This window comes from Amycolatopsis sp. NPDC001319, assembly GCF_042896185.1.
GTDB lineage: Bacteria > Actinomycetota > Actinomycetes > Mycobacteriales > Pseudonocardiaceae > Amycolatopsis.
The window spans coordinates 72,346-185,567 of sequence record NZ_JBIAWY010000018.1 but is presented as its reverse complement, the minus strand read 5'-3'; the positions used below and the strand labels follow the sequence as shown (position 1 = coordinate 185,567).

General features: G+C 71.5%; 105 protein-coding genes (1 of these 105 running past the window's edge). 39 read left to right on the top strand and 66 right to left on the bottom strand.

Features of this window, described 5'->3' with window-relative positions; all coding sequences use genetic code 11:
- The 3 genes in view from ACFY1H_RS44265 to ACFY1H_RS44255 are tightly spaced (at most 10 nt apart) and all read left to right on the top strand, a layout consistent with a single transcriptional unit that may run on beyond the window.
- Window positions 1-715, top strand: the 3' portion of a protein-coding gene (locus ACFY1H_RS44265) for an alpha/beta hydrolase (protein ID WP_386956088.1). Its footprint begins 50 nt before the window's first position; the window shows 715 of its 765 coding nt (coding positions 51-765); its start codon lies beyond the left edge, outside the window; the stop codon is at window positions 713-715.
- A complete protein-coding gene (locus ACFY1H_RS44260; RefSeq protein ID WP_366583501.1) occupies window positions 715-1,245 on the top strand; it encodes a hypothetical protein in 531 nt (176 codons plus the stop codon). Before ACFY1H_RS44265 ends, ACFY1H_RS44260 begins: the two co-directional genes overlap by 1 nt.
- 10 nt (window positions 1,246-1,255) lie before the next feature.
- Window positions 1,256-2,392: a glutamate--cysteine ligase gene (locus ACFY1H_RS44255; protein ID WP_366583502.1), complete on the top strand. Its 1,137-nt coding sequence runs from the start codon at window positions 1,256-1,258 to the stop codon at window positions 2,390-2,392.
- Here the strand turns inward: ACFY1H_RS44255 and ACFY1H_RS44250 are convergent.
- The 3 genes from ACFY1H_RS44250 to ACFY1H_RS44240 form a co-directional block, all read right to left on the bottom strand.
- On the bottom strand, window positions 2,389-3,255 hold the full coding sequence (locus ACFY1H_RS44250) for an NUDIX domain-containing protein (protein WP_386956074.1): 867 nt from the start codon (window positions 3,253-3,255) through the stop codon (window positions 2,389-2,391). The genes ACFY1H_RS44255 and ACFY1H_RS44250 overlap by 4 nt on opposite strands.
- 60 nt (window positions 3,256-3,315) lie before the next feature.
- Window positions 3,316-3,519 carry a hypothetical protein gene (locus ACFY1H_RS44245; RefSeq protein WP_386956072.1) on the bottom strand — a complete coding sequence of 68 codons (204 nt, stop codon included), beginning with the start codon at window positions 3,517-3,519 and terminating at the stop codon, window positions 3,316-3,318.
- A 209-nt stretch (window positions 3,520-3,728) separates the two neighbouring features.
- Window positions 3,729-3,992 (bottom strand): zinc finger protein, encoded by a 264-nt coding sequence (locus tag ACFY1H_RS44240; protein ID WP_386956071.1) that lies wholly within the window; start codon window positions 3,990-3,992, stop codon window positions 3,729-3,731.
- 130 nt (window positions 3,993-4,122) lie between these two features.
- Here ACFY1H_RS44240 and ACFY1H_RS44235 point away from each other — a divergent pair, with 130 nt between their 5' ends.
- Both ACFY1H_RS44235 and ACFY1H_RS44230 read left to right on the top strand, forming a co-directional pair.
- Window positions 4,123-4,962 carry a helix-turn-helix transcriptional regulator gene (locus tag ACFY1H_RS44235; RefSeq protein WP_366583506.1) on the top strand — a complete coding sequence of 280 codons (840 nt, stop codon included), beginning with the start codon at window positions 4,123-4,125 and terminating at the stop codon, window positions 4,960-4,962.
- A complete protein-coding gene (locus tag ACFY1H_RS44230; protein WP_366583507.1) occupies window positions 4,959-5,276 on the top strand; it encodes a DUF397 domain-containing protein in 318 nt (105 codons plus the stop codon). The genes ACFY1H_RS44235 and ACFY1H_RS44230 overlap by 4 nt, the downstream gene beginning before the upstream one ends.
- A 108-nt stretch (window positions 5,277-5,384) precedes the next feature.
- On the opposite strand, the gene ACFY1H_RS44225 is transcribed toward ACFY1H_RS44230, so the two are convergent.
- Genes ACFY1H_RS44225 through ACFY1H_RS44200 form a run of 6 tightly spaced genes read right to left on the bottom strand, consistent with a single transcriptional unit; the run spans window position 5,385 to window position 9,691 of the window.
- The gene (locus ACFY1H_RS44225) at window positions 5,385-6,338 is read right to left on the bottom strand and encodes an ROK family protein (protein ID WP_285974727.1); all 954 of its coding nucleotides are present in this window, start codon (window positions 6,336-6,338) and stop codon (window positions 5,385-5,387) included.
- A 15-nt stretch (window positions 6,339-6,353) separates the two neighbouring features.
- Window positions 6,354-6,830, bottom strand: coding sequence for a hypothetical protein (locus tag ACFY1H_RS44220; protein WP_366583508.1), 477 nt, complete (start codon window positions 6,828-6,830; stop codon window positions 6,354-6,356).
- On the bottom strand, window positions 6,827-7,987 hold the full coding sequence (locus ACFY1H_RS44215) for an ArsA family ATPase (RefSeq protein ID WP_386956070.1): 1,161 nt from the start codon (window positions 7,985-7,987) through the stop codon (window positions 6,827-6,829). Before ACFY1H_RS44215 ends, ACFY1H_RS44220 begins: the two co-directional genes overlap by 4 nt.
- 6 nt (window positions 7,988-7,993) lie before the next feature.
- Window positions 7,994-8,431: an SRPBCC family protein gene (locus tag ACFY1H_RS44210; RefSeq protein ID WP_366583510.1), complete on the bottom strand. Its 438-nt coding sequence runs from the start codon at window positions 8,429-8,431 to the stop codon at window positions 7,994-7,996.
- Between the two features lie 27 nt (window positions 8,432-8,458).
- Window positions 8,459-9,253 (bottom strand): metallophosphoesterase, encoded by a 795-nt coding sequence (locus ACFY1H_RS44205; protein WP_386956069.1) that lies wholly within the window; start codon window positions 9,251-9,253, stop codon window positions 8,459-8,461.
- Between the two features lie 9 nt (window positions 9,254-9,262).
- A complete protein-coding gene (locus ACFY1H_RS44200; protein WP_366583512.1) occupies window positions 9,263-9,691 on the bottom strand; it encodes a polyketide cyclase / dehydrase and lipid transport in 429 nt (142 codons plus the stop codon).
- 114 nt (window positions 9,692-9,805) lie between these two features.
- Here ACFY1H_RS44200 and ACFY1H_RS44195 point away from each other — a divergent pair, with 114 nt between their 5' ends.
- Window positions 9,806-11,602 (top strand): AMP-dependent synthetase/ligase, encoded by a 1,797-nt coding sequence (locus ACFY1H_RS44195; RefSeq protein WP_386956068.1) that lies wholly within the window; start codon window positions 9,806-9,808, stop codon window positions 11,600-11,602.
- A gap of 192 nt (window positions 11,603-11,794) precedes the next feature.
- On the opposite strand, the gene ACFY1H_RS44190 is transcribed toward ACFY1H_RS44195, so the two are convergent.
- From ACFY1H_RS44190 to ACFY1H_RS44180, 3 genes are all read right to left on the bottom strand, one after another.
- Window positions 11,795-12,253 (bottom strand): YbjQ family protein, encoded by a 459-nt coding sequence (locus ACFY1H_RS44190; RefSeq protein WP_386956067.1) that lies wholly within the window; start codon window positions 12,251-12,253, stop codon window positions 11,795-11,797.
- A 41-nt stretch (window positions 12,254-12,294) separates the two neighbouring features.
- Window positions 12,295-13,401, bottom strand: a complete 1,107-nt coding sequence (locus tag ACFY1H_RS44185; protein WP_386956066.1) for an FAD-dependent monooxygenase — start codon at window positions 13,399-13,401, stop codon at window positions 12,295-12,297.
- Window positions 13,402-13,481: 80 nt separating this feature from the next.
- Window positions 13,482-14,726, bottom strand: a complete 1,245-nt coding sequence (locus tag ACFY1H_RS44180; RefSeq protein WP_386956065.1) for an aminotransferase class I/II-fold pyridoxal phosphate-dependent enzyme — start codon at window positions 14,724-14,726, stop codon at window positions 13,482-13,484.
- Between the two features lie 71 nt (window positions 14,727-14,797).
- On the opposite strand from ACFY1H_RS44180, the gene ACFY1H_RS44175 reads away from it, so the two are divergent.
- The 3 genes from ACFY1H_RS44175 (at window position 14,798) to ACFY1H_RS44165 (ending at window position 17,709) form a co-directional block, all read left to right on the top strand.
- On the top strand, window positions 14,798-15,280 hold the full coding sequence (locus ACFY1H_RS44175; RefSeq protein WP_366583824.1) for a hypothetical protein: 483 nt from the start codon (window positions 14,798-14,800) through the stop codon (window positions 15,278-15,280).
- Window positions 15,281-15,361: 81 nt separating this feature from the next.
- Window positions 15,362-16,864, top strand: coding sequence for an AAA family ATPase (locus ACFY1H_RS44170; RefSeq protein ID WP_386956064.1), 1,503 nt, complete (start codon window positions 15,362-15,364; stop codon window positions 16,862-16,864).
- Window positions 16,864-17,709 carry a hypothetical protein gene (locus ACFY1H_RS44165; RefSeq protein ID WP_386956063.1) on the top strand — a complete coding sequence of 282 codons (846 nt, stop codon included), beginning with the start codon at window positions 16,864-16,866 and terminating at the stop codon, window positions 17,707-17,709. The genes ACFY1H_RS44170 and ACFY1H_RS44165 overlap by 1 nt, the downstream gene beginning before the upstream one ends.
- A 31-nt stretch (window positions 17,710-17,740) precedes the next feature.
- Here ACFY1H_RS44165 and ACFY1H_RS44160 read toward each other — a convergent pair whose 3' ends face one another.
- Window positions 17,741-18,103, bottom strand: a complete 363-nt coding sequence (locus ACFY1H_RS44160) for a hypothetical protein (RefSeq protein ID WP_386956062.1) — start codon at window positions 18,101-18,103, stop codon at window positions 17,741-17,743.
- Here ACFY1H_RS44160 and ACFY1H_RS44155 point away from each other — a divergent pair.
- The gene (locus tag ACFY1H_RS44155) at window positions 18,084-19,214 is read left to right on the top strand and encodes a GDSL-type esterase/lipase family protein (RefSeq protein WP_386956087.1); all 1,131 of its coding nucleotides are present in this window, start codon (window positions 18,084-18,086) and stop codon (window positions 19,212-19,214) included. The two genes, ACFY1H_RS44160 and ACFY1H_RS44155, sit on opposite strands and share 20 nt — an antisense overlap.
- Before the next feature lie 53 nt (window positions 19,215-19,267).
- Here ACFY1H_RS44155 and ACFY1H_RS44150 read toward each other — a convergent pair whose 3' ends face one another.
- From ACFY1H_RS44150 to ACFY1H_RS44080, 15 genes are all read right to left on the bottom strand, one after another.
- The gene (locus tag ACFY1H_RS44150; protein WP_386956061.1) at window positions 19,268-19,798 is read right to left on the bottom strand and encodes a hypothetical protein; all 531 of its coding nucleotides are present in this window, start codon (window positions 19,796-19,798) and stop codon (window positions 19,268-19,270) included.
- Between the two features lie 228 nt (window positions 19,799-20,026).
- A complete protein-coding gene (locus ACFY1H_RS44145) occupies window positions 20,027-20,509 on the bottom strand; it encodes a hypothetical protein (protein ID WP_386956059.1) in 483 nt (160 codons plus the stop codon).
- Window positions 20,506-20,988, bottom strand: a complete 483-nt coding sequence (locus tag ACFY1H_RS44140; protein ID WP_386956058.1) for a hypothetical protein — start codon at window positions 20,986-20,988, stop codon at window positions 20,506-20,508. The genes ACFY1H_RS44145 and ACFY1H_RS44140 overlap by 4 nt, the downstream gene beginning before the upstream one ends.
- Window positions 20,988-22,226 (bottom strand): MCE family protein, encoded by a 1,239-nt coding sequence (locus ACFY1H_RS44135; protein WP_386956057.1) that lies wholly within the window; start codon window positions 22,224-22,226, stop codon window positions 20,988-20,990. The genes ACFY1H_RS44140 and ACFY1H_RS44135 overlap by 1 nt, the downstream gene beginning before the upstream one ends.
- On the bottom strand, window positions 22,223-23,404 hold the full coding sequence (locus ACFY1H_RS44130) for an MCE family protein (RefSeq protein WP_386956056.1): 1,182 nt from the start codon (window positions 23,402-23,404) through the stop codon (window positions 22,223-22,225). Before ACFY1H_RS44130 ends, ACFY1H_RS44135 begins: the two co-directional genes overlap by 4 nt.
- Window positions 23,401-24,597 carry an MCE family protein gene (locus tag ACFY1H_RS44125; RefSeq protein ID WP_366583816.1) on the bottom strand — a complete coding sequence of 399 codons (1,197 nt, stop codon included), beginning with the start codon at window positions 24,595-24,597 and terminating at the stop codon, window positions 23,401-23,403. Before ACFY1H_RS44125 ends, ACFY1H_RS44130 begins: the two co-directional genes overlap by 4 nt.
- Entirely contained in the window at window positions 24,594-25,625 is a 1,032-nt protein-coding gene (locus ACFY1H_RS44120) for an MlaD family protein (RefSeq protein ID WP_386956055.1), read from the bottom strand. The genes ACFY1H_RS44125 and ACFY1H_RS44120 overlap by 4 nt, the downstream gene beginning before the upstream one ends.
- Window positions 25,622-26,671, bottom strand: coding sequence for an MlaD family protein (locus tag ACFY1H_RS44115; protein ID WP_366583814.1), 1,050 nt, complete (start codon window positions 26,669-26,671; stop codon window positions 25,622-25,624). Before ACFY1H_RS44115 ends, ACFY1H_RS44120 begins: the two co-directional genes overlap by 4 nt.
- Window positions 26,668-28,050: an MCE family protein gene (locus ACFY1H_RS44110; protein WP_386956054.1), complete on the bottom strand. Its 1,383-nt coding sequence runs from the start codon at window positions 28,048-28,050 to the stop codon at window positions 26,668-26,670. Before ACFY1H_RS44110 ends, ACFY1H_RS44115 begins: the two co-directional genes overlap by 4 nt.
- Complete coding sequence (locus tag ACFY1H_RS44105) at window positions 28,047-28,907, bottom strand: MlaE family ABC transporter permease (RefSeq protein WP_386956053.1); 861 nt, start codon at window positions 28,905-28,907, stop codon at window positions 28,047-28,049. Before ACFY1H_RS44105 ends, ACFY1H_RS44110 begins: the two co-directional genes overlap by 4 nt.
- Before the next feature lies 1 nt (window position 28,908).
- The gene (locus tag ACFY1H_RS44100) at window positions 28,909-29,703 is read right to left on the bottom strand and encodes an ABC transporter permease (RefSeq protein ID WP_366583811.1); all 795 of its coding nucleotides are present in this window, start codon (window positions 29,701-29,703) and stop codon (window positions 28,909-28,911) included.
- An 88-nt stretch (window positions 29,704-29,791) separates the two neighbouring features.
- On the bottom strand, window positions 29,792-30,550 hold the full coding sequence (locus ACFY1H_RS44095; RefSeq protein WP_386956052.1) for a glucose 1-dehydrogenase: 759 nt from the start codon (window positions 30,548-30,550) through the stop codon (window positions 29,792-29,794).
- Window positions 30,550-32,052, bottom strand: a complete 1,503-nt coding sequence (locus ACFY1H_RS44090) for an aldehyde dehydrogenase family protein (protein WP_386956050.1) — start codon at window positions 32,050-32,052, stop codon at window positions 30,550-30,552. Before ACFY1H_RS44090 ends, ACFY1H_RS44095 begins: the two co-directional genes overlap by 1 nt.
- A 16-nt stretch (window positions 32,053-32,068) precedes the next feature.
- Window positions 32,069-32,950, bottom strand: a complete 882-nt coding sequence (locus ACFY1H_RS44085) for a 3-oxoacyl-ACP reductase (protein ID WP_386956049.1) — start codon at window positions 32,948-32,950, stop codon at window positions 32,069-32,071.
- Entirely contained in the window at window positions 32,947-34,035 is a 1,089-nt protein-coding gene (locus tag ACFY1H_RS44080; RefSeq protein ID WP_386956048.1) for a zinc-binding dehydrogenase, read from the bottom strand. Before ACFY1H_RS44080 ends, ACFY1H_RS44085 begins: the two co-directional genes overlap by 4 nt.
- A 144-nt stretch (window positions 34,036-34,179) precedes the next feature.
- On the opposite strand from ACFY1H_RS44080, the gene ACFY1H_RS44075 reads away from it, so the two are divergent.
- Together ACFY1H_RS44075 and ACFY1H_RS44070 are read left to right on the top strand one after the other, a co-directional pair.
- The gene (locus ACFY1H_RS44075; protein WP_386956047.1) at window positions 34,180-35,361 is read left to right on the top strand and encodes an acyl-CoA dehydrogenase family protein; all 1,182 of its coding nucleotides are present in this window, start codon (window positions 34,180-34,182) and stop codon (window positions 35,359-35,361) included.
- A gap of 10 nt (window positions 35,362-35,371) precedes the next feature.
- The gene (locus ACFY1H_RS44070) at window positions 35,372-36,406 is read left to right on the top strand and encodes an acyl-CoA dehydrogenase family protein (RefSeq protein WP_386956046.1); all 1,035 of its coding nucleotides are present in this window, start codon (window positions 35,372-35,374) and stop codon (window positions 36,404-36,406) included.
- Here ACFY1H_RS44070 and ACFY1H_RS44065 read toward each other — a convergent pair.
- Complete coding sequence (locus ACFY1H_RS44065) at window positions 36,366-37,208, bottom strand: sigma-70 family RNA polymerase sigma factor (RefSeq protein WP_386956045.1); 843 nt, start codon at window positions 37,206-37,208, stop codon at window positions 36,366-36,368. The genes ACFY1H_RS44070 and ACFY1H_RS44065 overlap by 41 nt on opposite strands.
- Before the next feature lie 83 nt (window positions 37,209-37,291).
- Here ACFY1H_RS44065 and ACFY1H_RS44060 point away from each other — a divergent pair, with 83 nt between their 5' ends.
- The gene (locus tag ACFY1H_RS44060; protein ID WP_386956044.1) at window positions 37,292-37,741 is read left to right on the top strand and encodes a carboxymuconolactone decarboxylase family protein; all 450 of its coding nucleotides are present in this window, start codon (window positions 37,292-37,294) and stop codon (window positions 37,739-37,741) included.
- 4 nt (window positions 37,742-37,745) lie between these two features.
- On the opposite strand, the gene ACFY1H_RS44055 is transcribed toward ACFY1H_RS44060, so the two are convergent.
- From ACFY1H_RS44055 to ACFY1H_RS44045, 3 genes are all read right to left on the bottom strand, one after another.
- Complete coding sequence (locus tag ACFY1H_RS44055) at window positions 37,746-40,451, bottom strand: GNAT family N-acetyltransferase (RefSeq protein WP_366583802.1); 2,706 nt, start codon at window positions 40,449-40,451, stop codon at window positions 37,746-37,748.
- 2 nt (window positions 40,452-40,453) lie between these two features.
- Window positions 40,454-41,626: an acetoin utilization protein AcuC gene (locus tag ACFY1H_RS44050; protein ID WP_386956043.1), complete on the bottom strand. Its 1,173-nt coding sequence runs from the start codon at window positions 41,624-41,626 to the stop codon at window positions 40,454-40,456.
- Window positions 41,627-41,752: 126 nt separating this feature from the next.
- Complete coding sequence (locus ACFY1H_RS44045) at window positions 41,753-42,592, bottom strand: sulfurtransferase (RefSeq protein WP_366583800.1); 840 nt, start codon at window positions 42,590-42,592, stop codon at window positions 41,753-41,755.
- Window positions 42,593-42,702: 110 nt separating this feature from the next.
- Here ACFY1H_RS44045 and ACFY1H_RS44040 point away from each other — a divergent pair, with 110 nt between their 5' ends.
- The 3 genes from ACFY1H_RS44040 (at window position 42,703) to galE (ending at window position 45,888) form a co-directional block, all read left to right on the top strand.
- Window positions 42,703-43,425, top strand: coding sequence for a metal-dependent transcriptional regulator (locus tag ACFY1H_RS44040; RefSeq protein WP_304504291.1), 723 nt, complete (start codon window positions 42,703-42,705; stop codon window positions 43,423-43,425).
- Window positions 43,422-44,606: a galactokinase gene (galK, locus tag ACFY1H_RS44035; protein WP_386956042.1), complete on the top strand. Its 1,185-nt coding sequence runs from the start codon at window positions 43,422-43,424 to the stop codon at window positions 44,604-44,606. Before ACFY1H_RS44040 ends, galK begins: the two co-directional genes overlap by 4 nt.
- Window positions 44,607-44,907: 301 nt before the next feature.
- The gene (gene galE / locus ACFY1H_RS44030; protein ID WP_386956041.1) at window positions 44,908-45,888 is read left to right on the top strand and encodes a UDP-glucose 4-epimerase GalE; all 981 of its coding nucleotides are present in this window, start codon (window positions 44,908-44,910) and stop codon (window positions 45,886-45,888) included.
- Between the two features lie 598 nt (window positions 45,889-46,486).
- Here the strand turns inward: galE and ACFY1H_RS44025 are convergent.
- Both ACFY1H_RS44025 and ACFY1H_RS44020 read right to left on the bottom strand, forming a co-directional pair.
- Entirely contained in the window at window positions 46,487-47,557 is a 1,071-nt protein-coding gene (locus tag ACFY1H_RS44025) for a DUF4192 domain-containing protein (RefSeq protein ID WP_366583797.1), read from the bottom strand.
- A 136-nt stretch (window positions 47,558-47,693) separates the two neighbouring features.
- The gene (locus ACFY1H_RS44020) at window positions 47,694-48,545 is read right to left on the bottom strand and encodes a M23 family metallopeptidase (RefSeq protein WP_366583796.1); all 852 of its coding nucleotides are present in this window, start codon (window positions 48,543-48,545) and stop codon (window positions 47,694-47,696) included.
- A gap of 240 nt (window positions 48,546-48,785) precedes the next feature.
- On the opposite strand from ACFY1H_RS44020, the gene ACFY1H_RS44015 reads away from it, so the two are divergent.
- The 4 genes from ACFY1H_RS44015 to ACFY1H_RS44000 all read left to right on the top strand — a co-directional run bounded on the left by ACFY1H_RS44015 (window position 48,786) and on the right by ACFY1H_RS44000 (window position 52,105).
- A complete protein-coding gene (locus ACFY1H_RS44015) occupies window positions 48,786-49,223 on the top strand; it encodes a hypothetical protein (protein WP_386956040.1) in 438 nt (145 codons plus the stop codon).
- Window positions 49,224-49,294: 71 nt separating this feature from the next.
- Window positions 49,295-50,425 (top strand): histidine kinase, encoded by a 1,131-nt coding sequence (locus tag ACFY1H_RS44010; protein WP_366583794.1) that lies wholly within the window; start codon window positions 49,295-49,297, stop codon window positions 50,423-50,425.
- A complete protein-coding gene (locus ACFY1H_RS44005; protein ID WP_366583834.1) occupies window positions 50,422-51,063 on the top strand; it encodes a response regulator transcription factor in 642 nt (213 codons plus the stop codon). The genes ACFY1H_RS44010 and ACFY1H_RS44005 overlap by 4 nt, the downstream gene beginning before the upstream one ends.
- A gap of 229 nt (window positions 51,064-51,292) precedes the next feature.
- Complete coding sequence (locus ACFY1H_RS44000; protein WP_386956039.1) at window positions 51,293-52,105, top strand: alpha/beta fold hydrolase; 813 nt, start codon at window positions 51,293-51,295, stop codon at window positions 52,103-52,105.
- On the opposite strand, the gene ACFY1H_RS43995 is transcribed toward ACFY1H_RS44000, so the two are convergent.
- On the bottom strand, window positions 52,074-53,858 hold the full coding sequence (locus tag ACFY1H_RS43995) for a Xaa-Pro dipeptidyl-peptidase (RefSeq protein ID WP_386956038.1): 1,785 nt from the start codon (window positions 53,856-53,858) through the stop codon (window positions 52,074-52,076). The genes ACFY1H_RS44000 and ACFY1H_RS43995 overlap by 32 nt on opposite strands.
- An 86-nt stretch (window positions 53,859-53,944) precedes the next feature.
- Between ACFY1H_RS43995 and ACFY1H_RS43990 the strand changes: the two genes are divergently transcribed.
- Window positions 53,945-55,486 carry a DUF4139 domain-containing protein gene (locus tag ACFY1H_RS43990; RefSeq protein ID WP_386956037.1) on the top strand — a complete coding sequence of 514 codons (1,542 nt, stop codon included), beginning with the start codon at window positions 53,945-53,947 and terminating at the stop codon, window positions 55,484-55,486.
- A gap of 3 nt (window positions 55,487-55,489) precedes the next feature.
- Here ACFY1H_RS43990 and ACFY1H_RS43985 read toward each other — a convergent pair whose 3' ends face one another.
- The 3 genes from ACFY1H_RS43985 to ACFY1H_RS43975 form a co-directional block, all read right to left on the bottom strand.
- Window positions 55,490-55,921 (bottom strand): CBS domain-containing protein, encoded by a 432-nt coding sequence (locus tag ACFY1H_RS43985; protein WP_386956036.1) that lies wholly within the window; start codon window positions 55,919-55,921, stop codon window positions 55,490-55,492.
- Window positions 55,922-56,021: 100 nt separating this feature from the next.
- Window positions 56,022-56,468, bottom strand: a complete 447-nt coding sequence (locus ACFY1H_RS43980; protein WP_386956035.1) for a hypothetical protein — start codon at window positions 56,466-56,468, stop codon at window positions 56,022-56,024.
- Window positions 56,465-57,889: a PLP-dependent aminotransferase family protein gene (locus tag ACFY1H_RS43975; protein WP_366583788.1), complete on the bottom strand. Its 1,425-nt coding sequence runs from the start codon at window positions 57,887-57,889 to the stop codon at window positions 56,465-56,467. Before ACFY1H_RS43975 ends, ACFY1H_RS43980 begins: the two co-directional genes overlap by 4 nt.
- 81 nt (window positions 57,890-57,970) lie before the next feature.
- Here ACFY1H_RS43975 and ACFY1H_RS43970 point away from each other — a divergent pair, with 81 nt between their 5' ends.
- Window positions 57,971-58,549 carry a TIGR03086 family metal-binding protein gene (locus tag ACFY1H_RS43970; RefSeq protein WP_386956034.1) on the top strand — a complete coding sequence of 193 codons (579 nt, stop codon included), beginning with the start codon at window positions 57,971-57,973 and terminating at the stop codon, window positions 58,547-58,549.
- Here ACFY1H_RS43970 and ACFY1H_RS43965 read toward each other — a convergent pair.
- Complete coding sequence (locus tag ACFY1H_RS43965; RefSeq protein WP_386956085.1) at window positions 58,542-59,453, bottom strand: neutral zinc metallopeptidase; 912 nt, start codon at window positions 59,451-59,453, stop codon at window positions 58,542-58,544. The two genes, ACFY1H_RS43970 and ACFY1H_RS43965, sit on opposite strands and share 8 nt — an antisense overlap.
- Before the next feature lie 181 nt (window positions 59,454-59,634).
- Here ACFY1H_RS43965 and ACFY1H_RS43960 point away from each other — a divergent pair, with 181 nt between their 5' ends.
- Window positions 59,635-61,644 carry a prolyl oligopeptidase family protein gene (locus tag ACFY1H_RS43960; RefSeq protein WP_386956033.1) on the top strand — a complete coding sequence of 670 codons (2,010 nt, stop codon included), beginning with the start codon at window positions 59,635-59,637 and terminating at the stop codon, window positions 61,642-61,644.
- A gap of 31 nt (window positions 61,645-61,675) precedes the next feature.
- Here ACFY1H_RS43960 and ACFY1H_RS43955 read toward each other — a convergent pair whose 3' ends face one another.
- Both ACFY1H_RS43955 and ACFY1H_RS43950 read right to left on the bottom strand, forming a co-directional pair.
- Window positions 61,676-61,801 carry a hypothetical protein gene (locus ACFY1H_RS43955; protein ID WP_366583784.1) on the bottom strand — a complete coding sequence of 42 codons (126 nt, stop codon included), beginning with the start codon at window positions 61,799-61,801 and terminating at the stop codon, window positions 61,676-61,678.
- The gene (locus ACFY1H_RS43950) at window positions 61,798-62,025 is read right to left on the bottom strand and encodes a hypothetical protein (RefSeq protein ID WP_386956032.1); all 228 of its coding nucleotides are present in this window, start codon (window positions 62,023-62,025) and stop codon (window positions 61,798-61,800) included. The genes ACFY1H_RS43955 and ACFY1H_RS43950 overlap by 4 nt, the downstream gene beginning before the upstream one ends.
- A 71-nt stretch (window positions 62,026-62,096) precedes the next feature.
- Between ACFY1H_RS43950 and ACFY1H_RS43945 the strand changes: the two genes are divergently transcribed.
- Complete coding sequence (locus ACFY1H_RS43945; RefSeq protein WP_386956031.1) at window positions 62,097-62,717, top strand: TetR/AcrR family transcriptional regulator; 621 nt, start codon at window positions 62,097-62,099, stop codon at window positions 62,715-62,717.
- Here ACFY1H_RS43945 and ACFY1H_RS43940 read toward each other — a convergent pair.
- The 5 genes from ACFY1H_RS43940 to ACFY1H_RS43920 form a co-directional block, all read right to left on the bottom strand.
- A complete protein-coding gene (locus ACFY1H_RS43940) occupies window positions 62,689-63,405 on the bottom strand; it encodes a ferritin-like domain-containing protein (RefSeq protein ID WP_386956030.1) in 717 nt (238 codons plus the stop codon). The genes ACFY1H_RS43945 and ACFY1H_RS43940 overlap by 29 nt on opposite strands.
- A gap of 82 nt (window positions 63,406-63,487) precedes the next feature.
- Window positions 63,488-64,156, bottom strand: coding sequence for a hypothetical protein (locus tag ACFY1H_RS43935; RefSeq protein WP_386956028.1), 669 nt, complete (start codon window positions 64,154-64,156; stop codon window positions 63,488-63,490).
- 493 nt (window positions 64,157-64,649) lie between these two features.
- Entirely contained in the window at window positions 64,650-67,463 is a 2,814-nt protein-coding gene (locus ACFY1H_RS43930; protein WP_366583778.1) for a vitamin B12-dependent ribonucleotide reductase, read from the bottom strand.
- Between the two features lie 39 nt (window positions 67,464-67,502).
- Entirely contained in the window at window positions 67,503-67,994 is a 492-nt protein-coding gene (gene nrdR, locus ACFY1H_RS43925) for a transcriptional regulator NrdR (RefSeq protein ID WP_220238112.1), read from the bottom strand.
- A gap of 308 nt (window positions 67,995-68,302) precedes the next feature.
- Entirely contained in the window at window positions 68,303-68,818 is a 516-nt protein-coding gene (locus ACFY1H_RS43920; protein ID WP_366583777.1) for a LysM peptidoglycan-binding domain-containing protein, read from the bottom strand.
- A 349-nt stretch (window positions 68,819-69,167) separates the two neighbouring features.
- On the opposite strand from ACFY1H_RS43920, the gene lexA reads away from it, so the two are divergent.
- Window positions 69,168-69,884, top strand: a complete 717-nt coding sequence (gene lexA / locus ACFY1H_RS43915; RefSeq protein WP_364046754.1) for a transcriptional repressor LexA — start codon at window positions 69,168-69,170, stop codon at window positions 69,882-69,884.
- A 670-nt stretch (window positions 69,885-70,554) separates the two neighbouring features.
- Here lexA and ACFY1H_RS43910 read toward each other — a convergent pair.
- From ACFY1H_RS43910 to ACFY1H_RS43900, 3 genes are read right to left on the bottom strand one after another with little or no spacing between them, the layout of a single operon-like run.
- Window positions 70,555-71,580: a hypothetical protein gene (locus ACFY1H_RS43910; protein ID WP_386956027.1), complete on the bottom strand. Its 1,026-nt coding sequence runs from the start codon at window positions 71,578-71,580 to the stop codon at window positions 70,555-70,557.
- A 53-nt stretch (window positions 71,581-71,633) separates the two neighbouring features.
- A complete protein-coding gene (gene hflX, locus ACFY1H_RS43905; protein ID WP_366583775.1) occupies window positions 71,634-73,067 on the bottom strand; it encodes a GTPase HflX in 1,434 nt (477 codons plus the stop codon).
- Window positions 73,068-73,109: 42 nt separating this feature from the next.
- Complete coding sequence (locus ACFY1H_RS43900) at window positions 73,110-73,613, bottom strand: winged helix-turn-helix domain-containing protein (protein WP_366583774.1); 504 nt, start codon at window positions 73,611-73,613, stop codon at window positions 73,110-73,112.
- Between the two features lie 63 nt (window positions 73,614-73,676).
- Here ACFY1H_RS43900 and ACFY1H_RS43895 point away from each other — a divergent pair, with 63 nt between their 5' ends.
- Window positions 73,677-74,930 (top strand): MFS transporter, encoded by a 1,254-nt coding sequence (locus tag ACFY1H_RS43895; protein WP_366583773.1) that lies wholly within the window; start codon window positions 73,677-73,679, stop codon window positions 74,928-74,930.
- Between the two features lie 9 nt (window positions 74,931-74,939).
- The gene (gene valS, locus ACFY1H_RS43890) at window positions 74,940-77,471 is read left to right on the top strand and encodes a valine--tRNA ligase (protein WP_386956026.1); all 2,532 of its coding nucleotides are present in this window, start codon (window positions 74,940-74,942) and stop codon (window positions 77,469-77,471) included.
- A gap of 89 nt (window positions 77,472-77,560) precedes the next feature.
- On the opposite strand, the gene dapF is transcribed toward valS, so the two are convergent.
- Window positions 77,561-78,388, bottom strand: a complete 828-nt coding sequence (dapF, locus tag ACFY1H_RS43885) for a diaminopimelate epimerase (protein WP_366583771.1) — start codon at window positions 78,386-78,388, stop codon at window positions 77,561-77,563.
- A gap of 10 nt (window positions 78,389-78,398) precedes the next feature.
- The gene (miaA, locus tag ACFY1H_RS43880) at window positions 78,399-79,319 is read right to left on the bottom strand and encodes a tRNA (adenosine(37)-N6)-dimethylallyltransferase MiaA (RefSeq protein ID WP_366583770.1); all 921 of its coding nucleotides are present in this window, start codon (window positions 79,317-79,319) and stop codon (window positions 78,399-78,401) included.
- A 218-nt stretch (window positions 79,320-79,537) separates the two neighbouring features.
- Between miaA and ACFY1H_RS43875 the strand changes: the two genes are divergently transcribed.
- The gene (locus ACFY1H_RS43875) at window positions 79,538-80,851 is read left to right on the top strand and encodes a DUF349 domain-containing protein (RefSeq protein ID WP_366583769.1); all 1,314 of its coding nucleotides are present in this window, start codon (window positions 79,538-79,540) and stop codon (window positions 80,849-80,851) included.
- Between the two features lie 340 nt (window positions 80,852-81,191).
- Here the strand turns inward: ACFY1H_RS43875 and ACFY1H_RS43870 are convergent, their stop codons facing one another.
- Both ACFY1H_RS43870 and miaB read right to left on the bottom strand, forming a co-directional pair.
- On the bottom strand, window positions 81,192-81,668 hold the full coding sequence (locus ACFY1H_RS43870; RefSeq protein ID WP_366583768.1) for a hypothetical protein: 477 nt from the start codon (window positions 81,666-81,668) through the stop codon (window positions 81,192-81,194).
- Entirely contained in the window at window positions 81,665-83,152 is a 1,488-nt protein-coding gene (gene miaB / locus ACFY1H_RS43865; protein WP_386956025.1) for a tRNA (N6-isopentenyl adenosine(37)-C2)-methylthiotransferase MiaB, read from the bottom strand. The genes ACFY1H_RS43870 and miaB overlap by 4 nt, the downstream gene beginning before the upstream one ends.
- A gap of 132 nt (window positions 83,153-83,284) precedes the next feature.
- Between miaB and ACFY1H_RS43860 the strand changes: the two genes are divergently transcribed.
- Both ACFY1H_RS43860 and ACFY1H_RS43855 read left to right on the top strand, forming a co-directional pair.
- Window positions 83,285-84,121, top strand: a complete 837-nt coding sequence (locus ACFY1H_RS43860) for a YwqG family protein (protein WP_386956024.1) — start codon at window positions 83,285-83,287, stop codon at window positions 84,119-84,121.
- 40 nt (window positions 84,122-84,161) lie between these two features.
- A complete protein-coding gene (locus tag ACFY1H_RS43855; RefSeq protein WP_366583765.1) occupies window positions 84,162-85,091 on the top strand; it encodes a TAXI family TRAP transporter solute-binding subunit in 930 nt (309 codons plus the stop codon).
- Here ACFY1H_RS43855 and ACFY1H_RS43850 read toward each other — a convergent pair.
- Both ACFY1H_RS43850 and ACFY1H_RS43845 read right to left on the bottom strand, forming a co-directional pair.
- Window positions 85,088-86,485: a sensor histidine kinase gene (locus ACFY1H_RS43850; protein WP_386956023.1), complete on the bottom strand. Its 1,398-nt coding sequence runs from the start codon at window positions 86,483-86,485 to the stop codon at window positions 85,088-85,090. The genes ACFY1H_RS43855 and ACFY1H_RS43850 overlap by 4 nt on opposite strands.
- A gap of 3 nt (window positions 86,486-86,488) precedes the next feature.
- Window positions 86,489-87,157 carry a response regulator transcription factor gene (locus ACFY1H_RS43845; protein ID WP_366583763.1) on the bottom strand — a complete coding sequence of 223 codons (669 nt, stop codon included), beginning with the start codon at window positions 87,155-87,157 and terminating at the stop codon, window positions 86,489-86,491.
- A 344-nt stretch (window positions 87,158-87,501) separates the two neighbouring features.
- On the opposite strand from ACFY1H_RS43845, the gene ACFY1H_RS43840 reads away from it, so the two are divergent.
- The 5 genes from ACFY1H_RS43840 (at window position 87,502) to ACFY1H_RS43820 (ending at window position 91,639) form a co-directional block, all read left to right on the top strand.
- Complete coding sequence (locus ACFY1H_RS43840; RefSeq protein ID WP_366583833.1) at window positions 87,502-88,230, top strand: amino acid ABC transporter ATP-binding protein; 729 nt, start codon at window positions 87,502-87,504, stop codon at window positions 88,228-88,230.
- Between the two features lie 79 nt (window positions 88,231-88,309).
- On the top strand, window positions 88,310-89,224 hold the full coding sequence (locus tag ACFY1H_RS43835; RefSeq protein ID WP_366583762.1) for a glutamate ABC transporter substrate-binding protein: 915 nt from the start codon (window positions 88,310-88,312) through the stop codon (window positions 89,222-89,224).
- An 84-nt stretch (window positions 89,225-89,308) separates the two neighbouring features.
- Complete coding sequence (locus ACFY1H_RS43830; RefSeq protein WP_366583761.1) at window positions 89,309-89,956, top strand: amino acid ABC transporter permease; 648 nt, start codon at window positions 89,309-89,311, stop codon at window positions 89,954-89,956.
- The gene (locus ACFY1H_RS43825) at window positions 89,953-90,846 is read left to right on the top strand and encodes an amino acid ABC transporter permease (protein WP_366583760.1); all 894 of its coding nucleotides are present in this window, start codon (window positions 89,953-89,955) and stop codon (window positions 90,844-90,846) included. Before ACFY1H_RS43830 ends, ACFY1H_RS43825 begins: the two co-directional genes overlap by 4 nt.
- Window positions 90,847-90,976: 130 nt before the next feature.
- Window positions 90,977-91,639: a methyltransferase domain-containing protein gene (locus ACFY1H_RS43820; protein ID WP_366583759.1), complete on the top strand. Its 663-nt coding sequence runs from the start codon at window positions 90,977-90,979 to the stop codon at window positions 91,637-91,639.
- A gap of 16 nt (window positions 91,640-91,655) precedes the next feature.
- Here the strand turns inward: ACFY1H_RS43820 and ACFY1H_RS43815 are convergent, their stop codons facing one another.
- The 7 genes from ACFY1H_RS43815 to ACFY1H_RS43785 all read right to left on the bottom strand — a co-directional run bounded on the left by ACFY1H_RS43815 (window position 91,656) and on the right by ACFY1H_RS43785 (window position 98,308).
- Window positions 91,656-92,681, bottom strand: coding sequence for a DUF4037 domain-containing protein (locus ACFY1H_RS43815; RefSeq protein WP_366583758.1), 1,026 nt, complete (start codon window positions 92,679-92,681; stop codon window positions 91,656-91,658).
- Between the two features lie 43 nt (window positions 92,682-92,724).
- Window positions 92,725-93,591 carry an amidohydrolase family protein gene (locus ACFY1H_RS43810; protein WP_366583832.1) on the bottom strand — a complete coding sequence of 289 codons (867 nt, stop codon included), beginning with the start codon at window positions 93,589-93,591 and terminating at the stop codon, window positions 92,725-92,727.
- Window positions 93,592-93,846: 255 nt separating this feature from the next.
- Window positions 93,847-94,470, bottom strand: coding sequence for a hypothetical protein (locus ACFY1H_RS43805; RefSeq protein ID WP_366583757.1), 624 nt, complete (start codon window positions 94,468-94,470; stop codon window positions 93,847-93,849).
- Window positions 94,467-95,213, bottom strand: a complete 747-nt coding sequence (locus ACFY1H_RS43800) for a succinate dehydrogenase/fumarate reductase iron-sulfur subunit (RefSeq protein WP_285969195.1) — start codon at window positions 95,211-95,213, stop codon at window positions 94,467-94,469. The genes ACFY1H_RS43805 and ACFY1H_RS43800 overlap by 4 nt, the downstream gene beginning before the upstream one ends.
- The gene (locus ACFY1H_RS43795) at window positions 95,210-97,129 is read right to left on the bottom strand and encodes a fumarate reductase/succinate dehydrogenase flavoprotein subunit (protein ID WP_386956022.1); all 1,920 of its coding nucleotides are present in this window, start codon (window positions 97,127-97,129) and stop codon (window positions 95,210-95,212) included. The genes ACFY1H_RS43800 and ACFY1H_RS43795 overlap by 4 nt, the downstream gene beginning before the upstream one ends.
- 64 nt (window positions 97,130-97,193) lie before the next feature.
- On the bottom strand, window positions 97,194-98,024 hold the full coding sequence (locus tag ACFY1H_RS43790; RefSeq protein WP_386956021.1) for a hypothetical protein: 831 nt from the start codon (window positions 98,022-98,024) through the stop codon (window positions 97,194-97,196).
- A complete protein-coding gene (locus ACFY1H_RS43785; RefSeq protein ID WP_220238087.1) occupies window positions 98,021-98,308 on the bottom strand; it encodes a hypothetical protein in 288 nt (95 codons plus the stop codon). The genes ACFY1H_RS43790 and ACFY1H_RS43785 overlap by 4 nt, the downstream gene beginning before the upstream one ends.
- A gap of 308 nt (window positions 98,309-98,616) precedes the next feature.
- Here ACFY1H_RS43785 and ACFY1H_RS43780 point away from each other — a divergent pair, with 308 nt between their 5' ends.
- The 3 genes from ACFY1H_RS43780 (at window position 98,617) to eda (ending at window position 102,582) form a co-directional block, all read left to right on the top strand.
- Window positions 98,617-99,843 carry a cytochrome P450 gene (locus ACFY1H_RS43780; RefSeq protein WP_386956020.1) on the top strand — a complete coding sequence of 409 codons (1,227 nt, stop codon included), beginning with the start codon at window positions 98,617-98,619 and terminating at the stop codon, window positions 99,841-99,843.
- 190 nt (window positions 99,844-100,033) lie between these two features.
- Window positions 100,034-101,959 carry a phosphogluconate dehydratase gene (edd, locus tag ACFY1H_RS43775; RefSeq protein ID WP_386956019.1) on the top strand — a complete coding sequence of 642 codons (1,926 nt, stop codon included), beginning with the start codon at window positions 100,034-100,036 and terminating at the stop codon, window positions 101,957-101,959.
- Complete coding sequence (gene eda / locus ACFY1H_RS43770; protein ID WP_386956018.1) at window positions 101,956-102,582, top strand: bifunctional 4-hydroxy-2-oxoglutarate aldolase/2-dehydro-3-deoxy-phosphogluconate aldolase; 627 nt, start codon at window positions 101,956-101,958, stop codon at window positions 102,580-102,582. The genes edd and eda overlap by 4 nt, the downstream gene beginning before the upstream one ends.
- A 333-nt stretch (window positions 102,583-102,915) precedes the next feature.
- On the opposite strand, the gene ACFY1H_RS43765 is transcribed toward eda, so the two are convergent.
- The 4 genes from ACFY1H_RS43765 to ACFY1H_RS43750 all read right to left on the bottom strand — a co-directional run bounded on the left by ACFY1H_RS43765 (window position 102,916) and on the right by ACFY1H_RS43750 (window position 107,266).
- On the bottom strand, window positions 102,916-103,443 hold the full coding sequence (locus ACFY1H_RS43765) for a regulatory protein RecX (RefSeq protein ID WP_366583831.1): 528 nt from the start codon (window positions 103,441-103,443) through the stop codon (window positions 102,916-102,918).
- A gap of 414 nt (window positions 103,444-103,857) precedes the next feature.
- Window positions 103,858-104,907 (bottom strand): recombinase RecA, encoded by a 1,050-nt coding sequence (recA, locus tag ACFY1H_RS43760; RefSeq protein WP_366583751.1) that lies wholly within the window; start codon window positions 104,905-104,907, stop codon window positions 103,858-103,860.
- A 247-nt stretch (window positions 104,908-105,154) separates the two neighbouring features.
- Complete coding sequence (locus ACFY1H_RS43755) at window positions 105,155-105,349, bottom strand: DUF3046 domain-containing protein (RefSeq protein WP_360605301.1); 195 nt, start codon at window positions 105,347-105,349, stop codon at window positions 105,155-105,157.
- 75 nt (window positions 105,350-105,424) lie between these two features.
- A complete protein-coding gene (locus tag ACFY1H_RS43750) occupies window positions 105,425-107,266 on the bottom strand; it encodes an Hsp70 family protein (protein ID WP_366583750.1) in 1,842 nt (613 codons plus the stop codon).
- Window positions 107,267-107,583: 317 nt separating this feature from the next.
- On the opposite strand from ACFY1H_RS43750, the gene ACFY1H_RS43745 reads away from it, so the two are divergent.
- On the top strand, window positions 107,584-112,260 hold the full coding sequence (locus ACFY1H_RS43745) for an ATP-dependent helicase (protein WP_386956084.1): 4,677 nt from the start codon (window positions 107,584-107,586) through the stop codon (window positions 112,258-112,260).
- Window positions 112,261-113,222 lie beyond the last annotated feature (962 nt).

Here is a 113,222-nt window from a genome sequence, read left to right as displayed (position 1 = left end):
GGCCGGGTTCCTGCTGTGCCACGGCTTCACCGGGACGCCGGCCGGCCTGCGGGCCTGGGGCGACCACCTGGCCGAGGCCGGGTTCAGCGTGCGCTGCCCGCTACTGCCGGGCCACGGCACGCGCTGGCAGGACCTGAACCGGACCACGTGGGAAGACTGGTACGGCGCCGTCCGCGAAGAGCTGCTCGCCCTGCTGGCCGAAAACGACACCGTGTTCGTCGGCGGGTTGTCGATGGGTGGCACGCTCACGCTGCGGCTGGCCGAGGAGTTCGGCGACCGGATCGCCGGGATCGTGCTGGTCAACCCGTCGGTCACGCGGCTGAGCGCCGACGCGAAGGTGCTGCCGCTGCTCGCGCGCGTGATCCCGTCGATCCCCGCGATCGCCAACGACATCGCCAAGCCCGGCGTCACGGAGCTGGCCTACCCGCGCACGCCGGTGCGCGCCGCCGCGAGCCTGGCGCGCCTGTGGAAGATCGTGCGCGCCGACCTGGGCAAGGTCACGCAGCCGGTGCTGCTGCTCCACTCCCGCGTCGACCACGTGGTGGAGCCCGAGAACTCGCGGATCGTGCTGGCCGGCGTCGCCAGCACGGACGTGACCGAGGTGGTGCTCGAGAACAGCTTCCACGTCGCGACTCAGGACAACGACGCGGAACTGATCTTCAGCCGCAGTGTCGACTTCGCCCGGGCGCTGCGGGCGGGACAGGTGGGTGCCTGATGACCCGGGGGAAAGGCACGGACGGGCCCGAGGACGTCGACGCCACGTTCGCCGAGATCGTGGCCGACCTGCGTGCCGAGGGCGTGGGTCTGTTCCTCGAAGAGGACGCGCTCGAGCTCGCCGACGACACGGCGGGCGAACAGGCCGGCGACCCGTCCCCGCCGCCGGTCGCCAAGACCGACCCGAAGCCCGACAAGCCCGAGAAGGCACCCGAGGCCGACAACTGGCGCACCGGCGGCACCACGTGGGACGCCACGATGTTCAGCGACGACCCGGCCGAGGACGACGAGCACTTCGTGCCGCCGGAGCCGCCGCCGCTGCCGCGTCCGCGCAAGGGCGCGTTCGTGGTGCTGCTGTTCTTCGTGGTCGGGTTGCTGCTGCTGATCGTGCCGAACCTGATCGGCGTCGGGCCCGCGCTGGCGACGCCGCTGGGCATCCTCGCGCTCGCCACGGCCATCGCGCTCCTGCTGCTGCGGGTGCGCCAGGGCCCGCCGCCGGGTGCCGACCCGACCAACGGCGCCCAGGTCTGACCGGGCGGGTATGCGGATCGACTTCAGTCCTTCGCGGCGTTCGACGATCGGCGCGGAGTGGGAGCTGGCCCTGGTGGACCGGCGCAGCGGCGAGCTGGCCTCGGTCGCGGAACGGATCCTCGACGCGGTGCGCCCCGACGGCGCCGACGAGCACCCCAAGATCAAGCAGGAGCTGCTGCTCAACACCATCGAGGTGATCAGCGGCGTCTGCTCCACCGTCGCCGAGGTGAAGGCCGATCTGGCCGAGTCGCTCGACGTCGTGCACAAGGTCACCGACCCGCTGGGCGTGGAGCTGTTCTCGGCGGGCACGCACCCGTTCTCCAACTGGTACCGGCAGAAGGTGACCGACAAGGCGCGCTACGCCAAGCTCATCGACCGCACCCAGTGGTGGGGCCGGCAGATGCTGATCTACGGCGTCCACGTGCACGTCGGCCTCGACCACCGCGACAAGGTGCTGCCGGTGCTCGACGCGCTGCTCAACTACGCGCCGCACCTGCAGGCGCTTTCGGCGTCCTCGCCGTACTGGGGCGCGGAGGACACCGGCTACGCGTCGAACCGCGCGCTGATGTTCCAGCAGCTGCCCACCGCCGGGCTGCCGTTCCAGTTCCGCGACTGGGCCGAGCTGGAGCACTACGTCGACGACATGTTCACCACCGGCGTGATCGACCACTTCTCCGAGATCCGCTGGGACATCCGGCCCGCGCCGCACTTCGGCACGATCGAGATGCGCGTGTGCGACGGCCTGCCGACGCTGGAGGAGGTCGGCGCGATCGCGGCGCTCACGCAGTGTCTCGTCGAGGACTTCAGCACGCGCCTCGACCACGGCGAGCGGCTCCCGACGTTGCCGCCGTGGCACGTGCAGGAGAACAAGTGGCGCGCCGCCCGCTACGGCACGGACGCGATCATCATCCTCGACGCCGCCGGCCGCGAACGGCTCGTCACCGACGACCTCACCGACCTGCTGGAGAAACTCGAACCCGTCGCGCGACGGCTCGGCTGTGCGGCCGAACTGCGCGACGTCGAGACGATCCTGAAGTACGGCCCGAGCTACCGGCGCCAGCGCGCGGTGGCCAAGCAGCACAACGGTTCTCTCAAAGCCGTGGTCGCTTCGCTGGTCGCGGAGATGCGCGACGGGATCGCGCGCTAGCCGGCGTCCAGTTCGCGCAGCAGCGTGCCCGGGCCCATGATCGACGCGCCCAGCGCGGTGACCCGGGACCGCAGCTCGCGGTCGGCCGTGACCACCACGACGTGGTCGCCCGGCCGGGCCCGCGCGGTGACCTCGACGATGTGCGAGTCGCCGTCGGCCGGAGCCGTCGCGATCTCCACGCCGGTGACCGGATCGACGCCGCGCGCCTGCCCTTCGACGACGAGGACCACCCGCGGCCACCACTCCCACGCCGGCCCGGCGCCGATGCCCGCGATCGCGTCGGCGATCCCCCGCTCGGCCAGCTTCGCCAGCCGGTCGCGCAGGCGTTCGGCCGCGCCGCGGCGGTCGCGCCACCAGCCGTCGGGCCGGGAGCCCACCACGTTGGCGCCGTCGACGACCAGCACGACCTCACGGCCGAGCTGTTCACGCAGCCCCGGCCAAGACTCGGCGAAGTCGCGGTGCAACGGCAGCTCGGCCACGTCCTCGGGCGCGACCCAGCGCAGCTCGGCGCTCTCCTGGTTGGCCACGCGCGCGTCGAGCGAACCGTCGGCCACGCCGAGCACGGTGGTGTAGCGCCAGGTCCCGTGGTCGAGCACCGACGCCGACAGCGCACGGAACGCCGTCTTCGGCACATCGGCCTCTTCCCACGCCTCGCGGGCCGCCGCCTCGCGCACGGTCTCGCCCGTCTCCAGCGCGCCGCCGGGCAGGGCCCAGGTGCCGCCGTTGTGCACCCACCAGGCCCGCCGCTGAAGGAGAACCCCGCGGGCGGGATCGGACAGGAGCAGCCCGGCCGCGCCGTGCGCACCCCAGTGCAGCCGTCCGCACGAACACCGCACGAAGCGGTTGGCGGTCATCGGCGTCACCCGGCCAGCCTTCCACAGGAAGCCCGCCGGACGCAGCCTCCTGGTGCAGGACTGTGATCGTCAGCCGCGTTCGCCGAGCCGTTCCGCGACGAACGCCGTGCAGGCGTCGAGGCTGTCCTTCAGCCGGTTCGCGCGCTTGCGCAGCAGCTCCAGTTCGAGCCGGCTCGGTGGCTGGTTCTCCCGGATCCGGAAGACCACCCCGGCCAGGCGGATCGACAGGCCGTAGGTCACGGAGTCGGCCGTGTCCAGGAGTTCCTGCAGCACGCGCTGGTCACCGGCGGTGAGTCCCGGGGCACCCGGCCGGGGTTCACGAGTGCCCCGGGACGCGGTGGCCCTGCCGCCACCCGACGTGGCGACAGGGGTCGAGGCGTCCCCAGGTGGTGCGGACGGGGAGGTTCGCGTGGCGTCAGGCGCGGCAGCACCGGGATCGTCCTGCGGGCCCTCGCCCGCGAGGCGGAGTCGTGCGGTCATGGTCAGCCCCGCGCTTTCGAGAGTCCGGCCGGGCGCGACGCGACATCCGGGCGCGCGTCCGGAATCCCCAGCGCGCGACGGAAAGCCGCGTCGCACGGCGGGCAAGTCGGGTCGAGCCAGGGTTTGCCGGGGCTGTGGATGTCGTGCTCCCCGACGGTCGGCTCCGAGCCGCACAAGGCCACGAACGTCGCCCCGGCATCGAGCGAGCCGAGGTGCACGGCCGCTCTCGCGTGACGCTGTCCTTCCGCTTGCTGCCACACGTACATGGAGCCCTCCCCAGCTGATCGACCACCAATTCTTTGCTCGTGACGAGTTTCTTCTGTGCATGCACAACTTGCAAGGACTGATGATTGAATACACCCGAACGGGGTGCACATGTACTGATAGGGTTTGTGCATGCCCAGCACACGTGCGACACCCCGGCAGGTCGAACTCGGCGTCCTGTTGCGCAAGATTCGCAAGCGCGCCGGTCTCACTCAGCCGCAAGTGGCCGAGTTGGTGAACCGCTCGCACTCACACATCTCGCGCCGTGAGCGCGGAGAACTCGGCTTCGAGGAACAAGCCGAGCTGGAGCGAACCTTGACGGTCACCGGCGCCACGAGCGAGGAGACCAGCCAGGCGCTTCGCCTCTTCCGCGACGGAACCGACCCGAACTGGCTGATCCCCGGCATCGCCCGGGACCTGGTGGTGGTCACCGAGTACGAATCGGTCGCGAATGACATCTTCTCGTATCAGCCGTCGCTGATTCCCGGACCATTACAGATCCCGGAGTACACCCGCGTGATGATGGTCGACGGTGACATGCCGGAAGCCGAGATCGATGGCAAGCTCGAACTGCGAGCAGCACGACGGCGGAGGCATCTCGACGGCAGCGCGCGGTACGAAACTGTCATCGGCGAGCAGGCGATCCGGTACCCGGCATGCCCGCCCGATGTTGCGGTGAGGCAGCTACGCGATCTCTGCGAGATAGCCGAGCTTTCCCACATCTCGATTCAGCTGCTGCCATTCCGGCTGGGCTATCACCCGGCGCGGGAAGGCGGCTTTGACCTCATCCGCTCGGATTCGACGACGGTGGTCCATGTCGAGCAGTACCGCTCTTCGACGACCCTGACCAACACCCGCGACGTGAAAGACTACGTCGAAGCGGCGGAGAGGATTCGTCGTGACGCGATGGGCGCAGTCGCTTCGGTGCGAGCCATCGCGAAAATCGCGGATGAGTTGGAGCGAACGGGATGAACGAAGGTGCTTGGCGGACGTCGTCCTACAGCGGCAGCCAGGGCGAGTGTGTTGAGGTACGCACGCGCTCCGAGGAAGCCGGTGTGCGCGACTCCAAGGACCGTGACGGCGGCTCCCTGCTGATCGGCGGGAACGCCTGGCGGGCGTTCCTGAACGGTGTCTGGCGGACGTCGTCCTACAGCGGCCAGCAAGGTCAGTGTGTCGAGGTCTGCACGCTTTCCGAAGAGGCCGGTGTACGCGATTCCAAGGACCGCGAGGGCGGCTCCCTGCTGATCGCCGGGGAGGCGTGGCGGGCGTTCCTGGAACGCCTCTGACCGTTGCGGTTTGCGGTGGAAGTGCCCCAGCATCCCGACGGTGCTGGGGCACTTCCGCGTCCAGGGAACGTCAGCGTCAGCCGGCGACAGCGTCAGCCGGCGACAGCGTCAGCCGGCGACCTCGGCGACCGGCGCCTTGGCCGCGTCGAGGGCCAGGGCCGCGGCGCCGACGATGGCGGTGTCGTCGCCCAGGTGGGCGGTGCGGATGCGGGCCAGCGGGCGGTAGCGCGCGCCGGTGATGGCGCCTGCGTAGTGCTCGCGGGCCTCGTCGAGGAACAGCGGCGCCGACTCGGACACGCCGCCGCCGATCACGATGATCTCGGGGTCGAACACGTCCGCGACCAGCGCCAACCCTTCGCCGAGCCACTTGGCCAGCTCGGCCATCGCGCGCAACGCGATGGGGTCGCCGTCGCGGGCGGCGCCGGCGACGCGGCGGCCCGTGACCGAGCCCGGGTCGCCCGCGACCTCGCGCGAAAGCACCGTCGAGCGGCCTGGGTAGCGCGCGAGCAGCTCCACGGCGGTGGCGGCCAGCGCCGTGCCGCTGCAGTAGCGCTCCCAGCAGCCGTACTTGCCGCACGGGCACGCGCGCCCGCCCGGCACCACGGTGAGGTGGCCCAGCTCGGGGGCGACGCCGTAGGCGCCGCGGTAGATCTCGCCGTCGAGCAGCAGCCCGGCGCCGATGCCGGTGCCGAGCGCGACCAGCGCCGCCACCTGCGCGCCGCGGGCCGCGCCGAAGCGGTGCTCGCCGACGACGGCCGAGTTCACGTCGTGCTCCAGCGTCACCGGCAGGCCCACGCGCTTCTCGATGCGGTCGGCCACCGGCGCGTCGCGCCACGCGAGGTGCGGCGCGAACATCACCGACCGGCGGTCGCGCGCCACGAACCCGGCTACCGCCAGGCCCACGGCCGCGACGTCGTGGCGGTTGCGCAGGTCCTCGACGACGCCGGCAATGGCGTCTTCGAGGGCGTTCTCTTCACTCGGTGTCCCGACGCGTGCGGTGTCCAGGAGCGATCCCCGCTCGTCCACCACACCGGCGCGCACACTCGTGCCGCCGACGTCCACCCCTATCGTCAGCACTCAGTTCTCCCGCTCCGGCCGCCAGTCTTCCCGCTTGCGGACGGCGATGTGCTGCACCCGGGCGGCGGCTCCCGGGTCGTCCGCGGGGCTGGGCGCAGGTCGGGGCGCGGGCCGGAAACCCGGCATGTGCACACCCTCGTCGGGCTCCCAGCGGTCCGCGAGCACCGCCCGCAGCAACGCCACCAGCTGCGCCGCCTGCTCCAGCAGCCGGGCGGCGAACTCCGGCCGTTCACCTCGCACGACGGCGACGATCGCACACAACGGGCACCAGCCGCACCCCGAAGTCCCGGACACCCCCGCAGCACCCGGCTCGCTGTCGTGGGACGGCTCGTGGACCTCGTCGCGGCCGTGCCCGGCGGCCATCAGGCCTTCCAGCCACGGCGCGGCCCGCTCCACCACCAGCTCCACGAGCAGGCGGATCTCCTCGGCCAGCCGCAGGCCTTCGGCCGCGTACCCGGGCTCGTCCTCTTGGCTCACGAGCGACCCCGGTTCCCGGCCAGGCTGATGACCAGACCATTCGCATCGGACTCGGCGCCGGTGATCCGGCACGGCCGCAGCGTCTCCGGCAGGGCGATCAGCCGGCGGAAGCCGTCGACGGTGATCGCCAGGTCGTCGTCGACGCGGGCGAGGTCCACGTCGGACTCCTGCTGCAGCGGGATCGCGATGCGCAGCCGGAAGCCGTCGGCCTCCGGCGTGACCTGCAGCAGCGGCGTGACGGGCTTTCCCGTGCCGGACAAGGGATCCCGCGTGCCGTAGAGCTCGCGCGCCAGCTCGGCGAGCGCCTCGGCGCCCACCGGCTCGCTCGCCCGGTGCTCGACGCGCGCGAGGTCGGCCGGCCCGAACCCGGCGCCCGCGAGCTCGGCCAGCACGGCGTCCTGCTGGGCGCGCCGCGTGCGCAGCCAGGTGGCGGCCGAACCCCGCCAGAACCCGGGCGCGGGCATCAGGCGGTTGGCGATCAGGCCGTCGACGGCGATGCCGCGCAGGGCCAGCGACGTGAGCGTGCGACGGGCCTCGGCGACGACCATGCGCTCCGGTGTGAGCACCAGCCGCACGGTGGTCACGGACCGGTCGGTCAGCAGCTCACGCAGCGAGTCCAGGTGCGCGGCCAGGCGCCGCACGGACCCGGCGACGCGGCCGCGGCGGCCGTAGGCCTTGTTCAGGTAGCCCGCGACGGCCTCGGGCAACGCCAGCAGACGCAGCGTCTCGGCGGTCGGACCGCAGTCGACCACCACCGTCTCCCACGGCCCGTGCCCGGCAAGGCGCTGCACCTCGCCGAGGGCGAGCAGCTCGTCGACGCCCGGGAGCACGGTCAGCTCCTCGGCGTCGAGTGCGTCGAGCCCGGCGCCGGCCAGCAGCGTGCGCAGCTGGTCGCGCAGCTCGGGCCACGTCCGGTCGGCCAGCACGCGGGAGTCGACCTGGGCGGCCCACAGGCCGGCCGGTGAGCCGTCGCCGCGGACGTCCACTTCGGACGGTTCCGGGCCCAGCGCCGCGCCGAACGCGTCGCCGAGCGAGTGCGCCGGGTCGGTGGACACCACGAGGGTCTTCCTGCCGCGCCCGGCGAGCGCGGTGGCGGTGGCCGCGGCGAGCGTGGTCTTCCCGACACCCCCCTTGCCGGTGAACAGCAGGATCCGCATGTCGCCCTAGCCTTCGGCCCGTCGCTTCAGCTCCTTGAGCGCCGTGTCCATCACCATCTTCTCGGCCTTGCGCCGGAGCAGGCCGATCATCGGCAGCGCCAGCTCCACCGAGAGCGTGTAGGTGACCTTCGTGCGCCCGTCACGCAGCGCTTCGAGCGCGTAGCGGCCGTTCTGCGCCTTCTGCATCTGGCCCTTGACCAGGTGCCAGCTCACGCCGAGCCCGCTCGTGTCCCAGTCGTACTCGAGCGTGTAGACGTCCTTGATCGGCCCGGCGTCCAGGGTCAGCTTCACCTGCTTGGCCCGTCCGGCGTCGTCGGTGCCCAGCACCTCGACCTCCTGGACGGCCTTCGCCCACTCCGGGTACGCGGGGAAGTCGGCGATCACCGTCATCACCCGTTGGGGCTCGGCGTCGACCTCGATGGACTGCGTGGACTGCTCGGCCATGGGACGAAGCGTAGCCGGAGAGCCACGTCACCAGCGCAGCACGTAGGGCTGCCCGGTCTCCTTGAAGTGACCCACGTTACGACACTCGGTGTGACCGAGCCGCCGCCGAGAGGCCAGCGGCTGGTGCACGTGGCCGAACACCGACCAGCGTGGCCGCTGCTCTCGGATGAGCTCCAGCAGCGCCTGCGAGCCCAGCTCGGCGCGCCGCGCGACCACGTCGTACGTCAGCTCGGCCACGGCCGGCGGGATGTGCGTGCAGAGCACGTCGACGTCCGACAGCTTGGCCACGCCCTCGTCGAACTCCTCGCGGGCCCGCAGGTAGGGCCGCCAGGCGGCACCCTTGCGCGGCCGCGGCACCACGCCTTCGGGCAGCACCGCTCCGCCGACGAACCCGAACCGCAGGCCGCCGATGGTGGTGACCTCGCCGTCGAGCACTTGCACACCGTCGCCGACGAACTCGGGCCACAGCGCGGGCGAGTCGACGTTGCCGGGCGTGGCGTAGGTCGGCGCGGTCATCGAGGCGAAGAGCGTGGCGTACTGCTCGCGCACGGCCTCGTCGACGGCCGCGGCCGGGTCGTCGAGCGTGGCCCACAGCGTGCGCGAGTAGGCGACCGTCTCGTCGCGGGTGCCCTCGCGGCGCAGGCGCGCGAACTGCGCGACCTTGTCCGCACCGAACAGGGCGCCCATGATGCCCTTCTCGTGCTCGCGGTAGTCGACGAAGTCCAGCAGGTCGCCGAGCACGACCAGCGCGTCGGCTCCCTCACCCGCCCGCTTCAGCGCGTCGGCGTTGCCGTGCACGTCCGAAACGACGTGAACCCGCACAAGACCCTCCTAGTCAGTGGTCCCGAGGTCTTCGGCCCGAGGCGGGATCCCGGGTTCGCGCCCGTCCTCGAGGACGTGCTTGAGCTCCAGTGCGAGGTGCTTCGCCGCGCGGGCCCGCCGGTCGAACTCCCGGCGCAGCTCACGCGGAGTCAGGGTCCGCGGCGCACCGCCGGGTCGGGAGGGCGTCGCGCGCAGGAAGTAGTGCAGCACGGTGCCGTCGAGCACGGGTTCCAGCCAGACCTCCATCGTACCGACGAGCGCACCCGTCACGGTCCAGCGCAAACCCTTGTCGCCACGGTCGGTGTACACCTGAAGTGACAGGTCCGGCCAGTACCGCCGCCAGGCGGCCGGGTCGGCGAACGCGGCGGCGATCGTGCTCGGCGGTACCACGATGAAGGTCTCGTCCACGAGATCGAGAGCGGGTGGTCCGGGGTTCACAGGCGCAGAATGTCACGACCTCGTCCGGCGGGTCGGCGCGGCGTGGTCTTAAGGTCTACGGCAAGCTAAGTTGACCGGCGGGTAACACCGCACGCGTCGAACACGGAGGTCCACGTGCGCGAATACAGCGCCCCCGCCGGGAAGCCGGTGACCGACGACGAGAACCTGGCCGACGTCGTCTGGGCGAACGCCGAGCGGTTCTCCGACGTCGTGAGCTTCCGCCGGCAGGTCGAGGGCACCTGGCTGGACGTGACGGCCAAGGACTTCGCCGACCAGGTCGCGGCCGTCGCCAAAGGCCTGATCGCCGCCGGCATCGGCCACGGCGACCGCGTCGCGCTCATGTCGAAGACCCGCTACGAGTGGACGCTGATCGACTTCGCGATCTGGGCCGCGGGCGCGGTCACCGTCCCGATCTACGAGACGTCGTCACCCGAGCAGGTGCACTGGATCCTGTCCGACTCGGCCGCCAAAGCCGTGCTGGTGGAGACCGACACGCACCGCGAGTCCGTGGACGCGATCCGAGACCGGCTCATCACCCTGCAGCACACCTGGCAGATCGAAGGCGCCTCCCCCGCGGTCGACGAGCTGACCGCGCTGGGCGCCGAGGTCACCGACGACGACCTGCACGCGCGCCGCCGCGAGGTCGGCGCGGGCGAGCTGGCCACGATCGTCTACACCTCGGGCACCACGGGCCGGCCCAAGGGCGTCGAGCTGACGCACCGCAACCTGCTGGCCGAGATCCGCGCCGACATCGAGGCGTTCCCCGAGCTCATGGAGCAGGGCAACTCGCTGCTGTGCTTCCTGCCGCTGGCCCACATCCTGGCCCGCGCGATCGCCGTGACCGCGCTGTCGGCCCGCGTGACGCTGGGCCACACACCGGACGTGAAGAACCTCGTCGCGGACCTCGGCACGTTCCGGCCGACGTTCGTGGTCGCCGTGCCGCGCGTGTTCGAGAAGGTCTACAACTCGGCCAAGCAGAAGGCCCACAGCGAGGGCAAGGGCAAGATCTTCGACGCGGCCGAGGCGACCGCGGTCGACTACAGCCACGCCGTGGACAAGGGCAGCGTCGCGTTCGGCCTGCGGGCCAAGCACCTGGTGTTCGACAAGCTCGTGTACAGCAAGCTGCGCGCGGCCCTGGGCGGCCGGTGCGTCGCCGCGGTGTCGGGCGGCGCCCCGCTCGGCGGGCGGCTGGCCCACTTCTTCCGCGGCATCGGTGTGCCCGTGTTCGAGGGCTACGGTCTCACCGAGACCTCGGCGGCGGCCAACGTGAACACCAAGACCGCGTTCCGCGTCGGCACGGTCGGCAAGCCCGTGGCGGGCACTTCGGTGCGCATCGCCGACGACGGCGAGATCCTGCTCAAGGGCAACGTCGTGTTCGGCGCGTACTACAACAACGCCACCGCGACCGCCGAGTCGCTCACCGACGGCTGGTTCCACACCGGCGACCTGGGCGAGCTCGACGACGAGGGCTTCCTCAAGATCACCGGCCGCAAGAAGGAGATCATCGTGACGGCCGGCGGCAAGAACGTCGCGCCGTCGGGCCTCGAGGACACGATGAAGGCGTCGCCGCTGATCAGCCAGGCCATGGTGGTCGGCGACCAGCGGCCGTTCATCGCCGCGCTGGTCACCATCGACGAGGAGTTCTTCCCGTCCTGGAAGACCCAGCACGGCAAGCCCGCGCAGGCCACCGTCTCCGACCTGGCGGCCGACGAGGACCTGCTCAAGGAGATCCAGACGGCGGTCGACGAGGCCAACAAGCAGGTCTCCCACGCCGAGGCGATCAAGAAGTTCACCGTGCTGGCCAAGGACTTCACCGAGGCGAGCGGCGAGATCACGCCCTCGCTGAAGCTCAAGCGCAACGTGGTGAACAAGAACTACGCGTCCGACATCGAGGCCCTCTACAAGCGGTAATTTCGGCCCCGGCTCCGCCGGGCGTGCGAGATCGCCTTTGAGCCGGCTTCCGGATTGTGCGGTCGGATCGGCCGGGGCCGATCGCACCGCCCAATCCGGAAGCCGGCGCGATCTCGCTGGTGAGGCTTGGTCAGTGGTCGAGACCGTCGCGGTGCGGTGAAGCAACCAACGCCGCGGCGGGGTTCTCGGGGGTCAGCTCTGCGGGTAGCCCTGCTGCTGTTGCTGCTGGTACTGGGGCTGGCCTTGGGGTTGCTGCGGGGCGTGCTGGGCCTGCTGCTGGCCGGGCTGCTGCGGCGCGCCGTCGGGGACCACGTAGACGGCGGTGCCGTAGGCGGCGATCTCGCTGGCGGTCTGGGCGATCTCGTTGCAGTCGAAGCGCAGCGCGAGCACGGCGTTGGCCCCGTGCGCCATGGCTTCCTGCGAAAGGCGGCCCAGCGCCTCGTAGCGGGAGTCGGACAGCAGCTTGGACAGGCCCTTGAGCTCACCGCCCGCCATGGCCTTGAAGCCGGCACCGAGGTTGGAGAACATGTTGCGGCTGCGCACGGTGAGGCCGAAAACCTCGCCGAACACGCGAACGACGCGATAGCCGGGCAGATCGTTCATCGTGGACAGCATGATCGGGAACTGCATGGGGGGTGCGGGTTGGGTCATGCGCCGGATCGTAGCCACCGGCGGCGCCGCGCACTCGCGAATCAGCCTGTGATTCGCTCGTTCCAGTCGATGTGGTGGTGGTACAGCCAGCCGGGCTTCTCGCCGACGTCGTGACCCGCGCTCGTCGCCACCAGTTTCTCCACGCGGGTGCGCCGCAGCTTCTCGTAGGCGGCGAACGCGGACGGCGCGTCGGGCAGGTCGCGCAGGCACAGCGCGAGCACCACGCTGTCCTCCAGCGCCATCGACGCGCCCTGCCCGGCGGCCGGGGAAGCCGCGTGGGCCGCGTCGCCGACGAGCACCATCGTGCCGGTGGACCAGACGCGGGTGGTGGGCACGTCGTACGAGTGGCCACCGAAGACGTCTTCGCCGGTCGCGGCCACGATGTCGGCGCACGGCAGCGGGTCGCCGTCGAAGGCCGCGTGGGCGAACTCGCGCCAGCCGTCCGGGGTCACCGCCGCGATCTCGTCGCGCGGGCGTTCGGTGTCGGGGATGCGAGCGAACCAGAAGGTGGCGCCGTCGGGCGCGGTGGTGAAGCCGAAGGCGGCGCGGGTGCCGCGGATCATGCGGTAGACGCCGGGCGCGGCGGGCAGGCCCTCGGCGCGGGTGTAGCCGTAGACCACGGTGAGGCCGGTGAAGCGGGGGCGGTCGGCGTCCGGGTCGATGAGGGTGCGGACCTCGGAGCGCACGCCGTCGGCGCCCACGAGCACGTCGCCGGTCGCGGTGGAGCCGTCGGCGAAGGTGGCGACGACGCCTTGAGCAGTGGTTTCGGCGGAGACGAGGCGGCGGCCGTGCTCCACGGTGATCCCGCGGCGGCCGGCTTCCTCCTGCAGCGCGCGGTAGAACGCGGCGCGGGTGAGCGTGCGCGGCCCGGCGAGCTCACCGGTGTCGAACTCGCGCGTGCCCATCGACGTGCCGTCCGGCCCGACCAGCTCGACACCGAGGGCGGCGAACGACACGTCGTTCACGGGGCCGTCGGCGTCGATCACCTTCAGCGCGTCCATGCCGTTGTGCATCACCGTGAGGAACGCGCCGGCGTCGGCTCCTCCGGAGGGATAGGCCTCGAAGACCACGGGTTCGTGGCCGGCGCGCTGCAGCGCCATCGCCGTGACCGTGCCCGCGACGCCACCGCCGGCGATGAGAACGCGCATCGAAATCCCCCCAGTGCCCGAGTCCGTGCCACCGCCGACCGTACCGGGCGGCGGTGACACGAAAGCGGGGCGCGGGTGGCTCAGGCGGTCTGGGCGACGGCGAGGCGCAGGCAGACGACGAGCGCGCGCACGGCTTCCTCGACCTCTTCGAGAACCGGGAAGGTCGGCGCGATGCGGATGGTCGCGTCCTTCGGGTCGTCGCCGTACGGGTGCGTGGCCCCGGCCGGGGTCAGGGCGACGCCGGCTTCCTTGGCCAGGCGCACGATCTCCTTGGCGGTGCCCTCGGGCACGGTCAGCGAGATGAAGTACCCGCCGGTCGGCTTGGTCCAGGCGGCCAGGCCCGAGCCGCCCAGCTCCTCGGTGAGGATGCGGTCGACGGCCGCGAACTTCGGCGCGATGATCTCCGCGTGCTTGCGCATGTGGGCGCGCACGCCGTCGGCGTCCTTGAGGAACATCGCGTGCCGCAGCTGGTTGACCTTGTCCGGGCCGATCGTGCGCTTGGCCAGCACACCCGACCACCACGCGATGTTGGCCGCCGACGACCCGAAGAACCCGACGCCGGAGCCGGCGAGCGTGATCTTCGAGGTGGAGCCGAACACGAACGCGCGGTCGGCGTTGCCGGCCTCGGCGCACAGCGCCAGGATGTCGGCGACCTCGACCTCGGTGTCCGTGAGGTGGTGCACGGCGTAGGCGTTGTCCCAGAAGATGCGGAAGTCCGGCGCGGCCGTGGGCATCGCGGCCAGGCGGCGGGCGACCTCGTCGGAGAAGGTGACGCCGGTCGGGTTCGAGTACTTGGGCACGCACCAGATGCCCTTGATGCCGGCGTCCTCGGCCACGAGACGCTCGACCACGTCCATGTCCGGGCCCTCGTCGGTCATCGGGACCTGGATCAGCTCGATGCCGAAGCGCTCGGCGAGCGCGAAGTGGCGGTCGTAGCCCGGCACCGGGCACAGCATCGCGACGCGCGGCTCGTCTGCCCAGCGGCGCTCACCGCCCGGCAGGGTGCTCAGCAGCGCCTGCACCACGGCGTCGTGCATCAGCTCGAGGCTCGAGTTGCCGGCCGCGAGCAGCTGGTCGACGGGGACCTGCAGCGCGCCGGCGAAGATCCGGCGCAGCTCGGTCAGGCCCTTGAGGCCGCCGTAGTTGCGCGTGTCGGTGCCGTCTTCGGCCTTGTACTCGCCGTTCGGCAGCGTGAGCAGGTCCGCGGAGAGGTCGAGCTGCCGGGGGGACGGCTTGCCGCGGGTGATGTCCAGGGAGAGGCCGCGCTCGACGAGCGCCGCGTAGTCGCGACGGGCGGTGTCGACGTCGACGGGAGCAGTGGTCATGGGCTCAACGCTAAACCGCGCGTCGATACCATTTCGGGTGACCCCCTGTCCAGGGTCTACGGTGGGGTCTCGTGCGTCTCGTGATCCATGCCGATCAGCGTCAGTTCTCGTTGCGGGACAACACCGCCTGGGTCCCCGGCGACGGCGGGTGGTCCGACGAGGCGGTGACCTCGCACCGGATCGCGGTGGAGCCGTCGTCGCTCGCGGTCGCCACCGCGCGTTCCGATCTGGTCGAGGTCGACGTCGCCCTGCACGCCGCCGCGCCCGCCATTCCGGCCGACGCGGAGCACGCGGTCGAGGCCGACCTCGCCGTGCCGGGCGGGACGGTGACGCTCGCCGGTCCGGCCGACTACCCGGGCCAGGAACACGAGCTGGTGCTCGCTCCCGGCCGCTACCGCGTGCGTGTGTCCTATGTGGAGAGCGGGCCGCCGGCCGTGACGTGGAACGAGCACGAGTACGGCGAGCACTTCCGCTACGTCGTGGACCTGTGGCCGGTTGCCGAGCCGGCGCCCGTCGCCGTGGTGCGCCAGGGCGCCGCGGTCTGGGACGGCTGACCGGAAGCGGCCATCCGGGACCCCTCCCGCTCCTGCGCTCTTACCGTCTTCGCAGAGCAACGCGGAAAGCGGGGAGAGGCAGTGCGGGACAGCCAGAAAGCCGAGATCGTCCGGATCTCCGAGGCGGTGGCGCGGTCGATGTTCGGCCAGGCCGCGATGTACTGGGGCATCGACCGCGAGGTGCACGCGCGGCTGCCCGAGACGATCCGCCGCCACGCCGAGGGCCTGCTGCCGCCGCTCGCGCAGGCAGCCGTCGCAGATGCGACGCCGGACCTGGCCGAGGCGCAGGCGTCGGTGGAGCTCGCCCTGCGGGACACGCTGCGCGCGTCGGCAGCGGAAGCCGTGGAGTCCACCTCGGCGCGGCTGCTGCCGGACCTGGCCGAACGCGCGGTGCGGGCGGCGACGCCGGACGTCGAGTCCCTTCGCGCGAAGCTGGTGTCGGCGGCCACGCCGGAGGTGGCCGAGGCCGTGCGCGAGCAGACGGCCCAGACCGTGGCCGGAGCCGTGCAAGAGGCCACCGCCAAGGTGCGGTCCACGCTCGCCGAGCAGCTCCGGCGCACGGTGCTGCCGGATCTCGCCCGCGAGGCCGTCACGAAGGCGACGCCCGATCCCGAAGAGCTGCGCGAGCACCTGCTGCACGAAGCGACGGCCGCGTTGTCCGGCAAGATCGAGAAGGCCGTGGCCGAGGTGGCGCGGCAAGCCAAACCCGACCTGGTCGAGCGGGTGACGGCCGTGGCGGTGGCGCGCGTCCGCTCTGCCGTGCAGGCGGCGGCGGAGAAGGAGCTCGCGAAGTATTCGCCGACCGTGGTGTCGGTGGTGCTGCCGCAGGGCAAGCCGATCGAGCTGGCCGAGGACACGCACGCCGTGCTGCCGGAGGTGCTGGTGGCCCTGCACGCGCGCTGCCACGTGCTGCTGGTCGGTCCCGCGGGCACGGGCAAGTCGATGCTGGCCAAGCACGCGGCGCAGGCGCTGGGGCTGCAGTTCCAGGCGTTGTCGCTGGGCCCGACCACGCCGATGAGCAAGGTGTTCGGCTACTACGACGCCAACGGCCACTACCACGACACCCCGTTCCGGCGGGCGTTCGAGCACGGCGGCGTGATGCTGCTCGACGAGCTCGACAACGGCCACCCCGGCCTGCTGGCCGAGCTCAACCAGGCGCTCGCGCTCGGCGTGTGCGCCTTCGCCGACCGCATGGTGACCGCGCACGCCGACTTCCGGCTCGGGGCCACCGGCAACACCTACGGCACCGGCGGCGACCGCCAGTACGTCGGCCGCCAGACGCTGGACTCGGCCACGCTGGACCGGTTCGTGGTGCTCGACGTGCCCATCGGCGAGGGACTGGAGGAACGCGTCGCGCTGCGGCACGCGCCTTCGCACCCGGACGCGGTGGAGGAGCTGGTGGCGTCGATCCGGGAGCTGCGCGCGACGGCGCTGGCCAAGAAGCTCCCGGTGATCCTCTCGCCGCGCGCCAGCATCGACGGCGCGAAGCTGCTGGAAGCCGGCGCGACCGTGGAGCAGGTCATGCAGTGGCGCGTGATCCGCGGGCTGTCGGACGCCCACCGCGCGGCGCTCGGGCTGGACTGATGCTGCCCGTCCACCTGCCCCCGATGCTGTCGTGGCACGAGTTCGTGGAGAAGGCCACCGCGCCGCCGACCGTCGTCGGCGCGGAGAGCCGCCGGTCCAAGGGCGGCTGGCACGGCGCGACCTGGGAAGAGGCGCTCACGCTCGCCGTCGACGGGTGGCCATTGGCGCTGGAGGAAGCCGACGTCACCGTGGCCGAGCTACGGGCGGGCGCCGGCCTCGACCAGGGGGCGACCGAGCTGGAACCCGCGTGGGACGTGACCGGCAGCGAGGTCGACATCGCCGCCTTCCTGGCCGGGGTGCCCGAATGCATGGTGGACGCGGTGCCGCGCCAGGTGTCGCGGCGCGGCAAGGTCGTCACGTTCCTCATCCCGGCCGGCTACTCGCACGCGATCGGGCACCAGGTGATCATCAACCGCGGCCTCGCGCTCGCGACACTCTGCACGGCGATCATCGACGTCGGCCACAGCGTCGAAATCTGGTCGGGGGACACGAGCACGCTGCGGACGCCGGAGGGAAAGCTGCGCTCCCGCGCGATGGCCCGGGTGATCACCGCGGGCGAGCCCTTCGACGTCGGCCGGCTGATCTTCGCCGTGGCCCACCCGGCCATGCTGCGCCGGCTCTGGTTCGGCGTGTGGGACGGCCAACCGAAGGAAGTCGCGAAAGCCATGATGCTCGACAACTACGGCCTGCCCGCCCCGTGCCGGACCGACGACCTGCCAGCCGACATCGCCGACCCGTACGTGTTCCCACACCTGGAGGAACACGACCGCCAGTGGGACGACCTGCCGTCCGCGCTGGCGTGGAGCAGGCGGATGTTCGGGGAGCTGGGGCTGATCCAGCACTGACACGGCGCTGCACCGCCGGCAGCAACCACGATCACGTGCGGCGCTGCTTCTCGGCGAGATCGGACAAAGCCGCTCGGAGATTCACGATCAGGCGTCCGCCGGTGTTGTCACGGCCGCCGAGGGCCAGGACAGCCGAGGGCCCGCCGCCAACGGCGAGGCCGATCACCTGATTGCCTCGGACGTCCGTCGTGAGCCCGACGGTGACCTCGATCCGCCTGCCCACAGTGGAGGTGATCACAAGGTCGGCTGCGTGCAGTGGGACGACCTGCCGTCCGCGCTGGCGTGGAGCAGGCGGATGTTCGGGGAGCTGGGGCTGATCCGGCACTGAAAACACCGTGCGCGGCCCGGCCGCGGTCAGACTGGGGCGCGTGCACATGATCGACTTGCCCGACACCGTCCGCGGCGCCCTCGAACTCGAAACCACCGAACGCGGCCTGGTGCCGCACCGGCTGCCCGCGTGGGCTCGCGCGCGAGGGGACGCGCAGCTGGCCATGGTGGAGGCGCAAGCCTCCGGGGTGCGGCTGGCGTTCCGGACCGCCGCGACCGTGGTGGAGCTGGACGCGCTGCGCACCAAGGTGTCCTACGTCGGCGCGGCGGCCCGGCCCGACGGGGTGTACGAGCTGTTCGTGGACGGCACGCCCACCGGCGCCGGGACGGTGGGCGGCGGGGACGAGCTTGTTGTCGACATGACGACCGGCTCGACCGAGGTGCGCCGCGGCGAGCCGGGCACGGTGCGGTTCGCCGGCCTGCCCGCGCGGACCAAGGACGTCGAGATCTGGTTGCCGCACAACGAACTCACCACGCTCGTCGCGCTCCGAGCCGACGCGCCCGCCAGCGCGCCGACCTCGGCCGGCCGCCGGCGGTGGCTGCACCACGGCAGCTCCATCAGCCAGGGCTCGGGCGCGGCCAGCCCCACCACCACGTGGCCGGCCGTCGCCGCTCGGCACGCGGGCGTCGAGCTCACCAACCTCGGCTTCGGCGGCAGTGCGCTGCTGGACCCGTTCACGGCCCAGGTCATGCGCGACACCCCGGCCGACGTCGTGAGCGTGAAGCTCGGGATCAACCTCGTCAACGCCGACCTGATGCGCCTGCGCGCTTTCGGCCCCGCCGTGCACGGCTTCCTGGACACGATCCGCGCCGGCCACCCCACCGCTCCCCTGCTGGTCGTCTCGCCGCTGCTGTGCCCCATCCACGAGGACACCCCGGGCCCCGGCGCCCCGGTCTTCGAAGCCGACGGGGTGGTCCGCTTCCGCGCGACCGGTGAACCGGGCCCGGGCAAGCTGACGCTGCGGATCATCCGCGACGAACTGGCGCGGATCGTCGCCCAGCGCTCCGACGACCCCAACCTGCATCTGCTCGACGGTCTGACTCTTTACGGCGAGCAGGACTTCGCGGAGCTGCCCCTACCCGACGCTCTGCACCCGGACGCCGAGACCCACCTGCGCGTGGGTGAGCGCTTCGCGCGCCTGGCGTTCGGTGCGGGCGGTGCGTTCGGGAACGGGTAGCCAGTCTGGCTCGGCACGGCGCACGCCGGCCGAACCAGACTCGCGCGAAGCGATCAGTAGCCGGAAACCCCGCCGGTACCGTTCGCCGTGGTCGCCGGCGCGGACCCGCGCGGGGTGACGACCAGCGCGTGCCACGTGCCCAACACGCCGTCGCCCTTCGTCTGTCCGGGGGCGGTGTCCTGGGCGTAGGTGTAAACAGGCTTCCCGTTGAAGGTCTCCTGCTCGATCCCGTCGGAGCGGGTGAACGTGGCGAGCTGCCCGGGCAGGCTCACCCCGTTCGCGGGCTGTGCCGGGCCGGTGATCGGCGGCCAGAGCGACTTGCACCCGCTGTCGGTGCACGCCGACATGCCGGGCTTGTCCTCGTCGAACGTGTAGAGCGTGAAGCCCTTGGCGTTCACGAGAACTGTCCCGAGCGACGTGTTCGCCTCACCCACCGTCGTGAGCGCGGCTGCCGAGGAGGCGGGCGCCTGAGCGCCGGCCGGCGGGGGCGCCGAGGCGGCCATGCCGCCGCTCCCGCACGCCGCCAGCACGGCCATCGCCGCAGCCGCGCTGCCCGCCATCGCGAGAATCCTGAGGTTCTTCACGTTTCCACCCTTCTCCTTCGCGATTCCCCCACACCCGGAATCACGTAGGGTCCCGGTTCCGGGTTCGACCGAAACCCCTTGCCGCGACGCGGATCACACCGACCCGTCCACTGTGGACGTATGAGGGTGAACTGGGTCACCACGGTGAAAAGAACAGGACGCCGGTTTCGGGTGACCGGCCGGAACGTTCCCGGCGAAAGCGATGTATTCGCCCGCGAAGGAAGGAATCTACAGCGGGTCGAGGCCCGTGATCTTCCACGAGCCGTCCACTCGGTGGGCGGTGACGGCCAGCTGTGCGACCGAGGACTGCGGGGCGCCGCCGCCCGGGAGGATTGTTTGCTGGTCGAGGAAGAGCAGCAGGGTGGCGTCGTCGCCGTGGAGGGTGCGGACGCCGGCGGAGCGGACGGTGGTGGCGCGGATCAGCTTGCCGGCGGTGGCGCGTTGGGTCGCGGCGGCGAACTGGGCGTCGTACTGGCCGACGGCGGGTCCGCTGAGCACCGAGGCGGCGGCGCGCGAGGTGCGGTCGAGGTTGGTGTAGTCGTAGGAAAACAGGGCCTTCACGGCGGCGCTCACCTGGTCGCGGACCTGGGTGGTGGTGGTCTGGTCGACCAGGGCGTCGTCGTCGCGGGGTTGCAGGGCCGAGGCCTGCACGGCGAACCACGCCGCGCAGGCGAGGGCGACCACCGTCACGGCGATCGGCCGGCGTTTCACGAGCCCACCGCCTGGACGCCGGCGACTTTCCACGTGTCGCCGTCGCGGGTGAAGTCGACGGTGAGGCGCGCCTGTTTCGGCACGGGGGCGCCTCCGGCGGTGCTCACGCGGACGTCGAGCACGGCGATGACGCGGGCCGTGCCGGCGGTCGGGTCGAGGTCGGTGACGGCGGCCTGCAGGAGTGCGGCCGTCGAGACGGTCTTGGTGCTCGTCGCGCGGTCGAGTTGCAGCCGGCGGTCGCCGGCGAGGGTGGCGCCGTACTGGCCGGTCGTGGCGGCGATCCAACGGTCCACGTCGGCGCCGCCGGTGTGGTAGTCGATCGTGTTGAGGGCGACCAGGTCCGTGGACGCCGCGGCGAGCACGGCGTCGCGGGCGCGGCCGCGGGCCAGGTCGTCGTCGTGGGCCGCGTGCCACCAGGACCAGCCGAACCAGGCGGCCGCGAGGACGGCGAGCACCGGCACGACCAGCAGCGCCTTCATCACGAGCCGCCCAGCAACGCCCCGAGGCCGCCGGCCGGCGGCGTGAGCAGGCCGAGCAGACCCGGCAGCTGGTTCGCGTCCGGGGTGGTCGACGGCGCCGATTCCTTCGGTGCGGCCGGGATCGCCGGCGGCTTGCCGGCGTACGGCGCGTTCTGCGCCCCACGCACCTCGACGGGGCTGCCCGGCGGCTCCGCGCAGTAGGCGTTCACGTTCACCGGCGCTTCGGTGGTGTCGTTGGCCGGACGCTGCTTCGTGCCCTCGTAGCCCTTCGTGCACGACACCGGGTCGAAGAAGTTGAACACCACACCGAGGTGCCCGGTGCCGTCCGGCGAAGTCGACGGCGAGAACGCCGAGATCACCGGATAAGCGACCAGCAGCTCCTCGATCGCGTCGGTGCGCGCGGACGTGATCTGGGCCGTGGTCAGGGAGTTCGCGAAGATCACGCCCAGGTCGGAACCCGAGGTGGCGAGCACGTCGCTGATCTGGCGGCTCAGCTGCGGCGCCTGGTCGATCACCGTGCGCAGGTCCGGGTCCGACGACTTCAGCTGCGCCGCGATCGTCTTCAGCCCGCCCGCGAAGTCGGTGATGTTCTGCGCCTGGCGCTCCTGCGTGGCGAACACCGTGCGCGAGTTCGCCAGCAGCCCGCGCGTCTGCGGGATGTACTGCGCGGCCTTCGCGGTGAGCGAACCCGTGCTGTCCAACAGCTTCTGCAGCTGCGGCCCGGTGCCGGCGAACGCGTCGTAGGTCTCGTCGACGACGGTCTTGAGCGAGTCCGGGTGCACACTCGCCACGAGATCGTCCAAATGCGACAGCACGGAGTCCGGCGACGCGGGCAGCGACGTGCGGTCCTGCGTGATCACCGAACCGTCGTGCAGGTACGGGCCCGTCTCACGGTCGGGCAGCAGGTCCACGAACTGCTCCCCGACCGCCGAGCGGTTCGCCACCTGCGCGTGGAGGTCGTCGGGGATGTCCGGGCCGCCCGAGTCGAGGTCGAGGTGCACGTCGAGGCCGTGGCCGGTGAGCGTCATGGCCGAGACGCGCCCGACGGTCACACCGCGGTAGGCGACCTCGGAGTTCACGAAGATGCCGCCGGAATCGGCCAGCTGCAAGGTGACCTGGTAGCCGCGCGAGCCGAAGAGCCGGTCGAGGCCCGCGTACTTGCCGCCCGCGTAGACCACCGACACCACGGCGATCACCACGAACGCGATGAGCTGGATCCGCGTCTTGCGCGAGGTCATCCCGCACCTCCCCCGAGCAGGCCGCCCAGCAGACCACCGAGCAGCCCGCCCGGCCCGGCCTGGTTCTTCGCCGGCGGAGCGGTCGTCGGCAATGGCAGGGGCAGCGCCGGCGTGGCCGCACCCGTACCCGGCGGCGAAGTCAGCCCGGAAATCTGGATCGGCGGCTGCGAGGAGTTGGTGAAGTTCTGCAGCAGCTTGTCGAGATCGAGGTTCACGGTCGCGTCGACGTTGGCGTAGTCACCCTTGATCGTGTTGCCCGCGTAGTCCGGGAACGGGTAGGTGAGCAGGATCTGCAACGCGTTCGGCAGGTCCTGGCCCGCCTCGCCGAGCTTCTGCAACGTCGGCTGCAGCGCCTTGAGGTTCGCCACGAGCTGGTCGCGGCTGCGGTTCACGGTGTCCACCGCGACGCCGGAAAGCTTGTTCAGCGCGTTCAGCATCCCCACGAGCTGGTCGCGCTGGTCGGCCACGATCTTCAGGCCCGGCGCCAGGTTGTCCAGCGCGGTCTTGATGTTCTGCTGCTGCCCGGCGAGCGTGTGCGAGAGCTTGTCCAGCCCGTCGATCGCGCGCAGGATCTCGCCCTTGTCCCCGTCGAGCTGCGTGGCGAGATCGTCCACTCGCGACAGCAGCGCGCGCATCTCGGGTTCGTTGCCGGACAACGCGTCGTTGAGCTCGTGGCTGATGTCCTGCAGCTGGCCGAGACCGCCGCCGTTGAGCAGCAGGGAAAGCGCGCCGAGGACCTCTTCGACCTCGGGGTTGCGGTTGGTGCGCCCGAGCGGGATCTGCGCGCCGTCGGCGAGGTGACCGGCCGGCTTCTCGGCGGTCGGCTGCCCCAGCTCGACGAACTTCTCGCCCAGCAGGCTCGACTGGCGCAGCTCGGCGCGCGCGTTGGCGGGCAGCTGCACGTCACCGTTCACGGTCATGGCAACGAGCGCCGAGCGCGTGTCGGGCGTCAGCGTGATCTTGTCGACCCGGCCCACGGCCACGTCGTCGACCTTCACGCTCGCCTGCGGCACGAGGTCGAGCACGTCGGTGAACAGCGCCGTCACGTGGTACGGGTGGTCGCCGAGATCGGGCCCACCCGGCAGCGGCGTCGAGTACAGGCCGTTGAAGCCGCCGTCGCTGCACCCGGCGAGCACGAGCACGCCGGCGAGCACCCCGGCCAGGCGCCGCCGCTTCACTTGCCACCGCCGGAAAGCTGCGTCATCACGTCCACGAGCGGGAGCGGCAACGGGGGCAGCTGGCCGTTCTGCAGCGAGTTGAGCACCTGCGGCACGGTCGGCAGCTTGAGCGCTCCGTCGAGGACCGGCGCCAGCTGCTTGCAGATGTCGGTCAGCGTCGTGGGCACGCCCTTCGGGGTGCCCGCGGCGAGGATCCGGCAGACGGTGAGGATCGGCGGGTTGGTGATCTCGTTGAGGTTGTCGCGCACGGCGATGGTGCCGGAGGCGGCATCGTAGGAGTTGATGAAGTTCGTGGCCCCGGTCGGCGCGATGTCGAGCACCTCGGCGAGCGCGGCCCGCTGGTCCACGAGCACGCCCGTGAGCGAGGCCAGCTTGTCCACATTGGACTCCAGGCCGGCCTTGTTGTCGGCCACGAACTGTTTCACGTCACCGAGCGAGGAGGCCAGGGAGCTCAGCGCGGCACCGACGTCGGCCGAGTCGTCGGCGAGGAACCCGCTGACGTCGGCGACGCGTTGGTAGAACTCGTTGAGCTGGCTGTCGCTCTGAGCGAGGGCGTCCGTGAAAGAGTTCAGGTTCTGGACGGTGGCGAACAGGTCGTCCTTGGAGTCGTCGAGCGTGCCCGCGAGGTCGGCGAGACGGCCGACGGTGGAGTTGAGGTCGGCGCCGTTGCCCTTGAGGTTGGCGGCCGCGGTGTCGAGGACGTCGGACAGGGCGCCGTTCTTGTTGGCACCGTTGGGACCCAGCGCGGTGGAGAGCTTGTCGAGGCTCGCGTAGAGGTCGTCGAGCTCCACCGGCGTGGCCGTCTTGTCGCGGGCGAGGACGGTGCCGCTGGCGAGCGTCGGGCCACTGTCGTAGGCCGGGGTCAGCTGCACGTAGCGGTCACTGACCAGGCTCGGGGCGACCACCACGGCGCCGACATCGACGGGGATCGGCACGTCGTCGTTCACGCGCATGTCCACGCGCACGGCCTGCCCGTCCGGCGTCACGGCGGTGACCTCGCCGACCGGCACGCCGAGTACACGAACCGAAGATCCGGCGTAGAGGCCGACGGTCTTGCCGAAGTAGGCCGACAGCGTGGTGCCGCTGCTCGTGCGGAAGACCAGCCACAATCCGGCTGTCAGCAGTAGCGCCAAGACGCAGGCGAAACCCAGCCACGTCACCAGGCTCCGCTGAGTCTTCGTTTCGATCGTCACCGTCCACCCACCCCCTGGTTCGGCGCCGCGATGGGCGGGGTGCAGCCCTCGGGGTTGATCGACAGCCCACCCGCCGTGATCGTCGGCGGCAGCAGCCCGCACAGGTAGCCCTCGAACCAGCGCCCGTTGCCCGTCGCGTTGGCGCCGACGCGCGCGAACGGCGCCATCAGCGCCAGGCCGCGGTCGAGGTTGCCCTGGTTGCGCTGCAGCACGTCGGTCACCTTCCCCAGCGCGTCGAGCGTCGGCTTCAGCTGCGTGCGGTTGTCGGCGACGAGGCCGGACAGCTGCTGCGAGATCTGCTGTGTGCCCTTGAGCAACGCGCTGATCTGGTCCCGGCGGTTCTGCAACTCGGTCAGCAGCAGGTTGCCGTCGCTGATCACCTGCTGCAGCTGCGTGTTGCGGTCCGAGAGCGTCTTGGAGATCGCGCTCGTGTTGGCCAGCAGCGTGTGCAGGTCGTCGTCGCGCGAGGACACCGTCTTCGACAGCGCGGACAGGCCCGAAAGCGTGTCCTTGAGGTACTGCGGGCTGTCCTTGAGCGAATCCGAGAGCGCGGTGAAGCTGTCGGCGAGCTGCTTCGTGTCGATGTCGCCGACGGTCGTGGACAACTGGTCGAACGCGTCCTGCAGCTGGAACGGCGTACGTGTGCGCTGCAGCGGGATCGTGTCACCCGGGCTCTGCGTGCCGGCGCCCTTCGGGTCGAGCGCGAGGTACTTCTCCCCCAGCAGCGTCTTGATCTCGATCGACGCGGTGGACGCGTCGCCCACGCGCACGCCCTTCACCCGGAACTTCACCAGCACCTGCTTGTGCGCCAGCTCCACCGAGGTCACCTGGCCCACCTTCACGCCGGCGACCTCCACCTCGTTGTCCGGCGCGAGCCCGGCGGCCTCGCCGAAGTACGCGGAGTACGTGGTGCCGTTGCCGAACATCGGGATGCTGTCGGAGAAGTAGGCCACGGCGGTCACGAGCAGGATCAGCACCAGCGTCACTCCACCGACCGCCGCCTGGTTGCGTTCCTTGAGCCGCTTCACGGGCCGCACCTCGCCGCGCGCTGGGTGGCCGGCAAGGGAACGATCGGCAGCGTCACGTCCAGCGACGAAATCCCGATCGTGCCTTCGATCCCGCACAGGTAGTAGTTGAACCAGCTGCCGTAGCTCAGCGTGCGCGTGAACTTCTCCAGGTTGCCCGGCAGCACCTGCAGCAGGTGGTCGAGCAGCTGGTCGGAGTCGGCGAGGTTGTTCGACAGCGCGCCGAGCTGCTTCACGTCGTCCTGCACGGCCGGGCGCGCGTCGGCGAGCAGACCCGAGGTCGTCTCGGTCAGCTCGCCCAGCGCGCCCACGGCGTCGCCGATCGGCTTGCGCTGCTCGGCCAGGCCGCTCACGAGCCGCTGCGTCTGGTCGATGAGATCACCCAGCTGCGGGCCACGCGAGTTCACCGTGGTCAGGACCTGGTTGAGGTTGTCGATGACCTGGCCGATCACCTGGTCCTTGCCGGCGATCGACGTCGTGATCGACGCGGTGTGGGCCAGCAGGCTCGTGATCGTGCCACCCTCGCCCTGGAAGACCTGGATGATCTCGGCCGAGAGCTGGTTGACCTCTTTCGGGTCCAGCGCCTGGAACAGCGGCTTGAACCCGTTGAACAGCACGGTGAGGTTCAGGGCGGGTTTGGTGCGCTCGGGCGGGATCGTCGCGCCGTCGGCCAGCGTGCCGCCGCCGGTGACGTCGGTGCCGAGCGCGAGGTAGCGCTGGCCGACGAGGTTGCGATACTTGATCGTCGCGGTCGTGAGCGCAGGCAGTTTGTATTGGGCGTCGACGGCGAAACGCACGTTGGCTAGATTCTGGGCTCCGTTCTGGTCGCCCTGCTGCACGTCGATCGAGTCGACCTGCCCCACCTTCACGCCGGAGATGCGCACGTCGTCGCCCGGCTGCAGGCCCGACGCGTCGGTGAACTTCGCGGCGAAGCCCGCCGTGGTGCCGAAGTTCGTGTTCGCGATGGTGGCCGCGAGGATGCCGGTGAGCAGCACGGTGACGGCGGCGAAGATCAGGATCTTCACCAGCGCGGGGACGAAGGACCTCACTTGAGCTCCACCTCCGCTCCGCGGTAGAGCGGCCCGACGAGCAGGCCGGCCCAGCCGGGCACCTGGTCCGGTGTGGTCTTCATCGCCGACGAGGCCAGCAGGTCGATCAGCTCCTGCTCGTCGGTGGACCCGAAGATCGAGGGCGCACCACCCGACTCGCCGCCGCCGCCGTTGCCCTTACCCGCGACGGTGTTCGACGTGATCGCGCCCGAGGTGATCTCGCCCGGCAGCGACTCGGCCGGGCTGTGCGGCGGCGCGGGTTTCGCGGAGCCGTCCTTGACCGCGCCGTCCGGCGGGTACTGCGGCCAGAACCCGGGTTTCGGGACCTGCGGGTAACAGCGGGGGCCGCGCTTGTCGTCGTACTTGGGCTCGTCGACGCCCGGCAGGTACTTGCCGCGGCTGGCGCTGAACTCGATCGTCACGCGGCTCACCTCGGGGTGGGCCGTGCCCTTGCCGAACGCCAGCTCCGCCTCCGGCACCGAAGCGGCGAGCTGCTTGAGCAGGCACGGGTACTCGGGCGCGTACTTCGCGAGCACGTCGAGCGTCGGCTGCACGGCCGTGGTGAGCCGGATCAGGTTGTCCTTGTTGACGTCCAGGAAGCTCGTGAGGTCGGCCGACGCCGCCGAGACCGAGGCGTACACATCGGACAGTCCCTGGCGTTTCTCCACAATGGTCCGAGTCGTCGTGGTGAGGTCGGCCAACGCGTCGAGCAGGTCGGGCGCGGCCTTGTCGTAGGTGCCCGAAACGTTGGCCAGGCCCGTGATGTCGGCCTTGAGGTCGGGCAGCGACGGGTTCAGCTGCCCGAGGTAGTCCGACAGGTTCACGAGCCTCTGGCCGAGTTGCTTGCCGCGGCCGTCGAACGCGCTCGACACGGCGCTGAGCGTGCTGGAGAGCTTCTCCGGTTGCACCGCCTGCAGCAGCGGCATCACGTCGTCGAGCACCTGTTCCAGCTCGATCGCCGTGCTGCTGCGGTCCTGCGGGATCACGTCGCCGGCTTCGATGTGCGCGGCGGGCCTTTCGGGCAGCTGCAACGCGACGTAGCGCTCGCCGAAGAGCGTCTTGGGCAGCAGCCTCGCTGACACGTTGCGGGGGATCTCGTCGATCTTGTCCGGCTGCAGCGCGAGTTCCAGCTCCGCGTGGTCGCCCTTTGCCGTGACCGAACGGATTTCGCCCACGAGCAGGCCGCGCACCTTCACGTCGCCGCCCGTGCGCAGCTGGCTGCCGACGTGGTCGGTCTCCAGCTTCACGAGCGTGACGGGTGTGAAGACCTTCTTGTAGATCGCGATCGTCGTCGTGAAGAACAGCGCCGCGACGACGAGGAAGACCAGCCCCAGCACCTGGTACCGGAGCCGCTTCAGCGTTTCGCGCCGCGTGCTCATCCGGAGATCCGCACGGTGGTGTTGGCGCCCCAGATCGCGAGGCTGAGGAAGAAGTCGAGCACCGAGATCAGCACGATCGACGTGCGCACCGCGCGGCCCACCGCGATGCCGACGCCGGCCGGCCCGCCGTCGGCGGTGTAGCCGTAGTAGCAATGGGACAGGATCACGATCACGCTGAACACGATCACCTTGGCGAACGACCACAACACGTCTTCAGGGGGCAGGAACAGCGTGAAGTAGTGGTCGTAGGTGCCGGCCGACTGGCCGTAGAGCCAGATCGTGATCTGCCGCGACGCGAGGTAGGACGACAGCAGGCCGATCGCGTACAGCGGGATCACCGCGGTGACGCCGGCGAGCACCCGCGTCGTCACGAGGTAGGGCATGCTCGGCACGGCCATCACCTCGAGCGCGTCGATCTCCTCCGAGATCCGCATCGCGCCCAGCTGCGCGGTGAACCCGCAGCCGACCGTCGCCGAAAGCGCCAGCCCGGCCGAGAGCGGCGCGACCTCCCGCGTGTTGAAGTAGGCGGAGATGAAGCCGGTGAGCGCGGCGGTGCCGAGCTGGTTGAGCGCGGAGTAACCCTGCAGGCCCACGATGAGACCGGTGAACAGCGTCATGCCGATCATCACGCCGAGCGTCCCGCCGATCACCGCGAGCCCGCCCGTGCCGAAGCAGACTTCGGTGAGCAGCCGGCGGGTCTCGTGGCCGTAGCGGCGGATCGTGCGCGGCGACCAGGCGAGCGCGCGGCCGTAGAACGACAGCTGGCGCCCGAGGCCTTCCAGGCTCGCGCCCGGACGCGCGATGATCTCGAGCGTCCGGTCGGACAGCGCGGGGGCCTCGATCGGTTCGGCGGTCACGTCACAGCGCCTTCGGCGGCACGATCTTGAGGTAGATCGCGGTGAGCACGACGTTGATGAGGAACAGCAGCAGGAACGTGATCACCACGGCCTGGTTCACCGCGTCGCCCACGCCCTTCGGCCCGCCCGCGGGGTTCAGGCCGCGGAAGGCCGCGACCACGCCGGCGACGAAGCCGTAGAGGAACGCCTTGATCTCGCTGATCCACAGGTCCGGCACCTGGGCCAGCGCGTTGAAGCTGGCCAGGTACGCACCGGGCGTGCCGCCCTGGAGCACGACGTTGAAGAAGTAGCCGCCGAGCACCCCGACCACGCTGACCAGGCCGTTGAGCAGCACGGACACCACGATCGCGGCGAGCACGCGCGGCACGACGATGCGCTGGATCGGGTTGACGCCGAGCACTTCCATGGCGTCGATCTCTTCCCGGATCTTGCGCGCGCCGATGTCGGCACAGACCGCACTGCCGCCCGCGCCGGCCACCAGCAGCGCCGTGATCAGGGGGGCGGCTTGCTGCACGATCGCGAGCGCGCTCGCGGCACCCGTGAACGACTGCGCGCCGATCTGCGTGGTCAGCGACCCCAGCTGGAGCGCGATCACCGCCCCGAACGGGATGGCGACCAGCGCCGTCGGCAGGATCGTGACGCTCGCGAAGAACCAGCACTGCTGGATCCACTCGCGGAACTGGAACGGACGCCGGAAGATCGCCCGCAGCACCTCCCAGGACAGCGTGGCGAGCCGGCCGACCTGGGTCAGCGCCGCGGTGCCCGGGAGGGTGATCGAGCCGCTCTCGCTCACCACACCTCCCAGTAGTCACCCCCGAGTCTTGTCCATACCTCCCGCCCGACTTCCGTTAGCGGTGTTCACTGCTCGCTCTCAGTCGCGTGGATCACAGCTTCAACGCGTGAGTCGCCGTAGCCCCGCCATCCGCTACGAACTCGCTCCCGGTGCAGTACGAGCTCTCGCCGCTCGCGAGGAACACGAGCAGCGGCGCGATCTCGTCGGCCCGCCCCACCCGGCCGAGCGCCACCTTCTTGCCGACCCACGACACGTCGACGTCGGCGCCGGCGGCTTCGGAAACCATCTTCGTGTCGATCATGCCGGGATGGACGGAGTTCACCCGGATGCCGTGCGCGCCCAGCTCCAGCGCGGCGACCTTGGTCATCCCGCGGATCGCGAACTTGCTCGCGGTGTAGGCGACGAGGAACGGCATGCCGGCAAGTCCCTCCACAGAGGACACGTTGACGATGGAGCCGCCACCGGCCCCGGTCATCGGTTCAACGACCGACCGCATCCCGAGAAACGCCCCTGTCTGGTTCACACGCACCACGCGTTCGTAGTCGGCCAGTGTGGTGCTCTTCAGCTCGGCGAAATGCAGGACGCCGGCGTTGTTCACGAGCACCGTCGGCGGCCCGAACTCGGCGACGGTCCGCTCGATCGCGGCCGTCCAGCCGTCCTCGTCGCCCACGTCGAGGTGCTGGAACACCGCGGCGTCGCCGAGGTCGGCGGCGAGCTGCTTGCCCTCGGCGTCGAGCACGTCGGCGATGACCACGCGGGCGCCCTCGGCCACGAACGCGCGCGCGGCCGCCGCGCCCTGGCCGCGGGCGGCGCCGGTGACGAGGGCGACGCGGCCGTCGAGCCGGCCCACTACATCAGCTCCTCGCCGAGCGGCATGAGCACGGTCTTGAGCTCGGTGTAGGCCTCGAACGCCGACAGCCCGCCCTCGCGCCCGAGACCCGACTGCTTGAACCCGCCGAAGGGCAGGTGCGGCTCGACCTGGAAGCCGTTGACGCCGATGGTGCCGGCGCGCAGCCGCCGGGCCACGCGGAACGCGCGGGCGGAGTCGGCGGTGAAGAGGCCGGCGCCGAGGCCGTACTCGGTGTCGTTGGCGAGCGCGATCGCCTCCTCTTCCGAGCCGAAGGGGACGACGGCCAGGACGGGGCCGAAGATCTCTTCCTGCGCGATCGTGGCGTGGTTGTCCACGTCGGCGAAGATCGTCGGGGCCACGAAGTTGCCGCCCGCGTAGTCGCCGTCGAGCCGTTCGCCGCCGGTGACGAGCCGGCCTTCCGCCTTGCCCTTCTCGATGTAGCCGAGGACGCGTTCGAGCTGGCGGCCGTTCACGAGCGGGCACGAGATCACCGCCGTGTCGAACGGGTCGCCGTAGGTCACGGCCGCGGCCATGCCCTGCGCGGCGGCGAGGAACTCGTCGTAGACGCCGCGGTGCACCAGCGCGCGGGTGTTGGCCACGCACGCCTGGCCGGACAGGCCCATGGTGACCGCGCCCATCGTGGTCATCGCGGCGAGGCCGACGTTGGGCGCGTCGGGGAACACGATGGCCGGGCTCTTGCCGCCGAGCTCCAGCGACACGCGCTTGAGCGTGCCCGCTGACGCCTCGACGATGCGTTTGCCCACCGCGCGGCTGCCGGTGAAACTCACTTTGTCGACATCCGGGTGCGTGATGAGCCGCTCGCCCGTCGGGTCGCCGGGGCCGGTCACGAGGTTGAGCACGCCCGCGGGCAGGCCGGCCTCGGCGAGCAGCTCGACCATGCGGATCACGGCGAACGACGCGTACTCCGAAGCCTTGAGCACCACTGTGCAGCCCGCGCCGAGCGCCGGGGCCACCTTCTGCGCGAAGAGCAGGAAGGGCGCGTTCCACGGCAGGATCGCCCCGACCACGCCGATCGGCTCGCGGAAGGTCATCGCCAGGTGGTCGCCGCCCTGGTACGGCGGCAGCGTCTGGCCGCCCGCCTTGTCGACCCAGCCGGCGTGGTGGGTGAACACGTCGGCCGCGGCGGCCACCGACGTCGCGTAGATCGCGCCGAAGGACAGCGGCACGCTGTTGTCCAGGGCCTGCAGCGCGCGCAGCTCGTCGGCGTGGGCGCGCAGCAGCTCGGCGTACTTGAGCAGCACGGCGATGCGGGTGCTCGCGCGCGAGGTGCCCCACGTCGCGAACGCCGCGCGGGCGGCGGCCACGGCGTCGTCGACGTCGGCGGGACCGGCCACGGCGAACTCGCCGATCTCCTCACTCGTGGCGGGATGCAGGTGGGTCCACGTCGCGCCGTCGCGCGCGGGCGTCCACTCGCCGCCGATGAACAGCTGTCCGGCCTTGAGCCCGGCTTCGTCGCAGTGGGGTAACACGGTGAGCGTCATGAGGTCTCCCGGGAGGTCAGGGCAGGGTGAGCAGCTCGGTGGCGGCGAACATCCGCTCCGGGTCGCGGCCGGCGAAGTGCGCGCCGACCGTCTCCGCCAGCTCGGCGGGGGTCCACGTGCCGTTCGCGGTGTCGAAGCGCTGCTCGACCGAAGGTGGACGGAGCAGCGCGACCATTCCGCCGTGGACCACGAAAACCTGGCCGTTGACGTGCTCGGCGGCGGGCGAGGCGAGGAAGGCGACGAACGGGGCGACGTGCTCGACCGAGAGCGGATCGACGCCGGTTCCGGGCGCTTCGCCGAAGACGTCGGCCGTCATCGCCGTGCGGGCGCGGGGGCAGATCGTGTTGGCGCACACGCCGTACTTCGCGAGCCCGCGTGCGGCGGACACGGTGAGCGCGACGATGCCGGCTTTCGCGGCGGAATAGTTGGGCTGGCCGGGTGAGCCGACGAGGAAGGCTTCCGACGCGGTGTTCACCAGCCGCCCGTAGACCGGCTTTCCGTCCACTTTGGCGCGGTCGCGCCAGTGCCGCGCGGCGGCACGGGAGAGCAGGAAGTGGCCGCGCAGGTGGACGGCGATGACCTGGTCCCATTCGGCGTCGGTCATCGAGAACAGCATGCGGTCGCGCAGGACACCGGCGTTGTTGACCACGATGTCGAGGCCGCCGAAGTGGTCCACGGCGGCGGTGAGGAGTTCCTGCGCGGTGGCGGTTTCGGAGACGTCACCCGCCACCGCGAGCGCTTTGCCACCACCCGCCTCGATTTCCTCGACGGTGGCGTGGGCTTCGGCGACGTCGTTGACCACCACGGCCGCGCCTTCCCGGGCCAGCGCGAGCGCTTCGGCGCGGCCGAGCCCGGCGGCGGCTCCGGTGACGATGGCGACCTTGCCGTCGAGGCTCACGCCAGCGTCACCACCTGGCGGATCACGTCGGTGCTGCCTTCGCGCAGCAGGCCGAGGCCATCGTTGATATCGGCGAAGGTGAGGCGGCGCGAGATCATGCCGTCGAGGTCGAGCAGGCCCGCGCGCCAGAAGCGCAGCATGGTGGCGGTGTCGCGGTGGACGTGCGACGAACCGTAGAAGGAGCCGAGGATCTTCTTGTCGTGCAAGAAGAGTTCCTGCGCACTGAACGACACCATCGCGTCGCCCCGCCCGGCGCCGACGACCACCACCGTACCCCCGCGGCGGGCGGCGTCCCAGCCGGCGCGGATGGTGGCGGGCGCACCGACCACGTCGAACGCGTAGTCGAACCCCTCGCCGCCGGTCAGCTCGCCCTTCAGCTGGTCGAGGTTCTCCGGCGTCACGGCGTGGGTGGCACCGAAGCCTCGGGCGACGGAATGCTTGCCCTCCACCGGATCCACGGCGACGATCGTGGCCGCGCCGGCGATGCGCGCGCCCTGGATCACGGAGATCCCGACGCCGCCGCAGCCGAAGACGACCACTGTGGAGCCCGGCTCCACCTTCGCGGTGTTGAGCACCGAGCCCACTCCGGTGAGCACACCGCACGCGATGAGTGCGGCCGTCTCGAACGGCACGTCGGCGTCGACCTTGATCGCACCCGACGAGGGCACCACGACCTCGTCGGCGAACGTGCCGAGCCCCGCGTAGCCGAACAACGGCGTGTCGCCCAGACGGAACCGCGGCGTGGTGAACGCGGCGATCGCGTGCACGGCGCAGAGGTTCGGCTGACCGCGCAGGCAGTTGGCGCACGAACCGCACGGCGGCACGAACGACACGGTGACGTGGTCGCCCGGCTGCAAGCGTGTGACCGCGGAGCCGACTTCGAGGACTTCGCCCGAACCCTCGTGGCCGACGACGCCGGGCACGAGCGCCGGCAGCGTGCCGTCCATCGCGGAGAGGTCGCTGTGGCAGATTCCCGACGCCCGCACCCGGATCCGGACCTCGTCCGGCCCCGGATCGACGGTGGTGACGTCGTCCCGCAGCTCCAGCTTGTCGTCGCCGATCGCGTTCAGTACGGCTGCTCTCACCGCGAGCCTCCTCGTCGAAGCCTGCCTTGGTGCCCCAGACTAGAATCTGTTCTTGTTTCAGGCAAGGCTCGCGACGCCTTCCTTCTTGCTGGTCCGACTGCTACAAATAGAACAAGTTCTATACAACCGGCGGCGAGGTGAGCGGTGCGGATCGACGACACGGACGCCCAGCGTGAGCTGGCGGCCCAGCTCCGGGAGTACTTCGCCGAGCTGATGACGCCGGCCCGCCGGGAGAGCCTCGCCGCGGGCGGCGGCGAGTACGGCGATGGGTTGGCATACAAGGAGATCGTGCGCCGGCTGGGCAAGGACGGGTGGCTCGCGCTGGGCTGGCCGCGGGAGTACGGCGGACAGGCGCGCTCGATGCTCGACCAGCTCGTGTTCACCGACGAGGCGGCGGCCGCGGGCGTGCCCGTGCCGTTCCTGACGGTGAACACGATCGGGCCCACCATCATGCGCTACGGCACCGAAGACCAGAAGGCGTTCTACCTGCCGCGCATCGCCGCCGGCGAGCTGCACTTCTCCATCGGCTACTCCGAACCGGGCGCGGGTACGGACCTCGCGTCGCTGCGCACGCGCGCGGTGCGCGACGGCGACGAGTACGTGATCACCGGCCAGAAGATGTGGACCAGCCTCATCGAGTACGCCGACTACGTGTGGCTCGCCGCGCGCACCGACCCGGAGGCGCCCAAGCACAAGGGCCTGTCGATGCTCGTCGTGCCGACGTCGGCGCCCGGCTTCTCCTGGACGAAGGTCCACACGGTCGCGGGCCCCGGCACCAGCGCCACCTACTACGACGGGGTGCGCGTGCCCGTGACCGCGCGCGTCGCCGTCGAGAACGCGGGCTGGCCGCTGATCACCAACCAGCTCAACCACGAGCGTGTCGCACTGACCTCGGCCGCGCCGATGCGCACGGCCCTGCGCGACGTCATCGAGTGGGCGCGCACCGCCGTCACCCCCGAGGGCACGCCGCTGCTCGACGCCGAGTGGGTGCGGCTGAACCTCGCCCGCGTGCACACCCGCGCGGAGTACCTGAAGCTGCGCAACTGGCAGATCGCGTGGGCCGCGGCGCAACGCGAGCTCGGGCCGGCCGAGGCGTCGGCGACGAAGGTGTTCGGCACGGAGTCCGCGATCGAGGCCTACCGGCTGCTGATGGAGGTGCTCGGCGCGGCCGCCGTCGTCCGCGAGGGCTCGCCGGGCGCGGTCCTGGCCGGCCGCATCGAACGGCTGCACCGCTCCGCCCTCATCCTCACCTTCGGCGGCGGGACGAACGAGGTGCAGCGCGACATCGTCGCCGCGGCCGCGCTCGGCCAGCCCGTGACGCGTTAGGAGCACCGCCGTGGACTTCTCCCCCACCGAGGCGCAGCAGGACCTGGCCGCGCTGACCCGCCGCCTCCTCGCCGACCACGTGACGCCGGAAACGCTGGGACCGCACGGTTCCGGGGGCTTCGACGCGCCACTGTGGACGCGGTTGGCGCAGTCGGGTGTGCTCGACGCGGCCCTGCCCGCGGCCGTCGGTGGTGGCGGGTTCGGGTTGCTGGAACAGTGCTCGGTGCTGATCGAGGTCGGCCGGGCCGTGGCGCCGCTGCCGTATCTCTCCTCCGTGGTGCAGGCGGGCTCGGTGCTGGCCGAGCTGGGCCGGCCGGAGCTGGTGGAGCGCTGGCTCCTGCCGGTGTCACGCGGTTCCGCGGTGCTGGCGGTCGCGGGCGGTTTCACCGAGACCGGCGGACGGCTCAGTGGTACGCAGACCGCGGTGCCGTTCGCGGCGTTCGCCGACGCGGTGCTGGTCGAGACTCCCGGCGGGGTTTTCCTGGTGGAACGCGACGCCCCCGGCGTCTCCATCGCCGCGCAGCAGACGATCGACCACGCCGACGCGGGCCTGGTCCGGCTCGACGACGCCCCCGGCACGCCCCTCGGCGACGTCGGCCGAGCGTTGCGGCAACGCGGCGCGGTGGGGTTGTGCGCGCAGCAGCTGGGTGTCGTCGAGCGCGCCCTGAAGCTGACGGCGGCCCACACGCGTGAACGCGAGCAGTTCGGCCACGTCCTCGGCGGTTTCCAGGCCGTACGCCAGCGGCTCGCCGACGCGTACCTCGACGTCGAAGCCGTGCGGCTCACGCTGTGGCAGGCCGCGTGGCGCCTGTCCGAAGGCCTGCCCGCCGACGCCGAGATCGCCACCGCGAAGTACTGGGCCGCCGAAGCCGGCCACCGCGTCGCCCACACCGCGGTGCACCTGCACGGCGGCGTCGGCATCGACGTCTCCCACCCGCTGCACCGCTACTTCGCGGCGGCCAAACGCCTCGAGTTCACCGGCGGCGGCGCCACCGCGCAGCTGCTCACTCTGGGCGGGCTGCTGACAGCTTCGCCGGATCGGTGACCACGGTCAGCTCCGTGATCCGCCCGTCGACGACCGTGAACGCCAGCAGCGCCACCACCGTGCCGTCCTCGTCGAGGGACACGACACCGGGGCGCCCGGCCACGAGCACGTCCCGGCCCGTGGCGGCCAGGCCGCCGGACAACCGCGCGCCGCTCGCGACCTTGGTGGCGCCAAGGACCACGACCACGCCGTCCGGGGTTTCGGAGGTGAGCCGCACGTCGGGGTCGAGCACCCGCAGCAGCCCGGCGAAGTCGCCGTCGCGAGCCGCTGCCAGGAAGGCCCGGACCACCTCGCGCTGCTCTCGTCCGGCTGAGGGCCGCTCGGATTCCCGTACCTTCCGACGGGCACGGCTGGCGAGCATCTTCGCCGCGGCGGTCGACTTGCCGAGAATCTGGCCGATTTCCTCGAACGGCACCGCGAACAGGTCGTGCAGCACGAACGCCAGCCGCTCCCCCGGCCCGAGCGCGTCGAGCACCACCAGCAGCGCGAGCCCGACCGAATCGGCGAGCGCGACGTCGTCCTCGGGGCTGTCGAGCGCCACCACCCCCTCCGGCCGCCGGTCGTCACCCGGCGCCTGCGGCCGGCTCTGCCGCGCGCGCAGCACGTCGAGGCTGAGGCGGCCGACGACGGTGGTGAGCCAGCCCCCGAGGTTGTCGATGGCCGCGGCGTCCTGGCGCGACAAGCGCAGCCATGCCTCCTGCACCACGTCGTCGGCGTCGGCGTGCGAACCGAGCACGCGGTAGGCCACGGCGCGCAGCCGTTCGCGCTGGGCTTCGAACGCTTCCGCGATCGGGTCGGTCATGGTCGTTACCTTCCTCGTCACTGCTCCGTCATGCGAGATGACGGGCCCGACCGGGCCGAGGTAACCGCAGAAGGAGCACGGACATGACCACCACGACGAAATCCGCGGCGAGCACCGAGGTGATGACCGCGATCGGGCACCTGAACCGCGCGATCCACGCCGGCGGGGTCGACCCGCGGCTGCTGGGGCTGGTCCACCTGCGCGTGAGCCAGATCAACAGCTGCAGCCCCTGCGTGTATGCCGGGGTCGCGGCGGCGAAGAAGCACGGGGAGACCGACGAGCGGCTGCACAACGTCGCCGCCTGGCGCGACACGCCCTTCTTCAGCGACACGGAACGCGCGGCGCTCGCGCTGGCGGAGGCCGCGACCCGCCTGCAGGACGGCGCGGCGGGCGTCACGCCCGAGATCCGCGAAGCCGCGTCCATCCACTTCACCGCGGAGCAGCTGTCGGCGCTCACGCTGGAGATCGCGCTGACCAACTTCTTCAACCGCATCAACCGGACGAACGGGGAGCAGGCCGGCAAGACCTGGTGAGCTGTCAGTCCGACGGCGTGATGTGGCGCAACCGCCGCGGCCCGGTGTCCGGCCGGGTCGGCGGCGGGCCCAGCACCATGCGCGCGTTGGCCACGAAGGCGCCGTCGGGCGAGGCGAGGATCGGGTCGAGTGCCAAGGACCGGACCTCCGGGTTGTCCTCGGCCAGCGCGGCCACGCGCAGCACCATGTCCTGCAACGCCGCGAGGTCGGCGGGCTCGTCGCCGCGGTAGCCGGTGAGCAGGGGCGATGTGCGGGGCTCGCGGATGAGCGTGGCGGCGTCGACGTCGGTGACCGGCACCGCGCGGTAGGCGCGGTCGCCGAGCAGCGTGCTGACCAGACCCGAAAGGCCGAACGACACGAGCGTGCCGAACGACGGGTCGTCCTGCAGGCCGATCACGCACGAGATTCCCTTGGCGGCCATGCGTTGCACGTAGAGCTCGTTGTCGCCGGAGACCTCGCACAGGTCGCGGTAGGCCACGCGCACGGAGTCCTCCGAGGTGAGGTCCAGCCGCACGCCCGCCAGGTCGGGCCGGCCGCGCAGCCGCTCGTCCACGGCCTTGAGCGTGACGGGATAACCCAGCTCCGCGGCGGCCGCGACCGCACCGTCCACATCGGACACCACGCGGAACGGCACCACGTCGACGCCGTAGCAGCCGAGCAGCCGCACCACGTCGTCGTCGGACAGCATCGTGGAGTGGCCGTCGGCTTCGGCGAGCAGCTCGCGCACGATCGACTGCGCCTGCTCGACGTGCAGCCCGCCCGGGCGCACCAGTGTCCCCTGTGGACGCTGCCGCCACGCCGAATACCGCACCACGCGGGACAACGCGGTCACCGCGCGTTCCGGGCTCGGGTACGACGGGATCGAACCCCGGGTGGGCACACCGTCTTCGCTGAGCACGGCCAGCTCGTCGGGCACGCCCTCGGCCGCGAGGAACGTGGACACCACGGGTTTCGTGCGCTCGTGCTCCAGCACGGCTTCCTTCAGCGCCCGCGCGTACGCGGTGCCGGGAATGGCGACGGGCGGGGCGAACACGGCGATGAGCGCGTCGGTCTCCGGCGAATCAAGGGCTTCGCGCACGGCCGCGGCGAACGCGTCGGGCCCGGCCTGCGGGCCGATGTCCACCGGGTCGGCCGCGAGGTGCAGCCCCTGGGCCCGCGCGGTGTCGGCGGCGAGCAGCCCGATCGCGCTCGAGTTGCCGACGATCGCGATCCGCGGCCCGGCCGGCAGCGGCTGGTGCGCGAACACGAGCGCGGTGTCGAAGAGCTGCGCGAGCGACTCCACCCGCACCACGCCGGCCTGTTCGAACAGCGCCTGCACGCTCGCCTCGTCGACCTCCGCCGACGTCGCGGCCAGCTGCGGGCGCACGGCGTGGCGGCCCGACTTCACCGCGACGATCGGCTTGTTCCGCGCGAGCCGCCGCGCCAGCCGCGCGAACTTGCGCGGGTTGCCGAAGGACTCGAGGTAGAGCAGCACGAGGTCGGTCTCGGGGTCGGTTTCCCAGTACTGCAACAGATCGTTGCCCGAGACGTCCGCGCGGTTGCCGGCGGAGACGAAGGTGGACAGACCGAGGCCGCGCGAACCGGCGTCGGCCAGGATCGCCGTGCCGAGCGCGCCGGACTGGCAGAAGAACCCGGTGCGCCCACGGCGCGGCAGCTGCGGGGCGAGGGTGGCGTTGAGCCGCACGCCAGGCGCGGTGTTGAGCACGCCGAGCGCGTTCGGGCCCACCACGCGCATGCCGTGGGCGCGGGCCTCGCCGACGAGCCGCAGCTCGGCGTGCAGGCCGAGCGGGCCGGACTCGGCGAAGCCGCCGGAAACGATCACCAGCGTCTTCACGCCCTTGACGAGGCAGGCGTCGAGCACCGACTCGACGAGCTCGGCCGGAACCGCGACCAGCGCGAGGTCGACCGGGTCCGGAATGTCGAGCACCGACGCGTACGCGCGCACGCCGCGCACCGAGCGGTGCTCGGGGTTGACCGGGAAGACGGTGCCGGTGAAGTCGGCGGCGAGCAGGTTGCGGAAGGCGACGTGGCCGACCTTCGTGTGGTCGGCCGACGCGCCGATCACCGCGACCGACCGCGGGTGCAGCAGGTTGTGCACGCTGCGCGCCTCGGCCGCCTGCTCGCGCGAGCGCGCGACGGCCAGCGACTCCTCCGTCGGGTCGATGCTGAACTCCAGGTGCAGCACGCCTTCCTCGATGGCGCGGCTGACCTGGTAGCCGGCGTCGCGGAACACCCGCACCATCGGCGCGTTCTCGGCGAGGACCTCGGCGACGAACCGGCGCAGCCCGCACTCCGACGCGGCGGCGGCCAGGTGCTCCAGCAGGATCGAGCCGAGCCCGCGGCCCTGGTGCTTGTCGTCGACGACGAACGCGACCTCGGCCGAGGGGCCGCCGTCGAGCCGTTCGTAGCGCCCAACGGCCACGATGTCGTCGCCGAGCAGCGCGACGAACGCGACCCGGTCGTGGTGGTCCACAGTGGAGAACCGCTGCAGGTCGCGCGGCGGGATCCGCGGGTAGGCGCCGAAGTACCGCAGGTAGCGTGTGCGCTCGGAAAGCCTGCTGTGGAAGGCGACGAGACCGTCGGCGTCCGTGGGCACCACGGGCCGCAGGTGCACGGTGCCGCCGTCGGACAGGACGACGTCGGCCTCCCAGTCGCGGGGGTAGTCGTACGGGTCGCGCAGGCCGTTTCCGAGCGCCGGGTCTTCGGACATGGTCAGTCCCTGGGATCGTCCGGGTCGAGGCCGTGCAGTGGGAACACCGCGCGGCGGGTGTCGCGGATCGCGATGTCGACCGGGTCGTCGGCGGCGTCGCCCCACGGCTTGAACGCGGTGTCCTCGTCGTCGGTCATCGCGGGCGGGATCTCGGCGGTGGGCGCGGCCTTCGTGATCGCGGAGACCCAGCCGGGCGGCAGGGCCGTGTCCGGTGCGAAGTCGCGGTCGAGCACCGTGGCGATCAGGTGCGTCCACGAGCGCGGGACCACGCGGATCAGCTGGTACCCGCCGCCGCCGACGGCGAGCCAGCGCCCGCCGCTGTAGGTCTCGGCGAGGTCGCGCATCGTCGAGTAGATCGTGCGGTGGCCGTCGACCGAGAGCGACAGGTCGGCCAGCGGATCTTCCTCGTGCGAGTCGACGCCGCACTGCGTCACGAGGATCTGCGGCTCGAACTCGGCCAGCAGCGAGGGGACGACCGCGTTGAACGCCCGCAGCCAGCCGGGGTCCTTCGTCTGCGGCGGGAGCGGGATGTTGACCGACGTGCCGGCGGCCTTGCCGTTGCCGATCTCGGCGGCGTAGCCGGTGCCGGGCCAGAGCGTGAACGGGTGCTGGTGCACGGAAACGGTGAGCACGCGCGGGTCGTCGTAGAAGGCGGTCTGGACGCCGTCGCCGTGGTGCACGTCGGTGTCGAGGTAGGCGATGCGGTCGAAACCGTGGTCGAGCAGCCAGGAGATGGCGATGGCGCAGTCGTTGTACACGCAGAAGCCGGACGCGTAGTCGCGCATCGCGTGGTGCAGCCCGCCCGCGATGTTGACCGCTCGCTTCACCTCACCGTCGGCGATCTTGCGCGCCGCCAGCAGCGTCGAGCCGACCACCAGCGCCGACGCGTCGTGCATCCCGCTGAACACCGGGTTGTCCGACGTGCCCAGCCCATGGCCGACGTCCCAGCCGACGAGCGGCGCCTCCCGCACGGCCGCCAGGTACTCGGGCGCGTGGATGCGCAGCAGCTCCTCGTCGCCGGCCGCGGTGGGCACGAGCAGCTCGACGTCGTTCAGGACGCCGAGCTCCGTGGCCAGCCGGATCGTGAGCTCCAGGCGGACGGGGTTGAACGGATGCTCCCCGCCCAGGTCGTATCCCAGCAGCGCGGCATCCCAGACGACAGCAGGCGAGGACATGTACCGCACTGTACTGGGCTCGGCGCGCCCGAGCCGGGTTCGGCTGCGGCGCCTTGTTGTTCGGTCGCGCGGTGGTTGGGGCGCGCGGTGGTTCGGGGCGCGCGGTGGTTCGGGGCTCGCGGTGGTTCAGCCGCGTTCGGGGCCGGTGGCGGCGGGGCGTTCGGGGTCGCGTGACCAGTGCGACCAGGAACCGGTGTACAGCGCCGCCGGCTCGGGGTGTCCCGCGACCTCCAGGGCGAGCACGACCGACGACGCCGTGACGCCGGAGCCGCAGTAGGCGCCGACGGGGGTGCCTTCGGTCAGGCCCAGGCCGGCGAAGCGCGCGGCCAGGTCGGCGGGCGAGCGCCAGCGGCCGTCTTCGCCCACGTGCTCGCCCGACGGCGCGCTGATCGCCCCGGGGATGTGGCCGGCGCGCGGGTCGACCGGCTCGGTCTCGCCGGTGTAGCGCGCGTGGGCGCGGGCGTCGAACAGCACGCCTTCACGGGCGCGGGCGGCGGCTTCGTCGGCCGTGAGCACCGGCATACCGCCTGGGCGCACCTCGAAGTCGCCGGGTTCGGGGGCGGGCGCGTCGGTGGTCGTCTCGCGGCCTTCCGCGAGCCACGCTGCGTAACCGCCGTCGAGCACCGCCACGTCGGTGTGCCCGGCCCAGCGCAGCAGCCACCAGGCCCGCGCGGCGACGGAGCCGTCGGCGTCGTCGTACACGATCACCGGGCGCCCGGCGCTCACGCCGGCTTCGCGCAGGTCACGCTGCAGATCGGCGGGGTCGGGCAGGGGGTGGCGGCCGCCTTCGCCGGGCGGCGCGGCGAGCGCGGTGTCGAGGTCGACGAACACCGCCCCGGGCACGTGGCCCTCGCGGTAGGACTCGGCGGCGGGCGGCCCGGCCAGGCGCCAGCGGACGTCCAGCACCACGGGGCGCCGCGCCTCGGACTGGGCGGCGAGCTCGGCGGGGGTGATCAACGGTCCCATGCGTCCCATCCTGCAGGTCCGGGCGCCTCGCGCGCACCCGGGCCGGACTTTTCAGCTTGCCTGGCTTGTTATGTCGGCGCGTGCCGTCGCTGTCGGGGCCAACGACTACGATGAGCTACGCGGACGAAGGGGACAGCGTGAACGATCTCATCGACACCACCGAGATGTACTTGCGTACCATCTACGAGCTCGAAGAAGAGGGTGTCGTCCCGCTGCGGGCACGGATCGCGGAACGCCTGCAGCAGAGCGGGCCGACCGTGAGCCAGACCGTGGCCAGGATGGAACGCGACGGGCTGGTGGTCGTGGCCGACGACCGGCACCTGCAGCTGACCGACCACGGGCGTGAGCTGGCCATCGCCGTCATGCGCAAGCACCGTCTCGCCGAGCGCCTCCTCGTCGACGTCATCGGGCTCGAGTGGGAGCACGTGCACACCGAGGCGTGCCGCTGGGAACACGTGATGAGCGAGGCCGTCGAGCGCAAGCTGGTCAAGCTGCTCGACCACCCGACCACCTCGCCCTACGGCAACCCGATCCCGGGCCTCGACAAGCTGGGCGACGGCGACCCCGCCCCGCCCGCCGAATCCGACCTCGTGCGCCTCGACGAGTTCGCCCGCACCGGCGGCGGCGACGTCGTGGTGCGGCGCATCGCCGAGCACGTGCAGCTCGACGAGTCGCTGCTCACCGAGCTCAAGTCCGTCGGCATCGTGCCCGGCGGCCGCGTCACGGTCGGCAAGGCCAACGGCGGCACCGTGACCATCGAGGTCACCGGCAGCGACTCCTCGGCCCAGGTCTCCACCTCGGCGCTGCACGCCGTGCTGGCGCAGGCCAGGTGAGCCCCGCCGAAGACGCCGCCGCCGCGTTCCACCGGATCCACGGCCGCGCCCCGGCCGGGGTCTGGTCCGCTCCCGGCCGGGTGAACCTGATCGGTGAGCACACCGACTACAACGACGGCTTCGTGCTGCCCTTCGCCCTCCCCCACCGTCTCGCCGTGGCGGCCACGCCGCGTGACGACGGCAAGCTCAACGTCGCCACCCTCGGCGACGACGGCCAGCTCCAGTACTCCGACCTCCTCGACATCGCTTCCCTCGAACCGGGTTCGGTCGAGGGCTGGGCCGCCTACCCCGCGGGCGTCGCCTGGGTGCTGCGCGACCACGGCCACGCCGCGGGCGCCGACCTGGTCATCGCCGGCGACGTCCCCTCCGGCGCCGGCCTGTCCTCGTCCCACGCCCTCGAGTGCGCCGTCACGCTCGCGCTGCTCGGCCTCGCCGGCGTCGAGCTCGACGCCGAGCTGCCCGGCACCCCGACCCGCCCCGAGATCGCCCGCTGGGTGCAGCGCTCCGAGAACGACTTCGTCGGCGCCCCCACCGGCCTGCTGGACCAGACGGCGTCCTTGTGCTGCCAGGACTCCTGCGTGCTGTTCCTCGACGTCCGCTCGGGCGAGATGGAGCAGGTGCCCTTCCCGCTCGCCGAGGCCGGCGTCCGCGTGCTGATCATCGACACACGCACCAAGCACTCCCACGCCGAAGGCGGCTACGGCGAACGCCGCCGCGGCACCGAGCGCGCCGCCGAGCTGCTGGGCGTCAAGGCCCTGCGCGACGTCACCCTGTCCGGGCTCGACGCCGCCCTGGCCCAGCTGCCCGCCGACCTCGCGCCGCTCGTGCGCCACGTGGTCACCGAGAACCAGCGCGTGCTCGACGTCGTGGCCCTGCTCCACCAGGACCGGCTCACCGACATCGGCCCGCACCTGGACGCCTCCCACGCCAGCATGCGCGACGACTACCGCATCTCCACCTCCGAACTCGACCTCGCCGTCGACTCCGCCCGCTCCGCCGGCGCCCTCGGCGCCCGCATGACCGGCGGCGGCTTCGGCGGCTCCGCCATCGCCCTGGTCCGCGACGCCGACCTGGAACACGTCCGCGCGGCCGTCGAGCGGGCCTTCGAAGCCGCCGGCCTTCGCCGCCCGCGCACCTTCACCGCGGTCCCTTCCCGCGGCGCTGGTCGCGACACCGTCTGACGCGGTCTCGGGTTCGGGGGCTTTCGGCTTCGGGCGCTTTCGGCTGCGGCGCTGTCGGCTTCGGGCGCTGTCGGCTTCGGGCGCCGTCGGCTGCCGTGCTGTCGGCTGCGGTGCGATTGGCTGCGGCATTTTGGCTGTGGCACTGCCCTCGGGACTCTGATCCCGGGGGCAGCGTCGTGTCCGGGGCTCGCGCGTTCGCCATCCGGCCGGACCGGCCGCGGCAACCCCCGGGCGGCCGGGTGCGGCGCGGTGAGGGGAGACTGTGGCGCACAGTCACCGCCCACACCAGAAAGGCCACACCGTGACGGACCCGCAGAGCCCCCTGAAACTGATCGTCACGGGTGGCGCCGGTTATGTGGGCAGCGTGTGCGCCGCGCGGCTCATCGAGGCCGGTCACCAGGTCACGGTCGTGGACGACCTGTCCACCGGGCACGCCGACGCCGTGCACCCCGACGCGCGCTTCATCGAGGGCGACGCCGCAGCCGTGGCCGCCGACGTCCTCGCCGAGGGCTTCGACGGCGTGCTGCACTTCGCCGCGAAGTCGCTCGTCGGCGAGTCGATGACGGACCCGGCGAAGTACTGGGAAGGCAACGTCGTCACCTCCCTGCGCCTGCTGGAGGCCATGAAGGCCCACGGCACGCCGCGCCTGGTGTTCTCCTCCACCGCGGCCACGTACGGCGAGCCCGAGTCGTCGCCGATCCCGGAGACCGCGCCGACGCAGCCGACCAACACCTACGGCGCGTCCAAGCTCGCGATCGACCACGCCATCACGAGCTTCGCCCGCGCCCACGGCATCGCCGCGGTGAGCCTGCGCTACTTCAACGTCGCCGGCGCCTACCACACCTTCGGCGAGCGCCACACCACCGAAACCCACCTCATCCCCCTCGTGCTCCAGGTCGCCACCGGCGACCGCGCCCACATCTCCATCTACGGCGACGACTACCCGACGCCCGACCACACGGCTGTCCGCGACTACATCCACGTCGTCGACCTCGCGGACGCCCACCAGCTCGCACTGCGCCACGCGACGCCCGGCGAGCACCGCATCTACAACCTCGGCAGCGGCACCGGCTTCTCCGTGCTGGAGGTCGTCGAGTCCTGCCGCCGCGTGACCGGCCACCCGATCCCGGCGGAGGTCGCCCCCCGCCGCGCCGGCGACCCGTCGGTCCTCGTGGCCTCCAGCGAAAAGGCCGGCCGCGAACTCGGCTGGAAACCCGAACGCACCGACCTCGACGGCATCGTCTCCGACGCCTGGGCGTTCACGCAGTTGCGCCGCTCCTGACCGATCTCCCTTCCGGCGGGTCCGGGCTCCTGGCGAGCCTGGGCCCGCCGGACGCGTTTTCCCTGCCGGGTCACCACGTTCGCGAGTCCATACCGAGCTCCGGCACGAACATGCCCGGCGAGCTTCCGCTCCTGGTCGCCGCGACCGCCGCTCGCGGCTCCGCCTGCCGAAAGCGACGCCCACCAACCCGCCGGCTGCCCTGGTCACGGCCGACCGGGCTGCGGCAGCAGGCCGCGGGATGCGGCCCGGCAAGCATCGGCCCTGGTCGCAACGACCGCCGCCCGCGACTCCCCCGCCCGCGAGCAACGCCGTCGAACCATCAGTCGCCCGAGCCGCCGCTGACCGACCCGCGAGAGCGAGCCGCAGGCCGCGGGCCGCAGGCCGCGGGCCGCGGGCCGCGGGCCGCGGGCCGCGGGCCGCCAAGCTTCGGCCCTGGTCGCAACGACCACCGCCCACGGCTCCACCGCCCGCGAGCAACGCCGTCGAACCATCAGTCGCCCGAGCCGCCGCTGACCGAGCCGCGAGAGCGGGCCGCGGGCCGACCGCATCCGAGCCGCCGAGGGAGGCCGAATCCGTGGGGAACGTGGCGGCCTCACTGTCACGGCCCGAGGTCGGGCGGCGGATCGTCCACACTCAACTCCGGCAACGACAGCCCCAGGTCCACGGCGTTCGGCAGCGAAGCCAGCCCGGCGAGCCTCGCCGGGTCCGTACCGATGTTCCAGGCCGCGTGCAGGAGCTGGGCCAGGACGTGGTCGGGGCAGGCGTCCAGGGCGTTGGCCAGGGCCATACCCGCGAGAGCGCCCTCGCTTCGCATGAGGGCGGCGTAGGCGACGAGGGAGGCGGCGTCCGCGCGGTGGGGCGCGGGCAGTTCGCGCACGAGCTCCAGCCACAGGCTCATCGCGGCCACGGCGACGGGCGACTCCGGCGGGACCGCCGTGGCCAGGCAGGCGTCGCGGACCTTCGGGACGCGCAGGGCGTGGGCGAGGCGCACCGCCTGGTCGTCCGACGGCGGGCCTTCCGCCCGGCGGTGGCGGAAGAACGCCGCGCGCACCTCGGCGGCCGCCGCGAGCACGTCGTCGGGATCCCCCGGTGGGGCGGCACGGGAGAGCAGGGCACGCCGCCGCACCAAAGCCGTGGGAGACCGGGGCTCCATCAGCGCCAAGACGTCGTCGCGGCTGGGGAAGGAGACGAAGCCGGCGTTGGTGAGAGTGGCGGCCACCACCGTGTCGCGAGGATCCGGCAAGAGGCCGCCGCAAGTGGGTTCGCGGTAGCACGCCCACGGTGCCCCGGCGGCGATCTCCGGTGTCCACAGTGGATGCAGCACGGGCAGCTCGTACTCCTTGAGCGCCCGCACGAGTTCCCCGGCGAACTCGGCGTGGGGCGGCTCGCCGTCGGGACCGGCCCGGCCGCCGACGATCACCACGGTGACGCCCGTGTGATCGTCCACGCGGAACCGCGGCGCGAGCGCATCCGCTTGCTCCGCAATGAGATCACGCGGCGGCAGGTCCGCGCGCAGGATCAGGCCGATCCGCGTGCCGGGCGGGCGGTGCCCGAGCAACACGACGGATTCGGCCGGTTTGAAGCCGAGCAGGTACGGGAGCGCCGCGATGAGCTGCGCCGGGTCGGTGAGCAGGACCCGGGCCGTGCCGGGTGGGGTCGAGGTGGTCACGCACTCCACTGTGCGGCGGAAAACCGGCTGCGGAAGGTCGTCACCGAAATCTGTGGACAGCTGCAGGCGGTTGTGGAAAACCCGGCCCAGCCGCGCGGGCCGGACCGGGTTCGTGTCGGTGCCGTGTGCTAGGCGCTCAGCCGCAGTGCTCGAACGCGCTCGTGTAGGTGTCCGAACCCACCGAACCGCCCCACTTCACGCAGGTGGCGCCCGCGGTCTTCTTCACCGGCCCCGCGTAGTAGGTGAAGTTGCCGGAGTCGGTCGTGCGCGCCTGGCCCTGCACTTCGAGGAACGCCGACGTCGGGCTCGCGGTCCCCAGCGAAACCGCCTTGAGCGTCGTCACGCAGTTGGCCTTCGTCGACGCGTTGTACAGCAGGTACGCGGTGCCGGACGAGCCCAGCCCCTGCTGGTCGATCACCGAGAACCCGGACCCGCACACCTCCGTGGCGGAGTAGGGGTTGCCGCCGCAGTTGTTCTTGCTCGTGAAGTCCTTCTTGCCGTAGTAGACGGCCGCGACACCGTTGAGCACGGCCTTTTGCGTTACGCCGTTGAGGTTCTCCTCGAAGTGCAGGTGCGGTCCCGTCACGCCGCCGGTCGCGCCCGCCTTGCCGATTTCGGCGCCCCCGCTCACCTTCTGGCCCACTGAGACCTCTTGCGCGGACAGGTGTGCGTAGCGGGTCCGCCAGCCGCCGCCGTGGTCGAGCTCGATCCAGCGGCCGTAGCTGGTGCTGCCCTCGTTCTCGACGCGCGTGACCGTGCCGGCCACCGACGCGACCACGGGCATCCCGGTGATGCCCGACTTCTGGAAGTCGACTGAGTTGGCGGGGTTGTGCCCGCTGAACGTCGCGGCCGTCACGGTGACCCCGCACTTGAACGGCACCTGGAAGTTCGGCGCGGCGGACGCGGGCGCCTGGGCGGCGAACGTGAGACCGAGCGCGGGCAACACCGCGGCAGCGGCGAACACGGCGAGCCGTCGCAACCTGGACATGGTGCGTACCTCCTGTTTCGCGTGGATGACGGGAACCAGGAAAGCGGCGCGAAGTACATTTTGCGTACATGCCGGGCAAACCACCTGGTAGCACCCGGTGTCCCGACGGCGAACAGCGCCACGGCAGCGGCATTGTCACGATCAGACAATGCGGTCATCGGCGCCGTAACGGAACATCCGCGCCCGCAGACTTCCGTCGATGAATGAACCACCATTCCCGAGCCGGAAAAGAGCGAGCTCATGAAGGCATCGACGAGAATCGCCCTAGCTTCCCTCTTCGTCGCCCTGGCGACGGCAGGCTGCGGCGCCGGCCCGGCCGGGGCCTGGTGGAGCCCGGCGCTCGGCGGCACCGTGAGCGCCGACTCCGACCACGTCACGATCTCCGGCACCATGGACGTGACCTGCACCAGCGGGTACGGCTGCGGTGGCTACTCCGACGTCTCGGACGGCACCCAGGCCACCCTCGTCGACGAGTCCGGCAAGACCGTTGCCGTCACGAACCTCCACCAGGCGAGCCCGGGCTCGACGACGTTCACGCGGTCCTACGTGTTCACCTTCGTCGACGTGCCGGAAGCCCAGCGCTACGGCTTCCACGCAGGAAATCTCAACCGAGGCGTCATCTGGGCCTCGCTGAACGACGCGCGGAACAACGGTTTCCACCTCAGCCTCGGCAGCTGAAGGCCTTCGCGTCCGCCCGCCGGAGCCGGTGGTCCTCCCGTACATTCTCCCTACAAGCATCGGGGAGGGACATGGCCACCACGACCACCGGGAACCGCTGGCGGGTCGGCGCGCCCGATTGGGTGCGGTGGGGGTTCGTGGCGTTTCCGTTGATCATCTCGATCCCGTATCTCGCGGGGTGGTGGGCGTGGGTCCTGTTCGGGGTGACGCTGGTGGCGTCGGCGCCGTTGCTGCCGGTGGCGGTGGAGTCGAGGCCGGCGTGGGTGTTGCCGGCGGCGATGCCGGTGGTGGTCGCGGCGTCGGGGGCGCTGTGGGTGCTCGATCCCAACAGCTGGATGTCCGTGGCGATGTTCAGCACGACGTTCTACACGCTGCGGGCGTTCGGCCGGGCGCTGGGCGCGGTGGTGCTGGTGTCGAGCGCCGGCGCGATCGTCGCGTGGGCCGTGGTGCACCGGCTCGACTGGCTGAACGCGCTGGCGCTGTTCGCGATCCTGGTCGTGATGATGCTGCTCGCCGCGAGCCGGCGCGACCGGGCGGCGCGGCTGGAGCAGACGGAGCTCGCGCTGGCCCGCGCGCAGACCGCCACCGAGGAGCACGCTCGCGCCGCGGCGCTGGCCGAACGCGCGCGCATCGCCCGTGAGGTCCACGACGTCCTCGCCCACTCCCTGGCCGGCCTCGCGCTCAACCTGCAGGGCGCCCGGCTGATGCTCGTGCGCGACGGCGCCAGCCCCGAAGCCGTCGCCCAGATCGAACGCGCCCAGAAGCTGGCCTCCGACGGGCTGTCCGAGGCCCGCAAGGCGGTCGCCGCGTTGCGGGAGGACGCGGTGCCCGCGCAGCGCGCCGTGGCCGACCTGCTCGCCGGCTACCGCCTGGACACGGGCGCGCGGGCCGACCTCGTCGTGGAGGGCGAGCCGCGCGACCTCGACGCCAGCGTGACCACCGCGCTCGTCCGCGCCGTGCAGGAGGCGCTGTCGAACACGCGCAAGCACGCGCCGGGAGCCGAGGTGGACGTCACGCTCGCCTTCGCGGAGTCGCACGTCGAGCTGACGGTGCTCGACCGCCAGGGCCGCCGTCCGCCGGACGCGCCCGCGGCGGGATACGGTTTGCGCGGCATGGCCGAGCGGGTCGCGCTGCTCGAAGGAAAGCTGGACAGCGGGCCGGGAGAGGACGGATGGCGGATTCACCTGACGGTGCCGGCGTGAACCTGCGCGTGGTGCTGGCCGACGACCAGGCCGTGGTGCGCGAGGGCCTCGTGACGCTGCTGGGACTGCTGCCCGGCGTCGAGGTGGTCGGCGCGGCCGCCGACGGCGACGCCGCGCTGGAGCTCGTCGCCGAGCACCACCCGGACGTGCTGCTCGTCGACCTGCGCATGCCCCGCCGCGACGGCGTCTCCACGACCGAGGCCGTCCGCGAGCGCTACCCCGCCACGGAGGTCGTGGTCCTCACCACCTACACCGACGACGAGTCCCTGCTCGGCGCCCTGCGCGCCGGCGCCCGCGGCTTCCTCACGAAAGACGCCGACGCCGAGGCCATCGCGCGGGCGCTGCGATCCGCCGCGGCCGGCCAGTCCACAGTGGACGGCGAGCTGCAGCGCCGCCTCGTCGACGCCGCCACGCGCCGGGCCCCCGTGCGCGTGGCCGAGGTCGAGGGCTTGACCGCGCGTGAGATCGAGGTGCTGCGCCTCATCGCGGCGGGCCTGTCGAACACGGAGATCGCGCGGGAGCTGGTGGTCAGCGAGGCCACGGTCAAGACGCACGTGAACCACCTGTTCTCGAAGGCGGGCCTGCGGGACCGGGCGCAGGCCGTCGCGTTCGCCTATCGAGCGGGGATCGCGGACTAGCGCGAGGCCTCGACGTACCGGAGGCAGCGGTGGCCGCTCTCCACCGTTCGAACAACCGCGGCCCGCCAAACGTGCCGCCGCACCTTCCTCACCAGCGCGTGCGCGGTCGTGACCATCCAGTGCCGTCTATCAGGTTCACACGCTTCATCCGAAGACTTTTTTTGTCTTGACAACTCAAACCGTCGGTCGACAGGATGGACGCACCACCACAGGAGAGGAACCGACACTCATGGACCACGTCACCTCAGCCGACGGCACCCGCATCGCCTACGACAAGCAGGGGCAAGGGCCCGCAGTCGTGCTCGTGGCGGGCGCGTTCAGCTACCGCCGCTTCCCCGGGCTGCTCGAACTCTCCACACTGCTGTCCGAGCACTTCACGGTCTACAACTACGACCGCCGCGGCCGCGGGGACAGCGACGACAAACAGCCGCACACCACCGGAAGAGAGGTCGAGGACCTCGCGGCGATCGTCCAGGCCGCCGGCGGTGAGGCGACCGCGTGGGGCCTGTCGTCGGGCGCCGTCCTCGCACTCCACGCGGCCAGGGCCGGCGTCGGTTTGACCAGGCTCGCGCTCTACGAACCGCCGTTCGTGACCACCGAGGCCGGCCACCCGCCGCACGACTTCGCCGAGCACCTCACATCCCTGATCTCCCAAGGAAAACGCGGCGAAGCCGTCAAGTACTTCATGACCCGGGGCATGGGCGCCCCCGGCTTCGTGATCCCGATGATGCGGATCATGCCCGGCGTCTGGAAGCGCCTCACGTCGGTCGCCCACACGCTGCCGTACGACGCGGCCCTCCTCGAAGGCCACCTGAACGGCGAAGCGCTCACCGACTTCAGCACCGTCGGCCTGCCCACGCTCGTCCTCAGCGGCGGCAAGAGCGCGAAAAGCCTGCAGCAGGCGGCGAAAGACCTCGCCGACGCACTCCCCCAGGCCCGGCACCGCACGCTGGACGGCCAGAACCACAACGTCTCGATGAAGGTCCTGGCTCCCGTCGTCGCGGAGTTCCTCAGAAGCCCAGCGCCGGCTTCCCGCCGGTGACCGGCAGGGTCAGCGACGTGCGGGTGAGGTCCAGGGACAGCCCCGCTCCGGGGCGCGGCCGCAGGGTGTAGTCGTGGTCGCTGGAGGCCACCAGGAGCTCCAGGCGGTGGCCGGTGGCCAGCACGTAGTCCTTCGGCATCAGGGAAACCCCGATGCGGTACGAAGTCCCGGGCACGATCGGCGAGGTCACCGCGGGCGAAACCCGGTTCTGCGGATCGGTCCAGCCACGCGTGATCACGAAGGACTTGCCGTCCGGGGAGCGGTCCAGCAATGCCACCGTCACGTTGGCGGCGGGCCGGTCGAACGACAGCTGCAGGTCGGCTCGCGCGGTGCCCGACAGGCGCAGCGGCGACTTCACCGCGGGAGTCCCGTACAGCAGGCGGTTGCCCGACGAAGTGGCGTCGGCGAGTTGCTGCACGGTCTTCGACGCGTCGTCGGCCAGGACCTCCACCGTGGGGCGGCCGGGCACGGCGACCGCGGAGAGCGTGCCCTTCGAGCGGCCGCCCGGCCACGGGTGGACCCGCACGTCGCGAGTGCCGGGCGCCGGCCAGTCGGCCTCGTCGACCCACGACTTGTCCTCGCGCTGGATCGTCGCCTTCGGTTCGCGCTCGATGCCGTTGTCGAGACCGTAGAGGTAGTGCGACAGCCACTTGTTCAACGTCGTCAGCCACACGTCGCGGCGCAGCGAGATCGGGTCCGCGTGGCCCGACTGGTGCAGCCAGATCTTGTGCTCGACCCCGTGCGCCTTCAGGGCTTCGTACCACGAAGCGACCTGGTCGGTCTTCACGTTCCAGTCGTTCAGACCGTGCACCGCGAGCACGGACGCGTGCACCTTGCCGACGTCGTTGCGGTAGTTGCGCACGTCCCAGAACGGGCCGTAGTCCCCCGTCACCCGGTCCTGGTCGGCGGTGAGGCCGTCGATCACCGGACGGCAGATCTGCCGGTCGGCGCGGGTGTAGACGTACTCGGCCAGCACGTCGGTGTCCTCGCCCTGGAAACCGCCGGCGGCGACGACCGCGCCGTCGTTGCGGTAGTACTCGTACCAGTTCGAGATCGCGGCGATCGGCACGATCGTCTCGAGGCCCTCGACGCCGGTGCTCGCGACGGCGTTGGGCAGGGTTCCGTTGTAGGACACGCCCATCATGCCCGTGTGCCCGGTGCTCCAGCTCGCGCTCACGGGCGCGCCGGCCTGGTCGCGGGCCGGGGCGCGGCCGTTGAGCCAGTCGACCACCGAGCGCGCGCCGACGGTCTCGTTCACGTCCCCGGTCGTCGGGCAGCCCGTGGACAGGCCGGTGCCCAGGGACTCCCCGTACACCACGGCGAACCCGCGCGCGGTGAAGTAGTCCTGGTAGCTCCAGCGGATCGGCGGCGCCGCGTGCGGGCCGACCCCGGCGGCCGCGACACGCGAGGAGTCCGGCACCGACAGCTCCACGTCCACGTTGTGGTTCGCGACGTCGTTGCCACCCGCGAAGTACGGGCTCGCCTCGTACACCACCGGCACCTTCATCCCGGCGTCCGTCGCGCGGGGCCGCACCACCTGGGCGTGGACGAGGTCGTCCTGCCCGTCGTGGTCGCTGTCCACCGGTGCGGTGACCCAGACGTCCTCGCGCACCACGTCGGCCGGGTCGAACACCGGCTGCGCCTGCCCGTCGGAGAACACCGGCGCGGGTGGCGGATCCGCCTGCGCCTCCCCCGTTCCGAGCGGAAGCACGAGCACAGCGGCGAGCACGGACGCGATCCGAGCAGCTCCCACCAGAACCCCCAAGCCGGACGAAGCGGGCGATCACCCCCGACACTTCCGGCAACCGCGGCCGCCGTCAACCGACTAACGTCGGGGTCATGGATGCTCCGATCGTCGCCGTGACCGTCTACCCGCAGCACGCGCGGATCACCCGCCGCGGCCGGGCGAACCTGGCCGAGGGCACCCGCGTGCGGATCACCGGCCTGCCGCTGGCGCTCGACGCGGAATCGGTGCGCGTCACGGGAACCGGCGCCGCGCTGATCACCGGCGTCGACGTCGGTTACGAGCAGCACGCCGGCCCCGCCGACCCCGCGCTCAGCGCGCTCGTCGAGCAGCGCCGCACCGACCAGGCCGCGATCGACGCCGTGGCCGACGACGAAGCGGCCGAAGCGGCGAAGGTGGAGTTGCTGAGCGGCGTGGCGAAGCGCAGCGGGGCGAGCTTCGCGAAGGCACTGGCGTCGGGCGTCGCGGGCCCGACGCGCGTCGAGGAGGTCACCGAAGCGCTGGGCGGCCAGCTCGCCGCCGCGTTGCGCACCCGCCGGGCGCTCACCGAACGCCTCGAGCGGATGCGCGAGGACCTCGCGGCGTTGGAGCGCCGGATCGCGACCCACAGTGCGCAGTCCGAACAGGACAGTGCCGGCGTCACCGTCGATCTCGAACCGCAGGAAGACGCGGGAGAGATCGAAGTCGAACTGTCCTATGTGGTCCCCGGCGCCAGCTGGGAGCCCGGTTACGACGTGCGTGTGCGCGACACCGACGTCACCGTGACGTCCTTCGGCCTGGTCAGCCAGCACACCGGCGAGGACTGGCCGGAGTGCGAGCTCGCCCTGTCGACCGCGCGCCCCGCGAGCACCGTCGTGGTGCCCGAGCTCGACCCGTGGTTCCTCGACCGCGTGCAGCCCGCCCCACCGGCGCGGCCGATGGCCGCGTTCGCCGCGGCCGCACCCGGCAGCGCCGCCGTGCGGGACAAGGCGGTTTCCTTGCGCCGCATGGCCCCGGTGTTCGCCGAGGCCGAGCAGGGCACCACCGCGGTCACCTACCGGCCGTCACACCCGGTCGCCATCCCGTCGGGCTCGCAGGGCCACCGGACCACGCTGGCGCAGCTCGACCTCACGGCCGAGCTGGGCTACGTGACCGCGCCCGTGCAGGCGACGGAGGCCTACCTGCGCGCGACCGTCGTGAACACCGGTGAGCACACGCTGCGCGCCGGACGCGCGTCCGTCTTCCACGACACCGAGTTCGTCGGCACGACCCGGCTCGACCTGTGGGCCCCGGGCGAAGAGATCGAGCTGGCCCTCGGTGTGGACGACCGCATCCGCGTGGAACGCGACCTCGTGCGGCGCACGGCGAGCAAGGCCACGCTGTCGGGCCAACGCCGCCGGGAAGCGGAATACCGCACCACGGTGACCAACCACAGCCCGCGCGAAGCCGTGGTCACGGTGCTCGACCAGGCGCCCGTCTCCCGCGACGAAGCCATCACGGTGCGGGACGTGCGCGCGACTCCCGACCCGGTGGAGACCACCGACCTCGGCGAGTTCACGTGGCGGCTCACGCTCGCGCCCGGTGCGACCGGGACGGTCACGCTCGCCTACCGCGTGGACGTCGCCAAGGGGGTGGAGCTCAGCGGCTGGCGGGAATGACCGTCAACCCTGCGCGATGTAGGCCTCGAGCTGCTCCTGGCTCTGCTCGAGCTGCTCGATCCGGGACTTGACCACGTCGCCGATGCTGACGATGCCGGCGAGGCGGCCGTCTTCGAGCACGGGCACGTGCCGGATCCGGCGTTCGGTCATCAGCACGCTCAGCTCGTCGACCGAGTCGTCGGGACCGGCGCTGGCCACCAGTTTCGTCATGATGTCCGCGACCGGACCGTCGAGGACCGTCGGGCCGTGGTCGTTGAGCCGGCGCACGACGTCGCGTTCGGACACGATCCCCGCGATGGCGCCTTCGGGTGTCACCACCACCATGGCACCGACGTTGTGGCGGGCGAGCCCGGCGAGCAGTTCGGTCACCGTGGTCCCCGGAGCCACCGTGGCGACAGCGGCGCCTTTGGTCCGGAGCAGATCCGCGATCCGCATGGTGTTCCCCTCTCCTCGTCGAGTTGGGTCACACCAGGTTAGGGCCCGGGTGCCGAGTGCGAAAGTCCGGCGAGCCGCGTTCACCCGTGGTATGGAGTGCTCACCCCAGCCGCTCGGCCAGGCCTTCCAGCGCGGCGCGAATACCGGCTGCGTAGTCGTCCTCGCCCAGCGCGTCGAGCTTTTCCCGGGCCGCCGAGAGATGCCGGCGCGCGGCGTCGAGGTCGCCGAGCTTGCGGTAGTCCTCACCGAGGTTGAGGTGCAGCGACGGGTAGAAGCCGCGCACGGCGAGCGTCGAGTGGTACTGCTGCGCGCGTTCGTCGGTGAGGGAGTCGGCGGCGGCGAGGGCACGGAGGTCCCACTCCAGCTCTTCGGCGGGCTCGTCGCAGACGTCGGCGAGGTGGTGGGCCAGCGCGCAGCGGTGCAGCGGGTCGCCGTCCTCGCCGATCTCCTGCCACAGCGCGAGGAACGTCTCGCGCGCGCCCGCGCGGTCGCCGGCGATGTGCTTGCGCAGGCCCGCGTCGATCGCCACCATCACGTCGTCGGTCATCGCACTCCCTCGTCGAACACCCGGCGCAGCCGGGCCAGTCCCGGTTCGATGGCCTCGGCCGCGATCGCACCGTAGCCGAACAGCAATCCGTGGCAGGGCCGGGTCATCGAGAAGTCGCCGAGGGACATCAGGCGCACGCCGGCGTCGCGCGCGGAGCGGGCCACCAGCCGCAGATCGCGGTCGGCCGAAGCGCCCAGATGCAGCCCGGCGGCCGCGGGGACCGGGTCGAGCACGTCGCCGAACTCGCTGCGCAGACCGTCGACGAGCAGGTCGTGGCGTGCGCGGTAGATCTTGCGCATCCGCCGGATGTGGCGCGCGAAGCCGCCTTCGTCGATGAAGTCGGCCAGCACGGCCTGTTCGAGCGCGGGCGTGTGCCAGTCGGCGAGGTACTTCGCCTTCGCGAGCGCGCCGACGAGGGATGGCGGTGCGGCCAGGAACCCGACCCGCAACGCCGGTGAGAGCACCTTCGACATCGAGCCCACGTACACCACGCGGCCGCGGGAATCCAGGCTGTGCAATGGTTCCAGCGGGCGTCCGGTGTAGCGGAACTCGCTGTCGTAGTCGTCCTCGATGATCACCGCACCCGTGCGCTCGGCCCAGTCGAGCAGTTCCTGCCGCCGCGCCAACGACATCGCGACGCCGAGCGGGCACTGGTGCGAAGGCGTCACGTAGACAACCCGCGTGCCGGCCGGGATCGCCTCGACGACGATCCCCTCGGCGTCCACCGGCACGCCCGCGACGCGCATGCCGAGGGTGTCGAGCAGCAATCGCGGCGGCGGGTAGCCGGGATCCTCCACGGCCACGAGGTCACCGGCCTGCAGCAGGACGCGCGCGACGAGGTCCACGGTCTGCTGGACTCCCGTCGTGACAACGATGTCCTCCGGCCGCACGCGCACGTTGCGCGAGACCCCGAGGTGGCGCGCGAGCCCCTCGCGCAGCCGCGGATCGCCCTGCGGCGCGCCGTACATGAGCAGATCGGCCTGCGACGCGCGCAGCCGCTGCGTCATCAGGCGGCGCCAGGTGTCGAACGGGAACAGCCGCACGTCGGGCACGCCGGCGCGGAAGTCGTACTCCGCCACGGGCCCGAAGGAACGCGGCGGGGCCGGCACCGCCGTCCATTCCGGACGCGGGCGCACCCCGTCCCGTGACGGCTCGGCCGCCGGCTCGGCCGGCCACGGCGCGGCACCCGACCGGACGAACGTGCCCGCGCCGGGGCGGGCGTTGAGGAACCCCTCGGCGGCGAGGCGTTCGTAGGCCGCGCTGACGGTGGTGCGCGAGACGGTGAGCCGCTGGGCCAGCTCGCGCGTCGGCGGCAGGGCGTCCCCGTCGCGGATCCGGCCGTCGAGCACGGCCTCGCGGATCTGGCGGTAGATCTCGTCGCGGTGGCCTCGGCGGCCGGTCAGGTCGATGTGCAGGTCCACGTCGCCAGCCTAGATTGGTCCACCGGAGTTCGGCTGGTTTTGGACCTTCAACTGGTCCGCTGCGGCGGTTAGCGTCCGGGTATGACCACGTTCGAACTCGACCGCCAGTCTCTGCTCGTCCTCGACAAAATCGTGGCCGGAGCCACTGACCAGGACCTTTCCCGGCCCACCCCCTGCGCCGGCTGGACGCTCGCCGACCTGCTGCGTCACCAGGTCAGTGAAAACCACGCCTTCGCCGAAGCGCTGCGCCGCGGCGAAGCGGCCGACTGGGACGCCGGCCGCCTCGGCGAAGACGCGTACGCCTCCTACGCCGCTTCGGTCGACGACTTCCTCGCCGCGTACGGCGAGGAGGGTGCGATGCGCCGCCAGGTGAAGATCCACGAGATCGGCCCGTTCACCGCCGAGATCGCCGCGGCCATGCACCTCGTCGACACCGTCGTGCACGGCTGGGACCTCGCGAAGACCTTCGGCGTGGCCTACGAGCCCGTGCCGGAAGCGGTGGCCGCCGCCCTCGGTTTCGCCGCCATGGTGCCCACCGACCCGGCCGAACGCGCAGTGAGCGGCGCGTTCGGCGCGCTGGTCGAGGTGCCCGAGGGTGCCGGCGAGCTCGACCGGCTGATCGGGCTGCTCGGCCGTGACCCCGGGTGGAAGCTCAGCTGACCTCGTCGGCCGGCGCCGACCACGTGTTGCACGAGGCCGTGTTCTGGCCCGTGAACCCGGCCTTCGCCCAGGCCAGCTGGTTCACGCGGCTGCCGTGGTCTTCGCTGTCGTCGGCGCGGCCGTAGTCGGCGACGGCCGCGTTGGCCGTGGCCCGGCTGATCGAGCCACGCCCCTCCGCGGCGGCGATGAACAGCGCGCCGAAGCAGTTGGCCTGCAGCTCGATGCGCCGCACCAGCGCGAGGTCGGCGGGGCTGTTCTGGTCCGGCGAGCTCATGCGGTCGGCCGCCGCGGTCAGGATGCCGCTCTCGCTCTGCACGTGGTGGCCGTACTCGTGCGCGATGGTCGCGAGGTGGCGCCAGCGGTTCTGGCCGGCGTCCGCGAGCATCCAGTCGGTCGGGGCGTAGATCGTGGTGTCGCCGCCGCAGTAGTAGGCCACGGCCTGTTCCTTCGACGGCGCCGCGCCGCACGCGCTCACCTTCGGCAGCGTCACGGACACGGCGACCTTCACGCTCGGCTCGTCCGCACGGTCGAGGGCCGGGCGCCACGCCTGTTCCAGGCAGCCGGTGAGCGCCTCGTAGAACGCCGACAGCTCGGGCCCAGTGTCCCCCAGCTGCGGCAGCTCGCACGACACCGCGCCGAGCTTGACGCCGTTCGCCAGGATGGGGTTGTTCTCCAGCTCGGGCACCGAGTGGGGGTCGGCGCGGGCTCCGTCGGAGCGGTGCACGGAGGTCGGCACGGCGATCGCGTGACCGGACAGCTCGTGCGGGACCACGGCCACGACCCCGGCCGTGGCGACCAGGATCACGAGCGCGATGACTCCGCCGACGACCCCGCCGTTGCGGCGGCGCGGCGGACCATACGAAACCGGTGCCCACGGATTCACGGCGGGTGGCCGGGCCGCCATCGGCGGCGGTGGCGGCGGCCCGGCCGGCTCCCTCGGCGGCACCCCGCCCGCGTTTTCGCTCAACTACGTTCCCCCTGTCACCAGCGCGCTCCAGCATACGGAGCACCCGGCCGGACGGGATCACGAAACGGGAACGCCGGACGGGTGGCCGGAACCCCCGCCCGGCGGCGAGACTGGGGCCATGAGTGTCGAAGATCCGTACCTGTGGCTGGAAGACGTGACCGGCGACGAGGCACTGGACTGGGTCCGCACGCGCAACGCCGAGACGCTGGACGTGCTCACGTCCGGCGAACGCTTCGCCGCGCTGCGGGACGAGGTCCGCGAAGTGCTCGACGCCGGCGGGCGCATCCCCTACGTGACGCGCCGGGGGCCGAAGCTCTACAACTTCTGGCAGGACGCCGAGCACCCGCGCGGGTTGTGGCGGCGCACCACCCTGGAGGAGTACCGCAAGGCCGAGCCCGGCTGGGAGGTGCTGCTCGACGTCGACGCGCTGGCCGAGGCCGAGGACGAGAACTGGGTGTGGAAGGGCGCCGCGGTGCTGCGGCCTGGCCACCGGCTGGGGCTCGTGCAGCTCTCGCGCGGCGGCGCCGACGCGACGGTGGTGCGCGAGTTCGACCTGGACGCGCACGAGTTCGTCGAGGGCGGCTACTTCCTGGCCGAGGCGAAGAACCGCGTCGGCTGGATCGACGAGGACCGCGTGTACGTGGGCACCGACTTCGGGCCGGACACGCTCACCACGTCCGGCTACCCGCGGCTGACGAAGGAGTGGCGCCGCGGCACGCCGCTCGAGTCGGCCGAGCTGGTGTTCGAGGGCAAGCCGGACGACGTCGCCGTGGCCGCGTTCCACGACCCCACCGAGGGCTTCGAGCGCGACTTCGTGCACCGCTCGATCGACTTCTACCGCACCGAGGTGTTCCTGCGGACGCCGTCCGGGCTGGAGAAGCTCGACCTGCCCGACGACGTGGAGCTGTCGGTGGAGCGCGAGTGGCTCTACGTGCAGCCGCGCACGCCGTGGACCGTCGGTGCCACGGTGCACCCGGCCGGCGCGCTGCTCGTGATCGGGTTCGACGCGTTCCTGGCGGGCGAGCGGGACTTCACCGCGCTGTTCACGCCGGACGCGCACACCTCACTGGAGTACTACACGTTCACCCGCAACCACGTGCTGCTCGCGAAGCTGCGGGACGTGAAGACGGAGCTGGTCGCGCTCACGCCCGGGCCCGACGGCTGGACGGAGGCGCCGCTGGGCGGGGCGCCGGAGTTCGGCAGCGCGGACATCGTGGGCACCGACCCGGACGAGAGCGACGAGTACCTCGTGGACTCCTCCAGCTACCTGCAGCCCTCGACCCTGAGCCGGGGCGAGGTGGGCGTCGAGGTCGAGGTGCTCAAACAGGCGCCCGGGTTCTTCGACGCGGCCGGGATCGAGGTCGCGCAGTACTTCGCGACGTCGGAGGACGGCACGAAGATCCCGTACTTCGTGGTGCGCCCGCCCGGCGCCGAGAACGGCCCGACGCTGCTCAACGGCTACGGCGGCTTCGAGGTGTCGCTGACTCCCGCGTACAGCGGCGTGATCGGCCGCGGCTGGGTCGCGCGCGGCGGCACGTACGTGGTCGCGAACATCCGCGGCGGCGGCGAGTACGGGCCGGAGTGGCACGCGCAGGCCGTGAAGGAAAACCGGCACAAGGTGTACGAGGACTTCTCCGCGGTCGCCCGCGACCTCGTCACCCGCGGCATCACCAGGGCCGAGCGGCTCGGCATCCTCGGCGGCAGCAACGGCGGGCTGCTGATGGGCGTGATGCTCACGCGGTACCCGGAGCTGTTCGGCGCCGTCGTCAGCCAGGTGCCACTGCTCGACATGAAGCGCTACCACCTGCTGCTGGCGGGCGCGTCGTGGATGGCCGAGTGGGGCGACCCGGACGTGCCCGAGGAATGGGAGTACATCGCGAAGTACTCGCCGTACCACAACGTCCACAAGGGACGGACGTACCCGCCGACCCTGTTCGCCACGTCCACAAGGGACGACCGCGTGCACCCGGGCCACGCCCGCAAGATGATGGCGCGGATGCAGGAACAGGGCCACGACGTGCGCTACTACGAGAACATCGAGGGCGGCCACGGCGGCGCGGCGGACAACGCGCAGCTGGCGTTCAAGTGGGCGCTGGTGTTCGAGTTCCTGTGGTCGCGGCTGTCCTGACGTGATGGGGGCGCCTTCACCGGCGCCCCCTTCACCTCCCCACCTTGCGCCAGATCACGACGGCGCCGATCACCAGCACCACCACCGCGCCGAGGCCGATCACGCCTTTGACCAGCAGGTCCATCAGCAGGTGGTGCAGCAGCTCGTCGCCGTTCACCGGTCGTCGAACCGGTTGAGCGCTTCCCTGGCCACGCGGCTGCTTCGGCTGGTCCCCCGCTCTTGAAGCACGCGCGCGGCGAACCGCGCGGCCGTCGCCACGTGGTGGCCCTTTCCTCGGCGCCGCAGCGTGACCACCACCGCGAACACCACCAGGCCGAGCACCACCAGCCCGGCCACGATCAGGCCGAACCGGATCAGCAGCAGGTCGAGCACCGTCTCCATCGTCTCCCACCTCGTTTTCTATCACACCTGTGACATAAACATTGGTATCACAGGTGTGATAGAAAGGTCCAGTGCCCAAGGTCATCGACGGTGAACAACGCCGCGCCGACATCGCGGACGCCGTCCTGCGCCTCGCCGCGCGCGACGGCTTGCCGGCCGTGTCGCTGCGCTCGGTGGCCGCGGAGTCCGGCCTGAACATCGGCTCCGTCCGCCATTACTTCGACGGCCAGCGCGACCTCATGCGCTTCGCGATGCGCTCGACGATCGACCGCGTCTCCGCCCGCCTGGAACGCCGCCGCGCCTCGATGCGACCCCTCTCGGAGCTGACGCCCGACGAGGCGGCCGCACAACTGACCGACTTCCTCGCCGAACTGCTCCCCCTCGACGCCCCCCGCCGCGCCGAAGCCACGGTGCTGGTCGAGTTCCTCGTCGCGGCCCGCGTGGACACCGACCTGACCGAACTGGCTCACGAAGCCCTGGGCGGGACTTTGGCTCTGGCCCGCCGGATCGTCTCGGCACTGTCCCTGCCGCCCGCCGCGGCCGACCTGGAGGCCGAGCGGCTGGCCGCTTTGCTGGACGGCCTCACGTTCCGCTCGGCCCTGCACCCGGAGGCCACCACGCCCGAGGTCTGCCGCGACGTCCTGCGGGCGCACCTCACCTCGCTCAGCGCAGAGTCCGCGGCCGCGCCCTGAACGGCCTCGTCGCGACCGGAGCCGTCCGTCCACCGTGGACATCGGCGACCACTTCTTCGAACCTGCCGAGCACCTCGGCCGCGAACCTCAGCCGCGTGATGCCCAGGGTGCGCAACGCCCGCCCGTGATCCGTGGTGACGGCCACCAACGCCCCGGCCATCACCACCCGCCACCCGCCGGCGACGAGTTTTCCTTTCACCCCGGGAAAACTCCCCCTGAGCTGATCGCACTGGAACGGCACATGCCGCTCCTCATCCGCCAGAATCCGCGCCGCGACCTCCCTCGCGAGGGGATCGCCCGAGTTCTTCAGCGCCTTGTAGTAGCTCAGCGCCACGACCTCGGCGATCAGCAGCACCATCAGTTCCAGCCTCAGCCCCAACGCCCGCCTGAGCCAGACGAACACGGTGTCGGACCAGTGTTTGGCGATCGTCGCACTCCCGGCGGCTTTGAGCAGCTCCGCCAGCAACCGCGCGTGATTCTGCTCCTCGGCAACGAACAATTCCACCGCTTGCCGGTAGCGCGGGTCGGCCTTGGCCATCAGGTTGACCCCGTCCCCCGACTCCCCCACCTGGAACCGCTGCACACTCCTGATCACCGCCGGCTCCAGCTGTGCGCCTCTTCCCCACTCGGGCTCGGGGCGCACACTGCGCCGCTGTGCTTCTTCCCTGAACTCCTTCAGCCACTCCACGCGCCCGATGCTGGCGCACCGATGTGCGCACCCAACGGAGGACGTGTGGAGATCCTGTGCGGAAACACGCGTGACCAACGGGCTAGTTGTAGTCGACCATGCCGAGGAATGCCCGAAGGCCCAGCCGTGGACCGACTTCGGTGGCCAGCCAGCGCAGGTAGTCCGGATGCAGGTCGTCGTCTCCGCTGTCGAGGGCGCGGCGCCTCGCGCCGGACCAGTCGTCGCGGTCGAGCACCGACCGGTAGGCGTGCAACCGCCCGAGTCTGGCCGGAGGCAGTCGGAGGCGATCCGCCGCGGGGCTGTGGATTTGGTCGGCGAGCATCGTGGCGGCCGCGAAGCGGCGAGCAGTGGGCGGTTGAGTACCGAGGTGTCGAACGTGCTGTTCGAGAACGTCGGCCGCGTGGGCGTACTCCTCGATCCGCGTGCTCATTTCCCCATAATCGGCAGGCACGTGCCACAGCCGACCGGCGTGGTCGATCAGCTCGTCGTCGGCCGCCGGATCCGCGATCGCCTCGTGCAGTGCGGTTTTCACCGCGACCTCGCCGGCGAAGTAGCCGTTGAGGAATTCCCCGTTGACGGCCCGTCGCAACAACCACGGCTTCGCGGCCGGATCGTCGAGCCGGCACAGCGCCTCGACCACGTAGACGCGGCCCCATCCCTCGACGCGCTCGGCCAGCCACAGCAGCGCCGTCGTGCCGCCGTCCAGCCGTTCCAGCGCCCGCGCGACGAGAGCGGCGAACTTGTCGGACAAGCCATCGCCCGGTGAGCCGCGCTCGTGCCGGGTCGACGCGCGCGACGACGGCGGAAATGTGTTCGTTCAGGTGGCGGGAGACGTACGCGCTGTGGAAGGAGTCCGCGAGATCGCCGGGTACAGCCGAAGGATCCGCGAATTAGTCCGCGAGAATCCTTGCCGCGGCTATGCCGACCAGGCTCCTGTCCTCGGGTGGCCTGGGGCGGTTTCGGCCGCGGTGGAGCGCGTCGTCGGGGTAGGGCTCGCCGTCGCGGGGCAACGGTGAACCGGGTGACAACGAGTGCAGCCGCTGCGCATGGTTGAGCAAGGTCTGCCGGGGTCCGAGCGGCATCGGCTCGGGCTGGAGCCTCACCGGCGTGCGGAGGTCTCGATTCTTTCGGTCATGGACCGAGCGTGGCAGCGAAACCCTCGGGCGGCAAACCATTACTCCACGAAGCCGGTAGCGGAAAAGCAAAGCGGGGAACCGGAACCCCGGCTCCCCGCTTCACCACGATCAGCTACAACCCGACGTCGCCCCACACCCTTCACACGCGTAGCACGACCCCGCGGGCCGCATCTTCGTGCCGCACGTCATGCACAAAGGCGCGTCGGCGGCTTTGCCCAGGTGGAGTTCCATCAGTTCGGCCGTGGAGTGCGCGTCCGGGGTGGACGGTTCCTGAGCAGGGGCCGAAGGGGCCGACGCCGGGGAGGAGTCGACGCTGGTGCGCAGGGCCTCGAGGTCCATGCCGCCGTAGTTGGATTCCACTTCGGCGGAGCGTTCGTCGGCGGTGAAGATGCCGAGTTGCGAGCGCTTCTCGTAGGGCAGGTAGTCGAGGGCCAGCCGGCGGAACAGGTAGTCCATCACGCTGGTGGCGATGCGGATGTCCGGGTCGTCCGTCATGCCGGCGGGTTCGAAGCGCAGGTTGGAGAACTTCGAGACGTAGAACTCCAGCGGGATGCCGTGCTGGAGACCGACGGAGATGGACATCGAGAAGGCGTCCATGACGCCCGCCAGCGTCGAGCCCTGCTTGCCGAGCTTGACGAAGATCTCGCCGAGGCCGTCGTCCGGGTAGGAGCCGGCGTGGAGGTAGCCCTCGGCGCCGCCGACGGTGAAGGAGACGGTCTGGCTCGGGCGCTTCTTCGGCAGGCGGCGGCGCACCGGGCGGTACTCGACGACCTTCTCCGGCTCCGGCTCGGCTTCCTTCTTCTTCGCCGTGGACAGCGGCTGGCCGACCTTGCAGTTGTCGCGGTAGATCGCGAGCGCCTTGAGGCCCAGCTTCCAGCCCTGGAAGTAGATCTCCTCGACCTCTTCGACGGTCGCCGTCTCCGGCATGTTCACCGTCTTCGAGATCGCGCCCGACAGGAACGGCTGCACCGCGGCCATCATCCGCACGTGGCCCATCGGCGCGATGGACCGCTCGCCCACCGCGCAGTCGAACACCTCGTAGTGCTCCGGACGCAGGCCCGGCGCGTCGACGACGTGGCCGTGCTGCGCCACGTACTCGACGATCGCCTCCACCTGCTCGTCCTGGTAGCCCAGCACCTTCAGCGCGCGCGGCACGGTCTGGTTCACGATCTGCATCGACCCGCCGCCGACGAGCTTCTTGAACTTCACCAGCGAGAAGTCCGGCTCGATGCCCGTGGTGTCGCAGTCCATCATGAAGCCGATGGTGCCGGTCGGCGCGAGCACCGAGGCCTGCGCGTTGCGCCAGCCGTGGCGTGTGCCGAGCTCGATGCCGCGCTGCCACTCCTCGGTGGCCAGCGCGCGGACGGCCGCGTCGTTGGAGTGGTACGTGCGCACCAGCTCGTTGGCCGCGGCGTGCTTGCGCATCACGCGCTGGTGCGCCTCGGCGTTGCGCGCGTAACCCTCGTACGCGCCCACGACCTTCGCCATCTCCGCCGAACGCCGGTACGACACACCGGTCATCAGCGACGTGATCGCGCCGGCGAGCGCGCGGCCGCCTTCGGAGTCGTACGCGTGGCCCAGCGCCATCAGCAGCGCGCCCAGGTTGGCGTACCCGATGCCCAGCTGGCGGAACTTGCGCGTGGTGTCGGCGATCGGCTCGGTCGGGAAGTCGGCGAAGCAGATGGAGATGTCCATCGCCGTGATCACGAACTCCACGGCCTTCGCGAACAGCGGCGCGTCGAACGTGCCGTCCTCCGACACGAACTTCAGCAGGTTCAGCGACGCCAGGTTGCAGCTGGAGTTGTCGAGGTGCATGTACTCGCTGCACGGGTTCGACGCGCTGATGCGGCCGGACTCCGGGCAGGTGTGCCAGTCGTTGATCGTGCCGTCGTACTGCACGCCCGGGTCGGCGCACTCCCACGCGGCCTGCGCCATGGTGCGGAACAGCTTCTTCGCGTCGGTGCGCTCGATGACCTCGCCCGTGAGGCGGGCGCGCAGCCCGAACTCCGTGCCGTTCTCCACGGCCTGCATGAACTCGTCGGACACGCGCACGGAGTTGTTGGCGTTCTGGTACTGCACCGACGCGATGTCCGCGCCGGAGAGGTCCATGTCGAACCCGGCGTCGCGGAGGACCTTGATCTTCTCCTCTTCACGCGCCTTCGTCTGGATGAACTCCTCGATGTCGGGGTGGTCGACGTCGAGCACGACCATCTTCGCCGCGCGCCGCGTGGCGCCGCCGGACTTGATGGTGCCCGCGGACGCGTCGGCGCCGCGCATGAACGAGACCGGGCCGGACGCCGTGCCGCCAGAGGTGAGCAGCTCCTTCGAGGAGCGGATGCGGGAGAGGTTGAGGCCCGCGCCGGAGCCGCCCTTGAAGATCAGGCCCTCCTCGCGGTACCAGTTCAGGATCGACTCCATCGTGTCGTCGACCGACAGGATGAAGCACGCCGAGACCTGCTGCTTCGAGGACGTGCCGACGTTGAACCAGACCGGGGAGTTGAAGCTGAAGACCTGGTGCAGCAGCATCCAGGTGAGCTCGTGCTCGAAGATCTCCAGGTCGCCCGCGCCGGCGAAGTAACCGTGGTCCGCGGCGGCCTTCACGTACGTCTTCACCACGCGGTCGATGAGCTGCTTGAGGCTGCTCTCGCGCTGCGGGGAGCCGACGGCGCCGCGGAAGTACTTGCTGGTGACGATGTTGGTGGCGTTCACCGACCAGAACCCGGGGAACTCGACGCCCCGCTGCTCGAAGTTCACGCTGCCGTCGCGCCAGTTGGTCATCACGACGTCGCGCTGCTCCCACGCGACCTCGTCGTACGGGTGCACGCCTTCGGTCGTGAAGACCCGCTTGACGGACAGACCGCCACTGGCCTTTTTCTTGCTCCGGCCGGCGGCCGCCGCGCCGGTTCCCACGGTTTCGGTCATCGGGTCTCGTCCCTCGCTCCCGCGCGGCGCAGGCGACACTCAGTCGTCTCCGGCGCGCTCGCTTCCTTCTTCCGCGGCAGTCCCCGCCATGGCTTCCCGCAGGTCCGCGATCTCCTTCTCGAAGTCCTCGACCGAGGAGAACGAGCGGTAGACGCTGGCGAACCGGAGGTAGGCGACCCCGTCGAGCTCCCGCAAGGGACCGAGGATGGCCAGGCCGACCTCGTGGCTCGGGATCTCCGCCAGACCGGCGGAGCGGATCGACTCCTCCACGCGCTGCGCGAGCTTCTGCAGCGCGTCGTCGTCGACCGGCCGGCCCTGACAGGCCCGCCGCACGCCGTTGACGACCTTGTCCCGGCTGAACTGCTCGGTGACGCCGGACCGCTTGACGACGGCGAGCACCATCGTCTCCGACGTGGTGAAGCGCCGGCCGCACTGGGCGCACGAGCGCCGCCGCCGGATCGCCTGTCCTTCATCCACCTCTCGGGAGTCGACGACCCGAGAGTCCGCATGCCGGCAGAACGGGCACCTCATCCGCCGATCACCTTCCCCTCAACGCCGGCCGAGTCCATCCACGCCGGCCCCTGCCGCCACGCTACGGCCTGGACCACGATCACCCCGCACGGACCCGCGCCTGGTGATCGACTTGTGGACAACCGGTGGGTGAACACCGCCCAGCTGTGGACAACTGGTCTCCAGTCTACCCCTACCTGTGGACCAACTACAGCGGTGTAACTACCAGATGTAGGGGTTGACCATAGATCGCCCGGACGGCCCACGCAAGCGACACAAGCGGGTGAAGAAGGCACCGATTCGGGGTGCGATCGCGCACATCCCGACGGTCACGAACCGAACCCGGCCACCTCCGACGCGACCGGCACGGTGAGCGGCAGACCCGGCACGAGGACGGCGTCGTCGAGGTGGTTGAGCTGTTTGATGCGCTCGACCACGGCGGCCTGGTCCGAGTCGGGGGCGAACCGGGCGGCGATCGCGGTCAGCGTGTCGCCCTGCTGCACGGACACCGACGCCGTGCGCGCGGGCACCGCTCCACCCGGCGTGCCGGACCCGAAAACACCCAGAACGGTGACCACCAGGCAGGCGGCGACGGCGATCGCGGCGAGCCACGGCCACCGCACGGCGGGCCGGCGCGGCTCGGCACACGTGGCCGGCACTACGCGATGCCCCGCGACCACCCGGGCGCGTGTCGGCGGCCGCAGCGGCTCGCCCCGGCGCTCGCGCGTGCCGCGAACGGGTGTCGTGGGACCGATCGGGGGACCCGAGGGAACCCGAGCCGGAGCGGCGGCCTGCCGGGCGGGCCGGAGCGGGCGGACGATCCCGCGGTCTGCCAGAATCGACATGGCGAACCTCCTTCTGACCTGCTGATCGGTTCGATCCGAGCCCGGTCCGGTGCTCTCACCGGCGACAATGCGGTTCAGGTCGAACAGGCGTTCTATCGAACGTCCGTGCGAAGGTCTACCACCCCGCACCGACAAAATCGAGAGGACACGGCGTGTCGATCGAACAGATGTTTGAAATCGTCACGCTCGGTGGGCTAACGTCGGTGACCAGGACATCTGCCGGGCAGATGTCGCCGGCGAGGGCACCCGCGTCCGCGGGAGCCGGCCGGCGCACGCGTTACCCGCGGGCCGCCGGCGAGGCGACCGTGAAACATCTGGGAGGCGACGCCCAGTGGGGAGAGGACACACAGTGGCGAAGGAGAGCAAGGCGGGCACCACGCCCGGTGGCTCGGGCAAGGTGACGGCCCTGCCCGAGGTCTACGACGTGGACGAGACGCTGACTGTGCGGCAACAGCAAGTGCTCGACGTGATCCGCACCTGGGTGGCCCGGTTCGGCTACCCGCCGAGCGTCCGCGAGATCGGCGAAGCCGTGGGGCTCACGTCGACCTCGTCGGTGTCCCACCAGCTGCGGGCGTTGCAGCGCAAGGGATACCTGCGCCGCGACGCGAACCGGCCGCGGGCCGTGGGCGTGCTCTCGACGACGGACGACAACCCGATGGGCATCGACATCGACCAGCAGCCGTCCATGCCGAAGGCGGCGTACGTGCCGCTGGTCGGCCGGATCGCGGCCGGTGGCCCGGTGCTGGCGGAGCAGGCGATCGAGGATGTCTTCCCGCTGCCGCGCGAGATCGTCGGCGAAGGTGAGCTCTTCCTGCTCAGCGTCACCGGCGACTCGATGGTCGACGCCGCCATCACCGACGGCGACTGGGTCGTGGTCCGCCAGCAGCCCGCCGCCGAGAACGGCGACATCGTGGCCGCCATGATCGACGGCGAGGCCACGGTGAAGACGTTCAAGCGCAAGGACGGCCACGTCTGGCTGATGCCGCACAACGAGGCCTACGAACCGATCCCCGGCGACGACGCCACCATCCTCGGCAAGGTCGTCGCGGTCCTCCGGCGCCTCTAGACCAGGAACCCCACCCACGCGGCCGCGGGCCGGCGACGAGGATGCCCGGCCTCGATCGTCCCCGCGCCGCGGGCGGGAGCTTCCCGGTGTCCGGTGTGGACGGTGCCGCGCGGCCCGCCGGGTGCTGAGTGGCCCGTTGAGTGGTCTTGGCTTGTGGTCTTGGCTTGTGGTCTTGCCGCTGTGTGCGCCACGCCCCGGTCGCCTCCCCGGAGCGGACCTCGGCGGCCAGGACGCAGCCAGCCAGGCCCAGCGACCAGGACTCACCGGCGTGGGTTCACCGCTGAAGCGTGCGGCCGTTCACCCGCGCGAGTTCTGGCGGCGCAGGTTCATCAGCGTGGGTTCGCCACCCCGGGTTTCCTCAGCGCGAGGCGACCGGAGTCAGCCCGACAGGCCGCGGGGAACGCAGCTGAGCCGACCCGCATTCAGCGGCCCGGACCCAGCCGGTCAGACCTCCGCGGCGCTGAGGCCACCGGCGCGGGTTCACTGCTGCAGCGTGCGCCCGTTCACCCGCGCGAGTTCCGGCGGCGCAGGTTCATCAGCGTGGATTCGCCACCGCGGGTTCTTCAGCGCACAGAGTCAGTTCGACGGGCCAAAGGCAAACGCAGCCGAGCCGGCTCGCAGCCGGCAGGACCCAGCCGAGCAGACCCGCTGAGGACCCAGCGGCCAGGACTCAGCGGCGCGGGCGGCGCCGAAGCCGGCTCAGCAAGAACCAGCCGATCAGCACCACGACCACCGCGATGCCCACCACCGGCAGCAGTGGCAGGCCGGACGAGTCGTCCGAGCCGCCGGTCGCGCCGGAAGCGGGGGGCTTGGCCGCCTCGCGTTGGGGTGCGGCGGCGCCCGCCACCAGGGCCGTCGCGTTTTTCACCGCGCGGATGGGCTGGCCGACGCCTTCGCCGCCCGACAGCAGGGTGCCGTCGGGTTCGAAGGCGAGGGCTTCGCCCTGCTTCTCGTTCGGCAGGGGGATCCGTACGGGGTTGCGTTTGAGCGCCTCCAGCACGTCGCCGTCCGGGGCGGGGTACAGGTACGCGTCGGTGTAGGTGCGCAGGGCCACGACGTGGCCGTCGGCGCTGGTGGCGCCGCCCGTGACCAGCACGGAGCCGAAGGCGCCCACCGGGCCGCCCACCGTGTCGGTGTCATGGATGGTCAGCGAACCGACCTTCTCCAACGCGGTCGGCCCGGGCGTGGCCAAGGGGCCCGTCGGCCGGTAGACGGCCGCGTCGCCCAGCACTTCCTTGGTGATCAGGTACGGCGTGCCCGAGCGGTCGAGCAGCAGGGCCTCGGTGTCGTGCGGCCCGTCGGGATAGGTCAGGCGGTGCAACGTCACGCTGCCGCCCGAAGGTTTCATCTCCATGAGCGCCACGGTCGTGCGCTTGTGGCTGTTGTCGCCGGTGTCCGAGAGCCACAGGGTGCCGTCGGCCGCGCGTGCGAGGTCCTCGACGTCGTACGGGTCGGTGCTCGCGGAGAGCACCTTCTGCACCTTGCACGAGTGGTCGAGGACGAAGACCTGCACCTTCGTGCCGCCGTCGTTGATCGCGTACCAGTGCTCGCCGTCGGAGACGAGGCCGGAGAGCTCCCCCAGCCGCGAGTCGGTGACCTTGCACAGCGATGAAGGCGCGGGTGGTGGCGCCGCCGCGGCGGCGGGCACAGCGCCCAGCACCAGCAAAACCGCCGTCACCGCGAGGACGACCCGCACCAGCTCACCTCCGTAGTGTGCGGCCCGGTCAGGCCGCACACTACGGAAGACGTTCAGAGCGCCGAGGAGTTGGTTTCGTACCGGCGCAAAGCCGCCGCGAGGTCCGGGTGGACCCGCACGAGCAGCCGCGTGCCGTCGGCCACGTGCTCCTCCTCGAGCACCTCGCCGTCCGCGTGGGCGCGGGCCACGAGCTCGCCGCGCGAGTACGGGACCAGCGCCTCGACCACGACCTGCGGCCGCGGCAGGCGGTCGGCGAGCACCTCGGCCAGCTCCGGGATGCCCGCGCCGGTCCGGGCGGACACCAGCACGGAACCCGCCAGCTGGTGCCGCAGCCGGGCGAGCGTGACCTGGTCGGCCGCGTCGGCCTTGTTGATCACCAGCAGCTCGGGCGGCAGCGGCTCCTTGCGGGTGCGGGTGATCTCGCCGAGCACCTCGCGCACGGCGTTCACCTGCTCCTCGGGCGCCGGGTCGGCTCCGTCGACGACGTGCAGCAGCAGGTCGGCGTCGGCCGCCTCCTCCAGCGTCGAGCGGAACGCGTCCACCAGCTGGTGCGGCAGGTGCCGCACGAACCCGACGGTGTCGGTGAGGGTGAACGTGCGCCCGTCGGCCGTCTGGGCCCGGCGCGTGGTCGGGTCCAGGGTGGCGAACAGCGCGTCCTCCACCAGCACCCCCGCGCCGGTCAGCGCGTTGAGCAGGCTCGACTTGCCGGCGTTGGTGTAGCCGACGATCGCCACGCTGGGCACCTCGTTGGCCACGCGCCGGCCGCGCTTGGTCTCGCGGATCGTGTCCATCGACGCGATCTCGCGGCGCAGCTTCGCCACGCGCTTGTTGATCCGCCGCCGGTCGGTTTCCAGCTTCGTCTCACCGGGACCGCGCAGGCCCACACCGCCGTTGGCGCCACCGGCACGGCCACCGGCCTGCCGGGACAGCGACGCACCCCAACCGCGAAGCCGCGGGATGAGGTACTGCAGCTGGGCCAGCTCGACCTGCGCCTTGCCCTCCTTGGAGCGGGCGTGCTGCGCGAAGATGTCGAGGATCAGGGCGGTCCGGTCGATCACCTTGACCTTGACCTTCTCCTCCAGCTGGCGCAGCTGGCCGGGCGAGAGCTCGCCGTCGCAGATCACCGTGTCCGCGCCGGTCGCCACCACCACGTCACGCAGCTCCCGCACCTTGCCGGAGCCGACGTAGGTAGCCGGGTCGGGCTTGGTGCGCCGCTGGACGAGGCCCTCGAGCACCTCGGAACCGGCGGTCTCGGCCAGCCTCGCCAGCTCGGCGAGGGAGGCTTCCGACTGCTCGGCGGTGCCTTCGGTCCACACGCCGACCAGCACGACGCGCTCCAGCCGCAGCTGGCGGTATTCGACCTCGGTGACGTCTGTGAGTTCGGTCGACAGGCCTGCGACGCGGCGGAGCGAGGCGCGGTCCTCGAGCTCCATCTCACCGGTCGACGGGTCGTCGTCGTACAGGTCTTCGTGTGTCAGTTCTGTCATCGTGCCTCCATGCTCCCACGATTCGGCGCGGGAGCCGAGTGATTACCTGCTGGGATAGACGGACAAATAGATCGCGGTCCGGTCGGCGCCGGGCCGGGCGGGCCGTTCACGGAACTCCTCGAGCAGCTGCGTGAGCCGGTCCTTGAACTCGGCGACCTCGGCGGGCGAGACCTGGAACACGAGCCGGCTGGCGTCGACCTCGGCGGGGTCGGCCTCCCCGATCTCGGCGAGGTAGGCCTCGAGCATGGCCTGGCCGACGGAAGCGCCGGCCTCGCCGTTGTCGAGCTGCCAGGACAGGCCGGTGGACAGGTACGGGATCTCCTTGGCACCACGAGCGCCGCGGCGCTCCTCCTGCGGGGCGAGAAAACCCGTTTCCACCAGGCGCCGCACGTGGTGCAACGTGGTCGCCGGGTCGCGGCCGAGCCGCTCGGCCAGCTCCTTGTTGGTCATGGCCTCGAAGGAGGTCAACCGGATGATGCGCAGGCGTATTCCGGACGCGAGCGCGGCGGCCTCGGCCTCCGTCGAAGGGCGTCGTGGGGTCGGCACCCGCACAGCCTAGGCACGAGTAAGTGATTGACACTTTCCAATCACTCGTCGACACTCGATCGAGTGAACCGGGACTCCCTCTTCTTCCACGCCGACTTCCGGCGGCTCTTCACCGGCGACACGGCGAGCCAGCTCGGCACGTTCGTCGGCATCACGGCGATCCCGCTGCTGGCGGCGGTCACGCTGGCGGCGACGCCGTTCGAGATGGGCCTGCTGACGACGGCCGAGACGCTGGGGTTCCTGCTCATCGGCCTGCCGGCGGGCGTGTGGGTGGACCGGATGCGCAAGCGGCCCGTGATGCTCGCGGCCGACCTCACCCGGGCCCTGCTGATCCTGAGCATCCCGGTCGCGTGGTGGACCGGCGTGCTGACGATGCCGCAGCTGATCGGCGTCGTGCTGTTCGTGGGCATCGGCACGGTGTTCTTCGACGTGTCCTACCAGGCCTACCTGCCCGCGCTCGTGGGCCGCGACCGCCTGCTGGAGGGCAACGCGAAGCTGCAGGGCGTGCAGTCCTCGGCCCAGATCGCCGGGCCGAGCGCGGCGGGTGTGCTGGTGCAGTTCGTGGGCGCGGCCAGCACGGTGCTGGTCACCGGCCTCGGTTACCTCGCCTCCGCACTGTGCCTGTGGCGGATCCGCACGGTCGAGACGCTGCCCGAGAAGACCGGCCACGAACGCCTGCTGCCACAGATGCTCGAGGGCCTGAGGTTCGTGTTCACCGACAAGCCGCTGCGCGCCATCGTCGCGTGCACCGCCACCGCGAACCTCTTCGGCGCCGCCGCGCAGGCCGTGGAGGTGCTGTTCCTGACACGCACGGCCGGGCTGCCACCGGCGGCGGTCGGCGGGCTGCTGGCCGTCGGCGGCATCGGCGGGATCCTCGGCGCGCTGTTCTCGGGCCCGATCATCCGCCGCGTCGGGCAGGCGCGGTCGATCTGGCTGCTGCCGATGCTCGTGTGGCCCGGCAACCTGCTCGTGCCGCTGGCGGGACCCGGCTGGCGCGTGCCCCTCGCCGGCTTCGGCCTCGCGCTGGCCGGGTTCGGCGTGATCCTCTACAACGTCGCGCAGGTCTCCTACCGCCAGGCGATCACACCCGACCGCCTGCTCGGCCGGATGAACGCGAGCGTGCGGTTCATCGTGTGGGGCACGATGCCGCTCGGGGGCCTGCTGGGCGGCGCGCTCGGCGAAGGGCTCGGGCTGACCGGTGCCCTGTGGACGGCGGTGATCGGCCAGCTGGCCGCCGCGCTGTGGGTCGTGTGCTCGCCGCTGCGGCGCATGCGTGACCTGCCGGTGGGCGAGAAAGCGGTGGAGGCGCCCGCCTAGAGTTGGTTCATGAACGCATCCCCCCAGCCCAGCCCTCGTGTCCCGGACAAGGTCGGTGTCGACGGTCTGGAGGCCAAGTGGGTAGCGGTATGGGAGCGCGACGGCGTCCACCGCTTCGACCGCACGAAGCCGCGCGAGGCCGTCTACTCGATCGACACCCCGCCGCTCACGGCGAGTGGTTCGCTCCACATCGGCCACGTGTTCTCCTACACGCACACCGACGTCCTCGCGCGCTACCAGCGCATGCGCGGGCGTGAGGTGTTCTACCCGGTCGGCTGGGACGACAACGGCCTGCCCACCGAGCGCCGCGTGCAGAACCACTACGGCGTGCGCTGCGAGCCGGCCCTGCCCTACGACCCGTCGTTCACGCCGCCGGCCAAGCCCGGCAAGGACGTGATCCCGGTGTCGCGCCGCAACTTCGTGGAGCTGTGCCGCACGCTGTCCGAACAGGACGAGAAGGTCTTCGAGGACGTCTGGCGGCGCGTGGGCCTGTCGGTGGACTGGACGCTGGCGTACCAGACCATCGACCCGGCCACCACGGAGATCTCGCAGCGCGCCTTCCTGCGCAACCTCTCCCGAGAGGAGGCCTACCAGGCCGAGGCGCCGACGTTGTGGGACACCACTTTCCGCACCGCCGTCGCGCAGGCCGAGCTGGAGGACCGCGAGCGGCCCGGCGCGTACCACGACCTCGTGTTCCGCACCGGCGAAGGCGCCGAGGTGCTCATCTCCACCACGCGCCCGGAGCTGCTGCCCGCGTGCGTCGCGCTCGTGGCGCACCCGGACGACGAACGCTATCGCGACCTCGTCGGGAAAACGGTGCGCACGCCCGTGTTCGGCGTCGAGGTGCCGGTGCACGCGCACCACCTCGCCGATCCCGAGAAGGGCACCGGCATCGCGATGGTCTGCACCTTCGGCGACACCACCGACGTCACGTGGTGGCGCGCGCTGCGGCTGGAGACGCGCCCGGTGCTCGGGCGCGACGGCCGGTTCCTGCCCGAGCCGCCGCGGGGGGTGCCCGCCGAGGCGTACGCGCCGCTGGCCTGCAAGACCGTCCACACGGGACGCCAGCTCCTCGTCGAGGCGCTGCGGGCCGAGGGGTCGCTGCGCGGTGAGCCGCGGACGATCACGCACGCGGTGAAGTTCTACGAGAAGGGCGACCGGCCGCTCGAGATCGTCACCAGCCGCCAGTGGTACCTCACCAACGGCGGGCGCGACGAGAAGCTGCGCGCGAAGCTGATCGAGCGCGGCGGCGAGCTCAACTGGGTGCCGCCGCACATGGAGGTGCGCTACCGCGCCTGGGCCGAGGGCCTCACGAGCGACTGGCTGGTGAGCCGCCAGCGGTTCTTCGGCGTGCCCATCCCCGTCTGGTACCCGCTCGACGAGCACGGCGAGCCCGACCACGACGCCGTGCTGGTGCCCGCGGATGCGGCCCTGCCGGTGGACCCGACCACGGACGTGCCGCCCGGCTACACCGAGGACCAGCGCGGGAAACCGGGCGGGTTCGCGGGCGAGGTGGACGTGATGGACACGTGGGCCACGTCGTCGCTCACGCCGCAGATCGCCGGGCGCTGGAGCCTCGACGACGACCTGTTCCGCCGCGTCTACCCGTACTCGCTGCGGCCGCAGGCGCACGAGATCATCCGCACCTGGCTGTTCTCCACGGCCGTGCGCTCGGAGCTGGAAGAGCACGTGCTGCCCTGGCGCGACGCGGTGATCTCCGGCTGGGTGCTCGACCCGGACCGCAAGAAGATGTCGAAGTCGAAGGACAACGTCGTCACGCCGGCCGCGCTGCTGGACCAGTTCGGGCCCGACGCCGTGCGCTACTGGGCGGCGAGCGCGCGGCCCGGCGTCGACACGGCCGAGGACCAGGGCCAGATGAAGGTCGGACGCCGGCTGGCCACGAAGCTGCTCAACGTGAGCCGGTTCGTGCTCGGCCTCGGCCTGCCCTCGGCGGACGCGGTGGTGACGGAACCGCTGGACCGGTCAGTGCTCGCCGCGCTCGGGCGCGTGGTCGGCGAGGCGACGGCGGCGTTCGAAGGCCTGGACCAGGCACGGGCGCTGCAGGTGACGGAGACGTTCTTCTGGACCTTCTGCGACGACTACGTCGAGCTGGTCAAGGCTCGCGCGTACGGCGACCGCGGCGAGGCGGCGGCCGACTCGGCGCGCGCGGCGCTGACGACCGCGCTTTCGGTGCTGGTGCGGCTGTTCGCGCCGGTGCTGCCTTACACGGCCGAGGAGGTCTGGTCGTGGTGGCAGGAGGGTTCGGTGCACCGCGCGCCGTGGCCTTCGGCGCCGTCGATCGAGGGTGACCCCGCGCTGCTGCCGCTGGCCGGCTCGGTGATCGCGGCCGTGCGGCGGGCCAAGACGGACGCGAAGGTGTCGATGCGCTCGGCCGTGGAGACGCTCACGGTGAGCGCCTCCGACGACCTGCTGACCGGGTTCGCCGCGGTGTCGGACGACGTGCGGGCGGCCGGAGTGATCTCCGCCGTGACCACTCGTCCCGGTGACGGTGAGCTGGCCGTCGAGGTGACAGTGGGCTGAGCGCTCCCCCAATGTGGCGTTCGGTGCGTTGAACGCAACCAACGCCACATTGGGTGCGCTCAGCGCAACCAACGCCGCATGGGGGTGCGTTACGCCCCGGCGGCGGCCCACCAGGCTTCGTCGAGCTCGCCGCGCGCGACGATCTCCGCCGGGCCGGTGAGGGTGGCCGCACCGCGTTCGACGGTGACGACCACACGGCCGCCAGGGATGTCCACAGTGGACTCGCCCGTGTCGGTGCCGGCCAGGTGCAGCGCGGCGGCGACCGCGGCCACCGTGCCGGTGCCGCACGAGCGCGTCTCCCCCACGCCCCGCTCGTGGACGCGCATGCGCAGCGCGCCCTGGCCGAGCAGGTTCACGAACTCGAGGTTCACGCCGGTCGGGAACACGTCGTGGTCGAAGTCGGGCTGCTCACGCAGGTCGAGGTCGGCGACGTCGTCGTCGAGCACCGACACCAGGTGCGGGTTGCCGACGTCCACGGCCACGCCCGAGAACGGGCTGCCCGCCACCACCGTGACCGAGGTGCCGGTGATCGTGGCCGGGCCCATGCCGACGGTCACGGAGCGGTCGGGGTGGACCACCACCGGCCGGTCGCCCGCGCGGGTGCCGACGGTGAAGTGGCCGTCGCCCGCCAGGCCGGCGTCGACGAGGTAGCGGGCGAACACGCGCACGCCGTTGCCGCACATCTCGGCGATGGAACCGTCGGCGTTGCGGTAGTCCATGAACCACTCGCCCTCGGACGCCTCACCCGCCGCGTTGGCGCGCACCACGCGCAGCACGCCGTCGGCGCCCAAGCCGCGCCGGCGGTCGCACAGGGCCGCCACGCGCTCCGCCGTGAGGTCGAGGCGGCCGGACGCGTCGGGCAGCAGCACGAAGTCGTTCTGCGTGCCGTGCCCCTTGAGAAACTCGATGCCGCCCATGGGGACAAGATTACTGGGCCAGGGCGTCGAGCACGCGCGCGGCCAGGTCGGGGGAAGCGCCGTCGAACCACCGGATCCGCTTGTCGCGGCGGAACCAGGAGCGCTGCCGCCGGACGAAGCGGCGGGTGGCCTGTGCGGTCGCGGCGGCGGCCGCGGCGAAGTCGCCTTCGCCGTCGAGCTCGGCGAGCACCTGCTGGTAGCCCAGCGCCCGCGACGCCGTTTTGCCGTCGCGCAGGCCGCGGGCTTCGAGCCGCCGCACCTCGTCGACGAGCCCGGCCTCGAACATCCGCTCCACCCGCAGGTCGACGCGCTCGTCGAGCTCGCCGGCGTCGCGGTCGATGCCGATCAGCACCGTGCCGTAGCGCGCGGGGCCGGGCTTGGGCAGGTTCGCGGAGAAGGGCTCTCCGGTCAGCTCCATGACCTCGAGGGCGCGCACGATCCGGCGGGTGTTCGTCGGCAGGATGGCGGCGGCTGCGGCCGGGTCTTGTTCGGTCAGGCGCGCGTAGAGGACCGCCGTGCCGCGTTCGGTCGCTTCTTCGTCGAGCCGGGCCCGGACGCCCGCGTCGGTGCCGGGAAACTTCAGGTCGTCGAGCACAGCCTGCACGTAGAGGCCGGAGCCGCCGGTCAGGACGGGCACGCGGCCGGCGGCGAGGAGGTCTTCGATCACGCGGCGAGCGTCGCGCTGGTAGGCCGCGACGGACGCGGTCTCGGTGACGTCGAGGACATCGAGCAGGTGGTGGGGCACGCCGCGCCGCTCGGCTTCGGTGGCCTTGGCCGTGCCGAGGTCCATGCCGCGGTAGAGCTGGAGCGCGTCGGCGTTCACGACCTCGCCGCCGAGAGCGAGGGCCAGCTCCACGGCCAGCGCCGTCTTCCCGGTGGCCGTGGGACCGACGACAGCGACCGGACGAGGCGGCTGAGCAGGGCTGATCACGCTGGCCGAGGGTACCTGGACGGGGAGGACCGCCGACACGGAGCGTCAAGGAGAAGTAGGATCACTGGCTTCAGGTGGCTCATCCAGTACCACAGCAGGCGCTGAGCTGCTTGAATGCCGCTGGGGCCCCATGCCCCCGGAAGCACCACAGCGTAACCCGGCCCCGCAGCACGCGGGGCGCCCGCACCAGCGGGCGTACAGGCGATAAGGAGCCTGCGATGGCCCAGGAGAACACGTCCAGCGGCACCCCGGCACCGCACCCCGTGCCCCACGCGCCCGGCGGCGCCCAGACCGCACCCCCGGTTCCGGCCGCCGAGCCCAGCCCGTCCACCTGGGGCCGGGTCGACGCCGAGGGCACAGTTTTCGTCTTCACGGCCGACGGCGAACGCGCGGTCGGGGTCTGGCAGGCGGGCACACCCGACGAAGGACTGGTGCACTACGCCCGCCGCTTCGACGACGTGCGCACCGAGGTCGAGCTGCTGGAGACCCGGCTGAGCTCGGGCGTCGGCGACCCGAAGCACGCGCTGTCGAACGCCACGCAGATCCGCGACGGGCTGGCCGAGTCGGCGGTGGTCGGTGACCTCGCCGCGCTGGCCGCGCGCGTCGAGTACGTGATCGCCGCCGCCGAGAAGGCGCTGGGCAAGGTCAAGCAGGAGCGCGAGGAGGCCCGCGCGGCCGCCGTTTCGCGCAAGCAGGAGCTGGCCGAGGAAGCCGAGAAGATCGCCGCCGACTCGACCCAGTGGAAGGTCGCGGGCGACCGGCTGCGCACGATCCTGGACGAGTGGAAGACGGTCAAGGGCGTCGACCGCAAGACCGACGACGAGTTGTGGAAGCGGTTCTCCAAGGCCCGCGAGGCGTTCAACCGCCGCCGCGGCTCGCACTTCGCGGAGCTGGACAAGCAGCGCGCGAGCGCCAAGCACCGCAAGGAAGAGCTCATCGCCGAGGCCGAGTCGCTCGCCGAGTCCGACGACTGGGGCGCCACCGCCGGCCGCTACAAGGAGCTGATGGCCGAGTGGCGCGCCGCGGGCCGCGCGCCCAAGGACAGCGACGAGGCCCTGTGGCAGCGCTTCCGCGCGGCCCAGGACGCCTTCTTCGCCCGCCGCTCGGCCGTGTTCACCGAACGCGACGCCGAGTTCGCCGGCAACGCCGCCCGCAAGGAAGAGCTGCTGGTCGAGGCGGAGAAGATCGACGTCGCCGCCAACCTCGACGCCGCCAAGTCCGCGCTGCGCCGCATCCAGGAACAGTGGGACGAGATCGGCAAGGTCCCCCGCGAACGCATCCGCGAGCTCGACGGCCGCCTCAAGGCCGTCCAGGACGCCGTCAAGTCCGCCGAGGACAGCCGCTGGCGCCGCACCGACCCCGAGGCCCAGGCCCGCGCCGCCCAGTTCCGCGAGCGCGTCGAGCAGTTCGAGTCGCAGGCCGCCAAGGCCCGCGCCGCGGGCGACGAGCGCCGCGCTCGCAAGGCCGACGAGCAGGCGGCTCAGTGGCGCGAGTGGATGGAAGCGGCGGAGGCCGCGGTGGCGGATCGCTGATTGTTTCCGGAGAGGGCCGCTCCTCGGGTTTCGCCCGGGGAGCGGCCTTTTTCGATCGTTCGGGTTGTTGGTGGTCGCGACGGGTGATCAGCTGACAGGCTCGGTACTCGCGGTGGCGTGGGTGGCGCGCGCGAAACACTCGCGGTGGGCTGGCCTGCTCGCTACGCGTGTGGCGTGGGTGCTCGCGTCGGCTGAAGGAATGAAGGGTCCCTTCACGACCGCCCAGGGGGACCCCCGGTTTCCATTCTCTCACTCCGGCACGACAAAAATCGCACCACGAGCAGCGCGACCGGGACCGCCGCGCCGTCGGATCAAGGCGCGGCGAGGCTTCCCCCGGTTCTCAAGCGCGCGAGAAAGCCGTCCGCATCCACATCGTCGCCAGGACGATCGTGGCGATCCACGCGACGATCATGCCGATTCCCGGGCCGCCGCCGGTGGCGCCGTTGGCGTGGGCCGACTGTTGGGACCACACGGACAGCAGGCCGTCCACCGAGGCGAACCAGCCGCCGGCGGCGCAGCACCAGGCGACCCACCAGCGGCGCGTCGCCACGCCCACCGCGCCGGCGAGGACGCCGATGCCCGTGGACGTCGCGGCGAACAGTTGCGGGATGCCGCCGCCGGCGCCCTGCAGCACCTGGTAGCCCGCGTGGTCGCCGACCCAGGGCAGGAACTGCGCCACGAGCAGCACGACGATGAACACGGCGATGTAGAAGCCGCGACGGCCCAGCTCCACCGTGCGAGACGCGCGCGCTCCCGCCTGGTCGATCTGGTCGGTCAGCTCCTCGTCGACCTCGGCCGGCGTTCCTGGCTCGCTCACAGCGCACACCCACTCACCGGGGCCGGCTCGACGGCCGGGGCTCCGACGCCCGGCAGTCCCAGCGTGACCCCGCTCGTCTTGGGCCGAAGACCCGCTTCGGCGTTGTCGCCCGCTCGCGTGCGGCGGTGCGTCAGGAGGTCGCCGTCGGCGACCAGGTGGTGCGGGGCGCCGTAGGTGATCACCGTCTCGACGACGTCGCCCGGGCGCACCCCACGGTCCACAACGGACCCGGCGGGCGTGAAGTGCACGAGCCGGCCGTCGCGGGCGCGGCCGCTCATGCGGTGCGTCTCGGCGTCCTTGCGGCCCTCGCCCGCGGCCACGAGCAGCTCGACCTTGGTCCCGACCAGCTTCTTGTTCTCCGCCCAGGAGATCTCGTTCTGCAGCTCGACCAGCCGGTCGTAACGCTCCTGCACGACCTCCTTCGGCAGCTGGCCGTCCATCGTCGCGGCCGGCGTGCCGGGGCGCTTCGAGTACTGGAACGTGAACGCGCTGGAGAACCGCGCCTCGCGCACCACGTCGAGCGTCGCCTGGAAGTCCTCTTCGGTCTCGCCGGGGAAGCCGACGATGATGTCCGTGGTGATCGCCGCGTCGGGCATCGCCGAGCGGACCTCGTCGAGGATCTTCAGGTAACGCCCGGAGCGGTACGAGCGCCGCATCTCGCGCAGCACCCGGTCCGAACCCGACTGCAGCGGCATGTGCAGCTGGTGGCACACGTTCGCGGTGTCGGCCATGGCGTCGATCACGTCGGACGTGAACGCCGCGGGGTGCGGCGAGGTGAACCGCACACGCTCGAGACCACTGATCCCGCCGGTCGCGCGCAGCAGCTTGCCGAACGCCAGGCGGTCGCCGAACTCGACGCCGTAGGAGTTCACGTTCTGCCCCAGCAGCGTCACCTCGAGCACGCCCTCGGCCACGAGCGCCTCGACCTCGGCGAGGATCTCGCCCGGGCGGCGGTCGCGTTCCTTGCCCCGCAACGACGGCACGATGCAGAACGTGCAGGTGTTGTTGCACCCCACCGAAACCGACACCCAGCTCGCGTACGACGACTCGCGGCGCGCGGGCAGCGTGGAGGGGAACGTCTCGAGCGACTCGAGGATCTCCACCTCGGCCTCGGCGTTGTGCCGCGCGCGCTCCAGCAGCGTCGGCAGCGCGCCGATGTTGTGCGTCCCGAACACGACGTCGACCCACGGGGCGCGCTTGACGATCTCCCCGCGGTCCTTCTGCGCCAGGCAGCCGCCCACGGCGATCTGCATGTCCGGGTTGGCGACCTTGTCCGGGCGCAGGTGGCCCAAGGTGCCGTACAGCTTGTTGTCCGCGTTCTCCCGCACGGCGCAGGTGTTGAACACGACCAGGTCCGGCTTCGCCTCCGCGCTCGCGGGGACGTACCCGGCCTCCTCGAGCTGACCGGCGAGCCGTTCCGAGTCGTGCACGTTCATCTGGCAGCCGAAGGTGCGGATCTGGAAGGTCTTGCGATTCTCGGTCATCAGGTAGCCAGGGTAACCCCCGCCGACCTCGGCTAAGCCGCCGCCCACCTGGTTGAACGCGGTCCCGGCCGGATCTCGCTCGGCTCGTCCCGCGCGCGGTTTTTGTCGGTGTGCGCTGCGATGATCCTCTCTGTGACCGCATGGAGACAACGACTCACGGCCCTCGCCCAGGAGCACCTGCCCGCCGAGGCCGTCGGCGCGTGGCTGGGGCTGGTGCGTCCCGGGGTGCACCTCGTTCCGGAGGGCGACGGGGCGCCGGTGGGGCAGCTGGGTGGTGACCCGGCGCTGCCCGCCGGCGTGGAGTGGCCGACGTGGGGCGAGCGCGGGCCGCTCACGTTCGTCGCGTCGGTGGACTGCGGTGCGTTGCCGCGCGAGCTCGAAACGTTGCCGGAGGCCGGCACGTTGCTGTTCTTCTCCTTCGACGGCCGCTACGACGAGAAGGACGACGAACCCGCGTACGGCGAGGACCTCGACGGCCATCGGGTGATCTTCGTCCCGGCCGGCACGCCGGTCGCCGAGCGGGGCGCGCCCGTCGAGCACCTCGCGTACCCGCGCCGCGACCTGCACGCGCGGGTGGTGGGCTCGGCGCCGGACGTCGGTCACGTGCTGCTCGACAGCACCACCACGCCGGAGGGAGTGCCGCTGGTGAATGCGGTCCGCCCTGGGCTGCTGGGCGAGCTCGCCTGGGCAGAAACCGAGCAGACCGCGCGGCACCAGGTCGGCGGGTACGCCACGGCGATCCAGGACGCCCCGGAGACGGAGGTCGCCGTGATGGCCCTAGGCGGCGGCTACCGCGACCCCGCCCTGGCCGGGGAAGGCGCGCGCTGGGTGCTGCTCGCCCAGTTCGACAGCGACGACGAGGCCGACATGATGTGGGGCGACGTCGGCACGATCTACTGGGTCATCCGGTCCGACGACCTCGCGGCGGGGAGGTTCGACGCGGCCCGGTTCACGATGCAGTGCACCTGAGCCGCGAACGCGGGGGCGCGCGTCTGGCACGATCCACCCCATGGGGTGGCAGCGGAGGCTCACGGCGGTGCTCGTCGCGGTGCTCGTGGCGGGGCTCACGGCCGCCTGTGGGCCGAGCTTCGAGGGCCTGCGCCTGCGGATCGCGACCGGCGCGGTCGGCGGCGTGTACAACGACCTCGCCCGGCCGCTCGCCGACGCGTGGGCCAAGGACCTGGGCATCACCCGGCCGGAGGTCCTGGCGACGCAGGGCTCGCGCGACAACCTCAACCGCGTGCTCTCCGGGAGCGCCGACGTCGCGTTCGTGGCGGCCGACCTCGCCGCCGAGTCCGCCGCGCAGCACCCGGGCCGGCTGACCGCGCTGGCGCGCATCCACGACGACTACCTGCACATCGTCGTGCGCGCCGACTCGCCCTACACGTCGGTGTCGATGCTCAAGGGCCGCCACATCGCGGTCGGCTCGCCCGAGTCCGGCGTGGAGTACATCGCCAACCGCGTGCTGGCCGTCGCCGGCCTGACCGATTCCGTGACCGTGCAGCAGCTGGGCCTCGGAGACTCCCTCAAAGCCCTCGAAAACCACCAGCTCGACGCCCTGTTCTGGTCCGGCGGCCTGCCGACCCCGCTGATCACGACGTACACGCAGAAGGTCGGCCTGCGGCTGCTCGACATGGCCAGCTTGCAGGAGGGCATGCAGGCCTACAGCCCCGTCTACAGCACCGCCACCATCCCCGGCAGCACCTACAACCAGGCCGGCCCCGTGACCACGCTCGTGGTGCCCAACTTCCTCGTCGTCCCCGCGAACATGGCCGGCGACGTCGCCGAAGCCCTCACCCGCGGCCTCTACGACGCCCGCCCCGCCCTCGCGGACGCCAACCGCGCGGCCCTGTCGATCGACGTCCACCCGGGTATCGAGACCGAGCCGCTCCCCCTGCACCCGGGCGCGCTCGCCTACTACCGCAGCCTCAAGGTCTAGGGCGCGACCCGCAGGTCCAGCTCGATCCGCAGCCCGCCGCCGTCCGGCAGGGACAGGCGCATGTCGCCGCCGGAGTGGCGGACGATCTCGCGCACGATCGCGAGCCCCAGGCCCGAGCCGGGCACGTTCTGGTGCGCGCTGCTGCGCCAGAAGCGGTCCACGGCGCGCTCCAGCTCGTCCTCGCGCAGGCCCGGCCCGTGGTCCCGCACCGCCAGGGTCACCCGGTTGCCGCCGTTCACGGCCGAAACATGCACCGAAGTGCCCTGGCCGGTGAACTTCAGCGCGTTGTCGATCAGCGCGTCCAGGATCACCTCCAGCCCCCTCGGTGGCAGCAGCACCCGCGCGCCCTTGACGTCCGCGTCGGTTTCCAGCGCGACGTCACGCGCCGCACCCACCACGCTCCAGTCGGCGACGCGGTCGGACACCACCGCGCCGAGGTCCTCCGCCACGAGCTCACCGCCGGCCGACTCGGCGCGGGCCATCGACAGCAGCTCGTCGAGGATCTGGTTGAGCCGGCCGGCGTCCACGCGGGCGGCGTCGAGGTCGGCGGCCGCGGCGTCGTCGTCCACGTGGCCTTCGAGGTTGCCCAGCCGCAGCTTCAACGCGGTCAGCGGGTTGCGCAGCTGGTGCGACGCGTCGGCGACGAACGCCCGTTGCGCGGCCAGCGCCTCTGACACGCTCGCCGCCATCCGGTCGAAGGACCGGCCGAGTTTCCGCAGCTCAGGCGGCCCGCCGCTCTCGCCGACCGGCTCCGCCTCACGCCCGCTCACGACGGCCGCGACCAGCGCGCCCGTCGCTTCGTCGAGCCGGCGCACGGGCCGCAGCGTCCACCGCACCACCGGGATCGCGACCAGCAGCGCGAGCCCGAACGCGACCACCGCGCCCGCCGCGAGCACGAGCCACTGCCACAGCAGCCGCGTGCGCACGTGGTCGGTCGAGGACTCCGTGACGACGACGCCGCGCACCTCGCCGTCGATCAGGATCGGCTCGGCCAGCACCAGTGGGACCGTCGACCACGGCATCAGCAGCGGACCGGGCTCCGGGTGGCGGCCGGCGAGCGCCTCGTTCACCGGCGCGGCGATCGCCGAGCGGTCGATGCGGGCCGCGTCGGTGCCGCCCAGCGAGCTGAGCACCGCGACGCCGTCCTGGTTCACCACCACGACCTTCACGCCGTAGACCTCGGTGTAGCGGCGCAGCTCCGGCTCCAGCAGCGCGGGCCGGTTGTCGATCAGCGGCCGTTGCGCGAGCGAGGCGAACCGCGCGGTGTCGGTGAGCCGGTCGAGAAAGAGGTTCTGCTGCAGGCTGCCCGCCATCGTCAGCGCCAGGGGGATACCGAGGCCGAACACGAGCAGCGCGACGAGCGTGACCACGATCCCCTGGAGGCGGACGCGCACGGCTCAGCCCCGCCCGCCGCCGAGGCGGTACCCGACCCCGCGGACGGTCTCGATCAGCGCCGGGCGCCCCAGTTTCGTGCGCAGCGTGGCCACGTGGACGTCGAGCGAACGGCTCTCCGCCGCACCCCGGTGGCCCCACACCTCGGTGAGCACGTGCTCGCGCGAGCACACCGAGCCGCGCGCGCCCGCGACGAGCGCGAGGACCTGGAACTCCTTGCGGGACAAGGCGATCGGCTGCCCGGCGACGAGCACCTCGTGGCGCGCGAGGTCGATGCTCACGTCGCCGACCTCGATCACCGGCGCGGGCCCGTCGGTGCGCTCGCCACGACGGCGTCGCACGGCTTCGACGCGCGCGAGCAGCTCCTCCACGTCGTAGGGCTTCACGAGGTAGTCGTCGGCGCCCGCGCGCAGCCCCTGCACCCGGTCGTCCACCTCGCCGCGCGCCGACACCACGATCACGGCGACGTCGCTGACCGCGCGGATGCGGCGGCACAGCACCACGCCGTCGACGTCGGGCAGCCCGAGGTCGAGCAGCACCACGTCCACGTCGTGCACGCGGTCCAGCACGCCGGCGCCCGAGGCCAGCCGTTGCATCTCCAGGCCGCGCCGCGTCAGCGCGGGCACGAGGGCGCCCGCGACCCGGTCGTCGTCCTCCACCAGCAGCACCCGCACCGCTCGCCTCCCCGGTGATCCAGCCCACGGTAGCGAGGAACTCTAGGGGGCACCCGCCCGCGACCACGACAGGGCACAAAGGATGACTCTCCGTCACCCTTCCGACCCGCAACGCGTGATGCCGGGATGCGCGCGTGGCTAGGCTGAGCAGCGCGGAAGGCCGCCGACCAGGTCGGACGGCGCCGGAAGTCGATACGTACTTGAAACCCTAAGTATTGCTCAAGCCGCCTTTACAAAGGGTCCGACGGGAGTAGGTTTCCGCCATCGACGGGGGATCCGGTCCCGCGGATGCCGGTGGTGAAGGAGCTCTGGAGGCCAAGATGACCGCGGAGGTGGCGGCGCCGATGATCAAGGCGACCGCCGTGAACAAGTTCTTCGGCGACCTGCACGTGCTGAAGGAGATCAACCTCGAGGTGCCTCGCGGCCAGGTCGTGGTGGTGCTCGGGCCGTCCGGGTCCGGCAAGTCGACGTTGTGCCGCGCCATCAACCGGCTGGAGCCCATCAACGACGGCGAGATCGCCGTCGACGGAGTGCCCCTGCCGGCCGAGGGCAAGGCGCTCGCGGCGCTGCGCGCGGACGTCGGCATGGTCTTCCAGTCGTTCAACCTGTTCGCGCACAAGACGATCCTCGAAAACGTGATGCTCGCGCCGGTGAAGGTCCGCAAGGTCTCCTCCGCCGACGCCCGCAAGACCGCCATGGAGCTGCTGGAGCGGGTCGGCATCGCGAACCAGGCGGACAAGTACCCGGCCCAGCTCTCGGGCGGCCAGCAGCAGCGCGTGGCCATCGCCCGGGCGCTCGCGATGCGCCCCAAGGTGATGCTGTTCGACGAGCCGACCTCGGCACTGGACCCGGAGATGGTCCAGGAGGTGCTCGACGTGATGACCGGCCTGGCCAAGGACGGCATGACCATGCTCGTGGTCACCCACGAAATGGGCTTCGCCCGCCGGGCAGCCGATCGGGTGATCTTCATGGCCGACGGCGAGATCGTCGAGGACACCAAGCCGGACGAGTTCTTCACCCAGCCGAAGAGCGACCGGGCGAAGGACTTCCTCGGCAAGATCCTCACCCACTGACGATTACCGGATTTCCCCGGCACCTGCCGTACCCGGTGGCCGCACCGGCCATACCGACGACAGATACAGGAGACACGTTATGAGGATCCGCACCCTCGCGGCAGGGCTGCTCGCCGGCGGCCTGCTGCTGACCGCTTGCGGCAAGGAAGGCACGCCCGCGGCCCCCGGTGGCGACGCCAGCGGCACGAACACCGCCGCCCTGCCGACCTACACCGTGGCGCAGAACGTCGACCTCCCGGGCTCGGCCACGTTCGCCAAGATCAAGTCGGCCGGCACGGTCACCGTCGGCGTCAAGGACGACCAGCCGGGCCTCGGCCTGAAGGACCCGACCACCGGCAAGTTCGAAGGCTTCGACATCGAGATCGCCCGGATGATCGCCGCCGGCCTGGGCGTCAGCCCGGACAAGATCAAGTTCACCACGGTCGACTCCGCCGCGCGTGAACAGGCCATCTCCAACGGCCAGGTCGACTACTACGTCGGCACCTACACGATCACCGACAAGCGCAAGACCCAGGTTTCGTTCGCCGGCCCGTACTTCCAGGCCGGTCAGGACCTGCTGGTGCGCAAGGACGACACGTCGATCACCGGCCCGGAGACGTTGAAGGGCAAGAAGGTCTGCTCGGTGACGGGGTCGACCCCGATCCAGCGCGTGCGTGACCAGGGCCTGACGGAGCCCGGCAACATCGTCGAGTTCCAGAAGTACTCGCAGTGCGTGGACAAGCTGAGCACCAAGGAGGTCGACGCCGTCACCACCGACGACGCGATCCTCAAGGGCTTCGCCGCCCAGGACCCCGACTCGTTCAAGGTCGTCGGCAAGCCGTTCTCGCAGGAGCCCTACGGCATCGGCCTGAACAAGGACGACAAGGTGCTACGCACGAAGATGGACGACCTGCTGCAGGCCAGCCTCGACGACGGCACCTGGCAGAAGATCTACGACGCCACTCTCGGCAAGTCCAACGCGACCGCGACGAAGCCGACGATCCAGCGCTACTGATCCAGCTCGGCGGCCGGTGGACGGAGTCTCCGTCCGCCGGCCGCTCCACGTAAACTTCCGTCCCACGGACGCGGGGAAGGCTCCATGGACGTCCTGCTCGACAATCTGGACCTGTTCGGTCCGTTCTTCCTTCGCACGATCGAACTGTTCCTGATCGCCGGCGTCGGCAGCCTGGTGTTCGGCACGATCCTGGCGATGCTGCGGGTGAGCCCGGTCCCGGTGCTCCGGTCGATCGGCACGGTCTACGTCACCGTCGTGCGCAACACACCGCTCACGCTGGTGTTCGCGTTCTTCGTGTTCGCCTACCCGCGGCTCGGCATCGTCGACCTCGACTACTTCACCTACGCGGTGATCGCGCTGACGGTGTACACGTCGGCGTTCATCTGCGAGGTCGTGCGCTCGGGCATCAACACCGTGCCGGTCGGCCAGGCCGAGGCGGCCCGCGCGCTCGGCCTCACGTTCGGCCAGATCCTCGGCCAGATCGTGTTGCCGCAGTCGCTGCGCTCGGTCGTCCCGCCGCTGATCAGCACCCTGATCGCGCTGCTCAAGAACAGCACGATCGCCAGCGGGTTCTCGGTCGCCGAAGCGGGCGCGATCCGCCAGTACATCTCCGAGCGCGGCGACAGCCAGCTGGTCGCCCTCCTCTGGGTGGCGCTCGGTTTCATCATCCTGGTCGCCGTGCTGTCCCTGGTTCAGCGCAGCCTGGAGAAGCGCTGGAGTGTGGCCCGATGAGCAGCGTCCTGTTCGACCTTCCCGGCCCGAAGTCGCGGGTCCGGCACCGGATCTACGCGGTGATCGGCATCCTCGCGGTCGTCGCCCTGATCGCGTTCGTGGTCTACAAGTTCTACGAGAGCGGCCAGTTCACCGCGCAGAAGTGGGCCTGGCTGCAGTACTCGCAGGTGCAGGCGGACCTCGCCAACGCCGTGCTGGCCACGCTCGAAGCGTTCGCCCTCGGTGCGGTGTTCGCCCTGATCTTCGGCGCGGTGTTCGCGGCCGGCCGGCTGTCCGAACGCGCGTGGCTCCGCGGGATCTCCACGTTCATCGTGGAGTTCTTCCGCGCGATCCCACTGCTGATCCTGATGTTCCTCTTCTACTACGGTCTGCCGGCAGTGGGCGTCGAGACCTCACCGCTGTTCGCCGTGGTGCTGGGCTTGACGCTGTACAACGGTTCGGTGCTCGCGGAGGTGTTCCGCGCCGGCATCAACTCGCTGCCGAAGGGCCAGTCGGAAGCGGCGTACGCGCTGGGCATGCGCAAGACGCAGGTCATGTTCACGGTGCTGCTGCCGCAGGCGATCCGGGCGATGCTGCCGACGATCATCAGCCAGCTCGTGGTGCTGCTCAAGGACACCGCGCTCGGCTTCCTGGTCACCTACCCCGAACTGCTCTACTACGCCCGCTACATCGGGTCGCAGGGCGTGTTCGGGCGGCCGATCGTGCCCTCGACCCTCGTGGCGGCCGGCATCTACATCGTGCTGTGCCTGCTGCTCACCGCCCTCGCGACGTGGGTCGAGAAGCGCAACCGGCGGAGCAAGAAGCACATCGAGACCACGGACAACAAGGCGGAGCAGGTCGTGCTCGGCAACGCCGCGGGCGCTGGTGCGTTCGGCGGCGGTGGCAACTGACGCTCCGGTCGTTCGAAAAAGGCCCCCGCACCCGCGGGGGCCTTTTTCGTGCGCTGCTCCGGATGCACCTGTCGGGTCGCCGGGCCGCGGATTAGCGTCGGGGGCACAGCCGTCAGGCAGGAGCCCGTCCGTGCCGGATCTCCCCGAACGCCACGAACTGGTCCACCACAGCCCCGTCGGCATCGCCGAGACCGCGACCGTCATGGCGGCCGCCGGTCCCGTGGCGGGACGCTGGGTGCTGGTCGTCGGCGCCGGCACGGGCTTTTACCCTCGGCAGTTCCGCGCGGCGGGCGCGTCGCGGGTCGTCGGGGTCGACGGGGACCGCTCTTTGATCGCGTATGCGCAACGGCACGAGGAACGGGATCCGGTGGGGATCTCCTGCGAGGTGCACTCACCGCTGAAGCTGCCGGTGATCGGTGACTTCGACGTGGTCACGGCTCTCGGCGTCGGCGGGCCGCTCGACGTGGTGGTCGCGAGGCTGGCGGCGAACGTCCGGCCGGGCGGGCTGCTCGTCTTCGCGCACCTGACGCCGGCCGCACTCTCCGGCGCCGTGCCGGGTTTCACCGTGACGCCGCTGGACGAGGACGCGCGGGTTTCCGTCCGCGTGGAGGCCGAACCGCCGGTGTCGTTCGAGTCGGTCGTCCGGGCACCGGAGACGGTCGAGGCGGCCCTTGCTGCTGCGGGGTTGCGCTCGATCGAGCTGCGGCCGGTGACGGTGCCGGCTGACGACGAGTCCTGGCGGCCGCTCGTCGCGAACCCGCCGTTCGCGGTGCTGACCGCGCGGCGGCCCTGAGGTTTCCGTCCCGGGATCACGCGAGGCCGCGGCCGGCCGCGCGGGTCCGTTCGTGGCGGCCGAGGACGTCGGTGCTGTCCACCCACTGGTCGATCGCCCCGATCGCGCCCGGGTGGAGCGCGGCGACAAAGCGGTCGGCGCCGAGAACGCGGTAAGGGCGGTCGTGGAAGCCGCGGGTGCGTGGGTCGATCGACTCGGTCAGCCCGAGGCGGTTGTGTTGTGCCGCAACGGTTTCGTAGGCACAGGCCAGGTGCGTTTCCCGCTCCTGCCACGAGGTGGCGGCCAGGGCGCCGGCGAGGTGTGGCGTCAGCTCCGGTGCGAGGGCCAGCCGAGCGAACGCGCTGCCGAGCCACTTCGAGTACGGCGGGTACCGGCGCGCCATCAGCAGGCACAGGCGCATGAGGTCCCGCACGAGCCGCGCGGCGACGACGGCGGACCCGAGCTCGTCGCCGACCTCGCCGCAGCGGCCGACGAATGCCTCTTCCTGGGCGATGCGCCGCCACTGCCCGGCGAGGACCTCGCGCCACACGTCGTCGGGGTACCAGGCCAGCGCGGCCCGGAGAGCGCCGAGGCGGCCGAGGCCGTCGTGAAAGACCGCGCCGCCGGTGAGCTCGGCGAGGGTCTGCGTCGGGGTGGTGAGCCAGTCGTCCCGGGACTCGGCCTCGCCGGGCAGGAAGCCCAGCCGCGCGGTGAACCAGGTGTCGACGTCGGCGATCTCCACGGCGTGGCGGACCGGGCCGTCGGCCGGGGCCATGCGCTTCGTCGGATCGCCTTCGTTGTCGGCGAAGTGGGTGGAGTAGCCCAGGAATTCGCGCGGCAGCTCGTGGGCGAGCAGGTCGTCGAGGCCGCCGGGCTCTCGGACGAACAGTTGCAGGCGCGGACCCCAGTCGTGGTCGGTGGAGCGTTCGGTGTCGAAGCCGAGGACTTCGGAGCCGGCGCCGATCAACGCGGCGGAGTACGTGAGGCCGCGGCGTTCGAGGATCGGGCGTACGGCGTCAGAGTGGAAGCGGCGGGCGAGCTCGAGACCGGGCAGGAAGTCCACGCCGGCGAGTGTGTCGCGCCCGGCCGCCGCTTCGCGAGCGGTTTTAGCCGCGCACCCGATGCCCGGCTTGCCAGACCGCGCGAATGCGACCGGCGAGATCGGCGACGTCCAAGGCGGGCCCGTCGAGCAGCACGAGGTCGGCGCGAAGCCCTGGGGCGACGCGGCCGCGGTCGTCGAGGCGCAGGAGCCGGGCCGCGTCGCTCGTGGCGGCGCGCAGAGCGCCCGCGGGGCCGAGGCGGGCGGCGGCGAGCAGCCGCAGCTCGGTCAGCAAGTCGACGTGGGGCCGCGGCGCGAGGTCCGAGCCGGCGGCGATCGGAAGGCCCGCTTCGATGGCGAGGGCGAGGGAGCGGCGGTGGGTTTCGCCGTGTTCGGCCGGAATCGGGGCGAGGGTGGGCACGAACCAGCAGCCGCGCTCACGCATCGCGGCGACGGCGTGTTCGTCGAGGAACACCCCGTGTTCGACACTGCGCACACCCGCGCGGGCGGCGGCTGTTGCGGCCGCGGCCGTGTGCGCGTGGGCCATCACGTCCCGGCCGGCGCGGCAGGCTTCGTCGGTGACGGCGTGGAGCTCTTCGTCGGTGGGGCGGACGTCGCGCCCTTCGGCCAGAGCGGCCAGCGCGCCGCCGGCACCGAGCTTCACCCAGTCGGCGCCCGCCCGCACCATGCGCCGCACGGCCGCGCGCGCCTGGTCCGGGCCGTCGAACACGGCGTCGGGCAGGGCCGGGTCGTCGATGCGATCGAGGCGGCCGGTGTCCGCGTCCCACGAGTCGCCGAGCCCACCCGTGGGCGACAGCTGGCGCAGGCTGACAAGCAGGTCGGGGCCTTCGATCCAGCCCTTGGCGAGGGCGTGCTTGAACCCGGCATCGGCACCCCAGGCGTCGCGGACGGTCGTGACACCTCTCGCTCGCAGTCGGCGCAGCGTGGCGACGGCTTCGAGGATCCGCGTGCTGCGCGGAAGTCCTTCGCGGCCGGGAAAAGCGACGTGGGCGTGCAGTCGATCAGGCCGGGGATGAGGAGACCGCCGTTGCCGTCACAGGGGTCCGGGCCGTCCACATCGGGCCCTACCGCGATGATCCACCGGCCCTCGACGAGCACGTTCGCCGCGTCGGTGGTGCCGCATTCGGGGTCGAAAACCCGGACGTTCTTGATGAGCACGCCACCGGCCTCAAGCACCGAGTTCCGCCGCAGCCAACGCGATCGTCTCCTCTGCCAACGGCAAGAGCTCCGCTTCCCGAGCAGCAGCCGCACGGGAGAGCCGCGTGACGTCGTCGACCCACCGCCGCGTGGCGGCGTCCGGTTCGCCGATCCGCGCGAAACCCCGGTCCAGTAAGCCGGTCGCATCGGCCAGGCGGCCGCGGGCGACGGCCTTGATCGCGCCGAGGGCGTTGGCCAGTGCGCTCGCCGGGCGGGACCACTCGCCGTCGCGGGCGTGCGCCGCGGGGTCGCCGGGACCGGGATCGGGAGCCGCCGAAGTCTCTCGCACCGCCAAGTCCAGGCGCCAGAACAGGGGCACCCCCGCGAAGCGGACGAACAGCAGCCGGCGTTGCGCTGAGTGGAAGAAGTCGGGCGAAGTGCGTACGGCGGCGACCGGGCGTACGCGGTCCAACACCTCCCGGACGTCGGCCAAGCAAGCGGGCACGAGCCCATCGGGGACGAGCCACTCCACGTCGATGTCGCTGAAGGCGTCGGCGGTGCCGGCGGCGAGTGAGCCTCGCAGCCGGGCCACCGACGAAGGGCACGCAGCGGTCAGCGCGGTGGCGACGGCGTCGGCCAGCTGCGCGCGCGTCACCTGCGGAAGAGCTTGTTGCCCAGCCACACGATCGGGTCGTACTTGCGGTCGGCGACCCGTTCCTTCATCGGGATCAGGGCGTTGTCGGTGATGTGGATGCCTTCCGGGCAGACCTCGCTGCAGCACTTCGTGATGTTGCAGTACCCGAGGCCGTGCTCCTCCTGTGCGGCGTCACGACGGTCGGCCACGTCGAGCGGGTGCATTTCCAGCTCGGCGATGCGCATGAGGTACCGCGGGCCCGCGAACGACTCCTTGTTCTCCTCGTGGTCGCGCACCACGTGGCAGGTGTTCTGGCACAGGAAGCACTCGATGCACTTGCGGAACTCCTGCGAGCGCTCGACGTCCACCTGCTGCATCCGGTACTCCCCCGGCTTCAGGTCCGGGGGCGGCGTGAACGACGGGATCTCGCGGGCCTTGGTGTAGTTGAAGGACACGTCCGTCACGAGGTCGCGGATCACGGGGAACGTGCGCATCGGCGTGACGGTGATGACCTCGTCCTCGGTGAACGTCGACATGCGCGTCATGCACATCAGGCGCGGTTTGCCGTTCACCTCGGCCGAGCAGGAGCCGCACTTGCCCGCCTTGCAGTTCCAGCGCACGGCGAGGTCGGAGGCCTGCGTGGCCTGCAAGCGGTGGATGATGTCGAGGACGACCTCGCCCTCGTTCACCTCCACCTTGAAGTCCTGCAGCTCGCCGCCGGTCTCGTCGCCGCGCCACACCCGGAAACTGGCCTTGTAGCTCACGCGTTCCTCCCGGAGTGGTTCTCCAGCTCGGCGTCGGTGAAGTACTTGCCGAGCTCGTCGAGCTCGAACAGCTCGAGCAGGTCCTCCCGGAGCGGGATCTGCTCCTTCTCCACCACGTCGACGTCCGGTACCACGGGATTGTCCCCCGCATTCGCCGAGCACACCAGCAGCTTGTGCCGCCAATCGGCGTCCATGCTGGGGTAGTCGTCGCGCGTGTGGCCACCACGGCTCTCGGTGCGCAGCAGCGCGGCGCGGGCGACGCACTCGCTCACCAGCAGCATGTTGCGCAGGTCCACGGCGAGGTGCCAGCCGGGGTTGAACTGCCGGTGGCCCTCCACGGTCACCTGCGCCATCCGCTGCCGGATCTCGCCGAGCTTCTCCAGCGCCTGGCGGATCTCGCCCGCCTTGCGGATGATGCCGACGAGGTCGTTCATCGACTGCTGCAGCTCGGTGTGCAGCGTGTACGGGTTCTCGGCCACGCCCTGGGCGGGCGGGTCGAACGGTGCCAGCGCCATCTTCGCGGCGGCGTCCACATCGGACTCCGCCACAGCCGGGCGCGCGTCGCCGAGACCGTCCACATAGGACGCCGCGCCGAGACCCGCGCGGCGGCCGAACACCAGCAGGTCGGACAGCGAGTTGCCGCCGAGGCGGTTGGAGCCGTGCATGCCACCGGAGCACTCCCCCGCCGCGAACAGGCCGGGCACGCTCGCCGCGCCCGTGTCCGGGTCGACCTCGATGCCGCCCATCACGTAGTGGCAGGTGGGCCCGACCTCCATGGCCTCCTTGGTGATGTCGACGTCGGCCAGCTCCTTGAACTGGTGGTACATCGACGGCAGCCGGCGGCGGATCTCCTCGGCAGGCAGGCGGCTTGCGATGTCGAGGTAGACACCGCCGTGCGGGGAGCCGCGGCCCTCCTTGACCTCGGAGTTGATGGCGCGGGCCACCTCGTCGCGCGGCAGCAGGTCGGGCGTGCGGCGGTTGTGGTCGGCGTCGGCGTACCAGCGGTCGGCCTCGTCCTCGCTGTCCGCGTACTGGCCCTTGAACACGTCGGGCACGTACTCGAACATGAACCGCTTGTCCTCGGAGTTCTTGAGCACACCGCCGTCGCCGCGCACGCCCTCGGTGACGAGGATGCCCTTCACGCTCGGCGGCCAGACCATCCCCGTGGGGTGGAACTGCACGAACTCCATGTTGATCAGCTTCGCGCCCGCGCGCAGGGCCAGCGCGTGGCCGTCGCCGGTGTACTCCCACGAGTTCGACGTGACCTTGAACGACTTGCCGATGCCGCCCGTCGCGAGCACCACTGCGGGCGCGTCGAACAGGATGAACCGCCCGCTCTCACGCCAGTAGCCGAACGCGCCGGCGATCTTGCCGTCGCTCAGGAGCAGCTCCGTGACGGTGCACTCGGCGAAGACCTTGATCCGCGCCTCGTAGTCGCCGTACTTCGCGAAATCCTCCTGCTGCAGCGAAACGATCTTCTGCTGCATCGTGCGGATCAGCTCGAGCCCCGTGCGGTCACCGACGTGCGCGAGGCGCGGGTAGGTGTGGCCGCCGAAGTTGCGCTGGCTGATGCGCCCGTCGGCCGTGCGGTCGAACAGCGCGCCGTAGGTCTCCAGCTCCCAGACGCGGTCCGGGGCCTCCTTCGCGTGCAATTCGGCCATGCGCCAGTTGTTGAGGAACTTGCCGCCGCGCATGGTGTCGCGGAAGTGCACCTGCCAGTTGTCGTTCGGGTTCGCGTTGCCCATCGACGCCGCGCAGCCGCCCTCGGCCATCACGGTGTGAGCCTTGCCGAACAGGGACTTGCACACCACAGCGACGCTGAAACCGCGTTCGCGGGCCTCGATCACCGCGCGCAGACCGGCGCCGCCGGCACCGATCACCACCACGTCGTAGCTGTGCCGTTCGACCTCGGTCATGAATAGAGCCACCTCGGAGCTTGGACGCCGTTGTCTTACTACTGCCGGAGAGAGGGTGCCGACGCTAGCCGACGAAACGCAGATCCGCGATGGCTCCGCTCGACACGAGCATCACGTAGAGGTCGGTCAGCACCAGCGTGCCGAGCGTGGTCCACGCGAGCTGCATGTGCCGGGTGTTGAGCTTCGAGACCTGCGTCCAGACCCAGTACCGGACGGGATGTTTCGAGAAGTGCTTCAGCCTGCCGCCGGTGACGTGCCGGCACGAGTGACAGGAGAGCGTGTACGCCCAGAGCAGCACCACGTTCGCGACGATGATGATGTTGCCCAGCCCGAAGCCGAACCCGCTGGGGCTCTGGAACGCGACCACGGCGTCGTAGGTGTTCACCAGCGACACGATCACCGCGACGTAGAAGAAGTAGCGGTGCACGTTCTGGATGATCAGCGGCAGCTTCGTCTCGCCGGTGTACTTCCCGTGCGGCTCGGCCACGGCGCACGCGGGCGGCGAGAACCAGACCGAGCGATAGTACGCCTTGCGGTAGTAGTAGCAGGTCAGGCGGAAGCCGAGCAGGAACGGCAGGACCAGCGCCCCGAGCGGGATCCAGCTCGGGAAGTCGCCGAACCAGTGCCCGAAGTGGCTCGAGCCTTCGACGCAGGAAGTGGACACGCACGGCGAGTAGAACGGCGTCAGGTAGTGGTAGTCGGGCACCCAGTACGCGGTGCGCACGAAGGCGCGAACGGTCGCGTAGACGATGAAGGTCGCCAGCCCCAGCACGGTGAGCAGGGGTTGCAGCCACCACCGGTCGGTGCGCAACGTCCGGTCGGCCAGAAGCGCCCGCCCCGGGGAGCGGACGCCGGCGCCGGCCCGGCTGACGTCGTTGTCAGCGGGGGCGCTCACCGCTGGTCGCGCTTGTAGCCGCCAACGCCCTCGTCATCGGCGCCTTGCCACAACGCCGGATCGTAAGGAGTGTCCGGGACGGGCACGCGGTCCACGGGTTTCGCCTGCGCCGGCACGGCGTGCGGGTGGCCGTCCAGCTCCGCGGTGTCGATGTCGAGGCGCTCGACATCGTTGGCCAGCCGGCGCACCGCCGACGCGTCGCCGTACCGAGAGCGCAGGGCGCCCACGCACTGCCGCAACTGGCCGATGGTGCGCCGCAGTTCGGCGAGCTCTGTGGTGGACATCGGGAGCCTCCCTGTTCGGTGGGGCTGACAGGAACCGGGTGACGATCACTTTCGCCACGTACGACTCTGCCTCGCGTTGTGCTATGTGACAAGTAGCACATTCCCTAGCGTATTGCCTCTTGACCTTGGGAGTCGACCCCTCTCGGGGCGTGTCGTGGCGGGTCGGCCGTGGGGGTGCTGGTCAGGCGGTGGATGGCACGGCGGGTTTCAGTCCGGACACGGCCGCGACAGCGGTGTCAGAGCGGTATCAGGGCCGTGTCAGCCGGTGCCGCCAGAGTGGTCCCAAGACCACCACGAAAGGAAGTCCCATGAGCCAGACGGTGTCCGTCCCGCAGGGGTTGCCGATGGAGCGCGACGCGGGACCGTTCGATCCGCCGCGGGAGATCACGCGGTTGCGGGAGGCGCGGCCGGTCAGTCCGATGCTCTTCCCGGACGGGCACGAGGGCTGGCTGGTCACCGGGTACGACGAGGTGCGGCAGCTGCTGGCCGACACGCGCTTCAGCTCGCGGCAGGACCTGGGGGTCATGCACGTGCCCTGCGAGACGCCCGGGATGCCGCCCGCCACGGAGCCGTCGCCGCAGGTGCCCGGGTTGTTCATCGCGATGGATCCGCCGGACCACACGCGGCTGCGGCGCAAGCTGACGGGCGCGTTCACCGTGAAGCGGATGAAGCAGCTGGAGGACCACATCGCCGAGGTCGTGGAGCGGCAGCTGGACGCGATGGTGCGGCTGACGCCGACGGTGGACCTCGTGAAGGAGTTCGCGTTGCCGGTGCCGTCGCTGGTGATCTGCGAGCTGCTGGGGGTGCCGTACGAGGACCGGGCCGACTTCCAGGCCAACTCCGCGAAGTTCCTGGTCAAGGAGCAGGAGCTCGAGGAGAAGATGGCGGCCTACGGTGCGCTGACCACGTACCTCGGCACTCTGGTGGCGGGAAAGCGCGAGAACCCGGGCGAGGACATCCTGTCCGACCTGGCCCGGCAGGAGGACCTCAGCATCGAGGAGCTCACCGGCATCGCGTTCCTGCTGCTGCTCGCCGGCCACGAGACCACGGCGAACATGCTGGCGCTCGGCACGTTCGCGCTGCTGGAACACCCCGAGCAGCTGGCCGAGCTGCGCGCCGACCCGGAGCTGCTGCCCGGGGCCGTCGAGGAGCTCATGCGGTACCTGTCGGTGGTCGACATCAACTTCCGCTACGCCACCGAAGACCTCGAGCTCGGCGGCGAGACGATCCCGGCCGGTTCGACCGTCGTCGTCTCGACGCTGGCCGCCAACCACGACCCGCGGCGCTTCGAGAACCCGGACACGCTGGACATCCGCCGCAACTCGCGCGGCCAGCTGGCGTTCGGCCACGGCGTGCACCAGTGCCTCGGCCAGCAGCTGGCCCGCATCGAGATGCGCGCCGGGTTCGCGGCGCTGCTGCGGCGCTTCCCCACCCTGAAGCTTGCGATCCCCGCTGACCAGGTGAAACTCCGGACGGACATGAACATCTACGGCGTCCACGAGCTGCCCGTCACCTGGACGACCACGGCCCCGTGAGCCCGGAACAAGCGAGCCGCACCCGACACGCGGGTGCGGCTCGCTGTTTGCCGGGATTTACTGAATCGATTTTGATAACCCGCCCGACACCGGCTACCGTGGTGGCCGTCACGTTCCTGAGACGCCAGTGCTGCCGTCCCGCGGACCCCACCACGCAGGACCCCACCACGAAGTGAGCCGGGAGCCGGACATGAGCAGCACACCCGACCCGGCGGTGCACCCCGTCGTCGCCGAGGTCACCGCCCGCATCGTCGAACGCAGCGCCGAAACGCGCGCCGCCCACCTCGCCCGCAGCGCCGCCGCCCACGAAGCAGGCCCGGTGCGCCGTGGTCTCGCGTGCAGCAACCTCGCGCACGGGTTCGCCGCGATGGACGGCGTGGACAAGGCGGCGCTGCGCGAGCTGCGCGCGCCGGGCGTGGCGATCGTGTCGTCCTACAACGACCTGCTGTCGGCCCACCAGCCGATGCAGGAGTACCCCGCGTGGCTGAAGAAGTCGGTGCGCGCGGCGGGCGGCGTCGCGCAGTTCGCGGGTGGCGTGCCCGCGATGTGCGACGGGGTCACGCAGGGCCGGCCGGGCATGGAGCTGTCGCTGTTCAGCCGCGAGGTGATCGCGATGGCGACGGCGATCGCGCTGTCCCACGACCTGTTCGACGCGTCGCTGCTGCTGGGCGTGTGCGACAAGATCGTGCCCGGGCTGCTGATCGGCGCGCTGTCGTTCGGGCACCTGCCGGCGATCCTGGTGCCGGCCGGGCCGATGAACTCCGGCTTGCCCAACAAGGAAAAAGCCCGCGTGCGCCAGCTCTACGCCGAGGGTCTCGCGACGCGCGAAGACCTGCTCGACGCGGAAGCGGCGTCGTACCACTCGGCCGGCACGTGCACCTTCTACGGCACGGCCAACTCGAACCAGATGGTCGTCGAGGTGATGGGCCTGCACCTGCCGGGTGCGAGCTTCGTGCCGCCCAACACGCCGCTGCGCCAAGCGTTGACGGAGGAGGCCGGGCGGCGCGTGGTCGAGCTGTCGCGTGGCGCGTCCTACACGCCGGTTTCCCGGGTGCTGGACGAAAAAGCGTTCGTGAACGGCATCATCGCGCTGCTCGCCACGGGTGGTTCGACCAACCACACGATGCACCTCGTGGCGATCGCCGCGGCGGCGGGCATCCAGCTGACGTGGGACGACTTCTCGGACCTGTCGGCCGTCGTGCCGCTGCTGGCGCGCGTGTACCCGAACGGCAGCGCGGACATCAACCACTTCCACGCCGCCGGCGGCATCCAGTTCCTGGTCGGCACGCTGCTCGACGCCGGGTTCCTGCACGAGGACGTGCACACCGTCGCCGGGTTCGGGCTGCGCCGCTACACGCAGGAGCCGATCCTGTCCGACGGCGAGCTGGTGTGGCGCGACGTGCCCACCCGCAGCCTCGACGAAGACGTGCTGCGCCCGGTGTGGCGGCCGTTCGCCCCGGACGGCGGGCTGCGCATGGTCGCCGGCAATCTCGGCCGGGCCGTGACGAAGGTGTCGGCGGTGGCGCCGGAGCACCGCGTGGTGCAGGCGCCGGCGCGGGTGTTCACGTCGCAGGAGGCGTTCGCGGTCGCGTTCGAGGCCGGTGAGCTGGACCGTGACGTCGTGGTGGTGCTGCGGCAGCAGGGGCCGCAGGCCAACGGCATGCCGGAGCTGCACGGCCTCACGCCGGCGCTGGGTGTGCTGATGGACCGTGGTTTCCAGGTCGCGCTGCTCACCGACGGGCGCATGTCGGGCGCGTCGGGCAAGATCCCGGCGGCCATCCAGGTCACGCCGGAGGCCGCGGTGGGCGGGCCGATCGCCCGCATCGCCGACGGTGACGTCGTCCGCTTCGACGCCCGCTCCGGCACGCTCGACGTGCTGGTCGACGCCGACGAGTTCGCGCACCGTGATCTTCTGGACGCTCCACCGGCGTTCGTGGAAGGCACCGGGCGGGAGCTGTTCGGCGCGCTGCGCCGCGCGGTGGGTCCCGCCGACCAGGGCGCGAGCGTCTTCGGCCCGCTGACGGCCGAGCTGGACCTGCTCCGCGGCGCGCCCGCGGGGCGGGGCACACTCGGACTGCCGTTGCACACCTTGGAAACCCAGGAGGTCGGTCAGTGACCACCGGTCCGGACCTGCTCGCCCTTTCGCCCGTGATGCCCGTGGTCGTGATCGACGACGTCGACGACGCCGTGCCCACCGCGCGCGCGTTGCTCGCCGGCGGGATCGGGGTGATCGAGCTGACGCTGCGCACGCCCGTGGCCCTCGCCGCGATCGAGCGCGTGGCCGCGGAGGTGCCGGACATCGTCGTGGGCGCGGGCACCGTGACGTCGCCGGCGCAGGCCGCGCAGGCCGCCGACATGGGCGCGAAGTTCCTGGTGACGCCCGGCTGCACCGACGCCGTGCTCGACGCCTTGTTCGCCGCCGGGCTGCCGTTCCTGCCAGGCGCCGCGACGGTGTCCGAGGCGATGCGCCTGGCCGAACGTGGCCTGACGGCGCTGAAGTTCTTCCCGGCGGAAGCCAGCGGCGGGGTGGCTTACCTGAAGTCACTGACGGGACCGCTGCCGGACCTGCGCTTCTGCCCGACCGGCGGGATCACCGTGGACTCGGCGCCGTCGTACCTGGCGCTGCCGAACGTCGGCTGCATCGGCGGTTCTTGGCTGACGCCGGCGAAGCTGTTGGCGGCCAAGGACTTCGGGACGGTCGAGAAGCTGGCCGCCGAGGCCGCCGCGCTGCGCAGCTGAACCGCCTTGCTCTGCCGTTCCCCGTGCGGGGTGGGGAACGGCAGGGCCGCAGTGCTTCGCCGCAGCCGTTCCTCACCGCGGCCGTTCCTCACCGCAGCCGTGCCTCACCGCAGCCGTTCCTCACCGCAGCCGTTCCTCACCGCAGCCGTGCCTCACCGCAGCCGTAGGTCGTCGCAGCCGCGCCTCGCCGCGACCAGGCCTCGCCGCGACCGTGCTTCATCGCGACCATGCTTCATTGCGGCCGTGCTTCGCCGCGGTCGTGCGCCTGGCGAACCGCCGGGTCGTTCGAAGTTCGGCTTCCGGGAACGGGTTTCGCGGCGCCGGGTGGCGAGATCAGTCGATGGTGGCGTCGTCCAGGAGGCTGGATTCGGCGCCGAACTCGCGGAGCTCGTCGCGGATGACGGTGTAGGCGAGGCCCTGCGGGTAGCCCTTGCGGCCGAGGAAGCCGAGGAGGCGGCGGATGGCCGTCTGCTCGTCGACGTTGCCGAGGGACCCCAGGCGTTTGCGAACGAGCTCACGGGCCCGCTGTTCCTCCGCCTCGCGGTCGACCTCGCCGGCGGCCTGGGTGGCGATCTCGTCGTCGACGCCTTTGCGGCGCAGCTCGGCGACGAGCGCCGTGCGAGAGAGGCCCTGACCGGCGTGCCGGGCTTTGACCCACATCTCGGCGAACTCGGCGTCGTTGACGAGGCCGGCGCGGTCGAGCTTGCCGAGCAGGGTTTCGGTGGTGTCGTCGTCGAAACCCTTGCGCCGCAACGTCTGCCGCAGCTCCTCGACAGTTCGCGGCCGCGCCGCCAGGAGATCGAAGCAGATCTCCTTGGCTTTCTTGGCCCGCTCCTCCGGCGGCAGCTCCGCCGGCTCCACCTTCGGCGCCCTCGCCACTACGCCCTTCCTCCCTCACGCACCCTCTGCACCTCCGCCCCGCCGAGCCCTCTCCGCCCGACGACGCGCCACCACTCCCCCACCCACGGGCCGACCCGGCCACGCGGGCGAACTCACCTCACCAACGCAACTACGCCAGGTTCTGCAAACTTGCCTAGCGAGGCTTGGTGCGGGTTCGCACCCCACAAGACACCGACGAGAGAAACCGGCGAGCGCCCTCAACGAGCACGCCACACCCATCCCTCCCCGGCGACTTCACCTCACCAACGCAACCCCGCCGGGGGTCCAGGGGGCTTGCCCCCTGGCGGGGGTGTGGGGGTTCGACCCCCACAAGACACCACGGAAGGGGATCGGCGAGCGCTCACCGCGAACGCACCCCACCCCTCCCCTTCCCGATCAGAAGTCGACCGGCGCCGGAACCGCAGCTTCGACGACCTCGGCGTCGACCTGCGGGCCGATGCCCAGCTTCTCCTTGATGCGCTTCTCGATCTCGTTGGCGATGTCCGGGTTGTCGCGCAGGAACTTCCGCGCGTTTTCCTTGCCCTGGCCGAGCTGGTCGCCCTCGTAGGTGTACCAGGCGCCGGACTTGCGCAGGATGCCCTGGTCGACGCCCATGTCGATGAGCGAACCCTCGCGGGAGACGCCGACGCCGTAGAGGATGTCGAACTCGGCCTGCTTGAAGGGCGGGGCCATCTTGTTCTTCACGACCTTGACGCGGGTGCGGTTGCCGACCGGCTCGCCGCCGTCCTTGAGGGTCTCGATGCGGCGCACGTCGAGGCGGATCGAGGCGTAGAACTTCAGCGCCTTACCACCGGTCGTGGTCTCCGGGGACCCGAACATGACGCCGATCTTCTCGCGCAGCTGGTTGATGAAGATCGCGGTGGTGCCGGAGTTGTTCATCGCACCTGTCATCTTGCGCAGCGCCTGGCTCATCAGCCGGGCCTGGAGGCCGACGTGCGAGTCGCCCATTTCGCCCTCGATCTCGGCGCGCGGCACGAGCGCGGCGACGGAGTCGATGACCAGGATGTCGAGCGCGCCGGAGCGGATCAGCATGTCCGCGATCTCCAGCGCCTGCTCACCGGTGTCCGGCTGGGAGACCAGCAGCGCGTCGGTGTCCACGCCGAGCTTCTTGGCGTACTCCGGGTCCAGCGCGTGCTCCGCGTCGATGAACGCCGCGATGCCGCCGTTCTTCTGCGCGTTGGCCACCGCGTGCAGGGCGACCGTGGTCTTACCGGAGGACTCCGGGCCGTACACCTCGATGACGCGGCCGCGGGGCAGCCCGCCGATGCCGAGTGCGACGTCGAGGGCGATCGCGCCGGTCGGGATCACGGCGATGGGCGCGCGGCCCTCTTCGCCGAGGCGCATCACCGAGCCCTTGCCGTACTGCTTGTCGATCTGCGCAAGGGCAAGTTCGAGCGCCTTGTCCTTGTCGGGTGCTGCTGGCATTGGGGTCCACCTCGCTGGTTGGCCTGTGTGGCTTGTTCGGTTGTCCAGATCAAGCTCTGTCCGGTCCGACGCTACGGGGAGGGACCGACAATTCCCGGCACGGCGACCGATCTGTGGATCGCCGGCCCCCGGTGTGCACAACACTGTAGACGAACAGGTGTTCGAGGATTGTGGCGACACGCCCGTCCGCTAGGATTTTTCGCCCTTCCGAGCTCCCCTTCCCCGGGACGAACCAGTGAACCGCAGGTCAGCGCCGTTCCGGCGGGATGTCGAAGGCTTCGCACACCTCACGCCAGATCTGCTTCGCCGGGATCCCCGCCGCCAGAGCCTGGTCGACGGTCCTCCCCCCGAGCCCGCTGAGCACGTGGTCCTGGGCCAGGACCTCGGCCCGTCCGGGGCCGAACTCGTCCGCCATGAGCCGCCGGAACACCGTGATACGCATCGGCCGAATGCTAACTCGCGACCTTCCCGGCGGCGCGAACGGCCCGTTCGCGCCGCGGCAGCGAACGAAAACTTCTCACTCGCCGGGCTGCACGCTCTGCTCGAAGTAGTCCGCCAGCGTCCCCGGGGTCGGTGCGGCGCCCTGACCTGCGGAATTGACCTGGTAGATGAACCCGGCGAGCGGCCGGTCGGACACCGTGAACACCAGCACCGCCGCGTTCTGCCCGGCCGCTGACGAGTAGTGGCCCTCCAGTCCGTTGCCCTTCCACGCGGCCTCCACGCGGTCGCCGCCGGCGGAGGCGAGCAGCCCGTCCGTGTACTGCTTCAGCACCGCGGCCGAGGTGCCCTGCACGTACGTCACCTGCGAGCCCGCGCGGCCCGGTGCCGCGCACGTCGAGGTGGCGCCGAGGCTCTGCGCGGGCGCGGCGGGGCCGTTGCCCATGCCTGGATGGCAGCCGCCGGTGTCGGCGATCTTCCCCGCGAGCTGGCGCAGGCACCCGGTGAGGCCCTGGGCGTCGGCCGGCCCGGGCGTGCGGCACTGGTCCGCGGTGTAGGTCTGCACCGACGAGGACGACGTCAGGAACACCGTGAGCCCCGCGGCGAGGACCACGACCACCGCCACCGCGACGCCTATCCACAGCTTCGTCCGGCTCTTCTTCGCCGGCGCGGCGGCAGCGGTGGCCGGCGAATACGTCGGGAAGTTCGACGGCGCCGGCCCCGCCGGGAAAGACGGCTGCGCGTACCCGGCCGGAGGCTGCTGCGGGGGCGGCGGCGGATACCCGCCCGGCGCGTACGCGGGCGCACCCACCGCGACCTGGCCTTCCACGTTCTGCGTCCGCATCGACAGCCCGTCGCGCGCCACGTGCTGCGCGCCGAGCGCCACGGCCGTTTCCGGCTGGTCGAGGCTCGCGGGCACCACGCCGATCTTCTCCGCGATCATCGAGCCGACCAGCGGCAGCCGGCTCGACCCGCCGACCAGGTAGATGCCCGCGAGGCGGTCCGGCGTGAGCCCGGCCGTCCGCAGTGTGCGCGCGAGCAGCTCCACGCTGCGCAGCATCGCCGGGCGCACCAGGCCTTCGAGCTCGCCGCGCGTGACCAGCACGTCCTTGAACGGCTCCGGCATCGGCACCTCGGTCTGCGGGTGCCGTGACAGCGCCTCCTTGGCCGCCTTCACGTCCTCCTGCAACGCGCGCCGCGTGCGCCGGTCCGCGGTGGACTCCGGCCGCAGAAGGCGTTGCCAGCGCTGGGGATCCGAGTGCGAGACCTCACGCCCCACGTGCACCATCAGCGCCTGGTCGACGTCGAGGCCACCGAGGTCGGGCAGGCCGTCTTCGGCGAGCACGACGTAGCCGTTCTGCGTCGCGCCGACCACGGCCACGTCGAACGTGCCCGCGCCCAGGTCGTACACCGCGAGCGCCTGACCGGGCGCGAGGCCCTTGCCCGGGAACGACGCGAAGTGCGCGGCCGCGGCGACGGGTTCGGGCACCAGGACCACGCTCGCGCCGATGCCCGCGAGCCGGGCCGAGGACAGCAGGACGTTGCGGCGCACCGGCCCCCACTGCGCGGGGTGCGTGAGGCGGACCTCGTCGGGCTGCTCGCCGCCGAGCTGGCGGGTCGTCTCGTCGAGCACGCGGCGCAGGATCGCGGCGAGGGCTTCGTTGACGGGCACGACGTCGGTGCCCAGCAGCAGCGTCTGCTCGTCGATGCGGCGTTTCGGGTTGGGCTCGAACCGGGTGGGGTCCAGGCGCGCGCGGCGCTCGGCGTCGCGGCCCACCATGATCGTGCCGTCCTCGCCGGCGAAGATCGCCGAGGGCATGTTGGCCGACCCGTCCACCTCGACGACCCGCGGCGGCCTGCCGTACGCCGAAAGGACGGCGACCGTGTTGGACGTCCCCAGGTCCACCGACAGGATCCGCACTTCCACTCCCCCTGTGTTTTCTGCCCCGGCTCCGCCGGGGCGTGCGAGATCGCCTCTGAGCCGGCTTCGGGATTGTACGGTCGGATCGGCCCGGGGGCCGATCGCACCGCACAATCCCGAAGCCGGCGCGATCTCGCTGGTGGGTCGCCTGGAGAGGACGACCGGGCGGAGGGGTTGGGGCGAGTGGTCACGGACGTGACGCAGTGCACGTCCGGGTCGCCCGGTCGGGTGGTCGGCAGCGGCGTGACCTGGGCGTTCGCCGCGAGGGGACCGTTCGCGACAGCGGGAATCGGAAACTGTCGGGGGTGCCGCGCATCATGGAGGACGTGGCAGCAGACGTCCTCGACCTCTTCTCCCCCGCGACCCGCACGTGGTTCGAGGGGGCGTTCGCCGCGCCGACCGCGGCGCAGGAAGGGGCCTGGCGGGCCGCGCACGCCGGGCAGCACGCCCTGGTCGTGGCGCCCACCGGGTCCGGCAAGACGCTGTCCGCGTTCCTGTGGGCGCTCGACCGGCTGTCGGTGGAACCACCGCCGGTGGAGCCGCGCAAGCGCTGCCGGATCCTCTACGTCTCGCCGTTGAAGGCGCTGGCGGTCGACGTGCAGCGCAACCTGCGCGCGCCGCTCGCGGGGATCTCGCAGGCATCGCGGCGGCTGGGACTGCCGGTGCCGGAGATCGAGGTCGGCATGCGCACCGGCGACACCACGGCGGCCGAGCGCCGGTCGTTCGGCAAGACCCCGCCCGACGTGCTGGTGACCACGCCGGAGTCGCTGTTCCTCATCCTCACTTCGTCGGCGCGGGAGTCGCTCGCGGGTGTGGAGACGGTGATCGTCGACGAGGTCCACGCCGTGGCGGGCGGCAAGCGGGGCGCACACCTGGCGGTGTCCCTGGAGCGGCTCGACGCGCTGCTGCCGAAGCCCGCGCAGCGGATCGGACTGTCGGCCACCGTGCGGCCGGTCGACGAGGTGAGCTCCTTCCTCGCCGGCGGGCGGCCGGTCACGGTGGTGCAGCCGAAGCTCGCGAAGACCATCGAGGTCCGCGTCGAGGTGCCGGTGGAGGACATGGCGAACCTCGACGGGCCGGCGCCGTCGCCGATGGAGCGGCTGGAGAACCTCACGTCGTTGTCGCAGCTGCCTTCCGAGGGCGGCATCGGCACGCAGGAGGAGATCGCGGGCGCCGAGGTGAAGCGGCCGTCGATCTGGCCGGCGGTCGAGGAACGGGTGCTGGAGCTGATCCAGGCGCACCGGTCGACCATCGTGTTCGCCAACTCGCGGCGGCTCACCGAACGGCTCACGGCGCGGCTCAACGAGCTGGCGGCCGAGCAGACGGAGCTGCGGGCCGGCGACGCGTTCCCCGCCGAGGCGATCGGACAGTCCGGGCTCACGACCGGTGCGGTGCCGACGATCGCGCGCGCCCACCACGGGTCGATGTCGCGGGAGCAGCGCACCCACGTGGAAGAGGAACTGAAGTCCGGGCGGCTGCCGTGCGTGGTGGCGACGTCGTCGCTGGAGCTGGGCATCGACATGGGCGCGGTCGACCTCGTGGTGCAGATCGAGGCGCCGCCCACGGTCGCGTCGGGGCTGCAGCGGGTCGGGCGCGCCGGGCACCAGGTGGGGGCTGTGTCGTCCGGGGTGATGTTCCCCAAGTTCCGCGGTGACCTGGTGTCGTGCGCGGTGGTCGCGGAGCGGATGGCCGCGGGCGCGATCGAGGCCGTGCGGTACCCGCGCAACCCGCTCGACGTGCTGGCGCAGCACGTGGTGGCGATGGTGGCGCTCGAGTCGTGGACGGTGCCGGAGATCGCGGCGCTCGTGCGGCGGGCGGCACCGTTCTCCGCGTTGCCCGACGACGCGTTGCACGCGGTGCTCGACATGCTGGCCGGGCGGTACCCGAGCGAGGAGTTCGGCGAGCTGCGGGCGCGGATCACCTGGGACCGCGTGACCGGTGAGCTGCACGGGCGGCCGGGCTCGCAGCGGCTGGCGGTCACGTCGGGCGGCACGATCCCCGACCGCGGGCTGTTCACCGTGATGACACCGGGGGCCGACGACAAACCGGGCTCGCGCGTGGGCGAGTTCGACGAGGAGATGGTGTACGAGTCGCGTGTCGGCGACACCATCCTGCTGGGCACGTCGTCGTGGCGGATCACGGACATCACCCACGACCGCGTGATCGTGGTGCCGGCGCCGGGCGAGCCCGCGCGGATGCCGTTCTGGAAGGGCGACGCGGCGGGACGGCCGCTGGAGCTGGGGCGGGCGCTGGGCGCGTTCGTTCGGGAACTGTCCACTTCGGACAGCGCGGCGGCGCGGAACCGGGCCGCGGCGGCGGGCCTCGACCAGCGGGCGTGCGACAACCTGCTGGCGTACCTGGAGGAGCAGAAGGCGGCGACGCGGCATGTGCCGAACGACCGCACGATCCTGTTGGAGCGCTACCGCGACGAGCTGGGCGACTGGCGGATCGTGGTGCACTCGCCGTTCGGGGCGCAGGTCAACGCTCCGTGGGCGCTGGCGATCGCCGCGCGTTTGCGGGAGAACCGGGGTGTCGACGCGCAGGTGGCGCACTCCGACGACGGCATCGTGCTGCGGCTGCCCGACGCGCTCGACGCCGAGGGCGGCGAGGTCACCATCGGCGCCGACGACGTGCTGCTGGACCCGGAGGAGGTCGAGCAGCTGATCGTCGCGGAGGTCGGTGGGTCGGCGGTGTTCGCCGCACGGTTCCGCGAGTGCGCGGCGCGGTCGCTGCTGCTGCCGCGGCGCGACCCGCGGCGCCGGACGCCGTTGTGGCAGCAGCGGCAGCGGGCGTCGCAGCTGCTGACGGTGGCGGCGAAGTACGAGCGCTTCCCCGTGGTGCTGGAGGCGATGCGGGAGGTCCTGCAGGACGTCTACGACGTGGGCGGGCTGCGGGAGCTGATGGCCGACGTCCGGGCGCGGCGCGTGCGGCTGGTGGAGGTGGAGACGCCGGCGGCGTCGCCGTTCGCGCGGAGCCTGCTGTTCGGGTACGTCGGGATGTTCCTGTACGAGACCGACGCGCCGCTGGCCGAGCGGCGGGCGGCCGCGTTGTCGCTGGACTCCGGGTTGCTGGCCGAGCTGCTCGGCACGGAGGCGATCCGGGAGCTGCTGGATCCCGACGCCGTGCGCGAGGTGGAGCGGTCGCTGCAGCGGCTGGATCCGGAGCGGCACGCGCGTTCGGCGGAGGACGCGGCCGACCTGTTGCGGTTCCTCGGTGATCTGTCCACTGTGGAGGCTCTGGAACGGGGGATCCAGCCGGAGTGGCTGGAGGAGCTGGAAGCCGCGCGGCGGGCGATCCGGGTGCGGATCGCGGGCGAGGAACGGTTCCTGGCGATCGAGGACGCCGGGCGGGTGCGCGACGCGCTGGGGGTCGCGCTGCCGGTGGGGGTGCCCGAGGCGTTCACGGAACCGGTGGAGGACCCGCTGGGCGACCTGCTCGGGCGGTACGCGCGGATCCGCGCACCGTTCCCGGCTTCGGCGGCGGCCGCGCGGTTCGGGCTCGGCCCGGCGGTGGTCACGGGCGTGCTGGAGCGGCTGACCGGGCAGGGGCGGCTGGTCCGGGGTGAACTGAGCCCGGTCGGGCACCCGGACACCCACGGCGTGGGGCTCGAATACTGCGACGCGGCGGTGCTGCGGCGGCTGCGAAGGGCGTCGCTGGCGAAGCTGCGGGCGGAGGTCGAGCCCGTGGAGCCGGCGGCGCTGGGCCGGTTCCTGCCGTCGTGGCACGGGATCGGCGCGCGGGTGCGCTCGGCGCCGACGGCGGACGACGTGCTGTCGGTGGTCGAGCAGCTGGCGGGTGCGCCGTTGCCGGCGAGTGCCGTGGAGTCGCTGATCCTGCCGAGCCGGCTGCCGGGCTACTCCCCCGGCCTGCTCGACGAGCTCACCACGGCGGGCGAGGTCACGTGGGCGGGCTGCGGCGCGCTGTCCGGCGGGGACGGATGGCTGGCGCTCGCGCCGACGGACGTGGCCGACCTGTTGCTGCCGGAGGTCGAGGAGAACGCGCCGTCGAGCCCGGTGCACGAGGCTCTGCTGTCCACTTTGGAAGGTGGCGCACTGTTCTTCCGGCAGCTGGTGGACCGGGTTTCGCCGCAGCTGGACTCGCCGCCGAACGACGGTGACATCGCGGGTGCGCTGTGGGATCTGGTGTGGGCCGGGCTGGTCACGGGCGACACGCTGGCACCGCTGCGCGCGCAGGTCGCGGGCCACGGCGCGCACAAACCTCGGCGGCAGGCTCCGCGCGGCCGGTACGCGCGGCTGCGGGCGGGGCGCCCGGCGATGCCGTCGCGCACCGGTCCGCCGACGGTCGCGGGACGCTGGGCCCTCACGCCGGCGCGGGAGACCGATCCGACGCGCCGGGCCCACGCGCGCACGGAGGCGTTCCTCGAACGGCACGGCGTGCTCACGCGCGGCGCCCTCGACACCGAACGGGTCACGGGCGGTTTTTCCGGGATTTACAAGGTGTTGCGCGGCATGGAGGACTCGGGGCAGGTCGTGCGCGGCTACGTGGTGGAGGGCCTCGGCGCGGCGCAGTTCGCGGCGAAGGGCGCGGTCGACCGCCTACGTGCCTTGTCGGGCCCCGCGCCCGGCACGGACGGCTGGTCCGGCTCTCCGGCCCGGGCCGGCAGCGACCGCGCGGTGGTCCTGGCCGCCGCCGACCCCGCCCAGCCCTACGGCGCGGCCCTGCCCTGGCCCGCCGCCACCGGCGACACGAAACACCGCCCCGCGCGCAAGGCCGGCGCCCTCGCGGTCCTCGTCGACGGCGTCCCCGCCCTCTACGTCGAACGCGGCGGCCGCTCCCTGCTGAGCTTCACCGAGGACCGCGCCCCCCTCCAAGCCGCGGCCGCGGGCCTCTCCACCGCCGTCCGCGAGGGCTGGCTGGGCCAACTGGCCGTCCAACGCGCCGACGGCGAACAAGCCCTCACCTCCGAACTCGCCGACGTCCTCCGCGAGGCCGGCTTCCGCGCAACCCCGAAGGGACTGCGATTGCGGGCCTGAGCGCCGCGGAGTGCCAGCGCGGCGGGCCCGGCCGCCGCAGAGTTCCCGGGCTGACGCCAAGGACCGCTGCTACACACCCGCCCGCCGCCGATCCGAAACAGCGGCGCGGCCCGCGGTCGCACTCCTGAACACCGCGGGCCCGCGCGACGGCGAAGAAAGGCCGGTGCCGGTTTGACCATCTCGGTCGACCGACGACACCGAAGCGCCAGCGGCCGCCGCCCAGATGCCACGGACTCCGGCCGTGCTCCCGAGCGCTGCGGAGTAGGCACTGAACGGAGGATCTGCGACTGAGCACCCGACCGCCGCAAGTCAGAGCGACGGCGACGAACCGCCGATGCCGGAAGGGCGGCCGGCTGCTCGCCCAGGTACCACGGGCGCCGGTGCGCTCGTGACTGCCACGGATGGGAGCCGAGGCCGAAGGCTCGGTGAGTGTGGAGCTCGCCGCCGCAGGGGTGGTTGTGGCTGGGTGGCCGCCGCGAGCGGTGGAGGGCGGCGAGGGGCGGTGGCGGCCCGGCGCAGCGCGAAGGCAGGGCGGGAGGACTGCGGCTGCGCAGCCGACCGCTGTGGGTCGTGGCCGACGGCGGAAGTCGTGCGCGGCCTGGGCGGGGTCGGCGAGGAGCTGCGGCGGGTGCGCGGCTGAGCGATGAAGAGTTCCGGGATCCGTCGAAGGACCTCGGACCGAGGGGCTGACCAGCCGTGGATGCCGGGTGGGGTGGGACGGGGTCGAGAGCGGAAGCGGTGCTCGGCCGGGGCCGGGCCGGCGAGAAGGGGCGCCGGGTGCGCGGCTAAGCGATGAAGAGTTCCGGGATCCGTCGAAGGGCTCCGGACCGAGGGGCTGACCAGCCGTGAGTGCCGGGTGGGGCTGGGTCGAGAGCGGAAGCGGTGCTCGGCCGGGGCCGGGCCGGCGAGAAGGGGCGCCGGGTGCGCGGCTAAGCGATGAAGAGTTCCGGGATCCGTCGAAG

What these genes read in the sequence shown, in the direction of transcription:
- ACFY1H_RS44060 (WP_386956044.1), top strand. Translation starts at nt 37,292, where the DNA reads ATGACCACCACGACGAAATCCGCGGCGAGCACCGAGGTGATGACCGCG.
- ACFY1H_RS43835 (WP_366583762.1), top strand. Translation starts at nt 88,310, where the DNA reads ATGAGGATCCGCACCCTCGCGGCAGGGCTGCTCGCCGGCGGCCTGCTG.
- ACFY1H_RS43795 (WP_386956022.1), bottom strand. Translation starts at nt 97,129, where the DNA reads ATGACCGAGGTCGAACGGCACAGCTACGACGTGGTGGTGATCGGTGCC.
- ACFY1H_RS43745 (WP_386956084.1), top strand. Translation starts at nt 107,584, where the DNA reads ATGGAGGACGTGGCAGCAGACGTCCTCGACCTCTTCTCCCCCGCGACC.
- ACFY1H_RS44065 (WP_386956045.1), bottom strand. Translation starts at nt 37,208, where the DNA reads ATGACCGACCCGATCGCGGAAGCGTTCGAAGCCCAGCGCGAACGGCTG.
- ACFY1H_RS44180 (WP_386956065.1), bottom strand. Translation starts at nt 14,726, where the DNA reads ATGACCACTGCTCCCGTCGACGTCGACACCGCCCGTCGCGACTACGCG.
- ACFY1H_RS44255 (WP_366583502.1), top strand. Translation starts at nt 1,256, where the DNA reads ATGCGGATCGACTTCAGTCCTTCGCGGCGTTCGACGATCGGCGCGGAG.
- miaB (WP_386956025.1), bottom strand. Translation starts at nt 83,152, where the DNA reads ATGACCGAGAATCGCAAGACCTTCCAGATCCGCACCTTCGGCTGCCAG.
- ACFY1H_RS43980 (WP_386956035.1), bottom strand. Translation starts at nt 56,468, where the DNA reads ATGACCGACGACGTGATGGTGGCGATCGACGCGGGCCTGCGCAAGCAC.
- ACFY1H_RS44210 (WP_366583510.1), bottom strand. Translation starts at nt 8,431, where the DNA reads ATGGCCGAGCAGTCCACGCAGTCCATCGAGGTCGACGCCGAGCCCCAA.
- ACFY1H_RS44020 (WP_366583796.1), bottom strand. Translation starts at nt 48,545, where the DNA reads ATGTCCAGGTTGCGACGGCTCGCCGTGTTCGCCGCTGCCGCGGTGTTG.
- ACFY1H_RS44015 (WP_386956040.1), top strand. Translation starts at nt 48,786, where the DNA reads ATGAAGGCATCGACGAGAATCGCCCTAGCTTCCCTCTTCGTCGCCCTG.
- ACFY1H_RS43830 (WP_366583761.1), top strand. Translation starts at nt 89,309, where the DNA reads ATGGACGTCCTGCTCGACAATCTGGACCTGTTCGGTCCGTTCTTCCTT.
- ACFY1H_RS44215 (WP_386956070.1), bottom strand. Translation starts at nt 7,987, where the DNA reads ATGCGGATCCTGCTGTTCACCGGCAAGGGGGGTGTCGGGAAGACCACG.
- ACFY1H_RS44165 (WP_386956063.1), top strand. Translation starts at nt 16,864, where the DNA reads ATGCTGCCCGTCCACCTGCCCCCGATGCTGTCGTGGCACGAGTTCGTG.
- hflX (WP_366583775.1), bottom strand. Translation starts at nt 73,067, where the DNA reads ATGACAGAACTGACACACGAAGACCTGTACGACGACGACCCGTCGACC.
- ACFY1H_RS44110 (WP_386956054.1), bottom strand. Translation starts at nt 28,050, where the DNA reads ATGAGCACGCGGCGCGAAACGCTGAAGCGGCTCCGGTACCAGGTGCTG.
- ACFY1H_RS44260 (WP_366583501.1), top strand. Translation starts at nt 715, where the DNA reads ATGACCCGGGGGAAAGGCACGGACGGGCCCGAGGACGTCGACGCCACG.
- ACFY1H_RS43960 (WP_386956033.1), top strand. Translation starts at nt 59,635, where the DNA reads ATGAGTGTCGAAGATCCGTACCTGTGGCTGGAAGACGTGACCGGCGAC.
- ACFY1H_RS43875 (WP_366583769.1), top strand. Translation starts at nt 79,538, where the DNA reads ATGGCCCAGGAGAACACGTCCAGCGGCACCCCGGCACCGCACCCCGTG.
- ACFY1H_RS43920 (WP_366583777.1), bottom strand. Translation starts at nt 68,818, where the DNA reads ATGTCGATTCTGGCAGACCGCGGGATCGTCCGCCCGCTCCGGCCCGCC.
- ACFY1H_RS44155 (WP_386956087.1), top strand. Translation starts at nt 18,084, where the DNA reads ATGATCGACTTGCCCGACACCGTCCGCGGCGCCCTCGAACTCGAAACC.
- ACFY1H_RS44055 (WP_366583802.1), bottom strand. Translation starts at nt 40,451, where the DNA reads ATGTCCGAAGACCCGGCGCTCGGAAACGGCCTGCGCGACCCGTACGAC.
- ACFY1H_RS43930 (WP_366583778.1), bottom strand. Translation starts at nt 67,463, where the DNA reads ATGACCGAAACCGTGGGAACCGGCGCGGCGGCCGCCGGCCGGAGCAAG.
- ACFY1H_RS44010 (WP_366583794.1), top strand. Translation starts at nt 49,295, where the DNA reads ATGGCCACCACGACCACCGGGAACCGCTGGCGGGTCGGCGCGCCCGAT.
- ACFY1H_RS43855 (WP_366583765.1), top strand. Translation starts at nt 84,162, where the DNA reads ATGGGGTGGCAGCGGAGGCTCACGGCGGTGCTCGTCGCGGTGCTCGTG.
- ACFY1H_RS43970 (WP_386956034.1), top strand. Translation starts at nt 57,971, where the DNA reads ATGACCACGTTCGAACTCGACCGCCAGTCTCTGCTCGTCCTCGACAAA.
- ACFY1H_RS44140 (WP_386956058.1), bottom strand. Translation starts at nt 20,988, where the DNA reads ATGAAGGCGCTGCTGGTCGTGCCGGTGCTCGCCGTCCTCGCGGCCGCC.
- ACFY1H_RS43785 (WP_220238087.1), bottom strand. Translation starts at nt 98,308, where the DNA reads ATGTCCACCACAGAGCTCGCCGAACTGCGGCGCACCATCGGCCAGTTG.
- ACFY1H_RS43965 (WP_386956085.1), bottom strand. Translation starts at nt 59,453, where the DNA reads ATGGCGGCCCGGCCACCCGCCGTGAATCCGTGGGCACCGGTTTCGTAT.
- ACFY1H_RS44235 (WP_366583506.1), top strand. Translation starts at nt 4,123, where the DNA reads ATGCCCAGCACACGTGCGACACCCCGGCAGGTCGAACTCGGCGTCCTG.
- ACFY1H_RS44240 (WP_386956071.1), bottom strand. Translation starts at nt 3,992, where the DNA reads ATGTACGTGTGGCAGCAAGCGGAAGGACAGCGTCACGCGAGAGCGGCC.
- recA (WP_366583751.1), bottom strand. Translation starts at nt 104,907, where the DNA reads ATGCCAGCAGCACCCGACAAGGACAAGGCGCTCGAACTTGCCCTTGCG.
- ACFY1H_RS44135 (WP_386956057.1), bottom strand. Translation starts at nt 22,226, where the DNA reads ATGACCTCGCGCAAGACGCGGATCCAGCTCATCGCGTTCGTGGTGATC.
- ACFY1H_RS44050 (WP_386956043.1), bottom strand. Translation starts at nt 41,626, where the DNA reads ATGTCCTCGCCTGCTGTCGTCTGGGATGCCGCGCTGCTGGGATACGAC.
- ACFY1H_RS44090 (WP_386956050.1), bottom strand. Translation starts at nt 32,052, where the DNA reads ATGACGCTCACCGTGTTACCCCACTGCGACGAAGCCGGGCTCAAGGCC.
- dapF (WP_366583771.1), bottom strand. Translation starts at nt 78,388, where the DNA reads ATGGGCGGCATCGAGTTTCTCAAGGGGCACGGCACGCAGAACGACTTC.
- ACFY1H_RS43950 (WP_386956032.1), bottom strand. Translation starts at nt 62,025, where the DNA reads ATGGAGACGGTGCTCGACCTGCTGCTGATCCGGTTCGGCCTGATCGTG.
- edd (WP_386956019.1), top strand. Translation starts at nt 100,034, where the DNA reads ATGAGCAGCACACCCGACCCGGCGGTGCACCCCGTCGTCGCCGAGGTC.
- ACFY1H_RS44230 (WP_366583507.1), top strand. Translation starts at nt 4,959, where the DNA reads ATGAACGAAGGTGCTTGGCGGACGTCGTCCTACAGCGGCAGCCAGGGC.
- ACFY1H_RS43990 (WP_386956037.1), top strand. Translation starts at nt 53,945, where the DNA reads ATGGATGCTCCGATCGTCGCCGTGACCGTCTACCCGCAGCACGCGCGG.
- ACFY1H_RS44185 (WP_386956066.1), bottom strand. Translation starts at nt 13,401, where the DNA reads ATGCGCGTTCTCATCGCCGGCGGTGGCGTCGCGGGCACGGTCACGGCG.
- valS (WP_386956026.1), top strand. Translation starts at nt 74,940, where the DNA reads ATGAACGCATCCCCCCAGCCCAGCCCTCGTGTCCCGGACAAGGTCGGT.
- ACFY1H_RS43780 (WP_386956020.1), top strand. Translation starts at nt 98,617, where the DNA reads ATGAGCCAGACGGTGTCCGTCCCGCAGGGGTTGCCGATGGAGCGCGAC.
- ACFY1H_RS43755 (WP_360605301.1), bottom strand. Translation starts at nt 105,349, where the DNA reads ATGCGTATCACGGTGTTCCGGCGGCTCATGGCGGACGAGTTCGGCCCC.
- ACFY1H_RS44040 (WP_304504291.1), top strand. Translation starts at nt 42,703, where the DNA reads ATGAGCTACGCGGACGAAGGGGACAGCGTGAACGATCTCATCGACACC.
- ACFY1H_RS44000 (WP_386956039.1), top strand. Translation starts at nt 51,293, where the DNA reads ATGGACCACGTCACCTCAGCCGACGGCACCCGCATCGCCTACGACAAG.
- ACFY1H_RS43840 (WP_366583833.1), top strand. Translation starts at nt 87,502, where the DNA reads ATGATCAAGGCGACCGCCGTGAACAAGTTCTTCGGCGACCTGCACGTG.
- nrdR (WP_220238112.1), bottom strand. Translation starts at nt 67,994, where the DNA reads ATGAGGTGCCCGTTCTGCCGGCATGCGGACTCTCGGGTCGTCGACTCC.
- ACFY1H_RS43985 (WP_386956036.1), bottom strand. Translation starts at nt 55,921, where the DNA reads ATGCGGATCGCGGATCTGCTCCGGACCAAAGGCGCCGCTGTCGCCACG.
- ACFY1H_RS44190 (WP_386956067.1), bottom strand. Translation starts at nt 12,253, where the DNA reads ATGACCCAACCCGCACCCCCCATGCAGTTCCCGATCATGCTGTCCACG.
- ACFY1H_RS44045 (WP_366583800.1), bottom strand. Translation starts at nt 42,592, where the DNA reads ATGGGACCGTTGATCACCCCCGCCGAGCTCGCCGCCCAGTCCGAGGCG.
- ACFY1H_RS43825 (WP_366583760.1), top strand. Translation starts at nt 89,953, where the DNA reads ATGAGCAGCGTCCTGTTCGACCTTCCCGGCCCGAAGTCGCGGGTCCGG.